This window comes from Gammaproteobacteria bacterium (genome assembly GCA_029880545.1).
Classification (GTDB): domain Bacteria; phylum Pseudomonadota; class Gammaproteobacteria; order Acidiferrobacterales; family SZUA-150; genus JAOUOD01.
On the sequence record JAOUOD010000008.1, the window covers coordinates 1 to 115,343 of the forward strand.

Below are 115,343 nucleotides of genomic sequence, written 5' to 3' on the forward strand. Positions count from 1 at the left end.
TCTATGACAACCAGGTGGTCGATATTGCCGCTTCCATCAAGCCATCGGCGCGCGGCGAGCTGGAAATCACCGATGTAAACCGTATTTACATGGAGCAGGGCCAACTCAGTGTCGAGATCATGGGTCGCGGCATGGCCTGGCTCGATACCGGCACCCATGATTCGTTGCTGGAAGCCTCATCATTTATCCAGACACTGGAAAAGCGCCAGGGCCTGAAAGTAGCCTGCCCGGAAGAAATCGCCTGGCGTCACAACTGGATTGATGACGCGCAGCTCAAGGCATTGGCAGACCCGCTGATCAAGAACGGTTATGGCCAGTACCTGATGAACCTGCTCAAGCGCGATATTCTCTGAGGCGGCCATGAACATCATCGAAACACCGTTACCCGGCGTACTGGTGATTGAGCCAAAAGTCTTTGGTGATACGCGCGGCTTCTTTCTTGAGAGTTACAGCGAGCAGCGTTACCGGGAAGCCGGTATCCGTGCAACCTTTGTCCAGGACAATCATTCGCGTTCGCACAAGGGTGTGTTGCGCGGCCTGCATTACCAGCTGAAACATCCGCAAGGCAAACTGGTGCGGGTAACGGATGGCGAAGTCTTTGATGTGGCCGTGGATATCCGTACCGGTTCACCCACGTTTGGTCAATGGTATGGCGTGCTGCTGTCGGCGGAGAATCATACGCAGTTTTATGTACCGCCCGGTTATGCCCACGGCTTTGTTGTCTTGTCCGAGTCGGCAGACTTTCAGTACAAGTGCACCGATTACTACCATCCCGAGGATGAAGGCATCGTGCTGTGGAATGATCCGGCACTGGCTATCGACTGGCACCTGGCGGCTATTCAGACCGAGGTCCAGTTGTCCGACAAGGACAAGGTGGCACGCATGCTCGCCGATATTCCCGTTGATCAATTGCCTGCCTGGCAACCGTCATCATGAAAATCCTGATAGCCGGCGCCAATGGCCAGGTGGGTCGGGAGTTGTGCCGGCGCAGTGCTGACCAGGGCCATGAATACATTGGCCTGGGCTCAGCCGAACTGGATATCACCAATGCCCAGGCGGTTGACGCCGCAGTGAATGCGTATCAACCGGATGTTGTGATCAATGCCGCCGCCTACACCGCCGTGGACAAGGCCGAGGACGAAGTCGACCGCGCATTTGCCGTAAATCGTGATGGCCCGGCCAACCTGGCGCGCGCCTGTCATGCCGCCGGTATCCCGCTGCTGCATATCTCCACTGATTACGTGTTTGATGGCAGCGCGACCACGCCCTACAAGGAAGAGGATCCGGTCAAGCCGCTGGGTGTTTATGGTCAAAGCAAGCTTGAAGGCGAGCAACAGGTGCAGGTCTTATGTCCGCATTCCGTTATCCTGCGCACCGCCTGGGTGTTTTCCGCCCATGGCAATAACTTTGTCAAAACCATGATCCGGCTGGCCCGCGAACGGGATGAGCTTCGCGTCGTCGCCGACCAGCACGGCTGCCCGACATCGGCAACCGGTATTGCCGACGCCCTGCTTGCCATGGCGCCGCAACTGCAGGCCGATCAAGGCAAGGCAGGCATTTATCATTTCTGCCAGCCCGAACCGACCAGCTGGCACGGTTTTGCCCAGGCCATTATGGATAGCGCCAGGCCCTATGGCGGCATCAAGGTGACTACCGTGCAGGCCATTGCCACCAGCGATTACCCCACGCGTGCAGCCAGGCCGGCCTATTCCGTACTGGATACAAAGAACGTACAAGACACCTTCGGCCTTGAGCTGCGCAACTGGCATGCCTCCCTTGAGCAGGTTATTGACGAGTTGCTTTCCTGAGTTAACCCCGTGCCCGCGTATTGGGCTACAATCGCGCACGACCAGTTATTGACCATTGCTCGCAGTCCGACCCGGGTGCCGCGAATGGTTCATCCATCTTGACCGGGTAATTGAATCGGCTATCCATGACCAGGCCAACATCATCCAACGGCATCAGCCGCTATATCAGGGGATCCAGCCTGTTTCGAACTGCCTTTGGCAGTTTCAGCCTGAAAGTCATCGCCGGTGGCGCGACCTTTGTTTCCGGCATCCTGCTGGCGCGGTTACTGGGGCCCAAGGAGTTTGGCATTTACGCCATTGTTATGGCGGCGGTGACTCTGGCTGGCTCTGTTGCCGCGTTGGGCTTGCCCATGCTGATTACCCGTGAAGTCGCCCGCTACCAGGCCAATGAACAATGGGCCTTGCTCAAAGGCGTTATGCTGACCACGCATCGGTGGACACTCACGGCGGCGGCAATCTTTGTCAGCATCGGGCTGTTGATGGTGATGGCCGACTGGCCCATCGCGGATGTCAGTTGGTCGCTCGCGGCACCGGCCTTGATTATCATCCCGTTGCTGGCGTTAACACTGGTTCGTGCCGCCAGCCTGCGTGGCTTGCACTGGGTGATTCTTGCCGATATCCCGGACTTGATGTTGCGCCCGATCCTGCTGCTGATCATTGCCGGGCTGGTATATATGCTGGTCGGCAGCGCCACGGCCGCCGAAGCCATGCAGTTGCAGGCCGTGTGTTTTGCCGTGGCCTTTGTTATTGGGCTGGTGTTCTTGCTGAAAAAAACACCCGCCGCCGTCAAGAGCGTCGCCGCGGACCATCATCATGCCCACTGGATACGTGAGGCGCAGCCGTTTTTCTGGATCGCGGTGGTATTCCTGGTGGATAGCCAGGTCGGCCTGTACCTGCTGGGCCTGCTGGCCGGGCCGGAGCAGGCGGGTATTATGCAGGTGGCCTTGCAACTGGTGACGCTGGTGGTTATTGGCCTGGCCGCGGTGAATTCGCCGCTGCAACCGCGGCTGTCCGCGGCCTTGGCCCGGCAAAAAACAGACGAGGCGCAAAAACTGCTCACCGAGGCGGCTCGGCTCGGCACCGGTGTTGCCACCGTCGCCGCCCTGGTGCTGATTCCGTTTGCACCGCAAATTGTTGCCCTGTTCGGGCCGGAGTACCAGGAGGCAGCCAATGTGTTGCGCATTGTCGTGCTCGGTCAGTTGATTAACGCCATGGCCGGTTCTTGCGGCATTACACTCAACGCCGGCGGCTACCAGTCTATTACCTTGCTGGGTGTCATTGTTGCCCTGATCGTCAATTCCATCCTGTGCTGGCTGCTCATCCCCCACTGGCAGGCACTGGGTGCTGCCGTCGCTCTCAGTGCCAGCCTGCTGGTATGGAATGTCATGCTGGCGGTGGCGGCCAGGCGCAAACTGGGCCTCTATACACCAATACGTTTCTCCTGATAGGCGCATCAAAACGCACAGGCCACGCACTCAATTCGGCTAATTCCAAATTTATACTGGGCTAATCGACACTTCCTTCGTGGAAAAGAAACCCCGATCGGATATAATCCCCGCCATAATAATCAGCCGAACCATAACTCGGGGCCAAGTACCCCGGCTCGGCATGACGCGGGGATACACCTACACCGAAGTGACTACCAAAATAAGGGGGGGTAGCGCGATGTATCCAGGGGTGACAGCCAACATGTTGCTGGCGCTGGTGATGACCTGCGCCTTTATTCTTGCCTTGCGCCCGGTGGCGCACCGCTTTGGCCTGCTCGATATTCCGCAAGGGCACAAAACCCATAGCCAGCACACGCCGCTGGTCGGCGGCATCGCTATTTACACCAGCCTGGCCATCCTGGTGCTGCTGGCTGAAAGCGGTGTTGCCGCCCTCGAAGGGCTGCGCCCGTTTGCGTGGTTGGTGCTGTTTTCCGGTGCCTTGGTGCTGTCCGGCGCTATTGATGATTACCGCCACTTGTCGGTAGCGGTACGGTTCCCGATCCAGATTGCCGTGGCCACGGGCCTGTGCCTGGCCACCGGCACCCAAATCAATGATCTTGGTTACCTGCTTTATGACGGCGTGTTTGTGCTCGGTATTGCTGCCTTGCCGTTCACGGTATTTGCCATGGTCGGCGCCATCAATGCACTGAACATGACCGATGGTCTCGATGGCCTTGCCGGCAGCCTGGTACTGATAACACTGCTGGCCCTGGCTGCTATCGCTGGCCTGGGTGGTGATACGCAATCGTTGACCTTTCTGCTGACATTGGCCGCCGCCGTAACAGGTTTCCTGTTATTCAATGCCCGCTTACCGGGACGGCATCATGCGCACGTATTCCTGGGCGATGCCGGCAGCATGATGCTGGGCCTGGTGATCTGTTATTTCCTGGTGACATTCTCCCAGGGAGAGAATCGCCTGATGAGCCCGGTGACGGCACTGTGGGTATTTGCCATGCCGTTGCTCGATACCTTCGGCGTCATGATACGTCGCAAGCAGGCCGGCAGGCCGGTATGGGAGCCGGCCCGTGATCATCTGCATCACCGGTTATTGCGTCGCGGCTTTACCATCGGCCAGACCGTTGCCATTATCGCCGCACTGCAATGCTTGCTGAGTGGCATGGGTGTCGTCGGAAACTATTATTCATTGCCGGATTACCTTTTGTTTTACGGTTGGATCACATTATTCGTTATTGCCAATTATGGACCAAGGTATTGGAGGCGGCCCATGAGTAATACCAAGTTTGGACAGACCTTGGATTCATAGGAAGCAACCGGCAAGTGTTTGCAGTCCCCGCATATGCCTGAGCTAACGAACATCCCCATCGACAGAAATTAGGCATCTGCAACCTATATATCTGTTGTTATCGACATGAGGAATAATTTTGAACTGAATGGGTATTATGACGGAAAAAGTACAACCGATTTTCATTATGTCCCTGCCGAGAACTGGGTCCACTCTGTTACAAAGGATTCTGTCTTTGCATCCGAAAATAAGCTCGACATCGGAAGCGTGGATTCTTCTGCCGCTTTTGTATTCTTTTGAATACGATGGGGTAGTCAGTGAGTATTGGCATCGAACCGCTGTAGATGCAATATCAGATTTTGTTGAGAAACTCCCAAACAAAGACGCTGATTTTAAAAGCGCCATAAGGTCTTTTTCGCTAGAGCTCTATGGCGCAGCGTCAGAAAAGGATTCGAGATATTTCATAGACAAGACACCGCGATATCATGTGATGGCGAAACGAATAATGGAGATATTCCCAGATGCGAAGATTATTTTTCTTTGGCGTAATCCACTTGCCGTAGTATCTTCATTGATCAGCACATTTGGACACGGCATATGGAACGTCAATTATTTTAAAATCGATCTTTTTAAAGGCCTGATAGCGCTGATGGATGCATTTAAAGATAATAGTCACCGATCGTTGTCGGTAAATTATGAAAAGTTAATCAGCAACCCAGAAGAGTGTTTATCAAGAATATTTTCATATCTGGACCTGGATGTAGTTGATATAAAATCCATAAATTTGAAAGATGCTGTCTTTCAAGGAAAGATGGGGGATCCTACTGGAACTAAAAATTATGGCGAAATTACATCTTTGCCGCTGAACAAGTGGAAGAGTGTTTTAAGGAGTCCGATAAGAAAGTGGTGGTGTAAGCGCTATATTAAGGAAATTGGAGCAAGTCGATGGGAGTTAATTGGATATCAACAGAAAGATCTTCTTGAAAGTATTGAAGGAATATCTACTTCTTACGGTATACGCGGTATTTGCGAGGACGCTATCAGGCATTTGTATGGAAATATCTTACCGATGATTTCTTCCGTAAACGTTAAAGCAAAATTCAAGAAGAATAAAAAAGTCATCTATCCGTATTATTGATCCACATGGTTATTTAATTGTATGCATAAATATGCAGACCTGTTTCAAACTATATTATTAGTAGCACTATCTGGAAATATGGCGATAGTGGCGTCTGACCGTATTGAATATTCTCTAGTTCTTGGATTTGCGTACTTTCTGTTTCAATTCTTAAAAAGACGGGAGAACCGGATTGAAGTAAGACCAATGATCGTGATCACTTTATTTTCAATACTTCTGATAATTCAATATGTATTAGTTCCAGAAAGTCTTATTTTATCGTCATCAGGGTTTATTCTGAAGTTATGTATCGCTTATCTTGCGATAATTGTTATTAAAGATTTTCCTTTGAAGTATGTTCATGCGATTTTCTTTCTATCCATCATATCGCTCTTTATTTTCACCGTTGACTTAGGATTCCAGAATATTGGAATAGATATTCGCCCATATTTTATTTGGATGAGCGAGATAATTGCTGTAGAAGACTACGGGGTGCAGTCTCGTATAAATATTGGAATACACAATTTTCAGACTGGGGATAATATTGATAGGAACGCCGGATTTTTTTGGGAGCCTGGCGCGTATTCCGGGTACATTATTCTGGCGCTTATTTTTCTATCGGCATGCAGGGATAGAGTCACAGCAAAATCCTTTTGGACAATGTTTCTTATTCTAGTTCTTGCTCTTTTTTCGACGAAATCGACTACAGGTTTAGTCATTTTCCCGCTTGTTGTTGTATTGTTGTTGAATGTCGGGAGTGGCACAAAACGAAATATCTATATAAATGTTTTGGCGATATCTATTTTGATATCGGTTAGTGTTGTAATGTTTGGGGTAATATTTAGCATGGATTTTGTAGGAGACAAGTTGCAAGAGTTGTATGGACGAGCATTTTACCAGGAAGCTGGATGGCATCTTAGTCGATTTGGATCAGTAATGTTCGATTGGGATCATATTCTTGTTCACCCGTTTGTAGGGTGGGGATTTGGAAGTGTCGAGCATTATACGATGTATACCGATCTGACTAGATATGAGGTAGGCAATGGAGCGTCCGGATTTGTTCGGCAAACGGGATTCTTAGGAGCTGCAATATACGTTATTTTCGCATACATCGGCCTCCTTTCAATATTTAGAAAAACATGGAAAGCAATCTACTCAATGTCTTTAGTGATATTGACATTAAACGGTGAATACTTCCTATCGTACCCAATTTTTCTAGCTCTGATGTTCTTGAATAATCAGAAATATTATCCAATCCAGCGCGGGAATTACAGTTCACGATCCAATCTGGTAATGCGTAAAGGCGAGGGTCGATAGTGGCGAAGATATCAATAGTAACTCCTAGTTATAATATGGCGGACTTCATAGAGACAACTCTTCTGTCAGTTATAACTCAAAATAATGTAGATTTGGAATATATAGTTGTAGATGGCATGTCTACCGATAAAACCAGCAAAATCCTGGATCAATATGGGAAATCTATTAGCCATGTAATCTGCGAAGAGGACGAGGGTCAGTATTATGCGATCAAAAATGGTTTTTCCATATCTACCGGAGAAATAATGGGCTGGATAAACGCCGATGATATCTATATGCCTTGGACGCTTTCTGTAGTATCGGAGATATTTGATAGTCACGATGATGTAGATTGGATTATAGGCAATCCTGGGTTTATAAATGAAAGAGGGCAATACATTGCCGTCCACGGAAAGCTCGCGTCGTATCCAAGGCAATATATCCAAAATGGATGGTATAGGCAGCATTTGGCTGGATATCTTCAGCAAGAAAGCATGTTTTGGAGAAGGCGGTTATGGGAGAAGGCAGGTGGTTTGGACCTTTCCCTAAACCTGGCAGCGGACTTCAAACTGTGGGTCAATTTCGCAAAATACGCGGATCTGTTTCCTGTAAATATCCCTCTTGCAGCATTTAGAAAGAGACCAGGACAACAGCGATCGTCGCTTCACAGCAATAAATACAACGAAGAAGTCTTCTCTGTGTGCAAGGATCTACCGCCTCCCCCGTTGTTGTGGAACAAATTGTCATCTCTCGGAAAAGTGCATAGCAGTGTAGCGAGAGCTATAAAATTTCATAAAACAAGAATTTTGTCATATTCAGATATCCGTCAGTCATGGGTTAAAGAGAGTATGCGATTATCGATATCAAGAGTTCATATGACTAATTTGATTTTAGAGTATATGAAACAAAGTTAATTGACGGCAACGACAGGAATTAATTCGTGAATACGATCGAAGAGAAGAAAATCGGATTTGGTGACCTGATAAGAATTAGAAGCCAGGAGGATTTCAGTAATTTTCTTATTGGGCTCGCAGTGGAACAGTATTGCTCTTGGAGAAAAAAAAACAACGAGCCATTGGGCAAGGTTTTAGCCATCTGTGCGACTAATAGGGAGGCTATCATGCTTCCCAAGTTTCCATTTGACAAAATTGTGCTCACAGGAATACATGATCAAACGGAAAATCTTCGCCCATACCTAGATAGAGATCACCGTGTAGAATATAGAGTTGAAAACGCAGAAAAATTATCTTTCGAAAATGCGGAGTATGATCTTGTGTTTTGTAAGTCCGGATTGCATCATCTCGCGCGTCCGGTTCAGGGTTTATACGAGATGCTCCGAGTTTGTAATTCAGCAGCAATATTTATTGAGCCATTTGAAACACCGTTAAGCAACGTTTTGGATAGATTAAATCTTAGATCAAAATATGAGCGACAAGACGATATGAACATTGAGGGACGGGACAACTATGTTTTTCGGTGGCAGAGGCGATTGCTCGAGCAACTCCTAAATAGTTATTATCTTGAGTCAGGTTATAAGTTGGATATTGTACGTGGCTGGATGAGTAGCCGGTACAATGCACACGATAATGGAATAGTTCGTATGGCATCCTCCGTAGCAGGGTTTCTTGCATCGAATTTACCAGGATGTGGTGGGAATCAGATTATTTGCACGATAAATCCTGGTATGAATTTGCCGCCGAACTAACAACAACATAATTTTCGACGCCGGCTACATAAAAGAGGAAATATAGTTTTGGATGCTTCAAGATACTATCGTATAAGAAGAAGAGTAAGAAAAACTGTTCAATATTTCGTTATGAGGAATATTGCCCCGTTAACGCCACATCAATTACGTGCGTATAGGGCGTCTCCAAGGGTGTTCGCCAACAGTATACCTAAGGCGGGTACAAATCTCTTGAGCCGATTGCTTAAAATGATGCCGAATGTTGTTCCAGCATGGACGTATCACATTGACGAGACAATGGATGGGGCGTTTAGACAACTACGTAGCGGTAAGAGAGGGCAGATAATCACGGCTCACATGCCTTGGACTCAGAAGCTGGCAGAAGTCTTGGAGGAGGAGCAATACAAAAAGGTTTTCATAGTGCGTGATATGCGAGATGTGATCGTGTCCGGATTACATTATGTTACAAAGAAGGATAGGTCGCATCCTCTTCATGCTTATATGAAGTCATTGCCAGACGATGATTCGAGATTAACATCGCTGATAAAAGGCGTCGATGCAGCGTACTACCCAAATCAGATAAAACCAGATAGTTGGTATAATGATTCTTATCGGTCCTTTATTCCTTGGATTGATGATTCGGACTGTTGTCTTCTTCGGTTTGAGGATTTAATTGGTGAACAAGGGGGTGGGTCTGGCGGCGTGCAAGCACAACAAATCAGTAAGCTGGCTGCTCATTTAGGTATTGATCTAGATCGTAACGAGGTAACGAAAATCTCCGCCAATTTGTTTTCTAGCTCATCTAGAACGTTTAGAAAAGGCCAGATAGGAGATTGGGTTTATCATTTCAGTGATTTCCATAAAGAGATATTCAAAGAGTATTACGGTGAGCTACTAATAAGGCTCGGATATGAGGAAGATGGGAATTGGTAGATATAGTGAAACACATTTATCGTAGTCAATTTCTGTAGAAATGGTGGTAGTAAGTTATAAAGTTAGTATCACAAAGAGTTCCTACTGGGAATATTAATTGTGTGTTGTTTAGTGAACGCTATATGGCAATAGTATATACGCATGGCAACGTAGATTTGTTATAAGCAAGAATACCGTTAAAAGGTTAGTGTGTGGATATAGTCGAAGTGATGTCTTACAACGTTTTTTGCGGAAAGCTCTCAGACGTTAAATGGGGCACGGTCAAAGTTATCAATACAATAAACGCGCATTCATTCAATATCGCGAGGTGCGATGGTGTATTTCAAGCCGCGTTGCAACAAAGTGATGTCCTGTTGCCAGATGGATCGGGAATAGTGTTGGCAGCATGGCTTTTAAAATCCACGAAAATAAATCGTATTACCGGGATGGATGTATATTTTCATCTTTTGGAGCGTCTAAATAGGACAGGGGGGCGTGTATTTTTTCTTGGGTCCACCGACAATACTTTGCATAGAATATGTGAACGGTTTCAGAAGGATTATAAAAATGTGTCGGTTGGTGTATTTTCTCCGCCCTTTGCTGATAGTTTTAGCGAAAGTCAAAATCACGAAATACTTGAGAAAATAAACATTTTCAAGCCAGATATTTTGTTTGTTGGAATGACTGCGCCCAAACAGGAGAAATGGGTATTTCTTCATCAGCACAGTATTGACGCAAAATTGGTAGTAAGTATTGGGGCGGTATTTGATTTCTATTCTGGTACAGTGAGCAGGGCACCAAAAATTATGGCCAAACTTGGTTTAGAGTGGCTGTTTAGATCCATAAAAGAACCAAGAAGACTTGGGTACCGGAACGCAACCGCTATACCAAAGTTCCTTTTTGCGATTTTGCGACATAAATTATCCGGGAAGCAGTGTTAGCAGGAGAAGGGTGTGAGAATTGTATTTATTACCCAGGAAGAACCGTTTTACTTGGCTGCACAAATCGAATATTTGCTGAGTAACGTAGTGCAGAAGGCTCAAATCGTCGGTTGTGTCCTAACATCAGTCTCACCATTTGGAAAGAATGAAGGATTTATCCTAAAGGTAATTAGAACAATAAAAATATTCGGCCCCAGATTTTTTCTTAGATATGCAATGTTATTCGTGGAAAAACGTTGGAAAAGGGGGGCGAGGGTTAAAGATGTATTTAGTAAATACTGCGTTCCGATAATAGAGCCAGAAGGATCAATCAATGACTCTCGCATACTGAACCATATAGTGCAATTTAAACCGGACCTAATAATATCCATAGCTGGAAATCAAATATTTCGAAAGCCACTATTGGATTTGGCACCAAAAGGTTGCCTCAATTTGCATACGGCGTTGCTGCCAAAATATCGTGGACTTATGCCTTCGTTCTGGGTTCTAAAAAATGACGAGAAAGAAACCGGAGTATCGGTTTTCTTCATGGACGAAGGTATCGATAGCGGTCCTATTGTTGTGCAAAAACGAGTTAATATTGGAAATAGGACTCAGCAAGAATTGATACGGCATACCAAGCGCATAGGAATGGACGCAATACTGGAAGCAATCGACTTAATTGAGCAAGACAAAGTAGTGTTGATGGAGAATCGGGACGAAGATATGAGCTACTACTCATTCCCGACCAGGCAAGACGTCAAGGAGTTCTATGCCAAGGGCAAGCGTTTCTTCTGATGAAAATTCTCACCTTTGATATAGAAGAGTGGTTCCATATTCTGGATAACGTCAGCACCAGGAGCGAAAACGAGTGGCGTAACTACCCGTCGCGTATACATGGCAACATGGATCGTATCCTGAGTCTGCTGGAGAAGAATCAACAACGTGGTACATTTTTTTGTCTTGGCTGGATTGCAGAAAAATATCCAGAAGTGATACGGCAGATTGTCGATGCCGGTCATGATATTGGCTCCCACTCCACCATGCACCAACTCGCCTATGATCAGTCTCGTCAGGAATACAAGAAGGACCTGGAGCGTTCAATCAAAGTGCTGGAGGATATTACCGGCCAGTCAGTACGATACTATCGGGCACCGGGGTTTTCTATCACTACCGAGAACCTTTGGGCATTTGAGGAGCTGGCTTCCCACGGTATTGAGCTGGATTGTTCTGTGTTTCCCGGTAACCATGGGCACGGCGGGATCCCTCGTTACTCGCACGCTCTGCCATCGATCATTGAATATCAAGGCATATCAATGAAGTCGCTGCCGATTAATTCGGTAAAACTGTTTGGCGTAAACATTATATTTTCCGGCGGCGGCTATTTCAGGATTGCGCCATTATGGTTGTTAGATCGATGGTTCCGGCAATCAGGGTACGTCATGACCTATTTCCACCCGCGTGATTTTGATGCCGCTCAACCGGTAGTGCCCGGGCTTTCTATGATGCGAAAGTTCAAGTCCTATGTCGGCCTTGGCGGGTCGTTGCGCAAACTGGAAACATTGTTGACCCGTTTTGATTTTTGCACGGTGTCTGAGGCCGAGGCTCGAACCGATTGGGCGGGGGCGCCGAGAGTCAGGCTTGGATAGCGCTATACACTGTTTTGCAAACCCCCATTCAAGGCGATATAGTCCGGGAATAATCATAAAGCACGAGATTGGCCGCGAGGCCATGCAGGGTGTGCACACATAAGAAGAAGGCAGAAATGCCGCGCGACGCAGGGCTAATAATGACAATTTACCGATCGGGGCCAGTTGATGACATTGCCACTGAAAACACCGGTATGGTCGCGCCTGCTGCAGGAGCAGCGCGCGCTCGCCACTACCCGGATTGCGTCTCTATTCCAGGATGATCCTGATCGTTTTGCGCGGTTTTCGCGTCAGTTAGACGGCTTACTGTTCGATTTTTCCAAGAATCCCATCACCCAGCCTGTTTTTGATGCCTTGATCGAGCTGGCGGAATCCAATGGTTTGCGCGCGGCCCGGGAGTCACTGTTTGGTGGCGGCATCGTGAATCCTTCCGAAAACCGTTCGGCCATGCATGTTGCCTTGCGCGCGCCTATGTCCGGGGATCATGGGCTCGATGCGGTCGCGGTCAACGGCAAGCCGGTGCTGGTCGAGGTAGAGCGAGTTCGTACGCGCATGGCGGAACTGGCCCATGCCGTCCATTCCGGTAGCTGGCTGGGCTATACCGGCAAGCGTATTACCGATGTCGTGAATATCGGCATCGGCGGTTCGGAGCTGGGACCCAAAACCGTGTTGGAAGCACTGGAGCCATTCTGGGTGCCGGGCATTACGCCGCACTTTATTTCCAACCTCGATTGCAGCCAGCTTCATCACGCGCTGGCGGGTCTGAACCCGGAAACCACGTTGTTTATTGTTTCCTCCAAATCCTTTACCACCCAGGAGACCATGTCGAACTGGCGCCTGGCGAGACGATGGTTTGTCGACCAGGCGGGTGAAGCCGCCCTGGTGCATCATGCCCTGGCGGCCACCGCCAATGTTAAGGAGGCCGTGGGTGCCGGCTTTGCGCCGGGCAATATATTTGAATTCTGGGACTGGGTAGGCGGTCGTTATTCGTTGTGGTCATCGGTCGGCCTGATCGTTGCCCTGACCGTTGGCTATGATCATTTCGCCGCCTTGCTGGACGGCGCCCATCGCATGGATCGGCATTTTCTTGAGACGCCGTTTGAAAACAACCTGCCGATCTTGCTGGCCCTGGTAGGCATCTGGAATCGCAATTTCATGCATTACGACTCCAAGGCCATCCTGCCCTATGACTATGCCTTGCGTTCACTGCACGCCCACTTGCAACAGGTCGATATGGAGAGCAATGGCAAAAACGTCGATGTGGAAGGCAACGCCGTGTCCTGCCAGACCGGGCCGATATTGTGGGGTGGTGCCGGTTCCAACGGACAGCACGCGTTTTTCCAGTACCTGCACCAGGGTACATCGACGGTGCCGGTGGATTTTATTTGTGCCATTAATGATACCGGTCATGAATCCGAAACCCGCAAGCACCTGGTTGCCAGCATGATTGCGCAGTCCGAAGCCCTGATGGAAGTGGCTGATGACCCGGGCCTGTTCCGCAAGGGCAAGGAAGCGTTTATGCAGTACAACGGCAATACACCATCCAATGCCATCATGCTGGATGAACTGAGTCCGCGGAACCTGGGCATGTTGTTGGCCATGTATGAACACGCCATTTTTACCCAGGCCGCCATCTGGAATATCAATCCATTCGATCAATGGGGCGTCGATATCGGCAAGAAACTGGCCGGCAAACTCTGGAGCGAGCTGGATGCCGGTGAAATCAGTGGTGAGCATGATTCGTCGACAGTTGGCTTGTCGCAATTTTTCCTGAAGCATTTTCGAAACGGCAACGGCAACTGATCGTGCCGTGTCCGTTGACCGTGGCGCACGTGCTTATCTTGAAAATCAAAAGCGTTGTACTTGATTCATACTTTAGTGGGTGACCAAAACTAATTTTTACTATACTCTCCAGATAAAAATTGTTGATAATAAAAACAATGCAGCAAGGAGAGGAGCATGGCAACAGGGGTGGTCGCCGGAAAGTGCCCGGCTTGTGAGGGTGGTGTGACGGCGCGCAAGCGCCGTGAAGACTGGATGCGCTGGATTCCTGCATCCAGGGTATTTGAGTGTAAAAGCTGTGGCGCAAGGTACCTTATTATATTGAATCTGCTACGTTTTCCGTTATCATAGCCCCACCATAAATAGCCTTATAAAACAGAAATTTAGTGTTTCGTAACATCCTGATTGTATGCGTCGGCAATATCTGTCGCAGTCCCATAGGCGAGTACCTGATGCGCGAGCGTGCGCTGGAGGCCGGTCAGGACGCGGTGCGGGTGTCGTCCGCAGGGCTGGGGGCGCTGGTGGATCATGGCGCGGAGCCCAATGCCGTGCAGGTGGCCGCCGGTCTCGGGCTGGATCTTGGGCCACACAAGGCCCGGCAGCTGGATGATGCCATGCTCCGCGAGAGCGACCTGGTCCTGGTCATGGAGCGCTGGCAGCAGCAGGAAATCGAACGAAAATACCCGTTTGCCCGGGGTCGCGTGCATCTGTTGGGCAAGTGGAATGAGCTGGAAATAGAAGATCCGTATAAAAAGCCGTTGCCGTTTTTTGAAAAAACCTGTGACGACATCGAAGAGTGCATCGGCCTGTGGTGTGAGAAGTTATGGAAAACCGTGTAATAGAATCAAGCCTTGATCCCGGGATGACTGGCATGTCATTGACTGCCGTATCCCGTCGTTTGGCCGTGCTGCTGTCCGTGGCCGTGCTCAGCGGTTGTATGCTGGCCCCCGGCCTGCACCTGTCCAGCACCGATTTCGATGGCGACGCACCGGCCGAGGAAAAGGCCCTGGCGGATCAGTCGCCGGAACTCGAAGTGGCATTGGTGCCAGTGACCCCGGCGCTGGTTCGACGCCAGGCCACCGAGCTGTCACAGCAACCCGGTGTTGCCGTCTCCTTGTCGGACCCGACGCCCCATATTTACCGGGTTGGGCCGCAGGATGTGTTGAGTATCATCGTTTGGGAGCACCCCGAGCTGACCATTCCCGCCGGCGGCGAGCGCCCGGTGGAGAAAGCCGGGCACCAGGTGAATAACGATGGCCAGATTTTTTATCCTTATGTCGGCCTGGTGCATGTTGCCGGCAAGACCACCGATCAAATCCGTACCGAGCTAACCCGGCAACTGTCGCGATTCATCAAGCGCCCGCAGCTCGATGTACGCGTAGTCGCCTTTAACAGCCAGAAGGTCTATGTCAGCGGCCAGGTCAAGCAGCCGGGCAACCTGCCGATCAGCGATGTACCCCTGCACGTGGCCGATGCCGTAAATGCTGCCGGTGGCGCCTTGCCCACGGGCGATGTCTCACGCGTGGTGTTATCCCGCGATGGCAAGAAGCAGTTATTGAACCTGGTCGCGTTGTACAGTTTTGGTGATGTCAGCCAGAACCTGTTGATGCGCAGCGGTGATTTGTTATACGTGCCGGAGAACAATACCAACAAGGTGTATGTCATGGGTGAAGTAAAAAAACCCGCCGCCTTGCCGTTGTTTGATGGCCGCATGACCCTGGCCGAAGCCTTGAGCACCGGTGGTATTGATCAAAATGCCGCTGCCGGGCGCGTGTACATTTTACGTCGTAATGGCGAGGGCGCGTTGGCCTACCATCTTGATGCCAGCGAGCCGGATGCGTTGATATTGGCAACAGCATTTCAGTTGAAGCCGCTGGATGTGGTGTTTGTGTCTACAGCCGGTGTCAGTCGCTGGAACCGCGTGATGTCACAATTATTGCCGACAGCGCAAACCCTGTGGACCCTGGACAGGCTCGATCCAGCGAATACTCAATAGTTTTATGCAAGCTGTTTGGCAGCGCCCGGGGTCAGAAGTAGGCCGGAACTAGAGCGCCCGGGGTCCAAGTAGGGTGGAACTAGAACGCCCGGGGTCAGACCAAGGGAGCTGATGACATCAGCGAGTCTGCTCTGACCCCTGATGAAACGATTTGAAGCGGTGAACAAACAACGCCGTTAGAACGCCCGGGGTCAGACCAAGGGAGCTGATGACATCAGCGAGTCTGCTCTGACCCCTGATGATGCGGAAACAACACCAAAGCGGTAAGGGATACATGAACGACGTACAGCAGACACTGCCCCCAGGTAATCAGCAACCGGACTTCGTTGACGACGATACCATCGATATCAGCGAATACATCGGCATGCTCATTGAAAACCGCGTGCTCATTGGCAGCATCACCGCCGCGTGTTTTTTCCTCGCCACCTTGTATGCATTTGTTGCCACACCGATCTATCGCACCGATGCCCTGTTGCAGGTGGAGCAAGATGCCTCGCCGTTCCAGAAAATGGATGAGCTGGCCAGCATGATGGGCGCTGACGCCACGTCAGCGGTCACCGAAATTGAAATCATCAAGTCACGCAAGGTCATTGGCGGCGTCATCGACAAGCTAAACCTCACCATTGAAATCACGCCCAGGTATTTCCCCTTGTTTGGTGCATCCTCGGCGCGCGCGTTCAAGCCCAAGGTTGATGAACTTGCCGAGCCATGGTTATGGTTCGACAGCTATGCCTGGGGCGGCGAAGTGCTCGACATCGACCGGCTGAGTGTACCGCGCACGCTGGTGGAAGAGGATCTGCAATTTGTCGTCAAGGACGACAAGCACTATGCCCTGTATGCAACCGACGAACTGCTGCTTGAAGGCGAAGTCGGCGTGCCGGCTGAAAACGCCGACACCGGTGTCAGCATGTTTGTCAGCCGCATGCGCGCCCGCGCCGGTATCAGCTTTAAGGTCAGGAAGTATTCACGCACCTTGTTAATTGTCGAATTACAGAAAAAGGTCAACGTTTCGGAGAAAGGCCGCAAGACCGGCATCCTCAGCGTCAGCCTCGAAGGCAAGGATCGTGACCAGATCACCACCGTTGTAGACGAAATCACCAGGAGCTACCTGCGCCAGAATGTTGAGCGTCGTTCCGAGGAATCGGAAAAAATGCTCGAATTCATATCATCACAACTGCCTTCGCTGAAAACTGACCTGGGCGCAGCGGAGCAGGCGCTAAACCGCCATCGTGAAGACAAGGGAACGGTAGACCTGAGCTTTGAAAGCCAGAAGCTCATTGATCGTGTTGCCGATATCGAGTCGGCCATATCCAAGCTCAATATCGAAAAAGCCGAGTTGTCACAAAAACTGACTACCAGTCACCCGGTAATTATTGGCATCAACGAAAAACTGTCCAAGCTTGATGAACAACGTCGCGATATTGAAACGTCGCTGTCCAAGTTGCCGGAAACGGAACTGGAATCGGTCAAGCTCAAGCGCGATGTGACTGTTGCCAACGAGTTGTACATGTTGCTGCTCAACAAGACCCAGGAGTTGCGCGTCGCCAAGGCCGGTACCGTCGGCAGTGTACGCGTTATTGATATCGCCTTGCCGGGTGAAGAACCGGTCAAGCCGAAGAAGTTGTTGATCATGGCGGTCAGCCTGATTCTTGGTTTTATTGCCGGCATTATGGCTGCGGCCTTGCGCAAGGCGCTCAACAAGACCGTGGAAGATCCCAATGCCATTGAAAAGAACCTGGGCTATGCCATTTACGCAGAAATCCCGCAATCGCAATACCAGGAAGTGTCTGACAAGGCGCTGAAGCGCAAGAAGTCGCGTGATCGTGAACTGCTGGCGCACACCAACAAGGAAGACCCGGTAACCGAAAGCCTGCGCAGTTTGCGTACCAGTATCCAGTTTGCCCTGCTTGAAGCCACTAATAACGTGGTACTGATCTCCGGCCCGGCACCGGAAATCGGCAAGTCATTTGTATCGTGCAACTTCTCGTATGTGATGGCCGAAGCGGACAAGAAAATCCTGCTGATTGATGCCGACATGCGCAAGGGCCATTTGCATGAATACTTTGGCCTGGAGCGCAGCCCTGGCCTGTCCGAGCTTGTCAGTGGCGAAGCCAGTCTTGACAAGGTCATCCACAAGGGCGCCTTGCATCCGAACCTGGATGTCATCAGTTCCGGTGTCTATCCGCCCAATCCATCGGAGTTGCTCATGAGTCCGCGGTTTGTGGATTTCCTCGAGAAGGTCAAGCCGAACTATGATCTGATCATTTTTGATACGCCACCGATCCTGGCGGTAACCGATGCGTCTGTGCTGGCGCGCAATGCCGGCACCTGTTTCATGGTGTTGCGTTCCGGACAGCATCACATGCGCGAGATCAGCCTGGCGTTCAAGCGCTTCGAGCAAAACGGTGTGCGCATGCGTGGCGCCATATTCAACGGCGTGGAAATCGCCGCCCGTGGTTATGGCAAGAGCTACGGTTACAAGTACTACAGTTATCAGTACCGCTATAAATAAAGCCGGCACAAGGTAGCGATATAAAGGGAAGAGTTGGTCATGAAGTCATCGAATACGGTGTACCACAACGCCACGGTAACGCGTGAGCGTCGCGAGGGTCTGAACAAACACAAAGGCGCGGTATTGTGGTTCACCGGCCTGTCCGGTGCCGGCAAATCGACGCTGGCACATACAGTCGAGGAACAACTGCACCAGCGTGGTATTCGCACCTACGTGTTTGATGGCGACAATGTTCGTCATGGCCTGTGCGGCGACCTGGGTTTCAGCCTCGACGATCGCAGCGAAAACCTGCGCCGTATCGGCGAGATGACGCGCCTGTTCCTGGATGCCGGCATGGTGTCATTGACCGCGTTTATTTCACCGATGCGCGAGGATCGTGAGCGCATCCGCGGCATCGTTGGTGAGCAGGACTTTATCGAAATTTTTTGCCAGTGCGATATTTCCATTTGCGAGCAGCGTGACGTCAAGGGCCTGTACAAGCGTGCACGCGCGGGTGAAATTGCCGATTTCACCGGAATTTCCTCGCCCTACGAAGCACCGGAAAATCCCCAATTGATCGTCAATACCGGCAGTGACAGCCTCGAAGACTGCGCCGCCCAGGTAATTGGCCTGCTGCAGCAGCGTGGCATCCTGTTGTCCTGATCCGGTCCTCCTGGATTGTCGGAAAAGTGAGTGGTCGCAGACTTTACGGCCGGGACTGGGTCTTACAGGGTTGAGAACGTAGTAAGACAATCGTCTTGGTTTCTCAACAAATTCCCCAAGAATTCGGTTTCAAATTAAGCAATTAACTGTATAATGGATCGCTAATATTGTTTGCCCATCGTAGTGTGACTTGGTGACAAGAAGGGGGAAGCGAGCATGACTATGGCGGTTGACGAAATTGTAGACAGCCTGATTTCCACCGAGGACGATATTTCCAGCGCCGCCCGATCCATGAAGGCCATGGCACACCCTCTGAGGCTGAAAATCCTCTGTATTCTTGGTACCAACCGGGATATTTCGGTGCAAGACCTTGTCGACAAGGTTGGTACGTCGCAAAGCAACATTTCCCAGCATTTGTCCATACTCCGCGAAAAAGGCATTCTCACCACCCGGAAAGATGCCAACAAGGTGTATTACAGCATTGCTGATCCGGCGGTCGTGCGATTGATCGGATCGCTACGCGAAGCGTTTTGCGGTATCGCTGATTAGGCGGCGATCAGGATGGGTTTGGCGCGCCTGCGCTGAACCGGCGGCCGGCGCTTGTTGCCCGGCGTGCAAACCGATAGAGTTAGCCCCCAAAAAGTTATCGATAAACCCCGCCCGGTCGCGGAGATGCCCGGGCTCAAACCATCACAGGTAGACCCATCATGGAATTTGTTGTAGCCAATTGGTACTTGTTTGCCGCGCTGGCGCTGATTTTGTTTATGTTGTTTGGCAGTACGATCACCCTGGCCATGAACGGCATCAAGTCCGTCAATGCGTCCCAGGCGATTCAGCTGGTCAATCATGACAAGGGCGTCATGATCGATGTGTGTGAAACCGTTGAATACCAGCAGGGACATATTCCCGGCGCCGGGAATTATCCGATGAGCACGCTGGGCGCACGCCTGAAGGACCTCGAAAAACACAAGGCCAAGCCGGTCATTGTTGTATGCCGCAGCGGCAACCGTTCTGCCCGCGCCGCGGTGATGCTGAAGAAGCAGGGGTTTGGGCAAGTATATAACCTGAATGGCGGCAACATGGCCTGGCAGCGGGACAGCCTGCCCATGGAAAAGTAATCTGAAGGACAGCTTATGGCCGAAGTGACCATGTATTGTACCCATGCGTGCCCTTACTGCCGCATGGCTATTGCGCTGCTGACAAAGAAAGGCGCCGTGATTAACCGGATACAGGTGGATGAGCAGCCCGAATTGCGGGCCAGGATGACCGAAATTACCGGTCGCACCAGCGTACCGCAGATTTTTATTGGTGATCGCCATGTCGGCGGTTATACCGATATCGTGGAACTGGATATGGAGGACGAACTCGACCCGCTGTTGCAGGCTTGAGTATCAAAGTTGTTGTTTATCCTTGGCCCCGGCCAAGAGAACAGAAAATTACAATATCAGTTAAGGAATTATCATGAGTAATGAAGCCGGAGAAAACCAGGGCGATAACACGCAGGCACCGGAAGGGCCGGTATTGAGTCTTGAGCGTGTATACCTGAAAGACGTATCGTTTGAATCGCCCAACAGTCCTGACGTGTTTGCCATGCAGGGCGGCAACCCGGAAATCAGTATCCAGATCAACATGGGTCATCGGCAACTGGGTAACGAAGGTTTTTATGAAGTTGTGCTGAATATAAACGCCACCGCCAAGCTGGAAGAGAAGACCGTTTTTCTTGCCGAGGTTCAGCAGGCCGGACTGTTCATGATCAAGGGTGTGCCGGAAGAAGAATTGACGAAGGTACTGGAAATCGCCTGCCCGAATATCCTGTTGCCGTTTGTGCGCGAAGCAGTGAACGACTTTGTTACCAAGGGTGGTTTCCCGCAGTTGTTGATCAACCCGGTAAACTTCGAGGCCCTGTACATTCAGAAACAGGCCGCGCAACAGGCTCAAGCCAAGCACTAGGTTTGCTGATTAACCCGGAACCGAATACCGGGATGAAGCTGGTTGCCGCCATCAGTGTTATTGGTTGGTGAAAAGCAGGGAGGAATGCGTGACTGATCAATCACCATCTGTTGCTGTACTGGGTGCCGGTTCCTGGGGAACCGCGCTGGCCATGCTGGTTGCCCGTAACGGCTTTAACGTGACCCTGTGGGGGCACGATGCCGCGCACATGGCCATGTTGGCCCATGAGCGAAAAAACAGCCGTTATCTTCCCGGCATGACTTTTCCGGATAACCTGGAAATCAGCGATAACCTGAACGATACCGCAACGACTCACGAGAACTGGCTGGTGGTGGTTCCCAGTCATGCGTTTCGCGTGACATTGGATGCGCTGGCGCCGTTCGCCTCCGCTGATACAAGGCTGGCGTGGGCGACCAAGGGACTGGAGCCGGAAGCCAGCCGCTTGTTAAGCGATATCGTTACCGAATCCTGTCCGGGCGTGCGTTCTGCCGTGGTATCCGGCCCGACCTTTGCCAAGGAAGTGGCCATGGGTATGCCTACTGCGCTGACCGTCGCTTCAAGCGATACCGAGACCGCCGAGCATGTCGCCAACTGGCTGCGCGGTGACACCGTGCGCGTGTATACCAATTCAGATGTCATCGGCGTGCAGCTGGGTGGCGCTATCAAGAATGTCATGGCCATTGCTGCCGGCATCAGTGATGGCCTGGGATTTGGTGCCAATACCCGCGCCGCCCTGATTACCCGCGGGCTGGCGGAACTGACCCGACTTGGGGTCGCCATGGGTGGCCACGCTGAAACCTTTACTGGTCTCACCGGTGCCGGTGACCTGGTGCTGACTTGCACTGACAACTTGTCCCGCAATCGCCAGGTGGGCCTGGGCCTGGGTGCCGGCAAGTCGCTGGCAACCATTCTGTCCGAACTGGGGCAGGAGGCGGAAGGCGTCAATACCGCACGGGAGCTGCATCGCCTGGCGGCCAGGCTCGGTGTTGATATGCCCATTACCGAACAGGTGTTCCGGGTGTTGTACGAAGGTGTTTCGCCGCGCGATGCGGTGGTCGCCCTGTTGCAGCGCGACCCGAAATCCGAATAGCGTCGATTTCGGGCTGGAGCCGCTTTTCTGCCTGCCAGCAACTCTCGAGATCACCGGCATTTTTGGCCCTCAGCGGCAGCAATTTGACGTGATTTGTCAGTTGCTTGTCTGAATTTGCTTCGCTGAGCCCTGCGTCAAATTTTTGGCATTTTCCATATAAAACAACAGCTTTTGCTGGATTTGCGTAATTCATGTCTGGCAATCACCGGTTCCAGCACATATTTTGACTTTTTCTCTCTAATTATCAGTTGGTTACAAGACATTTTTTAATTGCCTTGTGAGAATCATGTCTTCCTCCGTCAAAAACCTGACTTTAATCACACAATAAAACCCTGAGTATTTCCACTGATTGAACTTTTTCAATTAGTCAAAAATTGCCAAAACTTTGGCACGGTCGTTGCTGAGCAGCCGCGTAAGCAATAAAAAGATGAATAAATCGCATAATTGACATAAACTAGTCTGCATAACCTATTGAATTATAAAGACGTTGATTCATCCTGGTCTGCGGATTTCTAAACCTGGCACAAGTATGTGGAAGAACGGGGCGCGAGGACCGAATGCCTGACGACAAAACCAATCCGGGAACATGGTGCGACACGATGAAAACTTGTTGTCGAGTTTTTGTCATGTCCACGATTATTTTTGTGGCTATGCTCGGCCAATCACCGGTATACGCTACACCCGTCTCACGCACTATCACCATTGACGGCGTAATGACCGATTGGATTGCGCCTTTCGACCTCACAACCAACCCCGGACAATTTTCCACCGATGGTGACGGCTCGGTCTGTCCTTCAACCGACCTGGATACCGGTACACCTTGCGCGGTGCTGACGCCCAGTGGTCGTGACCTGGCACGATTTGCCTACACCTGGGATACGACGAACCTGTACTTCTACGTCGAACGTGTAGCTGGCACCTCCAACTCCACCGACTGGTTCTTTTACATAGACGTGGATAACGACGGCTTGATGGAAGCCGGCGAAAAAGTATTGCGTATTGCATGGAATGGAAATACCCGCGCTACATCCCGGGAGTTGTGGGACTACGTACCGTTGTTGCCGGCTGGTGACAGTATGGCCGGGGACGGCTATACCATGCCCGGCGGGATTTCGAACAAGCAGACAATGGCTGGCGCCAGTGGCGGCGCGACTGACAAGTTGTCCATGGAATCCTGGATCGCGTTTTCCGAAATCGGATTGAGCGGTCCGCAATCGATCCAATTCCATATTGCCGCCGGCAACTCTACAGCGTTGCCGGGCGGAATCATCGATAACATGAATGGCCCGGCAGGCAGTGGTCTGCAATTCTCCGAGCTGGGTGTCAGCAAGATAGCCAGTGTCGCTGATGTCTATGGCACCAGTGCATTTAGCTACACCATTACGATCAGCAATGCCGGTGACGTCGATGCAACCAATGTTTCCGTAACGGATGTATTGCCGGCCGAAGTGAGTTACGTGAGCCATGCAGCCGGACAGGGCAGTTATGATCAGGCCACCGGTGTCTGGACCATAGGCACTATTCCCTTTACCACGCCGAATACCAGCATCAGCCTTGTGATTACCGTGGTCCCGGCGGCGGTGACCGTAGTGACGCCGGTAACCAACAGCACCAGTGCTTTGACGCTTGACCAGAATGATTCCAACAGTGCCAATGATATTGGCAGCGTCACTGTGCAATTGCATCCTGCTCCAAGCCTGGTGGTAATGAAATCAGTTACCACTGTAACGGATCCGGTTAACCTTTCGGTTAATCCGAAATCCATACCGGGCGCAGTAAAGCTTTACCAGGTTGATGTCACCAACACCGGTACCGGCGCATCGGATGCTGACAGCCTGGTTGTTGCCGATGCCATTCCGGTGAATACGGAAATGTATGTTGCCAGCCTGGGCGCAGGTCCGGTTGTGTTTATTGATTCAGGTTCGACGCTCGCTTACACCTACACATCGCTGTCCAGTACGACAGACAGTATCGATTTTTCCAGTAATGGAGGCGCTACCTGGACCTATACACCGGTAGCTGATGCGGATGGCTATGACGCCAATGTTACAAACTTCCGTATCAGGCCGACGGGTTCGTTGCCGGCTGCAGTCGGTAGCACCCCGGCATTCAGTCTCCGGTTCCAGGTAAGGCTGAAATGATGCGCATACTGGTTACCCTATGCATGTTGCTGATACCGGCGGTGACGCTGGCAGCCGGTACGCCCGCAGGAACGACCATCAGCAATACGGTTACCGTGAATTATGTTGCCGCCGGGACACCGGCAACAACCGGGGCCAGTGTCAGTTTTGGTGTCCACGAAATCATCGACGTGATTGCCTCCTGGCAGGATGGTGCCAACGTACCGGTGGCGAGCCCTTCGCTTGCCCGGTTGCTGACCTTTATTGTTGTCAATACAGGCAACGGCAACGAAGCCTTTGCCTTGTCTGTATTCAATGGCGATGCGACTGACCAATTTGACCCGTTGAACCCGAGAATCTTCCTTGATAACGGCAATGGTGTATGGGATGGCGTTGCCGTTGAAACCCTGTATCAGCCCGGTGTGAATGAACCGGTGCTGGATGCCAACGGTGTGGACCGGGTAACTGTTTTTGTCGTGAACGACATACCGGCTGCCCTGGCTGTTGGTGCATTGGGCCATTCACGGCTTGATGCGCAGGCCATGACGCCAGGCGCAGCGGGATCAGCACCTGGTACAACACTTCCCGCTATGGGTGACGCTGGCGTGGACGCGGTTGTTGGTGCTTCCGGCGCCCAGTCACTGGCAGCCGGTACCTATATTGTCAATGTTGGCGCGCCGGTTAGCGTGAACATGACCAAATCATCCCGGGTTATATCCAACCCGGAAGGCTGTGTGACACCGCCGTGTGCGCCGAATCCCGGCGCTGTGATTCGCTACAGCATACAGGTAGAAGTTACCGGCAGCGGTTCTGTTGACAACCTTGTTATTACCGACCCGATACCCGCCAACACCGGCTATGTACCCGGAACTATCACTCTTGACGCAGCAGCAAAGACCGATGCTGTTGACGCAGACGAAGCAGAATTCAGTGCCGGATCAGTGATGCTAAACCTTGCAACTGTCACTGCGCCGGCGACGCGAATCATAACATTTGACGTGACAATAAATTAGACCTGGAGGCGCCCATGAAATACATGAAACACCTGATCGCTATGCTGGCATTGATGTGGTTATCGGTTCCGGCCCTGGCAGCACAGGGATCGATAGAAGTCAGGATTGAAGTAAAAAAAATCGAGGTCACCACGGTATACGGTGAAAAAAAGACAAAGGAAGTGGATGTCAAAACCGTACTGCCCGGTGACGAACTGATCTACACCATCTACTTCAAGAACATTGACCGTGTGCCTGTAGACAACATCGAAATCACTGACCCGATTCCGAAAGGTACTGTTTACAAGCAGGGTTCGGCGTTTGGCGCCGGCACCGAAATTACCTTTTCAGTGGATGGCGGCAAGACCTATGCAGGGCCCGATGACCTAAATGTCACCGGCAAAGATGGCGCGGTGCGCAAGGCCCAGGCCGCTGACTATACCGATATACGCTGGATTTTCACGCCAAAACTGCCACCGGAAAAGACCGGTACGGCACAGTTCAGGGTAATTGTGAAATAGCAGTCGAGCGAACAAATTCAGGAGCAAGAGATTATGAATACCCTGGTTGATATTGCGCGATCCACTTTGATGAGTCTGCGATCACGCGACGGCCCTCCCGGTTCGGTTGATCCGCCTGGCGCTGATCCGCCGAAGGTGGAAGTGGATTTTGGCTCATGTGTTTTGCATGGGCCTGATGTGTTTAGAGATTAACGAAAAAGCTCATAAGAGGATTTGATTATGACTACCATAAAACAAACCATGCTGATAAGGCTGGCCTTGGTGGCAACTCTGTTTGCCACGTCATGGACAGCCCATGCTGCTGGTACGGCGTCGAATACGACCATCAGCAACTCAGCTACGGTGACTTACAGTGTCGGCGGCGTAGCCCAGGCCGGCATTGACAGTTCACCAACCGGAAACTCGATCCCTGGCGCCGGTGTGCCAACCACGTTTGTCGTTGACAACAAGGTTGACCTGACTGTCGCGCGGGTAGGTGTGGCAGCCGTGTCGGTAGTGCCTGGCCAGGCCAGCGTAGCGACCGAGTTCACCGTGACCAATACCGGCAATACCACCCAGGACTTCGGTCTCGCAGGAGCGAATATTGCTTCGGGCCAGGCCTTGTTCGCGGGTACGGATAATGTCGATGTAACCATTGTCGGTGCGTTTGCGGAAAGCGGCGCCACGCCTGGTTACCAGGTCACGGAAGATACTGCAGTGTACGTGGATGAACTGGCAGCCGATACATCGGCCACGGTTTATGTTGTTGCCAGTATTCCCGCCACGTTGGTAAATAATGACTTCGGCATTGTCAGCCTGGTTGCAACAGCGCAGTCGGGCGGCGCGGTCGGCGTGCAGGGTATCAACATGGCCGAAACCGTCGGCGCTGATGATCCGGCTGTTGTGGATGTTGTCTTTGCTGATGGTGCGGGTACAGATGACGCGGCCCGTGATGGCGCGTTCTCCGATCGCCATGCCTACGTGGTAGCGAGTGCCGTGCTGACCGTGACCAAGACTTCGGCGGTCGTCAGTGATCCGTTCAACGGGAATACCAATCCGAAAGCCATACCCGGTGCGGTGGTGCGCTACACCATAATTGTTGCCAATGCCGGACCGGCTGATGCAGCAGGTGTGACCATCGTCGATGCGATTCCGGTAAATACCACGTACGTGCCGGGAAGCATAAACTTTGGTGGAGTGCAAACCGATGCCGGTGGCGATGACGCATCAGATTTCAATGTCACTAACGCCGGCGCGGTAACCGTGGTGGTAGGTGCCCTGGCAGCCGGCAACTCTGCGACCATCACCTTTGATGTGACCATTAACTAGGCGAACGGAAGCGCTGACGTGGTCACGGGGGTGAACAGAATTTTACAGCGTATGCGCTACCAGGCCGCAGCAATGCGGCTCGTGGTTGCGCGTGCCTGTGATTCTGCCCGTGATCGCATTTTCAGTAATAAACTGATTTGTCGTTACTGGCCGGAAGCAACCCGGCCAGTACGTCTTTTTGTGGATTCTGTCGCACGCATGCGCAGAGTCTACAAACAGGCGGTGCTGATTATGTTGTTGTTGCCCGGCGCAGTCGCCCACGCGGTGGCTCCCGGTACGTCCATTAACAATACCGCCAGCGCCTCGTACAGTGTCGGCGGCGTGCCCGGGTTCACCGGCAGCTCCAATACTGACAGCATTACCACCACCATTGCGCTGACGCCGGCGACGATTGAGTTTTATCAATACAATACCGCTGCGCCGACACTGACGACGACGCAGGCCATTACCAGCAGCTATGCAGACGGCTCGGCAGCCGGTGCCATGGTGGTTATGGCAAATCCGGACTATTCCATCCCCGGGGCCGGGCCGACGCCGCTTGACGTTGCCAATCCGGTACCTTTATCGCTGGCGGTTACCTACCACACGGGTGAGCCGGTATTTGTCATGCTGACCGACAGCAACCGCAACATAGACAGAGCGTCGCGGGATATTGTACGGGTAAGCCTGAGTGTCAGCGCTACCGGTGACGCCGAGCTGATTGAGTTCAACGAAACCGGGCTGGATACCGGTGTATTTGTCGGCTACATCCAGTCGACATCCGTAGCCGCTACAGTTTATGACGGCCAGTTAACCGTTGCTGAAAACCAGAACATCGACGCGGCCTATACCGATATATATGATACGACCGACAATGCTGCGGCCCAGGTGCTGGTGGACCCGTTTGGCATTGTGTTTGATTCCACAACCGGTACACCGGTAAATGGCGCGATAGTACGAATTGTCGATGCGGCCACCGGTCTCGATGCCGTTGTTTATGGCGACGACGGTATAAGCATTTATCCGTCAACGGTCACTACCGGCAGTACGGCAGCCGACAGTAGCGGAACCTTGTATACCTTCCCGCCGGGTGGCTACCGGTTCCCGTTGATGGCGCCGGGCACGTATCGTTTTGAAGTAACGCCGCCAACTGGCTATAGCGTTCCGTCCACGGTGCCCGAAGCGGTGTTGCAAGCCTTGCCGGGTGCGCCGTTTGCCATAGATGCCAATGCGTCTTACCTGAACAATTTTGTTTTGAATGCCGGGCCGGCGCTGAACGTGGATATCCCGGCAGACCCGAGCGGGAACGGGTTGTTCCTGACCATGACGGTATCAAAACAAAAGGTCAGTATCGGTGAGTTTGTCCGCTACACGCTGGTATTGACCAATAACAGCACAACAACGGTATCCGCGGCAACGGTCATCGATAACTATCTGCCCAGGGGTTTGCGCTATCACGGTAACTCGGCCCGGCTGAATAATATCGCTGTGCCGGACCCGGTGATTACCGGCGATGGTCGCAACCTGTTATTTACCATCGGCGACATGGCGCCGCTGGAATCCGTGACCCTGAATTTTGTTGCCGCTGTTGACGCTGAGGCTGATGGTAAACGCCTGGACAACTCTGCCCGGGCAAGCAACGTCGCGGCGCAACAGTCCAACCTGGCCAGTGTGCCCGTTACCGTGGTGCAGGAACTGTTGAACACGCGCAGCCATGTTCTGGGTCGTGTCATGAGTGGAAACTGTGCAGCCGAGCCGGTGCGTCATGGCAGCGTGGATATGCGTCTGCAAAGTGAAGTCTATGGCGACGTAATCGACTATGTTGTTACGCTTTCCGGCAATACCGTGCCGATCACAGGTGCAAGCCTCGTGTTGAAGCCGGCACAACCACTGGCCGTGTTGCCAGGCAGTATCAGCATGGAAGGCAGTGATACATTGCAGGTGGAAAACATTGCCGATGGTGTGCGCATCATTCTTGGTGATCCGGGGCAGCAATGGAATCGCGTGGTGCGGCTGCGCGCCCGGCTTGACGATGCCGAACCCGGTACCTACAGCCTGGATGCGAAATTGCAGTTCAATACAGCCGCTGCGCAAAATGTGACCGTGACCGCGGTGAATACCGTGTTGCGGGAAAAATCCACCGGTGAACGCAAGTCACTGGTGACCTTGTCCGAGTACGAAAAGATCCGTATCGAGCCGAGCCTCGCCGGCCAGATTGAGCTCAACACGCTGATCAAGGAGATCAAGGGTCGCACCGTTAAACGGGTGCGGATCATGGGCCATACCGACAATGTTTCGTCGGGTATGGAAGCCGCAACCGGGCTTGATGACAACTACGAGTTATCGCTGGAACGGGCCAAGGCCGCTGCCAGGCATCTTCGCAAGTACCTTGAGTTTGATGTCAGTCGTCTTCAGGTACAGGGTTTTGGTCCGGATATGCCAGTCGCTGATAACGCCACCGCTGCGGGTCGTCGCAGTAATCGCCGTGTCGAAGTGGAAATCATTACCACGCACAACAAAACCGAGTATCAAAATACCGCCCTGCGCGGCGACTCGGGCTTGCGCCGCGCCGCTACCGAAACCCTGCCGCCGGAAAAAACCGATGCCGTGCTGGGTGGTGAACTGAAAGGTGTTGCCGGAGTGCGTATTGTTACCGAGCAGGGCATCTATGCGGTGACCGATCGCGACGGCTTGTACCATATCGAAGGACTGCGCCCGGGCACCCATGTGCTGCAGGTGGATGAAGCCAGCCTGCCCGATGACCTGGAAGTAATGCTGTGCGAGGAAAATACCCGCTTTGCCGGTAGCGGCAATTCCCGTTTTGTTGACCTGCAGGGCGGCAGCCTGTGGCGATCTGACTTTTACCTGAAGAAAAAAGATCCGTTGAAGGCGAAACTTGATGTACAGATGCGCAGCGAACTGGATGATGCGCTTGCGCACTTTACGGTGGATGTCAGCGGCCTGCCATTTGACTATCGCAACGCATCAGTGATGCTGGTGGTGCCGGATGAGCTCAAGTACGTGGACGGTTCATTGTTTGTTGATAACAAGCTCCAGCCGGATCCGAAGATTGAAAATGGTGTATTCAGTGTCTGGCTCGGCAATCATGTCCAGGAGGCCTGGGCGCACCAGGTTCGTTTCAGTACCCGCGCGGCCGGAACCCGCGAGAACTCGGAAATCGTGACGCGTGCCGTTGCCATGTTCCAGGATGCCGGTGGCTCGCGTTTCCGTACACCTTATGCCGAAAACTCGCTGTTGCACACGCCCGGTGAGGCAACCCAGCAGCAATTTATTTTCAGGCCGCGCTTCAGTTCTGCGCGCGCCGAGCTGAAACAAACCGATCGCATCCGCCTCGATCGAATTATCGGCCAGTTCAAGGCGGCAGATGTAGTCCACATTCGTGTTGTTGGTCATGCTGACAATATTCCACTGAAGGGCAAGGCGCTTGATCAATGGGGGGACAACACTGCGTTGTCGCGAGCGCGCGCAGCGGCGGTAGCTGATTACATCAAGCAACAACTGAAACTGGTTGATGGACAGATGAGTGTCGACGCCCTGGGCGACAGCCAGCCTATAGCCGATAACGATACGCAGGAAGGCCGCGCCATTAATCGCCGTGTTGAACTGTTTGTGCGTACGCGCCAGGAAAATGAGGCTGGAATCTGGAAGCAGGTAACCAAGGACAACTGCCCGGTCTATATTACTGCGCAGTATGAACTGGATGAGGACAACCTCGGCAAGGTCGATGATCTGGCAAAGACCATGTCCGGTCAGCGCATTCGCCGCATTCGGGTTGTGGGTCATACGGATACCCGGCAGATGACCAAGGTCGGCCGCCAGGCATTGAAGGATAATTACGAGTTGTCGCGTCTTCGCGCTGAAGGCGTTGCCGTGCGGTTGCGCGATCGCCTGGGGCTTGATCCAAACCAGGTTCTGATTGAAGTGCTGGGCCCGGCGCAACCGCTTGCCGACAACTCCAGCCAGACAGGGCGCGCACAAAACCGGCGCGTAGAAGTGTTTGTCGAGCATGTGGATATGAAAGACATGGCTCAGCAAAAACCGGACTGGAAACTGGTGCGCGCTGACAGTGGTGTGCAGTCGGTCAAGCTTGAGCGCGACGTCAGCGTCAGTGTGACCGGGATTCCGGAAGCGCCAGGGGTTGTGGCCAATGTTTACGGTGATATTGACGAAGCCTGGCTGCAGAAAGCCGTGCCCGGTATCGATTGGCTGGCGCCACAACCGGGATTCATGCCGGCCATCCCTTCCGTGCGCGTTGCCATCAAGCACGCAAACGGACAGGCAGTTGAGCTGAGTCTCAATGGCAAACCGGTATCGGCACTGAATCGTGACACCGGTATCAAGGACGTTAGTCGCGGAATCGAAATCAGCCGTTGGCGGGGCGTGGACTTGCAGCGCGGCGACAACCGTATGACTGCCATAGTCCGTGATGCCGCCGGTAACATTATTTCCACCCTTGAGCGCACGTTGAAATACGTTGATGAAGTGGCGCGCGCAATTTATGTACAGGACTACAGTCGCACAGTTGCAAATGGCCGGGATGACATCATTGTTGCACTGAGGCTTCTGGATCACTCCGGTCAGCCGGTCCGACCGGGCGTTACCGGCCGCTTTACAGTCAGCGAACCGTTTGTTGCCCGGTCCCTGGCCGATGAACTGAAACATAACCCGGTCACACTGACTTCAGATACGGCGCCTGCCTATGTTGTTGCCGGGGACGGTATTGCCATGATTCGAATCAAGCCGACCACGCAGAGCGGCAAGCTCAGCGTCCGCCTGAACCTGGGCAATGACAGGCAGCAGGACGTTGATGTATGGGTGGCGCCGGCGCAACGTGACTGGGTGCTGGTTGGCCTGGCCGAAGGCACGGCAGGCTATCGCACGCTCGAAGGCAATATGACTGCGCTCGAGGAAATACAGGCTGAAGAAGGTTATTACGATGACGGTCGCCTGGCATTTTATGCCAAGGGATCAATCAAGGGAGAATGGCTGTTAACTGCGGCCTATGATTCTGCAAAACAGAAAGATACGCCGGACGCGGTACTGCACGGTCTGGTAGAGCCGGATCAGTATTACACGTTGTATGGTGATGGTGCCGAGCGTCGGCATGATGCCGCCAGTACCAGCAAGCTGTACGTGAAACTTGAGCGTCGACAGTTTTATGCGCTGTTCGGTGATTACACCACCGGCATGACAGTTACCGAACTGTCGCGTTACAGCCGCAGCATGACCGGCCTTAAGTCTGAATATAATGGCGAGAAGTTCAGTTACAATGTGTTTGTCAGCGAAACCGAAACCGGTTTCGTCAAGGATGAAATTCGTGGCGATGGTACCTCCGGGCTGTATCGCCTGTCGCGACAGAACATCGTTGCCAACAGCGACAAGGTCGTAATTGAAACCCGCGATCGTTTTAACAGCCACGTGGTACTGAACCGCCAGAACATGGCGCGTTTCCTTGATTACAATATCGATCCGGTAGCCGGTACCCTGTATTTCAGGCAGCCCGTGTTTACACAGGATTCGGCATTCAACCCGGTCTATATCGTAATTGATTATGAAGTGGAAACCGGTGGGGATTCCTCGGTTGTTGCCGGTGGTCGCGCAGCCGTGAAGATGCTGGAAGGCGGGATTGAGATTGGTGCCAGTGCCGTGCACGAGGGAATCGAAGGCGCCGAGGCCAATCTGTCCGGTATTGATGCAACGATTCAGCTTGGTGAACACAGCCGTCTTCGTGCCGAGGCGGCGACTACCGATCAGCAACAGCCGGCCGGCAAGCGCGAAGGTGATGCCTGGATGGCGGAATATGAATACGCTGATGAGAAGTTGAATGCCCGCCTGTATATGCGTGAACAGGATGAGGGTTTTGGCCTGGGCCAGCAGCCGGGAACCGAGACCGGTACGCGCAAGCTGGGTGCGGCGGGCCGGTATGCGCTGGATGACGCCATCAGCATCCAGGCTGAACTGCGTCATGAAGATGTACTCGGTACTGATGCGCAACGCGACATGGCCCAGGCGAGTATTCATTACAGCCAGGATAGCTACACCGTCAACGGCGGTTTACGCCGGGCAGCGGATGAAGATGGTTCCGGTGTCGAGCGGGAATCAGAACAGCTAACCCTGGGAGGCGCCTACTTTTTCCTGAACAAGCGTGCCAGTGTCCGCGCCAATGCTGAAGTCGGCCTGGGTGATAATGCCGAGGCCAATCCGGATTATCCAAGTCGCTATGTACTGGGTGGTGATTATCGAATTACCCAGGCAACCCGCTTGTTCCTTGAGCAGGAGTGGACACGAGGCTTGCAGCAGGATACCGAGGCCACGCGGGCCGGGTTCGAAACCAGCCCGTGGCAGGGAGCCGCAGTCCGCAGCGATGTTGGCAACCGGTACAGTGAATCGGGTGCACGTACCTACAGCAGCCTTGGTCTGAAGCAGGCGTTCAGGTTAAGCGACCACATCAGTCTCGACCTGGGCTATGACCGGCGCAAGACCTTGCGTGAACCGGGTGATACTCCATTCAATGTTAACGTGCCACCGGCCAATGGTACGCTGGATAACGATTACAGTGCCGTGTCGGCGGGTATGACCTACAAGGCCGAGCTCTGGTCTGCCACCGCGCGTGCCGAGGGTCGTGCATCCGACAAGGAAGACAAGAACACGGTGTTGTTTGGTTTTTACCGGGAGAATCGTCAGGGCGTTGGTTTTGCTGCCCGTTACAACTGGTTTGCCCGCGAAGAAGCCAGTGGCGTTGAGGAATCCCGGATGACAGCCGAGTTGTCGCTGGCCTGGCGCCCCGCGGACAGCTACTGGAACGTACTGGACAAGCTCAAGGCAGTTGATAATGACCGGGTTGATGACGGCGCTGAAACGTTGGGCCGCAAGTATGTGAATAACCTTAACCTCAATTACCTTGTCGGTCGTCGTGGACAGCTTGCGCTGCACTGGGGCTACAAGCAGGTTGTCGATAGTTTTGATAATGATGAATATGAGGGCGTTACCCAGGCGGGTGGTCTTGAGTATCGTCATGACCTGAACAGCTGGTGGGATATTGGTGTCCAGGGTGCGATGACGGAAGTCGCCGCGGCAAACAACCAGCGGTATTCATACGGTATCTCCACCGGCTTCAATGTCATGCGCGGCGTCTGGCTGAGCCTGGGCTACAACAAGGAAGGATTTGAGGATCGCGACTTCAGCACCGCCGGGTATGCGGTTGCCGGTCCCTACCTCAAGTTCCGTATGAGTTTTGATCATTACTCCAGTCGCCGGGTCATGGCCTGGTGGGAGAAAGATGAGCGGGTCCATCCCGGAAACGCGGGGCCGGTGATTCAGCCCTGATCCGAAGGTTCAGTCGTCAGCACACTTGCTGTATGTGCCGTTGTCAAAGCGGCTGCGGAAGCTGCCCCCTGAATGTTGCTTGAACCTCAGGGCGCCATCGTTCAGACCGGCCTTGTACGTCAAATTGTCCAGGTAAATCGTATCGCAATCGTTTTTGCCACGCTCCAGTGTCGCCTGGAGCATGACGTATTCCGCATCGTTACTGTTGCCGGAGAGACTGGTTGAAATGATTGCATGCCCATAGTTGTTGTAGACACTGAACAGCCACAGGTATTGCGCCAGGAACTCGAGCCTGCCAGGCTGTACCGGTAAGGTGCCGAGGTTGCCGGCATCACCGGCGGCAGTGTCAAGCGTAGCGCGATTGACAAAACTGCATTTGAATACCCGGGCATGCTCAATGACATTGCTGTCATTGTCATTGACCCGGATGACTTCGTAATATTCTTCTGTTTCGTTCACGGCCTGGAATGCCCGGTAAACGGCGCGGTACGCTGCTGCTGTTTCGGACCAGCCGGTGACAACATCCGTGCTGTTGCTGCAAAGCTCATAACCCCGGGATGTTGTTCTCAGCGATGGCGCTACAATATCCTGGCTGCTGATGTGATAGATGACATGGTAGTTCTCGTCGTCGAATGATTCCTGGTGAAATCCTTCCGGTGTACGTTGATCAAAATAGACAGCTCTCATAATGGCATCATGGTCAACGCTGTCTTCTGCAACCGGGTTGGTGCTGCCACTGCAGGACATTCCCAGGGTGGCGCAGGCAACGGCAGTCCACAGCAGGCGTCGACCTGCATTCGGGCTTGTGGCGGAAGTTTCAGCTGTCGCTTTCATCGTCAACCATATCGGCTGACGTATCCGGATACTTGAAGCCGGAAAGATGGATCAGGATGTCAAAAATATGACGGTTTAACGTGTGAGAGTGTCAATTGCACCGGCAAATTGTTGTTGTCGCCATGCTTCGTACACCACTACGGCGACGGTGTTTGACAGGTTCAGGCTGCGACTGCCGGGCAGCATGGGCAGCCGTGCCAGTTGTCCAGGTGACAATGTGGCCAGCAGCGTGTCGGGTAGTCCGCGGGTTTCCGGGCCAAACAAAAGGAAATCGTCGGGCAGGTAGGACTTGCTGCTGTAGGCTTCCGTTGCCTTGGTGCTGAAGGCGATCAGTCGTGCTGACGGGTTGTCGGCAAGACACTGATCAACAAAACCTTTGTAGTCAGGATAACGCAGAACATCCGCGTATTCGTGGTAATCCAGCCCCGCCCTTCGCAAGGCTTTTTCTTCCAGGCTGAAACCCAGTGGTTCAACCAGGTGCAGCCGGCATCCGGTATTGGCGCAGAGTCGGATGATGTTCCCGGTATTGGGCGGAATCTCGGGTTCATACAGGACAATGTTAAACATTGATTCTACACACCTTTGCTGGCCTGTTCCTTGCAAATTCAGAACGGTGATGCGTGCAAGACGAATAAAGAAATTACATTGAATCGCCGATATTAATACAGATATCCGCTGGAGATAAAGCAGGGAACAAAATCATGGAATTGGCAGCCGCGCAGCGGCCAAAGAAGATTCGAATTGGTGACATGTTGATATCGGAAGGCGTAATCACTTCCGAGCAGCTCGACATGGCGTTGTCGGATCAGAAGAGGACCGGCAAAAAGCTGGGTGCTGTGCTTGTTGAAAATGGATACGTGGATGAATCGCGCCTGCTTAACCTGTTGGCACAACAGCTAAACATCCCCTTCGTCGACCTGAAGCGGTTTCCCTATAAGCCTGAAACCATAAAGATCCTCCCCGAAACCCATGCTCGCCGGTTCCGTGCTATTGCACTTGAAGACCGGGGCCAGTCATTGTTGATTGGCATGGCTGATCCGACAAACCTGTTCTCCTACGATGAGCTGTCCCGGGTTCTGCGAAAACCGATAGAGCTGGCCGTGGTCCGGGAAGCTGATCTTCTGGACATAATCGATCAGATGTATCGCCGTACAGATGAAATTAGCGGCATTGCGGCTGAAATGGAACAGGCGCTGGCGACAACGGAAGACATTGCGCTCGACCAGCTCGAAACCACAGGAAATGCTGCTGACGCGCCCGTGGTGCGTTTGCTGAAGTCCGTACTGGAAGATGCGGTCCAGGTTAATGCATCGGATATTCATATTGAACCGGGTGAGCGCGATTTGCGAATTCGCTTTCGCCAGGATGGCGTGTTGCGCGTACAAACATCCGCGGATCGCCGCATAGCCAGCGCCCTGGTGTCGCGCGTCAAGCTGATGGCCGGAATGGACATTTCTGAAAAGCGGTTACCGCAGGATGGCCGGTTCCAGATGCGAGTGCGGGAAAAGACCATTGATATACGACTATCAACAGTACCGACGCAGAATGGCGAATCGGTCGTCATGCGGCTGTTGAACCAGTCCAGCGGCATGCTCAGCCTGAGTCACCTGGGTTTGCCGGACGGGTCACTGAAACGATTCAAGCGTTTGATCAGTGCGCCCTACGGTATGGTGTTGGTCACCGGCCCGACCGGTAGTGGCAAGACAACCAGTCTTTACGCGGCTTTGCAGGAACTGAATCGTACCGAGGCAAAGATTATTACCGTTGAGGATCCTGTTGAATACAGGTTACCCGGGATCACCCAGGTCCAGGTTAACAGCAAGATTGATCTTACCTTTACACGGATACTGAGAACCCTGTTGAGACAGGATCCGGACATCGTGCTGATCGGGGAAATGCGTGATGATGAAACCGTGGAAATCGGTTTGCGCGCAGCAATGACCGGCCACCTGGTATTGTCGACACTGCATACCAATGACGCGATATCCACACCGTTGCGACTCGCGGACATGGGCGCGGAACCTTTCCTGATTGCATCCTCGCTGCGCGGTGTCGTCGCGCAACGACTGGTTCGAAAAGTGTGCGGAAGTTGCGCCGTGCCGTTCGAACCAACAGAAGCCGACAGGCAATTAATTGAATCCAGCCTGGGCAAGATGCCCGGGAACGCCAGTTTCGTCCGTGGTCGAGGTTGTACCCATTGCAACAGTACAGGCTATCACGGGCGTACACCTGTATTTGAAATACTGGAAATGAATGATGAGCTTGCCAGGGTTATGCAGAAGGGTGACCCCGTTGCTTTTTCGGAAGCCGCTCATAAGCAGTCCGGTTACCAGAGTCTCAGGGTAGCCGCACTGGAATTGGCTGCGGCCGGGATGACGACACTCGATCAGGTGCGACGAGCCACCTTCGGCGTAGAGGCGGACTAGAATGGCGCAATTTGCCTATACCGGCCGAAATGTTGACGGCCAACCGGTAAGTGGTCAGACCGAAAGCACGTCTGCCTCGATCCTGGCGCGGCAATTGATGAGCCAGGGAATTACGCCGGTAAGGATCAGGGAAGCCGGAATGCACATGGACGTTTCTTCGGAAGCACTGCAAAGGATGTTGCGCCCAAGGGTGCAGATATCCGACCTGATATTCTTTTCGCGCCAGATGTATACCCTGCAAAGATCGGGAGTTCCTATACTCCATGCGTTGGCAGGGCTGCGTGACTCGACCAGGAATGAACGCCTGTCCGAGATTATAGGAAAAATATGCGAGTCGCTGGATTCCGGTATGGAATTGTCTGCCGCTATGCGGCAACACAAGGAAGTATTTTCGCCGCTGTATATCAATCTTATCCAGGTTGGTGAAACCACTGGCAGCCTGGATACTGTATTTCAGCAGCTGGCCCGATACCTTGAAAAGGAAAAGGAAACGCGCCAACGGATAAAATCAGCGATGCGTTACCCGGTTTTTGTAATCGCCACAATCACTGTCGCAATCGCCATTATAAACCTGTTTGTTATCCCGGCATTTGCCAAGGTGTACTCCGGATTCAATGCCGAGTTGCCAATGCCAACCAGGATTATTATTGCCACTTCCAATTTTACCGTGACGTACTGGCCGGTCGTGCTCCTTGTTATCGGCGGACTGGTGACGGCGTGGTTGTGGTTTATCCGCCAGGACTACGGACGTATGTGGTGGGATGAAAGAAAGCTGCACATTCCGGTTACCGGTCTCATATTGTATGGCGCTGCACTGAGCCGATTTGCAACAAGCATGTCGATGATTATGCGGGCCGGGGTGCCTGTCGTACAGGGTATGGCTGTAGTCGCCCAGGCCCTCGGCAACAAGTTTATGGAAAGCAAGGTGACATCGATGCGTGCCGGTCTTGAGCGGGGCGAGTCTATTACCCATACGGCAAAACAGAGCGAAGTCTTTTCGCCTGTTTCCCTGCAAATGTTGCAGGTTGGTGAAGATACCGGGTCGCTGGACGAGCTTATGTCAGATGTTGCCCAGTATTACGATGATGAGGTGGACTACGCGCTCAAGAATCTGAGTACCGCGATTGAGCCAATACTGTTATTTGCGGTTGGCGGCCTGGTACTGATGCTGGCACTGGGCGTGTTCATGCCGATGTGGAATCTGTCCAAGGTAATGGGAGTCGGCTAGTGACCCGGAACCTGTACCAACGAGGATTTTCACTGCTGGAACTGGTCGTGGTGATCACCGTGGTTGCCGTACTCGCAGGAGTTTTCTTGCGCACTGTTCCCGCATGGCAGGCTCGTGCCGAGGAGGCAGCCATGGAAACCGTGCTGGGTAATCTCAGAAGCGCACTGAACATAAATGTCGCCGCCCATATCGCGAAGAACGAGACTGGAAAAATAGCACATTTAATTCGTGTTAATCCCATGACCAATCTTGCCGATAAACCGGAGAACTATGTAGGAATTGTTACAGACAGCAGCAATGTCGATTCCCGGGTCTGGTATTACGACAATCAATCGAAGGAGCTGGTGTATGTAGTAGCCAACCATGAAGGATTTGTCGGCGGTGAAGGAAATCCACCGCGAGTCAAATTTGTTATCAAACCGGTCTACGTGGCCTCTTCCCGAAGAGGTCAACTGGCAGGTTTGAAACTTGTTTCAACCCGGCCATATGGCTGGAATTTTAATTAGCTAAGACAGGAGTAAACACATGAAGGGTACACAACAGGGCTTTACCTTGATTGAGCTGGTAATCGTTATAGTCATACTGGGAATACTGGCAGCGACCGCGGCACCGAGTTTTGTTGATATCGCACCGGAAGCACAACAGGCAGCCACCGATGGTATTGCGGGCGCGCTTAATTCGGCTGCTACTGTAAATTATGGTGTCAGAAAGGCCAATCCTGCCAAGGGCGTCGCTATTGCCAACTGCACTGACGTGGCCAACGCCATCCAGGGCGGCATGCCGGCCGGCTATACGATTACCGCGGCGGCGATTGCGGCAGATGCCTCGGTCGTGTGTACGGTAACCCGTACAGCCACTGGTGAGACCGCAAGCTTTACGGGTCTCGGCGTCAGCTGACAGGTTGACAGTGCAACAGGGATAAGGTTGTGCTCAACTCATGTGACAAAAACATTACTGGATCTCCGGCATGTTATGGCCGGGGATTCAGTATTGTTGAACTGGTACTTGTCATAGTCATTGTCAGCATTCTGGCAGCCGGTGCCGGATTGTTATGGCCTGGTTCAACCATGAACCTCGATGCGCAGGCACGCCAGCTGGTGTCAGATATTCGCTATACGCAACTCCTGGCCATGATGCGTGGCGAGCGTTTTCGGGTCGAGTTTAGCCTGAACAGTTACCGGATTACTGACCGCACAGGCGCGACAGTGGTTGCCAACCCCAAGACCGGTGTTGCGCCGGTACCTTTGCCCCCGGGAATGACGCTGGCCCCTGATAACCCTTTTATAGTTTACGGGGGAAAAGGTGAGCCTTACGTTGACAGCAATGTTCCAGGAACACCGTTGGCAGTTGTATCTGTGCTGACGCTGACCCATGGCAGCGAGAGCAGGCAGGTCGCGATCGCACCGGAAACGGGAAGGGTATGGGTGCAATGATGCCTTCACCAGGATCGCGCGGCCTGCGCCGATGTCCAGGAGTGTCGCTGGTTGAGTTGATCGTATTTATTGTCGTTGTTGCCATTATGGCGACCGCATTGTTTTCCGTATTTGCAGGGGCAGTATCCGGAGTAACCCGGCTGGGAGAAGCAGGGCGTGCAAATTTGATTGCCCAGCAACGTCTTGAGCTCGTCCTGTTACGCAAGCGTCAGTCAGCCAGTTTTGCCGACTTTCTCCTGGCCCCCGATCCATGTTTTGGTGGAACGCCGCCAGCTGTTTGTGCCGTACCACCTGGTTATACAGTTGTTCCTGCCCAGGTACAGGCATCCGCTTTCGGGGCGGACTTCAGGGAAATCATAGTTCAGGTACAGGGAGAATCGGATGCAACCTTGCGTACCGTTGTCGCCTCGTTTTAAAAAAGGGCTGCAGCGACAATTCGGGTTCAGCCTGATGGAGATGGTAATTGTCATTACCATTATGGGCGTTATATCCGCCCTGGTTGGAAGTTTTCTGTCAGCAGGATTCAGTTCATATGTTGCCGGCAGCCGGGCTAATGAACTGGTTGGCAGCACAGCGCCGGTCGTGGAGCGCCTGAAGCGCGAGATGAGGGAAATCAGGTCTTCGTCGGATATTGCTTCGTGGACCGGAACGCAACTGAACTTCATTGATGTCAATGGAAATACGATTAGCTGGCAAATCGCGGGTAACCAGTTGCTCAGAAACACCCAGGTTATGCTGAGTGGGGTCAATGTTGCGGCATTTACCTATCTACAGGCTGACGGCCAGTCGTTGCCGGCAGCAAATACGGATATACGGCTTATATCATTTACGGTAACGGTTTCGTCCGGAGACTATATCCAGAACTCGCAGGCGAGTGTGCGAATAAGGAGCATGCTGTGAACCCCGGCGCCAAAGGACAGGAAGGTTTTCTGGTTATAGCTGCCGCGATACTGATTACGGTACTGGGCTTTATCGCCGTAGCCCTGACTACAATGACAGCCGGGAGTGCACGCGGTGTAACAGAATACGCCAGCGGTACAAAGGCATTTTATATTGCCGAAGCGGGAATTGAGAAAGGCATCTATCAGTGGCTCGCAGACCCGGCTTACGCGGGAGAGGGTCCGGTTTTGTTTGGTGGTGGTGAGTTTGCAATAGTAGTTAACTCGGATGGCAGCAGTTTCGCGTCCCTGGGTTACCCGACACCATTGCCTTCTGGCCAGGCACACCTTATGAGCATTGGTCGTCACGGGAACTCGGTGCGAACTGTTCACGCGATTGTTGAGGGCGGCGGGTCACCGATTGTATTGAATGGTGATTTCAACAGTCCTGGCAGCTGTCCCCCGCTGCCCGATAGCTGGACAAACTTCAAGCAGAGCTGGAGCAAGGGCAACGACTGCGCGGCATTGCCAAACGCGGGGCCTGACGGGTCGACCGCCATTTATGCCAGAAGTGCGAAGAAGGACGAACGTGTTGATATGAAGCAGGATCTCCCGGTTGTCTGCCCGGGACCGGCAACAGTCACGGTAACATTCGCGTACAGACACACCGGCCAACCGGGATCTTCAGGTGAGGTAGAGGTGTTGATGAAAGGAAAAGGTGTGGCCAACATTTACAACTTTTCTTTTTCCAACACCGGTGGATGGCAGACCCATTCCTACCAGTTCAATATTGGTGCGAATAGTAATATTGGCCGCGTAGACAGGTTGCAGGTTACAGCAAAAAAACCATCGAGCGCGGCGACACCAAGTGAAGCCTGGATAGATGACTTCAATGTTGAAATCGATGGATGCGGTGGCGCGGGCCCGACCCGGGTGATTGCGTGGCGAGAACAGGTGAGTTAAATGCAAACGATTGACTTGAACAGGATTTTCGGCAGGAAGAATGACCGGGCGATTACCGGTATTGCGATGATGGATGATTCTATCGGCCTGGTAAAGGCCGAATGGAAAAATGGCACGCGCGTGGTGACCGCTTGTGATGTGATCAGCGTCCATGAGGATGGAGACAGCCTGATCAATATGGTTAATCGATACGGACTCGACAAGTCTCGCGGCAGCCTGCTGTTGTCCGGAAAGGATTACAGTCTGTTCGTAATTGAAGCACCGAATGTGCCCGACTCTGAAATGGTGGACGCCGTTCGTTGGCGAATCCGTGACCTGGTTGATATTCCCGAAGACGATGCTGTGATTGACGTATTTGATATGCCGTACGCCGGTGTTGGCACCCGGTCGATTTATGTCGTGGTGGCACGAAAATCATTGATCCAGGGCAAGATCACCATGCTTGAAGATAACAGGCTCAGCGCGGAAATTGTTGATATACCGGAGCTCGCCATACGAAACCTTGTAGGAGCAATGTCGGATAATCCGGACGCAACGGTCGTGCTGTTTCTTTCGGAAAAAACCGGCCTGCTTTCCATAATAAAAGGAGAGCATGTATATATCAGCCGCACTCTGGATATCGGCTACCGGTCCCTTAGAGGGGATGATAGCGTGCAATTCGGCCTGGACCAGATCGTCCTGGAGATACAGAGATCGATGGATTACTACGAGAGCCATTTCCGCCTGGGGTCGGTGAGGAAGGCGCTTGTATGTGGCATGGAAGATGCGGATGTAACCCTTGTCCCCTATATCCAGTCCAACCTTGGGCTCGATGTTTCGGAAGTTGATGCAAATGAGTTTATAGCCAGTGATGCTGGAGTAGACCTCGCGCTGACTCGCAAACATGCGGTTTGCGCACTGGCCCTTGGCGCCGCGCTGCGAAGAAAGGAGGCAATACCATCATGAAGCTGGACATAAATCTCGCCGTTAAACAGAAAGCGAAGCGTGCTGACCTGTTGGGCGCCAGGTCTATTGCCAGGACCGTGGCAGTTGTCCTGTTCCTGGTTTCGATTACTTACGGTTTCAGTGCATGGAGTGTGCGCAACCTGGAACTGGAAATAGGCAGGCTCGACCGGGAATACGCATCGCTGACTGAAAAATTTGTGAATATAAATGATGTCATCGCGAAGCGGCCTAAAAATACGGATCTGGAACTCCGGGTCCGGCAGGCCGAGCATCTCGTCAAGGCCAGGCATCGAGTCCAGCAACTGATTCAAACCGGCGGTTTTGGAAACTCTGTGGGCTTCTCGGCGTACTTTATCGAGATTGCCAGAAAGATCATTCCTGGCATGTGGATAACAGGAGTGTTTATTGACGCGGCAGGCAACCAGGTAACCATGAATGGCAGCACGATCCATGCAGACCTGGTTCCTCGCTATATTGGAAGCCTCGGTGATTCGGCTGCCCTTACCGGAACGAATTTCAGTCTGCTGAAAATGGCGAGAGCCAGCAGTCAGCCCGGCACCAGGGAAGTGGATTTTTCACTGACTACGGCAGACCCGGATCAGAAAGGAATGGCTACCGCATCTGTTAATTGATGTGACACCAGGGTGAAGAAAGAATGAAACATAAAATCGACCAGTTCCTGAACACAATTGAAGCGTTGTCTGTCAGGGAGCGCAGCTTGCTGCTCGTGGCGCTGACAACGACTATTGTTTTTGTGTTTTCCAATCTTCTTATTGGGCCAACCATGAAACAGGTGCGCAAGCTCAGGGTCGAGGCATCGGGCAAACAGTCGCAGGTAGATTTCTTTTCGGCCGAGGTAAACAGGCTTGTTGTTGCTGCCAGGGGTCATCCTGATGATGAAAACCAGAAACGGCTGCAGGAGCTGGAAAACACCCTGAGAACTGTAGACACAAACCTGGCCCAGTTTACGCACGGCATGGTTTCTCCCCGCGAAATGCCAAAACTGATAGAGGATGTGCTTTCAAGAGATCGCAGGCTGTCCCTGTTAAGAATGGAAAACCTGCCGGTAGAACCGCTCGGTCTTGACAGTAACAGCAAAGATCCGGGCAAGGACGCGGTTCTGTATCGTCACGGATTGCGGGTCATCATGGAGGGTCGGTATACGGATCTGGTGGAATACATGGTTGCGCTGGAATCGCTGCGCTGGAGTGTGTTCTGGGGCAGTGCGAGATTGCAGGTTAATGACAAGTCCATGTCAGAGCTGGAAATCATTCTTTATACGATCAGTATGGACCAGGCATGGGTGGGAGTATGAGAACACTGTTAGTCAAGGCGTTGCTGTCAGGTATCTGCGTATTTGGTTCCTTGCCGGCATTGGCGCTTGATATACCGGATCCAACGGTGCGTACGCTAACCGGGCAGCAGGATTATGAGTCATGGCTGGTCGAGTCCGTGGTTATAAGAAATGACAGTCGTTTTGCCATGATTAATGGCCGCATTGTCAGGGAAGGGGATCGTATAGGGTCAGCCACGGTGGATGAAATTCGGCATGGCTACGTAATCCTGAAAAAAAGTGGTCGCCAGATCAAGGCCGGAATCCGCGATATTAAATCAGGTCAATGAACAGAATAGTGGGTGAATTATGAGCACGAAAGGAATCTGCATTAGGGTACTCAGAATCTGGATCGCATTGCTGTCTGCAGCAATGCTGTCGTCATGCCAGTCTGTACCGGATTACTGGCAGAATGATACCGCCAGAAGAATAGACCGCGAGATGTCCGATCTGGTGGCAAAAGAAGCGCCGGTTATGCCGGAAGATGTTGCCAGCGCACTGATGCCGCCGATGGAGACGACAGAAAAACAAATCCAGGCGGAAGACAGGTTTGATATAGCGTTAAACAATGCCACCGCACGCAAGGCATTTCTCGGGCTCGTGGCCGGTACGCAATACAGCGTTATAGTCCATCCGCGCGTGACCGGGCAGGTTTCTCTGAATCTGACCAGTGTCACTGTTCCCGAGGCCATGGATATCATGCGTGACATGTACGGCTACTTTTACACGCGAACCGGGAACAGGTTCTTCGTACACCCTCAGGGAATCCAGACACGCATATTTGAAGTAAGTTACCTTAATATTGATCGCAAGGGCATTTCCAGTACTCGCGTTGTGTCCGGCGAGCTGACCCGGGGCGGTTCGTCTTCTTCGAAGCAGGCAGCCCAGGGTGAAAGCAGTGGCGCCAACGTACAGATCAGTACAACAACGAATTCAACTTTCTGGAAGCATATTCAGGAGTCGATAAAGGCTATGTTGGGCGACAAGCCCGACCGGGAAGTCGTAGTCAACTCGCAGGCCGGCCTGGTTGTGGTGCGCGCATCAGCGCAGGAGCTTGCCATGGTCGAGCGCTACCTTGGGAAAACGCAAAAAGCCGTAAACCGGCAAATCGTGCTTGAAGCCAGGATCGTGGAAGTGGAGCTGGACAAGGGTTACCAGGCAGGCGTGAACTGGTCCCGCCTGGGGTCATACAAGGGTAACCCGTTGACCATCTCGCAGATCGGTGGCGGCACAGCGCTGGACGGCGGCGTCAGTTCTTCAACGCAAGCGCCGGTTTCCCTGGATCCGGGATCCGGACTGTTTGATCCATCCGGGCTTGCCGCAACCAACGCGTTTGGCGGTGTATTCAGCATGGCGCTCAACGCGGCGACGTTCAACGGCTTTGTCGAGGCCCTTGGTACACAGGGAAAGGTTCACGTGTTGTCGAGCCCCAGGGTATCAACAATCAATAACGAGAAGGCTGTCATCAAGATCGGTGGCGATGAATTCTTTGTAACCGGCGTCACGCAGAATGCCGTCAGCTCCGGCAGTGATACGGTCCTGGTTCCGACAGTGGAGCTTACGCCGTTTTTCTCGGGCATTGCGCTGGATGTGACGCCACAGATTGATGAAAACAACAATGTAACCATGCATATCCATCCGACCATCAGCCAGGTAGCTCAGCGAACAAAGAGCTTTGTTATTGGTGGCGATGACTTCAGCCTGCCCCTGGCCATAAGCAATATCCAGGAGTCAGACAATATTGTCCGTGCAGGCAGTGGCCAGGTGATTGTTATTGGCGGGCTGATGAAAGAGGGTACTACAGATGATAATGCATCGGTTCCCTTGCTGGGAGATATTCCGATACTGGGTAACCTGTTCAAACACAAAAGGGTAAAGAGAATCAAGAAAGAGCTGGTCATACTGGTTCGCGCCACGGTAATTCACGGAGATGGGCAATGGAACAACCAGTTGCTTGGCTATCAGAAACGAATCGGCGAGATGGGGAGGTAGCGAATTATGTATCTGAATTATTTCGGCATGAAGGAGTTACCTTTCTCCATTACTCCCGATACCGGGTATTTCTTTTCCTGCTCTTCGCACCAGGAAGCCCTGAACACGCTGATTGTTGCCATAGAGTCAGGTGAAGGGTTTATCAAGATAACGGGGGAAGTGGGTACCGGGAAAACACTGTTATGCCGGAAATTTATCAAGATACTTGATGAGATCAATGCCACTACTGCTTATATCCCGAATCCTTATGTCGGACCGATGACACTCTTGTTCGGCGTCGCCGATGAACTGGGTATTCAGTACTCGGAAAGAATAAACCAGCACCAGATACTCAAGATGTTGACGGAGTTTCTGCTGGCCAGGGCAGCCGCTGGCGAGCGGGTCGTGCTGTGCCTGGACGAGGCGCAGGCGCTCCCGGTGGAAACCATGGAGGCGTTGAGATTGTTGAGCAATCTCGAGACCGAGCGGCGCAAGCTTCTGCAGGTTGTTCTGTTCGGTCAGCCTGAGCTGAATGATAAGCTGGCCAACCCGGCTATACGACAGCTTCGTCAGCGAATTGCATTCTCCTACAATCTCATGCCGATGACGCGTGAAGATGTCAGTTATTATCTGACGCACAGGCTCATGAAAGCGGGCTACCAGGGCCGACCGCTTTTCAGCCAGGAGGCGTCGGTGTTAATGCACAAGTTGACCGGCGGAATACCAAGGCTGGTAAATATTCTTGCGCACAAGTCACTGCTTGCGGTGCGTGGCGAAGGAATGCAGCTGGTCCAGGCGCGGCATGTTGTATCAGCCTATGATGATACGGATTCGTTCACCATGGGCAAGCCTACCAGGCTGGAATCGTTGTGGGCATCTGCCGGCACATGGTTCCGGAAAGCGATGTTATGAGTCTTATTAACCAGGTTCTCCAGGATATAGACAAGCGTGCGGTCGGGGCTGCCAGCCTGGCTATGGATTCAAGCCTGGCAGGCTATGATTATCTTGTCAGTACATCCCCAAGGAAGCAGGGGCAGACCAGGCGACGTTCGCGCATGCGTCTTTCACCTGGCGGTTTTATAGTGCTGGCCCTGGTTGCGATGGTATCGGCAGCCTGGTTTGCGCGACCAACTACGTCGACCGTTTCTGCTACCGCAACAACCACAGCCGATAACAGTGCCCGGGTTACCGGGATACAGGGTGCGGGCCCGGAAACAACCGTGATCGAGACCGCTAAAATGGAAAACCGGGTTGAAAAACCCGCGATTAATGATGATATCCCGATGGTCAAGGTTGTCGAACCGGATCAGCGCAAACTTGCTGCTGTAGTTGCGAAACCGACCAGGTCACGATCGTCACCTGCCGGTACTGTTGTCCGAAAACGCGTTATCGGCACCGAATCCATGTCGACCGATCAACTGGTTCAGCATCTTGAAAAAAATCGCGGAGATCTTCGTGCGCGCCTGGAACTGGTCAAGCGCTATCGTGCACAAAATCAGGCTGGCCGCGCAGAACAGGTAATGCTCGCCGGTTTGCAGATTGATCCTGGATCGTCATCGCTGCTTTATCAGCTGGGACACCTGTATGTTTCGGCTGAAAAATTTGACAGTGCAATTGTCGTGCTGGAACGTGGAATAAATAGCAGCTGGTCAGATACATCCACTGACGTGGCTTATATGTCACTGTTGGCCCAGGCTTATTTTCAGTCTCGTCGTTATGGATCAGCGTTACCGTTGTTTGAACGTGTTGTCAGCTTGAGCCCGTTATCAGAAAGCGCGTGGATAAGTCTTGGCCTGACATACCAGGCAATCGGGCGGTACCCGCAGGCCAGGAATGCCTACCAGAAAGTTCTTCCCTTGCTGGAGGCGCGGCGCGATGACAAGGCCCGTCGTTTGAAGTCCTTTGTCGAGAAACAGATATCATCACTAGGATTGCCTGGCTAGATTGTCCGGCCGAGCACCTGGATATCTACCCGCCGCGCACCGGCATCCAGCAGGCTGTGTGTTGCCTCACGCAAGGTTGTGCCTGTTGTCATCACATCATCAAGCAGCAGGATATGCTTGCCGGAAACACGCGCCGCGTCACTAAGAAAAGCATTGCGCAGGTTTTGCAGGCGAACACGTCTTGGCAGTTGTGCCTGGCTTGGCGTAAAGCGCACACGCTTCAGGCAGTGATGACATAGCGGTACGGCCAGCGCGCGCGAAACCGGTTTCGCCAGTTCGGCAACCTGGTTGAAGCCGCGTCGCCAACGTCGTCGCCAATGCAGCGGGATCGGCACAACTACATCAGCTTGTGTCAGCCATGGTGATTGGCGCAAATACTCGGCCCATATTCTACCGAGCTCATGACTTAGCTGTAGTCGATGTTGATACTTGATGCTGCTGACCAGGCCGGGGATGGCGCCACGATAGGCGAACATGGCCTGGGCCTCGGTCCAGGGTGGCGGATGTTGCTGGCATCGACCGCAAAAATCCTGGTCATTGGCGTCCAGCGGCAGTGCGCAGCCGCGACAATGACGCCCGATCCAGGGCAGTGCTGCCAGGCAATACGCACACAAGGATGATGCCTGCTTGCCGGCATCGCTGGCCGGGGTTCGGGAAGGATGTTCGTGATGATGGCCAGGCCAATGCCCGGCTTGGCCACACAGCGGGCAGCGTGGCGGAAATAAATGATTAAAAAAAAGGCGAATGTCAACCATAACCGTCCTTGTTAGTTGACTATGATGACCAGATCGCTACACTGCGCCGGATTCCTTTCCCTGGGCGCCTCGGCGCGAATGAGTCCGCAGTATGACCCTTTGGTCCGGCATTGAACAGTTTCTCGAGCAGCGGCGCAAGCAAGGTTTGCAGCGTCGGCGACGAATCGTGGATTCGCCGCAGGCACCGGAAATGCTGGTGGATGGTGAGCGGTTACTGTCTTTTTGCAGCAATGATTACCTGGGGTTGGCAGCGGATTCGCGCCTGGCGGAAGCGGCGACCGCAGCCATTGGCCGTTACGGCTTTGGTGCTGGCGCTTCGCACCTGGTTACCGGTCACATGACTCCGCACCACCAGTTGGAGCAAGCCCTGGCTGAATTTACCGGTAGCGAAGCAACACTATTATTTTCAACGGGGTATATGGCAAACCAGGCGGTTATCACCAGCCTGTTAGGGCGTCACGACCTGTTCGTTGAAGACAAGCTGAACCATGCCTCGCTGATTGATGCGGCACGATTATCCGGTGCCCGGGTGCAGCGTTTTGCCCACGGCGATATGGTCCGGATGCGGCAATTGCTGGCTGCTGACGGATCAAATCAGCAATCATTGGATTCACCCGGTCGCACAAGCATGCTGGCTACCGACGGGGTATTCAGCATGGATGGCGACCTGGCGCAACTGGATCAACTGGTTCCGACGTGCCGGCAGGCGAAGTCCTGGCTGTTGGTCGATGAAGCCCATGCCTTTGGCGTGATCGGCGATGGCGGTCGTGGCAGTTTTGAGGCCTTGGGTCTGAATGCTCGCGACCCCGGCATCATCCGAGTGGGCACCCTGGGCAAGGCATTTGGCAGTTTTGGCGCCTTTGTCGCCGGCAGCCGAGAGTTGATCGAGCTGTTGATCCAGACTGCTCGCACTTATATATATACAACCGCGCTGCCACCGGCGGTGGCGGCAGCGAGCCTGGCGGCACTGGTTATTATCCGCGATGAACCGGAGCGGCGGCGCCATTTGCGTGAGCGGGTGGATCAGTTTCGCCAGGGTGCTGAAAGCCTGGGGCTGAATCTGATGCCGTCGACGACACCGATTCAACCGATCCTGATTGGCGATGCCGACAACGCCGTATCGGCGAGCGAACAGTTGCGCCGACAGGGTATCTGGGTGACGGCAATACGGCCACCAACCGTACCGCAGGGCACGGCGCGTTTACGCGTTACCCTGAGTGCCGGCCATAGTCGCGAGCACGTGGATTGTTTGCTTGATGCCTTGGCGACACTGAATTTGCCCAAGGGAAACCGGCCGTGAACATAGACCTGTTTCATGGCTGGGCCATGCACGGCGGAATCTGGGCGCCATTACAGTCGGCACTGGTTGCCAGCGGCATCCAGTTGCATACTCCGGATTTGCCCGGCCATGGCCATGCCCGTGAATTCCCGGAAGTCTTTACCCTGGACACCTTGGCCGATGAATTGGCCGACAGGTTGAGTGGATCGGGCCTGGTTGGCGGCTGGTCCCTGGGCGGCATGGTGGCCATGAACCTGGCGTTGCGACACCCGGACAAGGCGCGCGGCATTATACTTATTAATACAACGCCGAGTTTCGCCTGTCGTAATGATTGGCGGGCCGGGGTGGCCGTTGATGTATTAAGCGGATTCACCGAGGGTCTTGAGCACGATGCGGCCCGTACCTTGACCCGGTTCCTGTCCCTGCAGCTGGGGAAAAACAGTTCTGCTGATCAGTTGCGCGATTTACGCCAGTTGGTCAATGCCCGCCCGGTTCCGGAAATGGCGGCGCTGCGAGATGGCCTAAGGATTCTTGCCGAAGCCGACATGCGATCGCAACTGGCTGCTATCGATATACCGACGCTGATCATACACGGTGATCGTGATCGGCTAGCCCCTGTTGCGGCGGCGCGTTGGCTGACGGAGCTGTGGCCGCAAGCACATTTGTGTACCATTGCCGGCGCCGGCCATGCGCCGTTTTTATCCCACCCGGAGCAGGTGGCGGATGCCATGGCCGAATTTGTATCGACTCACCAAGAGGATTTTTCATGAGTAGGGAGGCGCTGGATCAGCAAGCCTTGCGCCGCGCTTTTGACCGTGCCGCCAGGACATACGATGAGCACGCGGTATTGCAGCGCGAAGTGGCCGATCGATTGATAGAGCGACTTATCTATATTAAGTGTGACCCGCGTGTCATCCTGGATCTTGGTTCGGGGACAGGTTACTGCAGCCGTGCTCTGGCTGATCGCTACAAAAAAGCCCGGGTGATTGGCCTGGACCTGGCCGAAGGTATGGCCCGGTACGCTACCGGTCGCCGCGGCTGGTTCAGCCGCGAAAACTACGCCGCCGCGGATGCTGAACAATTACCCCTGGCTGACAATAGCGTCGACATGGTGCTGTCCAGCCTGACGTTCCAGTGGTGTGATCTTGGCCGCGTGTTTGCCGAGTGTCGCCGGGTATTGCGACCCGGGGGCTTGTTGATGTTTACCAGTTTCGGGCCGACCACCTTGCAGGAGTTGCGCGCCGCCTGGGCCGCGGTGGACGGATCGGTGCATGTACATGATTTCCAGGACTTGCGCGTCGTCGGCGACGCCCTGGTCGAAGCCCGCCTGGCGCTGCCGGTGATGGATACCGAAACCATTACCCTGACTTACGCAGATGTGCCCGGGGTGCTGCGTGACCTGAAAATGATCGGTGCCACCAATGCGGCGCAGAGTCGGACCCGCGGCCTGCTCGGTCGCCAGCGTTACCGGACATTTCTTGATGCCTACGAGCAATTTCGCCAGGTCGATGGCCGCTACCCGGCCAGCTATGAAATTGTCTACGGTCATGCCTGGTGCCCGGATGGCGAAACGCAGCAGCCATCCGAGCCCGGTGCCGGCTATGCCAGTATCGCGCTGGACCAGATTGGCGGCCGCAAATGACCCGGGCGAGAGGCTACTTTGTTGCGGGAACCGATACCGGTGTTGGCAAAACCCTGGTATCGGCTGCACTGGTTCGGGCATTTGCTGACGGCGGCCGGCGAGTTGTCGGGCTCAAGCCGGTTGCCAGCGGCAGTGACCCGACACCGGCCGGGCTGAGAAATGCTGACGCCTTGGCGTTAATGGCTGAAGCCAGCGTTGAGTTGCCTTACGACGTGGTCAATCCTTATGTATTTGAACCGGCTATTGCACCGCATCTCGCAGCGGCGGAAAAAAACCTGTCGATAGATGCCCAAAACATTACTCGAATTGTTGATAATGTGCGGGAACAGGTCGACATCGTCGTAGTAGAGGGTGTAGGCGGCTGGCATGTGCCGCTGAATCGGCAACAGGACACGGCGGATCTCGCGGTGATGTTGGGCTTGCCCGTGATCCTGGTTGTGGGCATGCGCCTGGGGTGCCTGAACCATGCCGTGTTGACGGCCAATGCTATTGCCGCGGTCGGTCTGCCGTTAGTCGGCTGGATAGCCAATAGCATCGATCCGCAGTTTGAGCGCTTTGCACAAAACCTGGATGAATTGCAGACGCGAATTGCCGCGCCGCTTCTTGGCACCATTCCATTTTCCGATGTGCCTCCGTGTGTGATTCAGGCGACAAATCAATTGAGCCTTGACCCGCTTCAATAATTTTTATTCTTGCATCAGCCCAGGTAATTCATCGCTAATAAAGGTATTCAGTGATGTGACTGAGTATGATTCTCAGTATTGCTTCAACAACAATGTGTGTGATACCGTGCCTGCGGCTGAATGTCGCAGACCGACTTCAAGCCTAAAATAAAATGATAATTATTCTCAATTAAGAAGACTGCTGAAGTAGTGCTTGATTGGGAACGAGGAAGTAGATTGTTTTAAAGCAGTCACCCCTCAAGGAGTAACACTAGGAGCGACCTTTGGGTTTCCTGTAACCAGGATGCGGACCGGCCGGTCAATATTCCGGATGAAGCAGGAAGCGCTTAAAGTCTTCTTTATCGTGACCAAGGGTCATGACAAAGCCGGACTGAAGGTTACAAAATTTACAGACAGCCGAGTTGAGCCTGCTGTATTGGTTATGTGCATGCGCGTGCCGAATTTGTGGTGAGCCCTTGTTAACGGGACGGGATGCAACAATCAGCACGTAAATTGCATGGCCCGGCTGGACGACCGATTGACGTAATTTTAATTAGAACCCTACGGGAGATGTTTATGCTCACTCGTTCAATTCAGAGTCTGAAAGGCGGACTGCATCGCTTGGGTATGGCGGCGGTATTACTCATGCCAGGCGTAGCAGCAGCCGAGTATGGCCTTAACTTCCAGGAGCCGGTCACCCAGACTGCTACCGAACTTCTCGGGCTCCATAACATGATTCTCGGAATCGTAACCGTCATTACGCTGCTGGTGTTCGGTGTGATGTTCTGGAGCGTCATCTTCCATCGCAAGAGCAGTGGCCGTGAACCGGCCACTTTTCATGATAACTCCAAGCTGGAAGTTGTCTGGACCGTGGTCCCGTTCCTGATCCTGATGGTCATGGCGGTTCCCGCTACAAAGGCGTTGTTAAGAATGGACGACACCAGTGGCTCGGATATGACTCTGAAGATCACCGGTTACCAGTGGAAGTGGAAATACGAGTACCCTGACCAGGGCATCAGTTTCTTCTCCAATCTTTCTACTCCGAAAGAACAGATTTACAACAAGGCGGAAAAAGGTGAGCACTACCTGCTTGAGGTGGATAACGAAGTTGTGCTGCCGGTCGGCAAGAAGGTGCGTTTGCTGGTAACTGCCAACGACGTTATTCATGCCTGGGGAGTTCCGCAACTGGGCATCAAGAAAGACGCGATTCCGGGTTACGTAAACGAAATGTGGACCAGGATCGACAAGCCCGGTGTTTACCGCGGCCAGTGTGTTGAACTGTGCGGCAAGGATCATGGCTTTATGCCGATTGTTGTCCGTGCGGTAAGCGACGAAGAATTCAACCAGTGGGCCAGCGTCCAGAAAGACAAGATGGTCGCCGAGGCTGCATCTTCCAAGAAGTCCTGGACCAAGGCTGATCTGATGGAGCAGGGCAAGAAGGTCTACGACGTATCCTGTGCAGCCTGTCATGGTGCTACGGGTGCTGGCGTACCTGGCGTATTCCCGCCAATGGCCAACAGCAAGATTGCCAAGGGTGATGTTGCAGCTCACCTCGACATCGTCATGAATGGCAAGGCTGGTACCGCCATGGCTGCATACAAGGGCCAGATGAGCGACGTCGATCTGGCTGCGGTCATCACCTACGAGCGTAATGCCTTTGGCAACGATACGGGTGATGTTGTGCAACCGGCCGATATCAAGGCCAAGCGCTAAACAGAATTCGACAGGAGGCAAGTCATGTCACATCACGATCATCCGACTGGCATTAAGCGCTGGTTGACAACAACAAACCACAAGGACATTGGTACGCTGTACCTCTGGTTCTCATTCATCATGTTCCTTACCGGTGGAGCAATGGCGTTGATTATTCGCGCCGAATTATTCCAGCCCGGTCTGCAAATTGTGGAACCTCACTTCTTTAACCAGATGACAACAGTTCATGCACTGGTGATGGTATTCGGCGCGGTTATGCCGGCATTCACCGGATTCGCCAACTGGATGCTGCCGATGATGATCGGTGCTCCGGACATGGCGCTGCCACGTATGAATAACTGGAGTTTCTGGATTCTGCCTTTCGCAGCGACCATGTTGATTCTGTCGCTGTTCACTCCGGGTGGTGGCCCAGCTGCAGGCTGGACACTTTATCCGCCTTTGAGTGCCCAGGGCGGAATGGGAATGGATTTCACTATCCTGGCAGTGCATCTGCTGGGTATATCTTCCATCCTCGGCTCAATTAACATCATCGCGACCATTATGAATATGCGTGCCCCGGGCATGACCCTGATGAAAATGCCCATGTTCGTCTGGACCTGGCTGATTACCGCGTTCCTGCTGCTGGCTTCAATCCCGGTTCTTGCGGGTGCCGTAACCATGCTGCTGACCGATCGTCACTTCGGCACCACGTTCTTTGATGCGGCCGGTGGTGGCGATCCTGTACTGTTCCAGCATATTTTCTGGTTCTTCGGTCATCCTGAAGTGTATATCCTGGTGCTGCCTGCATTCGGCGTCTTCTCCCAGATCATCCCGACGTTCGCGCGCAAGCCGTTGTTCGGATACACCTCCATGGTGTTTGCGACTGCAACGATCGCGTTCCTGTCATTTGTTGTCTGGGCGCATCACATGTATACGGTTGGCATGCCGATGTCCGGCGAGCTGTTCTTCATGTACTCAACCATGCTGATTGCAGTACCGACCGGCGTGAAAGTGTTTAACTGGCTGGCGACTTGCTGGCGCGGTGCCCTGACATTTGAAACACCGATGCTGTATGCGCTGGCCGGCGTGTTGTTGTTCACGGTTGGTGGTGTAACCGGTCTGATGATGTCCATCACCCCGGTTGACTTCCAGTACCACGACACCTACTTCATTGTTGCCCACTTCCACTACACCATCTTCTGTGGTTCTGTGCTGGCGCTGATGGGCGCTACCTACTACTGGATTCCGAAGTGGACAGGCTATATGTACAACGAAGGTCTGGGCAAGCTGCATTTCTGGCTGACCGCAATCTTCTTTAACCTGACCTTCTTCCCTCAGCATTTCCTGGGCCTGGCCGGTATGCCGCGTCGTATTCCGGACTACGCTATCCAGTTTGCCGAGTTTAACCAGTGGTCAACAGTTGGTGCTTTCGGCCTTGGTCTGTCACAGTTGTTGTGGCTGTACATCATCATCACCTGCATCAAGGGTGGCGAGAAGGCCAAGGACAAGGTTTGGGAAGCTGCGGAAGGCCTGGAATGGACCGTACCGTCTCCGGCTCCGTACCATACCTTTGAAACACCGCCACAGGTGAAATAATTCCTGGTCAAGCCGGGGCCGGTAACGGTCCCGGCATCAGACAGGACAAGAAAGTATTAGAGAAACGAATAGTGGAAAACACCGTGTCGAAAACGCCTGAACAGAAAAAACGCATCATCATGACAGCCTTGTTGCTGGGCGCGATGGCGCTGCTGTTCTTCGTCTCGGCGTTTTTCAAGAACTGGAACTAGGTTTCTGAGCCATGACTGATCAGTCCAACCAGAACAATGACAGCGTAAGGCAGGCCAACAGCCGGACGGTTAAGCGGCTGTTCGTGGTCGCGGTCATTATGTTCGGTTTTGGTTATGCCCTGGTTCCGTTATATGACCTGATCTGTGATGTCACCGGGCTTAATGGAAAGACCGGGAGAACGACGCTGGAACAAGTAGCTGCCCGGCAACAGGTTGATGCTGCGGCGACTGATACTGCGACTGATTCGCGCGAGGTAGTGGTGGAGTTCATGTCCCACACTTCAACCGGGTTGCCGTGGGAATTCCGGCCAATGAGCAAGAAGATGACCGTCAAGATCGGTCAACCTGCCGTTGCCATGTTCTACGCCCGGAACACTTCCGGCGATACCATTACCGGCCAGGCCATACCCAGTGTTTCGCCAAACAAGGCGGGGCCTCACTTCAAGAAGACCGAATGCTTCTGCTTCAGCCAGCAAACACTCAAGCCGGGTGAAGAGAAGGAAATGCCGGTGCAGTTCGTGATCAACTCGAAGCTTGATCCTGAAGTGAAAGTTGTCACCTTGTCCTATTCGTTCTTCAATGCCGAGAAGGATTCGGCAAAAAAATACGGTGGTGAGCCCGGGGAGGCTCCTGCCAACCATAATTCGCACGAGCATCATGCGCATTCGCAGCAGCAGCATGAAGCCGGGCAAGACCATAAATTGTAAATGCAATAGGGGAAAACCATGTCAGCAAAAGGCGACTACTATTTACCCGAACCAAGTCCATGGCCGGTATTGACCTCCGTTGGTCTGTTTCTGCTTGCCCTGGGATTTGTATTATCCATAAATGATGTCAGTGTCGCCAAGTACGCCATGTACATTGGTGCCGCAATCATTATCTATATGGCGTTTCGCTGGTTCGGACAGGTGATTGGCGAGAGTGAAGCAGGTACCTATAACGACAAGGTGGATACATCCTTCCGCATGGGTATGGGCTGGTTCATTTTCTCTGAAATCATGTTTTTTGCTGCCTTTTTTGGCGCGCTGTTTTACGAGCGTCAGTTGGCAGTTTCATGGCTGTCTTCCGGTGTCACCAATGAATGGCTGTGGCCGGGATTTGAAGGTGGCTGGCCGACAGCAGGTCCTGAAGGTGCCAAGGCCGTAGCTGCAGGCGAGACTCCGGGACCAAACCAGTTCTCGCCCATGGGTGCCTGGGGCATTCCCGCGATAAACACACTGATCCTGTTAACTTCAGGTGTAACCATTACCATCGCTCACTGGGGTCTGCAAAAGGACAACCGTGGTCAGTTGATTGTGTGGCTGTTCCTGACCGTTGCTCTTGGTCTGACCTTCCTTGGATTCCAGGCCTATGAATACGCCCATGCCTACACCGAGCTGGGCCTGACCATGAAGACCGGCGTATACGGTGCCACATTCTACATGTTGACCGGGTTCCACGGCTTGCACGTGACCCTGGGTACCATCATGTTGATCGTGATCTGGTTCCGTACGCTCAAGGGCCACTTTACCCCGAAAAACCATTTTGGTTTCGAGGCGGTGGCCTGGTACTGGCATTTTGTGGATGTAGTCTGGCTGGGCCTGTTTATATTCGTATACTGGCTCTGATCTGCCCGGCAGGTCGTCCAACAGAACAGGCGCTGCGCGAGCGGCGCCTTTTTCTTTTTGATCAGGATATCAAGCCGGCAAAAACGGACTGGAGCAGGTGTTGTATTCGCCGGACTTGCCGTAGAACTACAGGGCGCGAATTCCTTCAGGCGGGATCACACCGGTATAAAACAGAAGCATCAACAGTGCAAACAGCGTAACCGACAACCCGACACGAATGGTCAGCGCCTTGACCATGCGATCATCCACCTGGTCTTTTTTCCGGAACATGTAGAAAAGCCCGGAAAACAGGCTGGCAATTATGGCCATGAGCAGTAATATTACGAGCAGCTTGATCAATTTCCCGACCTCTTTGTCTGGTTTGGATCCAAATTATACGCAGGGTAAATCATCAGTGTCATCCCAACAGTCTCAACCAGGTATTCCGGTCCCTGTAAAAAGGCGCCCAGGCTGGGCGGCCACTCTTGCAGTCATCGCAATGTTACCTTTACTTACCGCCCTTGGTTTCTGGCAATTGCATCGCGCGGAAGAAAAAACCGGAATCCAGGCGGAATATGACCGCAGGGAGAGCGCCGGTGAAATAGCAGTTACCGGAACACTACGGAGTGTTGAAGACCTTCGGTTTTATCGCATTCGTGTTCGTGGTGAATACGAGGTCGATCGGCAAATCTGGCTGGATAACCGGGTGCATAACGGCCAGGTGGGTTACCATGTTCTGACGCCATTACGAATCGAAGGAAGCGATACACGCATTCTCGTTAATCGTGGCTGGATTCATCAAGGCCAGGGCAGAGCCGAGTTGCCGTCGGCGCCGCCACCGGCCGGTATACATACTGTTGTTGGTGTCGCAACAGTGCCATTCAAGGGTGGTTACAGGCTGGGCCCGGCTTTTCAGGCTGACGGAAAATGGCATGCCCGGTGGCAGTTTGTCGAGATGGATCAGTATGCGCAGGCCGTGCCTTACGCTGTGCAGCCGGTCATGATGCTGCTTGACGCAGGCGACCAACCCGGCGGCCTGATCCGCGAATGGAAGCGCCTGGACGCCGGAATCGCTGTGCATCACGGATACGCATTTCAATGGTTTTCGCTCGCTGTTACACTGGCGGGCATCTACCTGTTTTTCCTGTTCCGCAAGCCAGGTCGAGCGGAAGGGACCGATTCGGATATTGAGGCATGACCCAGGACAAGCATACAGTGAACCGAGGCAATCGATTTACAATTATTGCCGTGGCAGTCGTTTTTCTGGCGCCGATAGTCGGTGCCTATATTCTGCATGCAACCGGCTGGCAGCCCGAGAGCACGAAGAACCGGGGCGCTCTGGTACCTGGTCCGGTTGCCATGGCAGAACAGCATTTCAATCTTGCCAATGGCGGCAGTCTTGCACTGAAAGATATTCGTCATAGCTGGGGTGTGCTTTATATTGGTGGCGACAGTTGTGACCCGGACTGCGTTGAGCGCCTGGAGCGATTGCGTCGTGCGCACATATCGCTGGGCAAGAACCAGCCTCGTGTGCACAGGCTTTACCTCGCACGCAGTGCCACCCATGATTACCAGGCGCTTGGTCGGCAGTTCCCGGAGCTGAAAATTCTGGCTGCGCCGGAAGCGGGTATTGTGTCCTGGCGTGCGCAGCTCAAGGATGCGGTTGGAGGTGATCTCGTGCCGGGAATGATGTTTATTATTGATCCGCTCGGTAACGCCATACTCAATTACCGGGCAGATGCGGATCCGGTCGATGTTCGCAAGGATCTTGGCAGGTTGCTGCATGTATCCCGTTTGGGCTGATGAAGCAATCATGGAACCAGACATGACGAGGCAGATTTTATGAGCACAGAAGATACCGCAGCGCCAGAAACCCGGTCGCGTAACCCGCTTCGTATGGCGCGGGAATTTTTTCAGCTGACCAAGCCGGGCGTGGTGGCATTGATTGTATTTACAGCCGTTGTCGGCATGTTCCTGTCTACGCCCGGCGCGGTACCGTTAAGTGTCTTGATTATTGCTTCCCTCGGAATCGGCATGGCTGCCGGTTCAGCAGCAGCCATAAACCATGTTCTGGACCAGAAGGCGGATGCCATTATGGCGCGCACCCGGCATCGGCCGCTACCGCGAGGCGAATTAAGTTCTGCCGAAGCCATTGTATTTGCCATTGTGCTTGGCGCCATTGCCATGACCATCCTGGCTGTATGGATCAACCACCTGACTGCATGGCTGACATTTTTTTCGCTGATCGGTTACTCGGTTATCTATACCGTGTACCTTAAGCGTGAGACGCCGCAGAACATTGTTATCGGTGGAGCTGCCGGTGCGGCGCCGCCGGTATTGGGTTGGGCGTCGGTGACGGGCGAAGTGACCGGCGATGCGTTGCTGCTGTTCCTGATTATCTTTCTTTGGACACCGCCGCATTTCTGGGCGCTTGCGTTGTACCGGGTAAAGGAATACGAGCGCGCCAACATCCCCATGTTGCCGGTTACGCACGGCAGCAAGTTCACACGTTTGCAGATTTTACTGTACACAATTTTGCTTGCGGCAATCACGTTAATGCCGTTTGCGACCGGCATGGCCGGCACGCTGTACCTGGTCGGTGTTACTGTACTAAATGCCATTTTCCTGTATAGCGCCATTGCATTGTACAGGACATACAGTGACGAGCTGGCCAAAAAAACGTTCAAGTATTCAATTCATTACCTCAGCCTGATATTTGCATTGCTCCTGGTCGATCATTATCGCCTGTATATCATTGAGGCATTGCAGTCATTGATGTAGGACCGGAACCATGAAGCTGCTGCTGATCGTTTTTTCCTGCCTGTTACTGGCAGGGTGTCCGGCGCCAAAGCCGACATTTCAAGGCACCGATATGAGCTTTGTTGATTTTGGCAGCTCGCCGGAATTGACCGGGCACGATGGAAACAGGCACAGCGTTTCAGAATACGGGGGTAAGATAGTTGCCGTATTTTTCGGTTACGCAACCTGCCCGCATATTTGTGCACCAGTGCTGTACAAGCTTGCCAAGGTGCGCGCGGCCCTGGGAGAGAAGGCATCAAGCTTCCAGATACTGTTTGTAACAGTGGACCCCGAGGCGGATACACCCGAGGTATTGAAGAAATTTGTTGACGGCTTCGATGCCGATATTATGGGATTGACAGGAACCGTCGCTGAAATAGAGGCAGCCAAACAGCATTACAAGGTAGGTGCGATCGAGCGTATCGATGAAAACAAGAAACGCGTAATTGACCACAGCGGCGCAATTTTTATCTACGATACCAAAGGCAAGCTGAGACTGTTATTCCAGCAGGATGCGGCGGTGGACGCGATTGCGGCTGATATCACCGCGCTGTTGAATATCAGTTAGGTCGTTCTTCCAGTAACTGATCCATGATCAGGCCATAAAAATGCATTCCGGCAGCGTTGTTATATGCCCAGCCCAGGTGGTTGTTGCAGGCTGCGCATAACACCGGAACCCAGTGATAACCCCTGAACCAGCTGTGCGCTGTCGTCCAGTCACCGATTGGAACACATCCGTGAGCCTCGCTGTAACAGCAGATAACAAAATCGACTCCGGCAGGATTTCGAAAACAGTAAACGTGCTGGTTATTGAACTCGATACGGAACCGGGCATGGGTAACAAGGTGTCGGCAGCGTACGCACAGAATGTGGCTATGACTGTCGGGTTTGATCGGCGAATCAACAGCATCATCAGGGAGTTTTTGTGTAGCGCTGTCGGATTCAAGCAATTGGAGGGCGGGCAGCCCGGCAGTAGCACTGAAGCGGTGAAGAGTGCAATGAAAAAGGGCATCATCAGAGAGGCCCTTTTTAATGCCAGGTGAACCGTTCATGATTTCACCGTCACTATACTGGTATCAGGCAAGCATGACCTGTTTCATCTTCGCCATGGCCTTTTTCTCCAGCTGGCGAATGCGTTCAGCCGATACGCCATACTCGTCGGCGAGTTCATGCAGGGTTGCCTTGTCGTCGTTGAGCCAGCGACGGGTGACAATATCGCGGCTGCGATCATCAAGTTCCGCCAGCGCCAGGTGAATCTGTTGCTCCTGGTCTGATTCAGACGACGTCTGGTTTGCCAGGACTTCCGGGTTGTAACGCATGTCCTGCAGGTAACCGGCGGGACTGGCCTGGAAATAATCATCGTCATCGCTGTCATTCATGTCGAAAGCGATGTCCTGGCCGCTCATGCGGGATTCCATTTCGGTGACTGTTTTCTCCGGTACATCCAGGTCGTTGGCCAGCGCCTTGATTTCATCCTGGTTCATCCAGCCCAGGCGGGTGCGCGCCTTGCGCAGGTTGAAAAACAGTTTGCGCTGGGCCTTGGTGGTAGCGACTTTGACAATGCGCCAATTGCGCAGAATGTAATCGTAGATTTCCGCCCGAATCCAGTGCACGGCAAATGACACCAGGCGCACGCCACGTGACGGATCAAAATGTTTTACTGCCTTCATCAGGCCGATATTGCCTTCCTGGATCAGGTCGGCTTGTGGCAGGCCATAGCCGGTAAACTTGCGGGCTATGCGAACCACGGAATGAAGCTGTGACAGGATCAGCTGGCGGACCGCATCCAGGTCACCGTGGCTCTGGTAACGTGTGGCCAGTTCAAATTCTTCCTCGGCTTCCAGTGCCGGTAACTGGTTGACCAGTTGGAAATAGTGGGCCAGACCGTTTTCGGTATTCAGGTTTACTGCTAACGGAAAATTGTTTGCCATCGCTATTGCCTCGTTACTGTCCAATATCAGGAACCGCTAATATTGTGCATTAGTTTAGCACTCTATTTGTGAGAGTGCCAAGTTTCAAGAAAATTCCTGATTTACGTTAAGTCTTTGATTTTTTGTGTTATTGCCGAATAATATGTCAAATTCTGTAAACTGGAACGACAACTTCGGCTAGCGGGGTTCAATTTCAGCTAAATGACGGCTTACGGCAATGCGGGCGCCCAGCCAGCCCATCAAGGCACCGCCTCCAAGCAACACCAGGCTCGCAGGAGCGGACAGGCCGGCCAGGCGGTAATCGCTACCGTACAGGGCTACCAGGTGCTGTATTGGTTCAGCCAGTGCCCACAGGCCGCCTGTGACCAGCAGCCAGGCGACGGTACCGCCAAACAGGCCGTAGAACCACCCGGAATACAGGAACGGCCGACGAATGAAGGCGTTGGTTGCGCCTATGAGTTTCATGATTTCGATTTCCTGGCGCCGATTCAGTATCGCCAATCGAATGGTGTTACTGGTAGTCAGCACGACACCGACGGCAAGCAAGCCACCAAGCAGCAGCACGCTGCGACGGGCAATTTCAAGCAGCGCCTTCAGGCGTTTGACCCATTTCATGTCCAGTTGTGCAAGGTCCACCTGTGGAAGCGTGCCAAGAGTCTCAACAAGCTCGTCCAGTTGCGCGGCTGAGGTGTTTTCAGCCGGTTCGACCAGTAACACACCCGGCAACGGGTTCCTGTCCAGCGCATCCAGGGCGTCACCGAAACCCGAGTGTTGTTTGAATTCCGCCAGCGCCGCGTCCGGATCGATATACTGTACAACCGAAACGTGTTCGTGCTGTTGCAGTTGAGCTGCCAGGGCGCGGGCGTCAGCATCATTTGTACCGTGCTTCAGAAATACGCTGACCTGGGCGTTGCCGCCCCAGCCGGTACTGAGTTGCTGGATGTTTTCCAGTGTGACGTACAAGACGGCCGGCAGCGCGAGACTGATACCAATTACCAGCAAGCTCATCAGCGAGGCAAGCGGTGTTCGCGCCAGCTGGCCAAGGCTGTAAAACAATACCTGCAGATGCCGCATGAAATAATTTTTCATAGCGGTTGCTCGAGACTGTCAAATACCAGTTCACCCTGGTGAAGCTGGAGCACACGTTTTTGCATGCGCTTGAGCTGGCGCAGGTCATGGGTGGCGATAAAAACGGTCACACCATGCTGGTTGAATTCTGCGAACAGGTCCATGATTTCGTCAGAAAGGCGCTCGTCAAGATTGCCTGTGGGTTCATCGGCGAGCAGAATGGCCGGCTTGTTGACCACGGCACGGGCAATGCCCACTCGCTGCTGTTCACCGCCTGAGAGGGTTACCGGCAGCAGTTTGGCCTTGTTCAGCAAGTCGACCTTGTCGAGTGCCGCGTTCACCCGGCGGGAAATTTCGCGGTGGTTGTGGCCAGCCACGACCAGCGGCAGCGAAACGTTGTCAAACACCGTGCGATCCATCAGTAATTTGTGGTCCTGGAAAACAATGCCGATATCGCGACGAAAATAGGGGATGCGCCAGCGTGGAATCTTCATGACATTCTTGTTGTTGATCATGCATTCGCCCCGACTGGGGCGTTCGATCAACGAGATGAGCTTGAGTACCGTGCTTTTTCCGGCACCTGAATGCCCGGCGAGAAATACCATCTCATCATCGTCAATATGAAAGCTGACAGACTTCAGGGCATCATGACCCTGTGGATAGCGCTTGCTGACGTGATGAAAGTGAATCATGGTTTGATGTGTTTTGTCCTTGTCAGCCCCGTTCCTGGTTATCAAAAAGGGCGTGTATGAATTCAGTGGCATCAAATGGACGAAGGTCTTCAGCTGATTCGCCGACACCGATAAAACGAACCGGGATACCAAACCGGCGGGCAATGGCAACAATGATGCCGCCCTTGGCTGTGCCGTCGAGCTTGGTCAGGTTAATGCCGGTTACGCCAACAGCATTGTTAAAGTGCTCAAGTTGCGATAACGCGTTTTGCCCGGTGCCGGCGTCCAGGGTAAGCATGACTTCATGCGGCGCGCTGTTGTCCAGCTTGTTGATAACGCGCTTGATTTTTTGAAGTTCCTGCATCAGGTCGGAGTGCGTATGCTGGCGCCCGGCAGTGTCGATAATCAGCACGTCAGCACGTCGCGCACGCGCTGCTTCAACTGCATCATGAGCCACTGATGCAGCGTCGGCGCCGGTAGGCTGGGCGATGACATCGACATCGTTGCGCTGACCCCATTGCTGTAACTGTTCAACGGCCGCGGCGCGGAAGGTATCGCCGGCAGCGAGCACCACCTTGAATCCCTGCTGTTTGAGACGATGGGTAATTTTGCCGGTAGTAGTGGTTTTGCCAACCCCGTTTACTCCGACCATCATTATAATGTAGGGCCGTGTCTGTTCCGGTATGGTGAGTGCCTGCTGACAGGGTAGCAGCAGTTTTTCCAGTTCGGCCTGGATGGCCCGGTAGACCGCTTCCGGGTCCGATAATTCCTTGCGCGCAATCTTGCCGGTGATGTCGCTGATAATGGCTCCGGTGGCGTCGATACCGATATCCGCGGTAAGCAGAATATCCTCAAGATCATCGATCAACTCCTGGTCCAGTTGCTTCCGTCCGAGCAGCAGGTTCCCCAGGCCGGCGCCAAGCGATTGCCGGGTCGCGCCCAGTTTCTGACCCAGGCGCGACAGCCAGCCGTTTTTCTTCGGGGCATCTGTCCCGGAATGCGTGTCGTCTGTCATAAATTCGGAAAATTCGGGTTGTACAGGCAATTTGTGCCGTGATTTTTTTTCCGGGGTATCCTACCATCGGTCGGCAATCGGAGTAAGACAGGATCATGACAGTAATGGAATTAATCAGACGAGCTGCCTTGTTGGCGCCAATCGTGTTGCTTGGTGCCTGCACCACAACACAAATTCATGAGCGGACCCTGGATAATGGCCTCAAAATCATTGTCCAGGAAAATCACCGGGCACCGGTGGTGGTATCCCAGGTCTGGTACAAGGTTGGTGCCATTGATGAGCCTGAGGGATTGACTGGTATTTCTCATGTACTGGAGCACTTGATGTTCAAGGGTACGAAAACCCTGAAGCCCGGCGAGTTCTCACGTATTATCGCGGCGGAAGGTGGCCGGGAAAACGCTTTTACCGGCAATGATTACACCGCCTACTTCCAGACCCTGGAAAAATCACGCTTGCCAGTGAGTTTCCGCCTGGAAGCGGACCGCATGCAAAACCTGGTTTTCGACGAATCGGAGTTCCAGAAAGAGGCAGCAGTTGTCCGTGAGGAACGTCGCCTGCGTACGGAAGACAATCCCGAGGCGCTGACTTACGAGCAGTTTAATGCCACCGCTTACACCGTGCACCCTTACAGGCATCCCATCGTCGGCTGGATGAAGGACCTGGAGGCGCATACGCTTGATGACATGAAGCAGTGGTACAGCAACTGGTATGCGCCCAATAATGCCACGCTGGTTGTCGCCGGTGATGTGCGGCCTGCCGAGGTGTTCAGTCTTGCAGAACAGTACTTCGGCAAGCTGCCGGTACGAAAGACGGCACGTCGCAACATTCCTGCAGAACCCGCACAAACCAGCGCCAGGCACAGTACTGTCAAGGCGCCGGCAAAAGTACCTTATTACATAACCGGTTATCATGTACCGGTGCTCGGGCACGGCAAGGATGAGGATGTCTACGCGCTCAGTGTGCTGGCAGGCGTACTGGATGGTGGTAACAGCGCGCGCCTGACGCGTGAGCTGGTGCGAGGCAGCCAGGTTGCTGCCTCGGCCGGTGCCGGGTTTAATGGCATGGCGCGCGGCCCGGGCATGTTCATGCTCGATGGCACACCGGCTTCCGGCAAGACCGTGGCCGAACTTGAATCCGCGCTGATGCAACAGGTTGAGCGCCTGAAGCAGGAAATGGTCAGCGAGGATGAGTTAAAGCGTATCAAGGCGCAGGTGCTGGCCAGCGATATATTTGGCCGGGATTCGGTGTTTTACCAGGCTATGCGCATCGGCATGATGGAAACCATTGGCCTTGATTACCGCACCATGGATGATTACCTCGACAATATCAAGAAGGTAACACCTGAAAAGATGCGTGAGGTGGCGCAAAAATACCTGGTTGTCAGCAACCAGACAACAACGGTGCTGGAGCCTCAGCCCATGAACACCAAGTCACGTCGCAAGCCGATGCCGGGAGGTGGTCATGGGCGTCATTAAATCTGTCGTAACATTTGTATTGCTGGGACTGGCTGCCAGTGCGCTGGCCGGGCCTGACATTCAGACCTGGAAACTGGATAACGGCACGAAAGTATTGTTTGTGCCGGCGCGTGATCTGCCCATGGTTCAGCTGAGCCTGGTGTTTGATGCCGGCAGTGCGCGTGACCCGGAACATCGATCCGGCCTGGCCGGATTTGTTGCCGGCATGCTGGAAGAGGGCGCCGCCGGCCTGACGGCCAACCAGGTGGCAGATGGATTTGAATCCCTGGGTGCCGAGTTCAGTGCCGGTGTTGATAACGACATGGCCATGATAAACCTGCGTAGCCTGGCGGACAGCGACTATCTTGATCCGGCCATTGAATTGATGCAGAAACTGGTCACCCGTCCGGATTTTCCTGAAGCCAGCCTCGCTCGTGAGCGCGCGCGTGCCATCGTGGGTTTCGCTCGTGCGCGGCAGCAGCCGGACTATATCGGGAAAATCCGGTTCTTTGATGCCATGTACGGCAAGCATCCCTACGCGCATCAAACTGAAGGCGATGAAGCCAGTGTCAAGACGATAGCTGTTGACGACCTGAAGCAGTTCCACAAGCAGTTTTACGTAGGCAACAACGCCGTGTTGGCCATAGTAGGTGATCTATCAGGCAAGGCTGCAAGGACATTGGCAAACAGGCTTGCCGGCACACTGCCAGCCGGTAACAGCGCCACTGATATTCCGAAAGTGTCGTTACCCGCCGCTTCCTACAAAAAACATATTCCGTTCCAGTCCACGCAGACCCATATCTTTATTGGCCAGCCGGGCATGTCGCGCACGGACCCTGATTACTTCAGTCTTTATGTCGGTAACTATATCCTGGGTGGCGGCGGTTTTGTTTCGCGGCTGATGGACCAGGTGCGTGAAAAGCAGGGACTGGCTTACAGTGTCTACAGTTATTTCTGGCCATTGCGCGAGCCCGGACCTTTCCAGATCGGCATGCAAACCAAGAACAGCGAACGCGACAAGGCACTGGCGTTGCTGGACAGGATACTGCGCGATTTTGTAAAGAACGGTCCAACTGATGCGGAATTGAAGGCTGCCAAGCAAAACCTGACCGGCGGTTTCCCCATGCGTATAGATAGCAACAAGAAAATCAGCGGCTATCTTGCGGTCATCGGGTTCTATGACTTGCCGCTGGATTATATTGACCGGTTCATCGGCAATGTTGAAGCCGTCACCGTTGAAAGCATCCGCGATGCGTTCCGGCGTCGCGTGCACCCTGACAAGATGGTTACCATTACTGTCGGTGGCTAGGGCCGCATTGGCTACGCGAAAACATCATCACTATCCGGGCGTGCTTCGCATTATTGGCGGCCAGTGGCGAGGTCGCAAGTTGCCGGTGCCGGAGAGTGATGGCTTGAGGCCCACGCCCAACCGGGTACGCGAGACCCTGTTTAACTGGCTGCGTCCACACTTGCCCGGTGCCCGGTGCCTGGATGTGACCGCCGGGACCGGGAGCCTTTGTCTCGAGGCCTTGTCGCAAGGCGCTGATAAGGTGGTCATGGTGGAACAGTCGGCTGAGGCCGTGCGTGCGCTGCGCCAGAACCTTGAGTCGCTCGGAGCCGGTGACCGCGCCCAACTGATCCAGGGCGATGGGCTGGCGTTTCTCGATGGCCCGGTTACGCCGGTGGATATTATTTTTCTGGACCCGCCATTTCGCAGTGACCTTGTCGCCCGCTGCTCTCGAAAGATTGCCGAACGTGGCTGGTTGAAATCGGGTGGCCTGGTCTATATTGAAGCCCCGAGGGAAATGAGTCCCTTGCCGATCCCGGACGACTGGTCACTGATTCGCAGCAAAACAGCGGGTAAGGTGGGGTATCATCTGGCCCGATCCGGACATTCTCAGGAGTAACATCGCCATGACGCGCGCCTTGTATCCAGGCACATTCGATCCTATTACCAATGGCCACACAGACCTGGTTCGGCGGGCGGCACGCCTGTTTGATGGTGTGGTCGTGGCGGTGGCGGCCAACCCGGGAAAAACGCCTTTATTTGATCTGGATACGCGCGTTGCCATGGCAACGGACGTGTTGAAAGGAGTCAAGGGGGTCGAGGTGACCGGCTTTGACAACCTGCTGATCAACTGTGTGCGTGAGCATGGAGCCCAGGTGATTCTCCGCGGTCTGCGCGCCGTTTCTGATTTTGAGTATGAATTCCAGATGGCAGGCATGAATCGACGACTCGCCGAAGACGTGGAGACCGTATTCCTGACGCCGTCGGAGGAAGACATGTTTATTTCGGCAACATTGGTCAAGGAAATCGCCGCCTACGGCGGAAACGTGACTGAATTTGTGGACTCCCGTGTGGCGGCTGCGCTGGCTGCCAAGCTGGGAAAATAGGCTATACTGATTGAAATTTGTAGCAGGTGACTTATGGCTTTATTGATTACTGAAGAATGCATTAACTGCGATGTCTGTGAACCCGAGTGCCCCAACGCTGCCATTACCCAGGGTGACGAGATCTACGAGATCAACCCGGACCTGTGTACAGAATGTGTTGGACATTACGAGACGTCACAATGTGTTGAAGTATGTCCGGTAGACTGCATCATCCCGAATCCTGAAAAACAGGAATCGCAGGAAGAGCTGCAATCCAAGTACGAGGCCCTGATGGCCGATGACTGAATCCGGGTTGTATCGGCGTAAAACCCGAATACAGCCAGTCTGCAGGGGTGAGCGAGCAATCTCTCACCCCTTGGTTTTTGGAGAACAGGAATGAACTGCTTGCTCAGGACGACGATTATTGCCGGTTTGACCGGGTTGCTTGCCAGCCATGTTGCCCTGGCTGACCAGAATACGGGCCTGCGGCCCGCCATTGCCTCGGCACATCCGCTGGCCACCCTGGCCGGGATGCGTACCCTGGAGCGGGGCGGTAACGCCTTTGACGCCGCGATAACCGTGAGCGCGGTATTGGCAGTGGTGGAGCCAACCGGATCCGGCATGGGTGGTGGCGGGTTCTGGTTGCTGCACCAGGCGGACAGTGGTCGCCAGGTAATGATTGATGGCAGGGAACGGGCGCCGTTGGCCGCTCACCGCAACATGTACCTTGATTCACAAGGGCAACCGGTACCCGGGTTGTCACTGGATGGGCCACTGGCCGCAGCTATTCCCGGACAGCCGGCAGCGCTGGATTACCTTGCGCGTCACTACGGTCGTCTGCCATTGGTGCAAAGCCTGGCGCCGGCCATTCGTGTTGCGAAGCTTGGCTTTCCTGTGGGCGAGCATTATCGGCAAATGGCCGGGCTCAGGCTTGAAGCACTTCGTGAGCATGGCGCCGGCGCTGTATTTCTTGATAAGGGCCGGCTGCCCGGGCGTGGCTATGTTCTGCGTCAGCCGGATCTTGCCAACATGTTGGAGTTGCTGGCCAAGCACGGGCGCGATGGAATCTACGCGGGCGCCTTCGCCGAGAGGCTGGTAGATGGAGTCCGTGAGGCAGGCGGAATCTGGTCGATGAAGGATCTGGCTGAGTACAACATTGTTGAACGCGAACCAATCAGGTTGAGTTATCGTGGCTATCGGGCAACGTCCGCACCGTTGCCATCATCAGGCGGTATTGTGCTGGCACAAATATTCAACATTCTTGGCGGTTTTGACCTGGCTGCCATCGACCCGGTCAAGCGCAAGCATCTTGTCATCGAAGCCATGCGCCTGGCTTATCGTGATCGTGCCCGTTACCTGGGCGACAGTGACCATGTAAAAGTCAATGTCCAGGAATTGGTTTCAGCCGGCTACACCGATCGCCTGCGCAATGATATTGACCCTGATGCAGCAACACCCAGTACCTTCATGGAGGGTACCGGTGCAACCCGAAACAAGGGCGAAGACACGACACACTTTTCCATTATCGACAAGGATGGTAACCGGGTTGCGGCAACGTTAAGTATCAATTATCCATTTGGTTCGGGTTTCATGGTGCCCGGCACCGGCATGGTGCTGAACAACGAGATGGATGATTTTTCCATCAAGCCCGGAGTGCCGAACGTATACGGGCTGGTAGGCAATGAAGCCAATGCCATCGCCCCGGGCAAGCGGCCGTTATCAAGCATGTCGCCAACATTTATCGAGAATGAAGATAGTGTATTGATAATTGGCACGCCCGGTGGCAGTCGTATTATCAGCATGGTGCTGCTGGCATCACTTGAGATGATGGAAGGGCGCGGCAATGTAAAAGACTGGGTCAGCCTGCCACGTTACCATCACCAGTACCTGCCGGACTCCGTGACTATCGAGCCCGGTGCATTGTCCGTAAAACAACGTTCAGACCTGGAGGCCATGGGCCACAGCATCAACGAGCGTGACGCGAGTTACGGCAACATGCATGCCGTGTACTGGAACAGGAAAGCAGGCAAGCTTGAATCTGCCAGTGATCCGCGTGGAGAAGGAATGGCAAAAACCGGGAACTGATCACTCGCTACAAATTCGTGATGAGCCTGGCCGCCGTCTGAACCGAAAAAACATGATAGTTGCCAATAGCCCTACCTGGCGACCGGGCCCGGAGAGTCGCATGCCCCGGGACGGAAGCTGCGAACTTTGGCATCAGCGCAGGCATGGCAGGCATTGCTGTAGGTCTTCTTTTCCGTTGCCGGGCATGGCGCCTTGATGCACCGTATACCGGTATCGCGGTCAGCACAGACGGGGTTGTAGTCCATGGTGCAAACCTGTGGCCGCGGGTCGGTGCAGGTGCCTGGCTCGGGCAGTGCCTGGGCTGCCAATACATTCTGTGTCGATAATATTAATACGAGCATCAGTATGCTGATGCAGATGAGCAACACAGCTGTAGCCTGTTGCATATGCTGATTGTTCTTTTGGGCAGTCATTTGATACATCCTTCCTGTAACAGAAAACCGTATTGAGCGTTTACACGCCTGGTCGTCGCGTTTGCGCGTGCCGGATCGCATCCATGTTAACACCCGTGTACAACTCGGCTTCATTGTAGTCATATTCGACGCCGGCCCGGCTGATCTGGACAATAACCAGGTTGCGGTCGACATCAGAGCGGTTTTCAGGGCCGCCATGACAAGTGGAAGGATGCAGGGCAATGGCGTCGCCAGGCTCCATAGCCAGTGACACAAGTTCATCGGTCTGACTCATCAATTTGCAATCACCTTCATTATTGCGATGACTGCCGGGAATAACCTGCAAAGCACCATTGGCCGGGGTGACCGGGTCAAGCGCAATCAGGATGCGCAGGAAATCGTCAGCATTTCGCGGGCATATGTACTGGTTGGGATGATCCCGGTGCCAGGCCATGTTGGGACCAATGTGTGCCGGCTTGCGCGTAACATTGGCAAAATTAAATTCAATATTGTTACTGCCCAAAAGTGTTGTTGCGAGTGTTTTCACGGGCTCACCGATAGCGGCGGAAAAGATGCCGGGCAACAGCACAGGCAGGTTGCCGATAATAAATGGCACGGCAGCCAGGGATGCAGCTTCGATACCGGGATTGCGACGGGGGCTTAACACGCTGAGCGGTACAATATCTTTTTGCCAGTATGGGTGAGTCGGAGACAACACCGTCAGCAACTCGTCCAGTTGTTGCCTGAGCCTGCCGGCAGTGACATGGTCGACAAGTCCCCGAACCGGAAGAAAGCCATTGTTGTGGTAGTCTGCGATCATTGGTGTCTCCGGGCGCGGGCAGGTTCATCCATAGACAATGCTGGTCAGCATAACACAAATCAGACTGGCAGAAGCTTTTCCATATACACGCTTAGCGGATCACCGGTGTAGTCGCCGTAAGGCCCTCGGATCGTGTAGCCCAGGGACTTGTACAGGCCAATCGCCTCCGGTTGGTAGATGCCCGTTTCCAGGCGAATGCTGCGAAGTTGTTGCGAGCGAGCCTCTTGTTCGAGAGCCTCCATGATCATTCGACCGCCACCGCGACCGCGATAGGCGTCTATTACAAACAAACGCTTGATTTCTCCGTAGCGTATTTCATCGGACAGGGATTTCAGGGCACCCATGCCGGCAACCGTGCCTTGATCGAACAATCCCACGACCAGAACGTTGCCGCGCGAAAGCGCTTCGATGCCATCAAGGTGACAGCTGTCGGCTGGATAGAGGCTGGTGGTGTAGGTGTCGGACAGGGCAAGCAGCTCCGGAATACCATTGGTTCCGGTTGTCACGGTTTGAACCACGAGGGCTGATGTGGTGTTCTGGTCAGGCACGTTATTGCGACTCCGGGTAACAAAACAGGGCCCGAACATGCGGGCCCTGTGTACTGGCATGTGCTAGTAGTTATCAGGCGCGTCTGGCCTGTGTTTGGCCCCCTTCATCGCGCAGCGCCTGGATAATGGCATCTGCGCGTTTTTCGAAACCGGTTTCCTGGTTGCGGATTCCATCACGGATATGTTCCAGTTCCTTGAGCCGGTCTTCAAGCGTGTCACTGGCCTGGTGGATACGCTTGATGCTTTCAAGGCGACGTCGCAGCTGGATCTGGTGCTCGCGCACCTGCGCTTCCATAGGTGACATGATGGTCTTGAGCCAGGCGTCGGCATCCTTGTTGGCCATCTTGTAGATCATGCGTATCTTGGCCACCGACGAGTCAAAGAACTGGTCGGTAAGGGTCTTTTGTTCTGTGCGCAGGAACGACAGGCTGCGAACAAACTGTTCATGCTTGTCCTGCAGGCGCTTGATCTCGCGCATGTAGCGCATGACAGAGAAATGACCGGGCTTGATGTTGCTGAGACCGTGCTCTTCCTGGAACTTCTTGTAGACGCCTTCCATCAATTCCTTGATTTCCTGGGCCTGCTTTGAAACCTGCTCCATGGTGCCGGTGGTTTCCTTGAAGAAGCTGATCATCAGCGCCTTCAGGCCGCTGGTGGTCAGGCTGATACGCATGTCCTTGCGGGTTTCGGCGATGCGCTTGTCCAGCGCCTTCAGGTTCAGGTGCGTGTACAGCACGTTGGTCTGCTGTGAAAAAATGCTGCGCGTCGCCTGGAAGCGTTGCATGCTCTTTTCAAAAACGGCCTTGTCTTCCTGGACCTTGTTCATCATGTGTTCGATGACATCGATGTTCTTGCCGTTGAGGCTGGACAGTTCATCAATGTGCTCGTACACACCCTTGAGTCGCTGGCCAATCAGGGCGCGTACCGCCTTGATTATGCTTTCAAGATCTTCGGCAACGTTATCGCGAACGATGCCGCGCTTGTCCGGAATCAGTTCACTGCCGAGCGCGTTTTCCAGCCTCAGCAACTGGCTGCGCTCCAGCGTGGCCTGGTCGTTCTTGATTTTGCCGTAAAGACCTTTTTGCGCCGACACCGGGTAGACGTTGTGATCGGACAGCGACAGGATCTTCGCTGTTTCACGAATCTGGCGATCGATTTCGCCGTTTACATCGGCATCAGATTTAAGATCATCCCAGAGGCCGTCAATCTTGTTCAGAACCACCATGCGACCACGCTTGTTGCTGCCCTTGCCCTGGCTGATGTGATCGTGCCAGACATCGATGTCGGACTTGGTAACGCCGGCGTCGGCGGCGAGGATAAACAGTACCGCGTGAGCGCTGGGCAGCATGTTCAGGGTCAGCTCGGGTTCGGCGCCCAGTGCATTCAGGCCCGGGGTATCGAGAATCACCAGGCCTTGTTCCAGCAGCGGATGCGGATAATTGATGATGGCGTGGCGCCACTTGGGTACCTCGACCAGTCCATCGTCGTTGAGCTGGAGACCGATTTCGTTTTCTTCGTGGGCGATGTGGAAGCCCAGTTCCTCGGCTTCGTTGGTGGTGACTTCCTTGATTTCCACTACATGCCGCAGCGCCTTGATCATGCTGTCGGAATTTTTTACGTCCAGCGGTATTTCCTGCCACTCGTCATTGAAGCGGCGGTATTCGCTGATGGTGGTGCCGCCCTTACGTGTTTCTACCGGCAACAGGCGCAGGCAGGGTTTGGTGCCCAGGTCGTACTGCAGCTCGGTGGGACACATGGTGGTGCGCCCGGCCGCCGAGGGCAGAATCCGCTGGCCGAAATTGGCAAAGAAAATGGCGTTAATCAGCTCGGATTTGCCGCGAGAAAATTCGGCGACAAATGCCACGTAAAGTTTGTCGTCGCGCAGGTTGCTCATGACCTGGTCGAGGCGCTGGTCGACGCGGGCGTCACCGAGGTCCTGGTCTTTCAGCCAGGCGCGCAGCTCATCGACGGAATCGAACAGGTTCGTCCGCCAGCCGCTGTACTCCTCTAAATGTTTTTCGATACCCTTGCTACTCATAGGTTTCCCCTTGATGAGTTTATTATTATAGATTCTATTGATAACTTTTCAGCTATCCGACGACCAGCCAGATAGTCGGTTTTTTGATTCGGACAAATGGCCGGGCCTGTATTGACACTGCCTCAAGTTTAGTTGCTTTTACTCGAGTTGAAAACCCAAAATCTACGTAGAATTAGCCAGTTATCGGTTTATTCTAAACGAATTTCTGAGAATTTCACCAAACAGGGCCAGGATTTGGCTCAGTTTTGACAGCGGCGACAATAAAAAAGTGAACGGTTACTGCGCATCAGGCGCTGAATGGCTTGTCCGCAGTTTGGGCAGGCCTGGCCTTCGCGACCATAGACATGCAGGGTTTGCTGGAAATAGCCAGGCTGTCCATCGGCCTGGTGAAAATCGCGCAAGGTGGTGCCGCCTTTCCGAATGGCGGCTTTGAGCACGGATTTGGCTGTAGCGACCAGTTTTTCGGTTTCCGCCCGGGTCAGGCGCCCGGCAGGCCGCGTGGGTCGAATTCCGGCCAGGAACAGCGCCTCGTTAGCGTAGATGTTGCCAATACCGGCGACGATATGGCCGTCCAGCAAAAACTCGCGCAGGGCACGCTTGCGCTTGCGTGACTGCCGGTACAGGTAGTCGGCATTAAAGGCCTCCGACAGCGGTTCCGGGCCGATGTCTTTTAGCAGCGCGTGCTCATCCGGGTGGTGCCCGGCCCAGAGTACCGCGCCAAATCGTCTCGGGTCATGCAGTCGCAACGATTGGCCGTTGGCCAGGTCCAGGGCGACCCGGTCGTGGGGTCGGTAGGGGGTGTCGACAGGTACGACAGCCAGGCTTCCGCTCATGCCGAGATGAACCAGCACCGTCCCCGGAGAGGTATCAATCAGAAGGTACTTGGCGCGTCGGCGTACGCCAACTACTTGTGCGCCCGGTAACTTCGTGCACAGGCTGCGCGGTACCGGCCAGCGTAATTTAGCCTGGCGAATGTGTACTCTATTGATGGTTTGGCCGGCCAGTAGCGGTTCAATACCTCGCCGGGCGGTTTCCACCTCGGGCAGTTCGGGCATTAGTCAGCCTTTTTTGCCGGTGTGCCGGGCTCCGGTTTGGCAGCCGGTTTCAATGTTAACAACCGGTTGCCGATATCGGCGGCAAAACGGTACTCCAGTGCTTCATCCGGGCGATACAGGACAAATTCAGGCTCATAGCCAAGAATGCCGAGCCGAGTCGTGACAGGCTTGGCGTCGCCAGAATCGGTTTTCATGACCGCGTTGATCCAGCGTTGTACCGGTTTATTGCTGTACCGGTCTACTGACAGGGCATGGGCCAGGCGCCATTCGTTGATGAAGCCGTTAATGGTGTCGGCGCTGATATTCTTGTCAGTCGGAGCCAGCTGCCAGCTGCCATTCTGGTACTGGAGTTTCTGTTCACCTAGATCCAGCGCTACCAGCTTGTGGTTTTCTTCCAGCAAGGACGTGCTGAGGAAGTCTGTATACCGGTTTTCAGTCATACGCAAAGAGTTGGACGAAACCAGCAATACCGCGTCGCCGGTCTGAACGTAGCGCTGTTCCTTGAGTGGGTGCTTGTGACCGATAGTGATCTCGGTCCGGTTGAACGTGATCCGCGTAGCGGTACTGCCAAGGCCGTAGCCCGTTGCCGACTTGCCGTCGAGGGCAAGACGCAGACCGGATTTGTCGGCAGCGATTTTGAGCAGGCCGCTGATGTTGAAGCGGTTGGCGCGGGCGTTGACCGGCGCGGTCATGCGCCAATTGCCATCGATTATTTCGAATACCATGGCATCGTTACCTGGTTGCCGTAGTTCGATGCGTTGAATGTCGCCGGGCTTTAATTGACTGACCGGGTATTCCGGTTTTGCTTCCTTGCCGGGTTGCAGTTTGACCAGCAACAACAGTACGGCAATGATGCCAACAAGTGCTAGGTTGATAAGCCAGCGATTTTTCATTGTACTGGTTGCTTCCTCAATACTTGCGACGACGCCACCAGACCAGCACACCGGTGACAATCAGGGCTAGCGGAATAAATACCATGAAGATCAGGGCAATAGTGATTTGCGCAGTGTGTGACAGGTTCAGCCCCTGGTCGCTACCGGCGCGCACCGGAATGGAAACATAAGCGTCGTCCTGGCTCAGCCAGTTGGCCATGCTCAGGCCAAGATCAAGATTGCCAACATTGCCCAGGTAGCTGTTGGACAGAAAATCGCCATCAGCAATCACCAGGATTCGTTGCTCCGCGCCTTTATCCTGCTTGCCGTTGTCGCGACTGAAACTGATGGCAACGGTAACCGGTCCTTGAGTGTCCCGACCCTTGTCGAATTGCACGCCAGCATCAAGGCGACCGGTTTCGACCCAGGTATTTTCTCGTGTATCCAGGACAATAGCGGGTTTCCAGCCGCTATTTTCCGTTTCATCCTGGTGCTGTATGGCGCCGACTGTCGGGAACACGGTCATGGTGCTGAAATTCTTGACGATGGGGTGGCTGTTGTAGCTGGCCATGATTACGTTGGCGGCATTGCCGGCGATGAGCTGGCCTTCAGCATCTATGACCATGCCGCGCATGAACTCGATGCCAAATATCTCGGCAATGGGCCGCAGGCTCGCCGTAGCCTTTTCACTGCCGGCGGGGTCATTTAGCCAAAGGAGATTACCACCTTGTTCGATATAGCGGCGTATGGCTTCCACTTCGCCCTTGAGCAGTGCGGTTTGCGGTGAGGCAATAACCAGGGCCGTGGTATTTTCCGGTATGGCAGTGTTCTCGGCGAGATTCAGTGATCGTGCCTTGAATCCACGTTTTTGCAGCTGGTCAGCCCAAAGCGACAGGTCAAAGTTGCGTTGTTTGTCCGGGCTGCGTTCACCGTGGCCGTCGAGAAAGACCAGCCAACGGTCACCGGCGTGACCGAGCCGGGTCAGCGTGTTGGTCAGGTTTTCTTCATTGAGCTTGGTCAGTGTTTCGCGGCTGTTGTTGTACTCCAGCAGCAGCTCACCGTCATACTGAATATTGGCTTCGCGCACTTTTTCCGGGTTCTCGTCGGGATCGACAAACTCCAGCGTGATATCGTTTTTGTGTTTGCGGTAGCGATCAATCAATGCATTGATGGCCTTGCGTCGGCCTTCACGCTTGCTGGCAAAGGCGGTTATGTGTACTGGCTTGTCCAGGGTGTCCAGGGTCTTGATACTGGCTTCTGACAATGAATGACGGCTGCTCTGGGTCCAGTCAAATTCCAGGTGATAGTCCCGCGACAGCCATTGCAGCAGGCCAATGGCCAGCAGAAACAGCAGGACAAAACTGACATTGGCAAGGCGCAACTGTTTGCGTGATTGGGCGGAGAGCTTCATGTTTAACCTCCCAGGCGGTCGGCATCCAGCCGACGTACGCTCATTACCAGGAACGTGGTAATGAACAGCAACAGGTATATAGCATCGGCGCTGTCAAAGACGCCGCGTAAAAACGGCTCATAGTGATTCAGCAACGACATATAGGCGAGCAGGCTTTCATCGCCGGAACCGGAAAGATCCAGTATCCAGAACAGCAAGGCAACGCCGAAACTGCTGATGGCGGCCACGGTTGGTGTTTGTGTCAGCGTTGACATAAACAGGCCGACGGCGGCGAATGCTGCCAGCATCAGGCCAAGGCCCAGTACACCGGCAGCCAGCAGGCCAAAGTCAATGCTGCCACCGGCGAGCAAAGACAGTGGCATTAACGTGATCATGAACAGTACCAGCATCAGGAAAAAGACGATGCCCAGGTACTTGCCTAATACAATCTCTGTCATGGTAACCGGTGCCGAGAACAGCAGGCTCAGTGTGCGGTTGCGGCGCTCCTCGCTGACAAGGCGCATGGTGATCAGCGGCACTACCAGCAAAAGGATGATGGCGGCGTTGCCAAACAGTGGCGCCACGATAATCTCGGTCAGACCGGGTGCATCGGCCATGCCGAGTAACTGGCTTTGCCACTGGAGATATTGTTCCACATGACCCAGGAACAGGTATGACAGGATCATCTGGACCACGGCCAGGATCACCCAGGCAAGAGGTGACAGGAACAAGGTACGGAACTCACGCCAGGCTATGGTTCTGATCATGCTGCATCCTCCGGATCTGCCTTGTGCGAGTTCTCCGTGGTGGTGAGTTCAACAAAAATATCTTCCAGTGAAATTCGCCCCGGGCGTAATTCCGCGAGGCCCCAGTTGTTTTCCACGGATGTTTTCACCAGTGCGTCGGTCGGGTCGTCGCCGACTTCATGTACCGCACGAATGTAGTCATCTTTTTCCAGGGTTGCCTTGAGGATGCCGGGAATGCTTTCCACCTGGGCCGTGGTTGGTGCCCGCCGAAAGCGCAGTGTCAGTGAATTGCCGGCCAGTTGTTGTTCCAGGCCCTCGATAGTATCAGTCATCACCAGTTCTCCCCTGTTGATGATCTGGACCCGGGAGCAGGTCATCTGGATTTCCGGCAGGATATGGCTGGACAGGATAACGCTGTGATCCTGTCCAAGGCCCAGTATCAGTTCGCGAATCTCGCGAATCTGGATCGGATCAAGACCCACGGTTGGTTCATCAAGAATAACAACCGGCGGCATGTGAATAATGGCCTGGGCAATACCCACGCGTTGCTGGTAGCCCTTGGACAGGTTGCCAATGAGTCGCTTGCTGACGTCGGTGAGACCGCACTTCTCCTTGGCGGCATCGCGCGCCGCCAGGCGTTGGCTCCGTTCGATGCGATTCAGCGCGGCTGCATAATCAAGGTATTCATCAACGGTCAATTCGCGGTAAACCGGCGGCTGTTCGGGCAGGTAACCAATGGCGGCTTTTGCCTCTCGCGGATCCTCCAGCAGGTCGTGGCCGGCGATGCTGATACTGCCAACGGAAGGCGCCAGGTTACCGGTGATGATTTGCATGGTCGTGGTTTTGCCGGCACCGTTGGGCCCAAGAAAACCCAGTACTTCACCCTTGGCAACACTGAAGCTGATGTTCTTCACCGCAGGGATGTTGCCGTAAAACCTGGACAGGTCTTTGACTTCTACCAGTACTTCAGACATGGGACTCCCGATTCCTCGTGACCGTGGGCGCACATTGTAAAAACAGGGCCGGTATTGTCAACGGACGCTACCACCGGCCCGAAAAGCAGTTCTAAATGACTACAGCCAGTTGCTCGTCAGCACACCTATGCCGATGCGTGTATTGACATGGTTGTAATCGACAAGGCTTTCACCATAGCCGTGAAACAGTTGCAGGTACAAGCTGAGTTTGCGGTTCTCGGTAACAGGATAACTGAAATCCAGTTGTCCGGCTCCCTTGTTGTCGCCTTTTGACTTGAGATTGTTGCGAAACATCAGGCCAAGATTCACGACGCCATTGCCATAGGCCAAGGTCAGTTCGCCCCTGCCCATATAGTCGAGAATATCCGGATTATCGTCGTTAGCAAGGCTTTCCGGAAACCGGTACCAGGGCTTGATACTGATGGCGTAATCGTGCCGGGCAAAAACAAAATCCAGGTAGGCGCGGTTCCAGCTGCGTGACAAGTCTCCTGACTGGCCATTGGAGTGATGGTTGATGCCCAGGGTAACAAGTGGCAATGCCCAGTTGCCGATCTTCAGGTCCGGAAAGAAATAACCCAGCAGTTCCGGCTCGTGATTGGTTTCACGAAACGGTCGTGAGACTGGTTCGTTATAGGCCTGCCAGAAGGCTTTCTGGGTGTAGGCTGCAAATACGGCGAACCGGTTCCGGGTCGCTTTTTTCTGGATCCATACCGGGTACTTGAGACTCAGGTGAATAATGAGTTCTTCGTGGCCGGGTGCCTCATCATAATACCAGTTAGCCAGGTTGGGTTCGTCGGCGTAGGAATACAGCAGTACATAATTGGGCCGGTGAGGCAGTAGCGCAAATTCCTTCATGACCAGTTCGCGCTCATGAAGAATGCGATGTTCCAGGCGACTGCGCCGGGCAGATCCCGGTGACTGGTTTTGTTCGCCATCGATACTGGTTGCTGCCCCGGCATCCTGGTCGCTGCTTTCCGGTTGAGCCGTCGCGGGCGTTGCCGTGCCTGCAAGTTCGTGGTCAGGAGCAGGATCGGCCTGGTTGACATCCCGGGCAGGTGCGGCAGGTGCGGTCATCAAGGCCAGAGCGAGCACTACAGCCGGTGCCAGGGTCTTCAGGGGTTCGCGCATGGGCATCCTTCTCCATGAGGTCGGGTAATGGTCGCCTGCAACTATCTGTGGAACACCCGTTATCGTCAAGCACCGGGTTTGTCCGTTTGCCCGGGAGCCGAGACCTGAAAAATGCCGTATATGGCCCGCCCGGGAGCGTGCCGGCCAGGATTTGTCCTGGGCCTCGCCCGTGGCCGTCAAGGCACGATGTCGTGCAATTTTGACGGCGCTTGCGACCCGGGATGGTGCCGGAGGCCGTAACAGGTACCGGTTCTTGGCGAAGTCGGTGGTTTGCGACTATCCTGTGGTCAGTAACCGTACCGCCGCGATTGCCGAAACAGGCCGGTTCCCGACCACCGGCTGGCCGCGCGGAGACATGCTTGTTTTGGTGTTTCATGCTTGTATAGTCCGAATCTCAGAACAGAATTTCCGAAATCCAGTGACCGAGTACACATGACTTTCAAAATCAAAATCAATCCCGGTGGTTATGAAGTGATCGCCGATGAGGGCGAATCCATAATTGACGCGACCCTGCGCCAGGGCCTGTTGCTGCCATTCGGTTGCCGATGCTCCAGTTGTGGCGCTTGTCGCGGCAAGGTGATTTCCGGTGAGTTTCAGCGCAGTGATGGTGACCCGGACTTGCTGACCGCCGAAGAGATGGCGGCGGGCTATACGCTGTTCTGTGAAACCACGCCATTGTCCGATATGGAAATCGAAGCCGAAGAGGTGATTCTTACCGGTGAAGTGGAAGTCAAAATGATGCCAGGACGCGTTGCCGACATGCGCAAGCTGGCTGACGACGTCATGGAGCTCAAAGTCCGGATCCCGGAAAACCAGAAACTGCTGTTTTTTGCCGGTCAGTATATGAATTTCCTGCTTGATGGCGGCAAGCGTCGCAGCTACTCCATTGCCAATGCGCCGCATGACGATGAGTTTCTCCAGTTTCACGTTCGTCTCGTGGAAGGCGGCATGTATTCCGGTCACGTGTTTGAGAAGATGCAGGCGAAGGACCTGGTGCGTCTGAAAGGCCCGATGGGCTCATTCTTTCTTCGCGAAGACTCGGATCGCCCAATCGTATTCATGGCCACGGGCACCGGCTTTGCGCCGATAAAATCCATGGTTGAGCATGCCTGGCGCAAAAATCTCAAGCGACCGATGCACTTGTTCTGGGGCGGTCGTCGGCCTGAAGATTTGTACATGAATGAACTGGCGCAGCAATGGGCCAGTGAGCATGACAACTTCACTTATACGCCAATGTTGTCACGGGCCGATAGTGGCTGGAGCGGTGAAACCGGTTATGTGCAGGATGCCGTTATCAGGACCTACCCGGACCTTGGCGGCCATGATGTATATGTGTGTGGATCACCGGTAATGATTCATGCGGCCAAGCCGGTATTGCTGGCCCACGGTCTGGATGAGCATCGCCTGCATTTCGATTCATTCGAGTTCGCCAACGACCACAACAAGTAACTCATGGCTGTCAGCGTCGGCACAGCTCCAGCGCCTTGCGATAGGCGTCCATGGCCTTGCCCGTATGACCCTGTTTTTCCATGACCGCTGCCAGTGCCGCGTAATTATCGACGCCGGCATTGAGCTTGATGGCCTTCTCCAGGTGTTTCACCGCCGTGTCCAGGTAGCCGCGGGCAACGTTAATCTGGCCCAGACATAACTGCAATGCCGCGCTGGAAGGTTGTTCCTGTTCCCAGTGTTGGCACGTGTTCAACTGTTTTTCAAGATTGCTGGAGCGCACCTGGCTATAGGCTTCCAGCAGGCACTCGGCCCAATCCGATTCGATGGTTTTGCGTAACAGCGATTCGGCGGCATCGTGTTGATTGTTGTTGGCGAGGCCCTTGGTATAGGTGCAAATCAGGCGAACATTCTGTCGCAAGGCTTTGGGTACGGCTTCCCAGGCCTGTTGCAGTACGTGGGCAGAACCGGCCGGAACCGGTAATCGCAATAACTGGTCATGGGCCTCGATTTCCAGCTGCGCCAGCTCCGGTTCCGGCAACGACTTGTGTCGGCGAATTTCGGCCATGATGGCCGCCAGGCTGGCCCAGTCGCGCAGGGCTTTGTAGCAGTGCGCCAGCAGCAAGGTAGCATAAGCCTGATCGGGTGCTGTGTCGCGCAGCTCGGTCAGGGTGGCCAGAGCCTGTTCGTACTGGCCTGACACCAGCTGCAGTCTGGCCTGGACGCAAGCCACCGCAGAGCCGTTTTGTCCGCTGAGTTTCTGGGCTTCGGCCAGGTATTCATCACGTTTTTCGATTTCGCCGCGGTGCTGGGCGGCAACGGCAGCGCCCAGGTAATTTATCACCGGGACGTCACTGAACCGCAGTTGCCCCAGCAGGTGTGATTCGGCCAGCAACCAGTCGCCGGTGGCCAGTTGCAGCAGTCCCTCGTTGAGCGAACGGCGCGCCTTGCGCGCCTTGCGACCCTGGCGCCAGCTGGCGAGTGTTTCGGGAATGGTCCAGGTGCGAATCGCCATCCAGCCGGCGATATAAAACACAATAACCGTCACGACCAGCAACAACAGGAACAAGGTCAATGGCATTTCGATTGACCACGGTGCGCGGGCGATCAGCACATAGCCATTGTCTTCTATCGCCGCCAGGGTGCCGACAACGACAAGGACAAGAGCGACGAGAATGTAGGCGAGCAGTTTCATCGTATTATGTTATTCGGCCACGGGCTCTTTGATGCTGCGCAGGGTTTTCAGTGATCTGCTGATGTCCGGCAGGCTTATAGCGATATCGGTTTTTGCCAGCTTGTCCAGTTCCTCGAGCATGGCGGCTGAAGCCGGCGCCTTGGCATCAAAATAGGTCTTGATCCAGGTGGTGGCCGTGGTCAATGAGTGCTCGAAACTGGCCTTGTCATTGGCCAGCAGTGCGTGGCGGGCACCGGAAATCATCAACTTGAGATTTTCCCGCAGGAACCAGGTTTGCTCCGGTGGCAGCAATGGCAGCTGTTGCTCGACGTTGTCGCGGATACGAATCAGGCTGCGCACGTCGTTCCAGAATTCCTGCAAAAAACCCTGGTCCGCAATTTCAGCGCCAGCCTGCATTTCATTCTTCAGGGATTGCGCCCGAGTGGTCACGCTCAATGGCAGGGTGCCGGTGTTCTGCATCAGCGCTTCAAGCTGTGACACCATGCCGACCCGGTCGACCGGGTTGAGTTCCTTGAGTTGTGCGATTTCCTTGCTGATGGCTTTGCGAACCGACATCAATTGCGGGTCTGCCAGGGAGCGCAGTTGCTGATCCGCAGTCTCCAGCGTGGCGATGGCTGAAGGGATGTCGCGGGCCAGTTGCAGGCGGTGATTGGCAATGATTAGCAATTGCTCGGTTTCTGTCAGCGCCCAGCCGCGGCGATCGCGGCCGAGTTTCGAGAAAGCCTGTTCTATGGCATCGCGGATAACCTGCTGGTTTTCCGCCAGCTCGTTGAGCATCTGCTGGTGATTGCCCAGGGTTTCCTGCTGACCACGGTTATCTTCAATCAATAATTCGGTGGTGGCGCCCAGGCTGCCTTCCAGTAATTCAGGATTCTTGTTAACCAGCAACCATGTCAGGTATCCAGTGCCTGCCAGTGCAGTCAGTGACAACAGCAAGGCGAGACCGCCGGCGACCGAGCTGCTGCCGGATCGCCTTGAAGAAGTTCGGTTGGTGTCGTGCTCAATCGCTGGCTTGCCGGCAGAGGGGTCACCAGGTTTGGACGAATCCGGTTTGTTATCAGTTGTCGTGCTCATTGTTCACCGGCGCATGGGTTGTTGCGGTCATTATAGGGGATTTTGTCGGTCGTGACACAAGCGCCGAATCAGGCCTGGACAGCCTGCTTGCGCCACGTGTTCAATGTCGCCAGGATGGCGTCGTCGGTAGCGCGATCAGCGGTATAAACCTGCCCAAACCCCAGTTCACCTGCCACCTCGGCCATTCGCGGGCTGACGACGATTACCGGCAACTGTTTCAGCTGCGGCAGGTTATGCGTGACTGTCATCGTAACGAGGTTACGCAAGGCGTCCGAGCTGGTTACGACCACTGCATCAAGAGCCTTGTCGGCAATCATCCTGTTGAGTGTTTCGGGATCTTCTTCCGGCAGCATGCGCTGGTAGCATTCGATGTAGTCCACCTGCGCTCCGCGCTGTTCAAGGGTTTCACGTAGCAGTTCGCGTCCGCCATTGCCCCTGAATATGAGCGCCTGTTTGCCATGCATATCGCTAAACTCGGACCGGGATAACAGGCCCTCGCTGGTAAACGTGTTGTCCGGACGAATAACATGCTGGTAGCCCCGGTCCATCAGCGCCTGTTCACTGCCGGCACCAACACAGGCCAGAAGCAGCTGCCCTGGCAGTTGCCCGACCAGTGCCTCGGTGGCGTCAAGGCCGTAATTCACCGCGTTTGGGCTGATAAAAAATGCCACATCCACCTGTGACAATTGCCGGATCAGTTGCTGTTCGCGATCAGAGAGCGGTTTCGCGCCGATTGCCAGCGCCGGAAAAACCGGTGCCAGGCCGCCGGCCTGCTCAATCATGTCTACCAATGGCCCGGCCTGGTGACGTGGTCGAGTGACCAGGATGCGAGCGCCGTCGAGATGGAAGGCCGGGGAGGCGGTCATGGTTACTGTTGTTCGTACACGGCTTTCAGAATGTCGGCCGCGCCCTGGGCCAACAGGTCATCAGCAAGCGCAGTACCGAGCCGTTCCGCCTCATCGGCGCGCCCGCTAATACTGGCGCGAACGGTATGTTTGCCATCGGTGTGCCCTACCAGGCCGCGCATGGACAGGGTATCGCCATTCAGCTCTGCAAAACCGGCAATAGGCACCTGGCAGCCGCCTTCAAGGCGCGTATTCATGGCCCGTTCCGCGCGCACGCAGCGCGCTGTGGGCTCGTGATTGAGCTGCTGAATCAGCGCATTGACCACGTCATCGTTAGTGCGGGTTTCAATGCACACTGCGCCCTGGCCCACTGCCGGAAGTGAGGTGGCGGTATCAATGACATTGCGGATGCGATCAGCAAATCCCAGGCGCTTCAGGCCGGCTGCAGCCAGGATAATGGCGTCATAGTCGCCGGCATCCAGTTTGGCCAGGCGCGTATTGACGTTGCCGCGCAAATCACGAATATCGAGATCAGGCCGTATTGCCCGTAACTGGCACTGGCGTCGCAGGCTGGAGGTACCGACCACAGCGCCCAGCGGCAGATCATCAAGCGCATCATAAGTATTGGAAACAAACGCATCACGCGGGTCTTCGCGTTCGCAGATGGCGGCGATGTGCAGGCCTTCGGGCAGTTCCGCCGGCATGTCCTTGGTGGAATGCACGGCAAGGTCTGCTGAGCCATCCAGCATCCTGGCTTCAAGCTCCTTGATAAACAGGCCCTTACCGCCGATTTTGGCCAGCGGCGTGTCCAGTATCTTGTCGCCCTGGGTGGACATTTTGACAAGCTCAATTGTCAGATTGGGGTTAATGGCGAGCAGCCTATCTCGCACGTATTCGGCCTGCCACAGGGCAAGTTGGCTTTTTCGGGTAGCAATGCGTAGTGTGGTCACGTCTTTTTCTGTTTCTGGTTACGGAAAGATTGGCCAATGGTACGGCTTCAAACCCTCGGGGACAATGAGGCGATTTTTGGTCGTCAATCTGCAGTTTCCGATCAGGTGCGCGAGTTTTTTGAATACTGCGCGAATTAGGGACTAAAATGGGCATGAAACGCGTCCAAGAGCCGTAATGAAGATCAAAATCCCGATAATTATCCTGGTGGCAATGACCGCCTGGGCGACCGTGATACAGGCAGGGGCAGCTTTCAAGGGCTTGCCCAAGGCTACCGATTTGCGCGCTGACAGCCGGTTGGCGCAACGCACACAGCGACCCATTATGGTGTTTTTCGCGTCCGCATATTGTGGCTACTGTGACCTGGTGGCTGAATTGTACCTTCGGCCCATGCTGGAAAGCGGCAGTCACGAGGATCGCATCCTGTTGCGTGTAGTGCAGACCGATGATTCCGCCGGGCGCATGATTGGTTTTGATGGTCGACGCACCTACCACGCCGACTTTGCCAGCCGCCATGCGGCATCACTGACGCCGCTGATCAAGTTTTATGGCCCCGATGGCCGGGAACTGGTGCCGGAAATTTTTGGCTACAACAATCCGGATTACTGGGGTTACTACCTCGAAGAGGCCATCAACCTGGCAGTGAAGAAACTGCGCGCCTCATCCTGAAAATCGATTCGATAATCTGCAAGCCATGCCCGGGACCAGGCGCCCCGGGATCCGCGTAACTCTACAGTTTGTTGCGGGCCCATTTCCTGACCGATGCTGCATGACGTCGACTGACATCCAGCTTGCGGTCCTCGATGCCCTTGATACTGACCTGCCAGGTGCCGGAAGGGCTTTTTTCAATACCCTTGATGAACTCCCGGGCGACCAGGGCGTTGCGGTGAATGCGCAGGAAGCGTTCGCCAAACTCCTTTTCGAGATTCACCAGTGAATCCTCGATCAGGTGTTCCTCTTTTTCCGTGCGCACAACAACGTACTTGCTGTCAGCAAGGAAAAAACAGATATCGGCAATTGGTACAAGGCGGATGTTGCCGCGCATGTGTACGCTGATATGGGTACGGGCGGCCGGTTCCTCGCGCGCGTCGTTGATTTCCTGTATTTGTTTTTGTGTAAGCTTGCGCGCCTTGACCAGTGCATTGGCGAGACGATCCTTGCGAATGGGTTTGAGCAGGTAATCGACCGCGTTCACTTCGAAGGCATCAAGGGCGTGCTGGTCATAAGCGGTGGTAAAAATCACCGATGGCGGGTTTTCCATGCCCATTAAATGCATGGCGGCCTCGAGCCCATCCATACCGGGCATGCGAATATCCATCAGCAAGATATCCGGGTTGAGCTCCGAGGCTTTTTCAACGGCTTCATTGCCATTCGTGCCCTCGCCAATGACTGTGTGGCCGCCAATATCGTTTACCAGTTCTCGCAGACGGTCACGGGCCAGTTTTTCGTCATCAACAATCAGGATTCGCATAGTCCTTCACCTTGGTAGTCCTTATCAATAGGTGTCGCGCACCGGTAATACAACACTAACGATGTAACGGCCTTCACTTTGTTCGGTTTTAAGTCGCGCCTGATCGCCGTAGTGGCTTTCAAAGCGTTGCCGAATATTGTCCAGGGTTTCGTCCATATTGCCATCGGTGGATTTTTTTCGCGCCTTCGGCAGCGGGTTGGCAATCCGTATCCTGATCGTATCATCCTCTTCCCAAAGCGTTACGCTGACAGTGCCACCGCTTGGCAGGCGTTCTATACCATGCGTAATGGCATTTTCCAGTAATGGCTGCAAGGTCAGGATGGGCATAATGGCCTTGCGCGGAAACTTGCCGATGTCCCAGATAACATCAAGACGATTATCGAGCCGCAACTTTTCCAGTGCCAGGTATTTTTCTGCCACCTCGACTTCACGCCGGACCGGCACCATGCTTTCCTCGTTGTTCAGCATCATCCGGAACAATTCCGACATGTCTTCGACTGCATGTTCGGCTTTTTCAGCATCGCTGCGAATCAGGCTGGCAATGATATTCATGGCATTGAACACAAAGTGTGGCCGGATGCGGGATTGCAGCGCCTCAATTCGGGCAGCCGCTTCCGATGCTGTGCGCTTGAGCAGTTCCTGTTTGGTCAGCAAGTATCCCAGCATCAGCAGGTTAATAATGGCGCTGACAGACAGGTTCTGGAAGTGCATATGCGCATACCACTCGGGACGCGGCGTGGAAATCTTTCCGGCACCGTAAAGAATCCATACGGTAAGTTCGTTGACTATGACCGTAATCAGCAGCAACAGCAGGTAGGCGGTCACAAGGGCAAACCGGTCAGGTAGCCGCACCAGGTAGCGCCGCGCCGCGCACAGGCCGCCGGTGCAGGCCAGGGCGATCCACTGGATGAACAGCGAGATTTGCAGCAATGCCTCGAAGTAGTTGTCGAAAAAGATGCTTGGAACCGGCATCACCAGGCTGATAACCAACGCCAGCATTTCGGCGACAACAACAACGTTGATTACCATGCGGCTTTCGCAGAAGTTAGGCAAAAAATGGCTATCACTGTCCAGGAGCTTTTGTGTCCCCATTGGATAGATCAGCTGGTAAAGCCATTCGCGCAGCCGGCTGGCAAACGCCCTGGTTGTGTCTGGATTCATAGTCAGGCGCGAGTTATCGGCATCTTGATTCTGACGTGGTACTGACCACCCTCCTCAAACGACTGCATGCTGGCCGCATTGCCAAACTGGGTTTCCAGTCTTTGACGAATATTGTCCAGGGCAATCTTGTTGCCGGTTGTATGTTTTTTGGCGCTCGACGGGTCCGGCAGGGGATTGCTGATCATGATATTCAGGATCTCGCCCTCGGCCCATAAATCAATTTTGAGCAGCCCCCCACCAAATCGTGTTTCTAACCCGTGATAAATCGCATTTTCCAGCAGTGGTTGCAAGGTCAAAGCCGGTATTTGGGCATTTCGCGGGATATTGCCGACGTTCCACTTGATCTTGAGGCGGTCGCCGAGGCGGATTTTTTCGATTTCGAGGTACTGGCGCGAAATTTCGCGCTCGGCAGAAATGGGCACCAGTTTGCGCGCATCGGCCAGCAACACCCGGAACAGGTCGGCCAGGTCATGCAGGACGGCTTCGGCCTTGTCCGGATCTGTTCGTGTCAGGCTGGCAATGCTGTTCATGCTGTTAAAAAGGAAATGCGGTCGAATTCGAGACTGCAAGGCTTGCATCTGGGCATCTTGCTGGGCTTGCTTGCCGGTCCGGGTACGGTGAACCAGGGCCAGGTAGCGCAGGGCCGGAACACCGATGACGGCCGCGACCAGCAGGCTGCGCAAGATAAACACTTCCCGCCATTCGGGCCAGCGTTCACCGATGAGACCAAAATCATAAAGCAGGAAAATCATCGCTTCAGCGCTTAGAGCCGTAACCAGCAAAAGTACCAGGAAGCTGATGACATTGCCGACTTTGGGGCCGGCACGCTGAATTAAGGGGGAGGTCAGCTTGAGTACGACGACAGTGGAAAACGATACAATCAGGGCGTAGGTAGACAGCAGGTTCAGATCGTACCAGGCCTGTTGGTCAAAGACCGGGTTTCGGCCAATGGTGATGACCAGGGCAACAATTTCCGCCAGCAGGATTAACCGGATGGCGACTCCGAATGAGCCAAAGTCGGGTAAAAAATCTTGGGTTGAATTCCGGGTTTTCACAATACCTGTGCTTTCGTTTGGTTGTCAGGCTGGACGCCAGTGTCTGCCTCTTTTATATAGTGTGCTTGATTCCGGGGGCAAGTCCAGCCTGATGGCCTGTTGTCGGCTCCAGATCAATGAGTCTATCTTCGGTTCAGGTGTTAACCGTTCATATAGACCAAAAAATGCGCCATTTTTCGTGGTTCTGGTGTATTGTCATGACAGATTCCGTGCCCGCGTCCCTGGTATTGGCGCCGGCCTTGCAGCAGGCAAAAAAAACCCCCGGGGCTTAGTCCGGGGGTGGAGATTCTGGTCCGGGATTCTTCGGGGTGGGGGTGCACGAAAGGAGAGACCGAACCAGAAAAGCTTTTCACGCCGCTCGCGTTGTGACTAAAACGATAGTCTCTGGTTGCATTGGTCTCAATGCAATCCCGATAGCCGGTCAGGATGATCGGGACAGGCGGCGCACAGGAATAAGCAAGTTGCTTGATAAGAAATTGGTTCAGCAACCCGAATATTGTAACGACACATGTATAACTGGAATTCAAGATCTGAATGAGTGAAAAGAAATTATGGGGTGGCCGGTTTACTTCGGCGACCAATGAATTTGTTGAAGCGTTTACGGCATCGGTAAACTTTGATCAACGTTTATATCGGCAGGATATCGCCGGCTCGATTGCACACGCCACCATGCTGGCAAAGGTGGGTGTGTTAACCGAAGCAGAATGCAGCCAGATAGTCGACGGTCTTAACCGGGTTCAATCAGAAATTGAAAGCGGAGACTTCAACTGGCAGGTGGGTCGCGAAGATGTGCACATGAATATCGAAGCGCGCCTGACCGAGCTGGTTGGTGATGTCGGTAAAAAATTGCATACCGGTCGTTCGCGTAATGACCAGGTGGCCACGGATATTCGCCTGTTCCTGCGTGATGGTGTGGACGAGGTGGCGGCGGGTATTCGTGCGCTGCAGAAGGTATTGCTGGACGTGGCCGAGCGCGAAGCCGATACCATAATGCCCGGGTTCACGCATTTGCAGGCTGCGCAGCCGGTAACCTTTGGTCATCACATGATGGCCTGGTTCGAAATGCTGGTGCGTGATTTCGAGCGTTTTGCTGATTGCCGCAAGCGTATCAATGTCATGCCTCTTGGTGCTGCAGCACTGGCCGGCACTACTTATCCAATCGACAGAAACATCACTGCCGAGTTGCTTGGTTTTGATCGGCCAGCCAATAATTCCCTGGATGCTGTTTCGGATCGCGACTTCGCCATTGAATTCGTGACGGCAGCGAGTACGTTGATGATGCATTTGTCACGCTTTTCCGAAGAGCTGATTATATGGTCATCGACACAATTTGATTTTGTTGACCTGGGTGATGGCTATTGCACCGGCTCGTCGATCATGCCGCAAAAGAAAAACCCGGACGTGCCGGAACTGGTTCGCGGCAAGACCGGCAGGGTAGTCGGGCACAATGTCGGCCTGCTGATGTTGATGAAATCGCAGCCGCTTGCCTACAACAAGGATAACCAGGAAGACAAGGAACCGGTATTCGATACGCTTGATACCGTCATTGATTGTCTACGCGCCTATTCCGGCATGGTAGCGGGCATGACAATCAAGCGTGACAATATGCGCAAGACCGCCATTGCCGGGTATTCCACGGCGACCGACCTGGCTGATTACCTTGTTCGCAAGGCTGTTCCGTTCCGTGATGCCCATGAAATTGTCGGTTTGCTTGTGCGCAAGGCCATAGACAGGCAATGTGATCTCGCCGAGTTGAGCCTGGAAGAAATGCAGTCGGCCGGCAGTATGATTGAGCAGGATGTGTTTGCGGTATTGACGCTGGAGGGTTCGGTGAACGCGCGCAATCATCTTGGCGGTACTGCGCCTGAACAGGTGCGACTGGCTATACAGCGTGCGCGCAAGGAATTGTCCTGATGGCTGACTCGCTCGAGGATCTCGGCAGCCTGCTCAAGGCTTTCGCGCGGGCGCGTGACTGGGAGCAGTTTCATACACCCAAGAACCTGGCCATGGCCATGGCCGTGGAAGCGGCAGAGATAATGGAGCACTTCCAGTGGAAAACGCCCGAGCAAAGCATGTCTCTGGATGCTAAAGAGCACCGCGAGGTGGCGCTGGAACTGGCCGACGTCTTTATTTATCTTATGCGCCTTGCCCAGGAACTGGATGTCGATCTGGTCGCCGTTGCCAATGAGAAAATGGCGATCAATGAAGAACGGTTTCCAGCCGGAGATTGATTGCGGGACGAGACTTGTTGCTGGCAGATAAAAAGGCGGGCCGAGGCCCGCCTTTTTATTTTGCCGGCTTGCTGTTTATCGATTCCAGGCGCTGAATGAGCAACCATCCGGGAAGCCGTAGGTCCAGTCACAGGCCCAGGTAGCGGCAAAGGTCTTGTCGGCACTCAAAAATGCCTGCAAGTCTCCGGACCCGGAAGTATCAGACCATGTGCCCAGGTACACGCCGTTGGTTGAGTAGAACGAAGCGAAGTTACCGGTAAATGTTCCATTCAGACCGTTGCCGCTAAAACTGAAGTTTGACGCCACGGTACCAGTAGAGTTAAAGACGTTGGTGATGTTAAAAGCGCTATCGATTGTGACACCGTATCCCGACCAGGAGCCAATAATATCGGTATTGACGTAACCGCCGCCTGCTGGACCAGGCGCTCCTTTCTGAACAACGCCAAAGGTAAAGCCATCATCAAGAAAGCCGGCGTGTTGCCCGGAAGAATCCACAATAAAGCCGCCAATGGTTCCGTCGTTGAGTTCGAACCCGTAGATATTATTGCCTTCAGCGGTTACGGACGCGATGGACGACAATCCGGTGTTGGCCCCGTCGACGGTAATGTTGGTAATTTTGCCGCTGTTGTCGATCGTGATCTGCAGTGGCAAAGGCGCGGCGGTAGAGTCCTTGATGGTTCCGCCCCAGGATCCGGCCAGTGTGTGTGGTGTCCCGCCGTCAGAGTCACTGCTACTGTCGGGACATGCGGTGAGGAACAGGGAGAGACACGCTAGCGCCATCCCTTGCCAGAATTTATGACTTTTCATTTCCAATACCCCTTTTCTTGGTTATTTGCCAGGTAGACCAGGAAAGGGCGGTCGCGGACGAGGTTTGAGTTGTGGATGCCTGGTTCACGACAAAACCTAACTGGTCCATAATTTTCCTGTGGAGCCGGGTTGTTCCACAGGGGGAAATCGTGAGCATTTGCCGGTCCGGCTCGCGCTCGAAGTGCGAGTTTGCGCCCAGGCTTGTTATATGTCGCTTGGCTGTATAATGCCTGTATAGTTTGAAATAATATTGGTACGGCCAAGAAATATTAGCACAGGATGCCGCAGAAGATGCTGGTTTCATTCTTCAGTTGATTGAGCTCTGCAGGGTTCAGCCATAGATATATATTTGTAAAAACAATATGTTACAGAAATATGACCGAAAGGTTTTTCATTTTAAGCCATGACCGCATCATCGGATGATCAGAAACGGCCAAATGCTGATACGTTCGAGCGCCGTGCAGGAGGTGATAGGCGCGGTGGACCCGAGCGTCGTGGGCCGACGCGATGGGATCCCAGGAATGCCGAGCGTCGATGTGGCGAGGATCGCCGAAGACCGTCTTACCTGGTCCTGTCTGAAGAGGTAGCCGAAGCGACAGATACCACGAGCTTGAAAACGGAAACAGACCGGGGTTGATGGCGAACTGGATTCCGGCTTTAGAAGCGCGAGGCGGTCACGTACAATCGCGGACGCTTTTTGACGGGATGCGTCACGGTGGCGATAACCGGAATCACGGAGGGCGCGCGCATTGCGACCAGCTTGGCTACACTATCTGTTCCTTGTTCTGCTGCTAGCGTCGATTTTTCCAGGCTGCCGGAAGTCGGGCCAAACTGACAAGGCGCCTGAGCCTGTTCAGCCGCATCAGCAGACAGAGTTACAGGCATCACGGCAACACAACCTGGAGCTAACCGTTGAACGCGACAGCCTGCAACAGTCGCTGGAAACGGTCACCCGTGAGCTGGTGGAAGCCAAGATTGAGCGAGACAAACTTGTCGTGGAGCTGCGTGCCTGCACGCGGCAGAACAGTTACAGCCAGGCACAATAATCGAAAATACGGGTCAAGTTATGGGAAGTTACGTGGAATTCAGATGCGCCAACTGCGGCTACCAGGAAGCGCAGTTACCCGTCGGCACCGGTCGTGATGCTGACAAGGAGCTGAAGTTGTTCGCCTGTAATTGCTGCAAATCAGTTCACAGTACCTGGGTAGTCGGCGAAAATGCACCCAGGTGCAGCCTGTGTTACGACCGGGATATCCGGATTATTGAAGCAGCGCCGCAATCGCTTGATTGTCCGAAATGTGGCAATACGGCAGCATTGGTCAGTGCAGACGGCAGTTGGGACTAGGCGATTGAAAAGAATATGGCGGGTAATGGTGCTGGGCGGTTACGGTCGCTATGGCAGGCATATTGTTGAGCAGCTCGCGCAGACCCCCGGCGTTGAGTGCATCGCAGCGGGCCGCAGGCCGCCGAAGCCGCGGGCGAATACCAGCGCGGCAATCCGGTTCCTGAAAGTTGATGCCAATGATGCCGGCTCGCTGAGTGCCGCACTGCAAGGCATTGATTTCCTGATTAATGCAACCGGACTGTTTTCCTCATCCAGTCAGTATCATGTTGCCAAGGCCTGCGTCGCCGCAGGTGTTCATTATATTGACCTGGCCGACAACCGTGACTATGTACGCGGTTTCACCGAGCTGGACGACCTGGCCCGTCGCAATAATGTGTTGCTGGTAACGGCTGCCGGAGCGTCGCCAGTATTGCCGGTATTGCTGACGGACGTAATCAGGCATGAATTTGATTCCATTTCCGATATTCGGGTGTATCGTTCGGCCGGTAATCGCAACCCCGGCGGTCCAGCCAGCCTGTCAGGGCTGTTGGAGCAGGTTGGTGAACAGTTTGAGGTTCTGCAATCCGGAAAGTGGCGGGTATTGGAAGCCTGGAGTAACCCGCAACGCATAAATTTCCCGAGACCGGTTGGTCGTCGGCGATGCTATTGCATCAATTCTCCGGAGCTTGATGTGCTTGCCAGGCGATACCAGGCTGACAGCGTTGTCTATCGCATGGGATTTGAGCTGGGACTGTTCAACATTGGCCTCAGCCTGTTGGCCCGGGCGCGCAAACATAAAGGCATAACATCACCGCAAAGACTCGCGCGCTGGTTATTGATGCTGTCTCGCATTGTGCGCAACCGGGGCAGTGATAATGATGCTCTTGGCGTTATTGTTCGTGGCGAGAAGTCGGGTAAGCAGATTGAGCATGGCATCTACCTGGTGGCACGGGAAGGCGCGGGTATGAGCATACCCTGTGCGCCGGCAGTGGCGTTGATACAGAAACTTCTTGACTCGGAAGCATCCGGCGAGATCAAGCTGTCCGGCGCCAGCCAGGCGTGTGACCTGATCGGTTTTGAAGAAGTGCGTCGACACCTCAGTACCCATAATGTTGTACTGGTGCGTGCATAACAACTATGGATCTGGCGATGAAAAGAATCCTGCTGGTTGTGATGGTTCTGCTTGTTGGAATGACAGCCTGTGGCCGCAAAGGGCCGCTGTTTCTTCCGCAAGAGCAGCCGGTGAACAAGGCTGGAAAAAAGAGTGAGCCACCGGCGTCAAGCGGGACAGGAGATGTCGCCGGTGACAAGAAAAAACAGCGAGAGAAACAATAATGGATACATTTGCCTACAACAATGACCGGTTGATGGTGGAACAGGTTTCCCTGGACGAAATCGCTGCTGCGGTGGGCACGCCATTTTACGTGTACTCGCGCGCCATGATTGAATACCAGTGGCGCGCCTATGATGATGCGTTCTCGGGACGTGATCACCTTGTCTGTTACGCCGTAAAGGCCAACTCCAACATCGCGTTGTTGCGCATGCTGGCGCAGTTGGGTTCCGGGTTCGACCTGGTGTCCGGTGGCGAGCTGGAGCGAGTAATACGAGCCGGCGGTGATCCGGATAAAATCGTTTTTTCCGGTGTTGGCAAAACCGAGGCCGAGATTCGTCGTGCGCTCGAGCTGGATATTGGATGTTTTAATGTTGAGTCGGCCAGTGAGCTGGTGCGAATCAATGAAATTGCCCGCGACATGAATACGCATGCACGCATTGCATTGCGCGTGAATCCTGATGTTGATCCCAACACGCACCCGTATATTTCCACGGGGCTTCGTGAAAACAAGTTTGGCATTCCCATCGAGGATGCATTCGAACTGTACCAGCGGGCTGCCGAATCAGCCGGTTTGCAGATCAAGGGGATCGCCTGCCACATTGGGTCGCAGCTGACAGATACCGAGCCGTTTATCGAGGCGCTTGAGCGGGTAATGGCCCTGGTAGGCGAGCTTGATGATGCCGGCATTACGCTGGAAACCATTGATCTCGGCGGCGGCCTGGGAATTACCTATTACGATGAGGAGCCGCCTGAACCGGATGATTATATTACCGAGCTGATGGATCACTTTCAGAGCCTTGGTTCGCGCTACCAGAAAATGTGCATCATTATTGAGCCTGGTCGATCCATAGTCGGTAACGCCGGCGCACTGGTTTCTCGAGTAGAGTATCTCAAGCATGGCGAAGAACATAACTTTGCCGTAATTGATGCGGCCATGAACGACCTGATACGACCCACGCTATACAACGCTTGGCAGGAAATCGTTCCGGTAGAGCGCAAACATGATCTGCAGACCGGTGTGTATGACGTGGTTGGACCGATTTGCGAGACGGGGGATTTTCTTGGCAAGGAGCGTGAACTGGCCATTGAGGAAGATGACCTGGTTGCCATTTTGTCAGCCGGTGCCTATGGCTTCAGCATGAGCTCAAACTACAACAGCCGGCCGCGTGTTCCCGAAGTCATGGTTGATGGAGACCGGTTCCATGTTATTCGTCGACGCGAAACACTTGACGAGCTGATTGGCCCGGAAGCATTCATTCCGGAATAGGCTGAATCAAGGCAAGACAATGCAAAACGGGAAGGCCAGCCTTCCCGTTTTGTCTGTACCCTGACTATTTGTTCAGCTCACGCTGCATGCGTTTCCTGCTTTGTTCAAGCCATTCATCTGAACTCAGTGATTTTCGCTGCAGCTGCTCGCGGCGCGCCTGGTCTTTCTTGTCTTGATCGGCTTTTTCCTGGGCGGCTACTTTCTCCGCGTCATAAACAAGCGGTCCGTGGAACAGTTCGTAAACATCCTTGGAGAACTGTTTCTGCAGCGCATCACTGGAGGTGCGTCGCCAGTTGCCCCATTTGCCATTCTTCAATGATCGAAGACTCTCGGTTGCGCTGATGTTCAGAGCAAAAGGCTGCTCGCGACCGGTGATCTGTACGCGGTAAACCAGTTGCTTTTCGGTAGTACCGGCGCGGATTATGGATGGCGCGGATTCCAGCGTCCCGCGATTCTTGTTTGCGTTTACGGACTTGAAGCGGTTAGTCATGAACGCGTCGAGTCGATCCCATAACTCATTCTTCGGCATGTCATAACGGGCATTCTTCAGCGTGTCTCGCTCCCAGTTGCTTTGTTTCATCGCGTCAAGCAGGCCGGCGTGACCCAGTGCAGGGAGCAGCGCAAGTGTCAGGATGACAAGAAGGTTTCTTGAGATTTTCATTGTTACTACCTGGTTGTTGTTGATGTGGAGAAACATCAATCTTAGACAATCAACGGCGTAGCGCAACCAAGACGAATATCAGAAAATGCGAGGTTTCCGGACCAGGTGCTTGTCAGCGGTTTGCTACCGGGTCGGGATGTGTCGCCCCGGCCTGCCATGCTGCTCAGGATGCTATTGGCGAAACCGGGGCGGCGTCTCCTCCCTCCCACTCTCACGACCCTGGGGAGGGATCGTGAGACAATCAGGATTCTTCGTTGGACTTGGCAATCAGGTCCCGAGCAAATGTGTTGACGTACCAGAATACGGCTGCGTAGAGCAGGCCGCCGAAAATCAGCACATTATAAATGGCGTCCCAGTTACGGCGTTCGGTCAGATTGGAGTAGTCCCCGGTTACCATGAGCAGGAAGGCAACCAGCGCGATACCCAATCCGGCAAGGATATTGGCGTTGAACAGTTTACGAAAGCAGCTGTTTTTACACTTGGCAAAGATATTCATTAGTGTCCCCTTATATTAGAGTTTGCTTTTATACAGGAACAAAAAAAGAAATATTTGACGTGGATCAATTATTGAACAATTTTCATTCCCTCGGATATGAGGGGTTTTCGGCGCTTTTGAATCGAGAGACTACAATTAGTTGCACACGGGCAATCGCATTGATTCCGTGTCGAGGATGAGATGTGACAATTCAACTAGGCCTGATCAGCGATGTTCATGCGCTTGCCGCCCCGGTAGAGCAGGCGTTGTCTGAATTCAGTCGGCGTGGCGTTGATCGCGTCATTTGTCTCGGTGATATTGCCGGGTACGGTGAGCAACTGGAGGCCACGGTCGAATTGCTGCAGCAGGCGGGCGCAGAAGGGATTAGGGGAAATCACGAACAATGGTACCTGGATCGATACAAGCCCTGCCGCGGGAAGCTCGGACGCGTGCATGACTGGTTTGCGACACTGCCGCGCACGCGATCAGAAACAATTGCCGGCATCAGCACATTCATGGTACACGCCAGTCCCCCGGATTCTCTTGTTGACGGTATTCGTCTGCTCGATGAGCATGGCCGGCCAATGACAGCCGCGCACGAGTCCTGGGCGGCGAAACTGGCTGAAACTGATTGTGAGCTGTTACTGGTTGGGCATGTACACCAGGCTTATGCACAACGACTGGGTAAAGTGATGGTGGTAAACCCCGGGAGCACCGCTTACAACCACAGTTGTGCCATACTCCGGTTGCCCGAACTTGCCGTTGACTGGATTGCCTTGTCGGGCCGGTCCATCCGGTGGAGCTGGAACTGGGGCATGAACATAAAAACAGATGATTAGAGGTAAATGATACGATGGATGAAAAACAGCGTCGTTATGCAGCCTTGGCGCCGATACTGGCAATTGCCGGTATCTTTATCGACCCGACTGTCAGCGCTGTATTGCCGCTGGTGATATTTTTTGTTCTGCACAGGTTTGGCAAGACTGAGGCCAGCACGGTCGCGATTCGTGCCGCGGACCTGGTGTTTACCGCGGTACTGCTGATTATTCTGATCAGTCTTGTGTTAACTCTTCTGGCCGGCGGGTTTCACCTCTCTGTGAAAACTGTGAGCATAATCTCCTTTTATGCCACTATCCTGATTATGGCTTACCTTGGCATTTCCTTGGTCATCGCCGCGATACAGGCCTCTCGCGGGAAGGTTTACCGGCACATCTTTTCTTTTGGCTTGGCCGAGCGCCTGTTCACGGTGTTCCAGCAACGAAACCGGGCGAAAAATAAAGCTGTTTAACCGGTAATGAAGTGTTTCAGGCGGCAGTTTCCGGAAGGGCACATGTCCGAGTATTGTGCGATAAACAACTCCGCAGTGGCGATGGCGTCACTCAGCGCATTATGTGCCGAGTAATCGGGAAGACCATATTGCTGACGAAGATTAAACAATCGCAGTGATCCGGTTTTGATTGATTGATGCCGTCGTTGCAGCTGTCTCCGCGCCAGGACTTCGGTATCTATTACCGGTATATGCAACTGTTGTCCGTAAAGACTCTGACAAATCTTGTTCAGAAACCCGGTTTCCAGTTTCGCATGATGAGCAACAAGTACACGCCCCTTTAACCGGTCCAGCAGTCTTGGCATCAATTCATCGATAGAGTGCCCGGTCGCGGCAGTATCATCGGTAATCCGGTGTATGACTGCGCTCTGTTCGGGAATGTCGCGAGCGGTGTAGACAAATTCATGCCAGGCGCTGCCCAGCTTGACGCTGAGTCCGTCCAGATCTACCAGCCCAATGCTGAGAATATGGTCGGTGGCCGGGTCAAGCCCGGTTGTTTCAAGATCAAGCGCAACAAAGCGAACCTGCCTGACCGGCAAGTTCGGCAAGGGTAATGCCTCACGATAGAAGCGGTCCATGACACCATCGTGGCGACGATTTGGCGCGTGTCGGTGCTTGTACCAGGGGCTGCCAAACCAGTAAGGCCAGGTAATCATTGCAGGCGCGAACTCTGGTAACGGTTCTCAAGTACGCTTTGCATGTCACTGATCACGGAAAATGCATCCTTGAGGTGGTCACGTTCCAGTCCACTGAGCATGGATGGCGGCAGGTAATTGTCTACAGGTTCACCTTTTCTTATCTGGCCCGCCTGGTTGCGGATGCGCAGGCTGGAAATAAACTCAAACGCATCTATCAGGTTTGCACCCATTTCCCTGCTTAGTGAGCCTTGTGCCATGGCCTGTGCCAGGCGTTCGTTGGTATTGACAGCAGCAATGCCGAGATTGAGCGCATAGATCCTGGCGATATCCACTATCGGTGCAAGCCCGCGATGCTTGATGTCCAGGGTGTTGTCATGCTTGCCATCGTGTACCAGGACAAAGTTGCGAAAGAAACCCAGTGGCGGCTTGTGTGACAGCGCGTTGGCGGCCATGTAGGCGATGAAAATACCGCTGGCCCGGGTTTTCTGCAGGATATGCTGTTGCAGCGCCGTGAACAATTCCTTGTTGCCGAATATGGGGCGCATATCAAAGAAAATGCTCGACAACATCAAGGCCTTTTTTTCAGGCCGTTCGATCCATTTTTCAAATGTCCGTTTCCATTCACCGAGCCGCAGGCGCCATTGCGGATTGGTTGCCATGGCATTGCCGGGGCAGTAAACGTAGCCGCAGGTATTGAGCCCGTCGCTGACAAATCGCGCCAGTTTCTCGAAATAAAGCATATCTTCGTTTGATGCCGAGTCATCAATAATCAGCGCATTGTCCTGGTCAGAGTGAGATGTTTGCTCGTTTCTTGCCTGTGATCCGGCTGACATCCACGCGTAGGATACCGGCGGCGGACCCAGTTCGGCTTCCGCCAGTTTCAGCAGTCGCTGGCACAAGCTGTCGGTAATAGTGGACATGACCTCGCCGAGATGGCTGCCGGTGATATTGGCATTGGTCAATTGCAACTGCAGTTCCGGCATACGCTGCGAGATTTTCTTCAACGCATCAATGGAGTTGGCCTTGTCGATATCGCTGGCAATGAGCGCGGGGTTGGTACTGAGGTGGCGCACAACATCGGATAACGACAGGTTCCCGGTCGGCGTGCCACTGCTCATTATCGGCAGGTGATGTATCTGGTTGCGCGTCATTATCAGCAAGGCATTGGACAGCGGCGTCCAGGATTCGATGGTAATGGGTTTGGCCGTCATGATGTCACTGATTGGACGGGTAGTGTCGATCTCTCCGGCGACGCAGCGAACGCGAATATCCTGATCAGTAACAATGCCGACCAGTGTTTCTCTTTCCATGATCAGGATGGACGATACATTTTCCGATGACATCACGCGTGCAGCCTTCCGGATGGTGGTGTCGGCCTGCACTGTTACCGGGCGTCGAACCGTCAGCTTGTTGACTTCCAGCGTCATCGCGCTGAAAGACTGGATCGGACCCTGTGCCAGTGTTACTGCCTGCTGCAGTCGCTGCTGGATAGTGCTGGAGAAGTAATTGCGAAACTGTTCGGACAGGTTGCACAGCGACTTGATGGTTGTGCAGGGTACGGTGTACAGCAGTGTATCTTCGCTGGCGTGGCCGATAATTTTCCCGGTCTTTTTTTGTCGGCACATTTCGCCGTAGACATTGGTCTCGGCCAGCTTGCCAATCAGGTTGTCTTTTTCATCGCGCAGCTCGATGGCGCCGCTGCGAATAATGAACAGTGTATCGTCTTCGATATCGGCGGGCGGGAACGCACTGCCGCGCCTGAGGTAGCGGGTGGTAACCTGCCTGGGCAATGTATCCAGTACGTCCGCGGCGAGGCTGTTGAAGGGAGCATGGCCGGCAATAAAGTCGCGCACTTCTTTGAGTTCGATTTCCATCGCTTACAACCTGGTTTCGTATATCAACCAGTGTAGTCGATTTTGCCCGGGTGATTAACAAAAAAAGCCCCGCCGAAGCGGGGCTTTGATCTGGATTGACAGCATCCCGTCAATTAATGGGATGAAGCCGTTCCGGCACCCTTGGGAATACGAATGTCTTCCACCAGGTGCTGAATGTGCTCAGGTGGCTCGGCTGTTACCTTGGATACGGCGTATGCAACAGCAAAGTTGATCATCGCACCCACTGCACCGAACGATTCCGGCTGAATACCAAACAGCCAGCTGTCAGCAGTGTTTGGCAGGTTGTTGGTGCCCGGTACGAAGAACCAGCCCTTGTAGACAAAGATGTATACCAGGGTGGACAGCAGGCCGGCGAGCATGCCCGCGACAGCGCCGCTGCGGTTCATCTTCTTGTTGAAGATACCCATCATCAATGCCGGGAAGATGGACGAGGCAGCCAGACCGAAGGCCAGTGCCACCACCTGCGCCGCAAACCCGGGTGGGTTCATACCAAGATAACCGGCAACACCGATAGCACCAGCCATGGCAATACGACCGGCCATCAGCTCGTCTTTTTCGGAAATGTCCGGTTTGAACACGCCCTTCAGCAGATCATGAGAGATCGATGAAGAAATGGCCAGCAACAGACCCGCCGCGGTAGACAGCGCCGCAGCCAGGCCACCGGCAGCAACCAGGGCAATTACCCAGTTTGGCAAGCCGGCAATTTCCGGGTTGGCCAGAACCATGATATCGCGGTCAACCTTGACCATTTCGTTGCCTTTCCAGCCGAAACCTTCGGCCTTGGCAGCAAACTCGGCGTTCTTGTCGTTGTAGTACTGGATCTTGCCGTCACCGTTCTTGTCTTCAAACTTCAGCAGGCCGGTTTTTTCCCAGTTCCTGAACCAGTTTGGACGCTCTTCATAGACCAGGTTGGCAGCAGGATCACCAACAGCGCCTGCCTGAACAGTGTTCATCAGGTTGAGGCGTGCCATGGAGCCAACAGAAGGAGCGGTGGTGTACAGAATGGCAATGAACACCAGGGCCCAGCCGGCCGAGTAACGTGCATCACGCACCTTCGGAACTGTAAAGAAGCGAATGATAACGTGCGGTAAACCGGCAGTACCAATCATCAGCGACAGTGTCAGCAGTGACATGTTCAGGCTGGAGCCCTTCTGCGCCGTGTATTCGGCGAAGCCGAGTTCCACCAGTACCGAGTCCAGCTTGTCGAGCATGTAGCCACTGCCATCGGCCATGGAGCTCATCAGGCCCAGCTGCGGCAGCGGGTTGCCGGTCAGGTTCAGTGAAATGAAGATGGCCGGTACGGTATAGGCAAAAATCAATACCACGTACTGTGCGATCTGGGTGTAGGTAATGCCTTTCATGCCACCTAGTACGGCGTATACAAATACGATTGCCATACCGACAACAACACCGGTGGTGAAGTCAGTCTCGAGGAAGCGACTGAATGCCACGCCAACACCCTTCATTTGGCCGATTACGTAGGTAATGGAGGCCACGATCAGGCAGATTACAGCAACAATGCGCGCTGTCTTGGAGTAGTAGCGGTCACCGATAAACTCGGGAACCGTGTACTTGCCGAACTTGCGCAGGTAAGGAGCGAGTAACATGGCCAGCAGCACGTAGCCACCGGTCCAGCCCATAAGGTATACGGACGCGTCATAGCCATTGAAAGCAATCAATCCGGCCATTGAGATAAATGATGCAGCTGACATCCAGTCCGCAGCTGTGGCCATACCATTGGCAACCGGGTTTACGCCCTTGCCGGCAACATAGAATTCACCGGTCGTGGAAGCGCGCGACCAGATCGCGATGCCAATGTAGAGGGCGAAGGTGGCGCCAACCACCCAGTAGGTTAAGGTTTGTAGATCCATTGTTGCCCCCTAGTCTTCGTGAACGTCGAATTTTTTATCTAGCTCGTTCATCTTCTTTGCGTAGACAAAGATCAATACCAGGAAGGTATAGATGGAGCCTTGTTGGGCAAACCAGAAACCAAGTCCGGTACCGCCGATTCTGATTGCGTTGAGCGGCTCGACAAGAATAATGCCGAACAGATATGAGACAACAAACCAGACGGCTAGCAGTATTGCCACCAGCGTCAGGTTCGCCTTCCAGTAATCACTTGCCTGATTGCTCATGATCTGAAATCTCCTGAGTTGTTAGTTAGTTAGTTAGTTATAGAAATAGCCAAGCTCCATTTTTTTATTACCTGCTGTAACATCCCTCTTGACCTCCACCATCCAACATCTACAACCGTGTTCTGTCCACATTCGAGATAATGCAGAAAAAACCGGCAACTACTGGGATGGATTCAAAGCCAATGCAGCTTGTGGCCTACATAATAGGTCATTGGTTGCAGTTCGTACAGAAGATATCGGGTTTATTATGGTTTTTTCAGGTGCAACAGTATTTCATGATATTTTGATACATCTTTTATATCACGGGTCGCGTTTGCATGACTTACAGTCCGGATACCTGACGTGCCAGCTCCAGGGAAAGGCTGACAACCGGATTCAGTAATTTGCCCAGGATGCCGGTTGCCAGCAGAATGACAAGAATAATGAGCCCGAACGGTTCGATCCTGGCCAGCAACATGGCCGCCGGCCGCGGCAAAATACCTACGGCTATGCGACCACCGTCAGCCGGCGGCAAGGGAATGAGATTGAAAATCATTAGAATTGCGTTAATGATAATTCCGAACAGGGCCATGTAGAACAGGGCCAGGCTCGCGTCCGGCGTGGTGTGCGCCAGCATTGCTGCCAGTTTCAGCACCAGGACCCAGAATCCTGCCATCAGCAGGTTGGCAGCCGGTCCGGCCACCGCGACCAGCACCATATCCCGTCTTGGCTGGTGCAGCCGACCGAAGTTTACCGGTACCGGCTTGGCCCAACCAAAGGCGAAGCCGGCTGTCAGCAACAACACCAGTGGCACAATGATTGTACCTACCAGGTCGATGTGCCGAACCGGGTTGAGTGTGAGCCTGCCTGCGCGCAAAGCCGTGTCATCACCGAGACGATTGGCTACCCAGCCATGGGCAACTTCGTGCAGCACAATGGCGTACACCAGTGGCAGGGCCGACAGGGCTATGGTTTGGAAAGTGCTGAGTTCGTTGCCAATCATGCCGTCAGTATAGCAACGAAGCAGAACAAAAAAGAATGTATCAATTAGTATTGCTGCTGATACCGGCCACAAAAGAAAGGGGAGCTGGCGCCCCCCCCGGTTGCTGCAAATATGAAACCCGTTAATGAATCGGCGCGGACGATTCCAGAATGTTGCTGGCGAGATCATAGGATGTGTGCGCAATGTCATCGACTGACAGGAAACCGGTGACTGAATTGCCGCGCGATGTTACTGCCAGCCGGCGGATATGGTTGCTCATCATCAGGTCTGCCGCTTCGCCTATATCCTGGTCTGCATAGCAGGTAATAACATCCTTGGTCATGATTTCCCTGACCCGGGTCATAACCGCGTCGCGACCCATGGCGGTAACCTTGCAGCAGATATCGCGGTCCGTGAGGATGCCTACCAGTTCGTCACCATCCATGACGGTCAGTGCACCGATATGCAAGTCATGCATTTTGCGGGCAGCCTCCTTGATCGTATCGTTTGGCGCAATGGCTTCCACCTTGTGGTTCATGATTTCTTCGACTTTCATGGTATCTCTCCTTATCTGTTCCGGCACCGGCCCGGCGTTCGCGGACCGCACGCAATGAGATATTAATGAGCTGATCCTGCGGCCTTGAGCACTTCGCCGGCCAGTTCGTGTGAATAGCGCGCAAGATCATCGACAGACAGGAAGCCTGCCATGCTGTTGTCATGTCGCAGTACAGCCAGTCGCCTTACTTTCTGGTCTTCCATCAGCCGGGCAGCTTCACTGATGTCGGCATCGTCAAAACAGGTGGTGACTTCCCTGGTCATGACCTTGCTTACCGGTGTCGAATTGAGATCGTGGCCCATGGCAATGGCAAAGCAGCTGATGTCCCGATCGGTAATAATGCCAAGCAACTGGTCATCTTCGATAATGAGCAGAGAACCGATGTTGAGATCTTTCATTGTCCTGGCGGCTTGTCTGAGCGTGGCGGTGGATTTGATGCTTTCAACCTTGGCGGTCATGATTTCCTGAACCTTCATGGTATCTCTCCTCGTATTTGGACACCGGCCCCATTGCCTGTGCCTGGACGCGAGGTTCACGCCGACCATGAATTGGTTCGTTTCAGTTTTCCCTGTTGACCATGTCCGACGGTGCCCAGGGCCGGCCGTGAAACTCGCAACAATACAAAACCAGAAATTTCCAGGCGCGATGGCCTGTTCAGTACGGCAATCATTATGGAGGCAGGCTAGGATACAAAACCATGACCGGGGTCAAAGTAGCCTGAACATTTTATTCGATTGGTGCGTAGTAATTGTCATTTATACCTGTAAAAGCAGAACTTTTTGGCGCTTTGGCCAGGTGTTGCTGCGACAGGACACTGCCCGCCAGCGAGCCGTTGATTTACGGAAAATCCTGTCAAGTACCCGCTAGCGGGTCATGCGCCTGACAAAAACAACAACGAACAAGGCATTGGTGAATGAACCAATGACAGCTTCAATCGCTGCCACCGGTCGCGCCCAGCCAACGGGTGAAAAGTCTCCGTAACCCAGGGTGGTAAAGGTGACCACGCTGAAGTATAACGAGTTTATAAACAGTTTGACCCTGTCCGGCAGGCCCGTGGTATTGGTCATATTCTGGATGGCGCCATCGTGCTGCAGGCCGATGCCTGAGTACAGCAGGGCAAACACTGTAACCAGGGCAAGACTGGACACAATAATGCGCAAGGGTTTTTCGCCGTAACCGCAGTAGCCATCAACCAGCCACGATACAAATCGCTTCAGCGATGGTTTTGGCAACTGCTTCCGTCTTACAACCAGTTCACGATAAAGAAACCAGCCGATTTTTGACGTGATACCCTGGTTGCGCATGACACGGCCGATAACGCGGTAGATTTCCTCGGCTTCGGAATACAGTTGTTTCTGTTTCTTTGGATCCGGTTCGTTGTCTCCTTGCCATTCCTGTCGCACCATGTCACCCCACTCAACACCTTCGAGTTTCGCATGATCCAGTTTGACGCCAAGCAAGTTGGTGTATTCAAGATTGGCCGAGTGCAGGTTGGCGCCGGTCAGGTCAGCCTTCATCAATGAACTGAATGACAGGTCCAGGGCAAACAGGTGAGCATGCTGCAGGTTGGCGCGGTACAGGTCGGCATGAACCAGTTGATAGCCGCGATGCTGGCCGCGATTAACAAGATCAATGTTTTCCAGGTTGGTATTGCGCAATTTGAAATAGCGCATCGGCCGTCCGGAGCGGGCACGCTCCTCGAGCAGGCTGACAAGGTCCGGTTCAGTCTTGATGTCGTCGTCGCTGTGCCAGTAGCAATAGGGCTTGCCGTCAGTTTCGGCGCCGCAGGTTTTTCCGGAAGAAGATGTAAAGCTGCATTCCATGATGCAGTCCCTGAATACAGATACCTGCGAAGGTTATCGGCCCGGGTCGAAAAACCTGTATTGCCGGCCGACGTGACTATTTCCCGGCCACGTGTTGCAACCGGGCGAGAGTCTGGCGAACGTCCGCGCTATGGGTTTTGGGGCTGACAGTCCTGAAGATGGCGGCGATGTTGCCCTCGGGATCAATGATAAAACTGTGCCGGTTGGCGAATTTTAACGGCCCCATGGAGCGCATGCTGCCGTACTGGCGGGCAACGTCACCGGCAGTGTCGGCCAGCAGCCGAAATGGCAGACTGTACTTTTGGGCAAATTTTTTGTGGCTGGTGCTGTCGTCGGTGCTAATACCGAGGACCACGGCTTTCATCTTGTGGATGAGTTCAATGTCATCGCGAAAATTGCAGGCTTCGGTGGTACAGCCCGGCGTATCGTCCTTGGGGTAAAAGTACAAAATCACCCATTTCCCGCGAAACGTGGCCAGTTCGACGACATTGTTGTCCTGGTCCGGCAGGCTGAATAACGGTGCCTGGTCCCCGGTTTTCAGGGCAGGTTGGGCGCCGGCGCTCAGCGCCGAGAATAATGACAACACAAAGGTGCCTGCAAATCTGAAAATACGTCTCGGGTTCATTGGTATGTGGCTCCATCAGTCGGGTCGGAAGACCCGGTAAATCCGGTGGTCGGAATAATGATTACCATTATATATATGCCCGGGATTAGGCTTCTACCCTGAAGGTGGTCAGGGTATGATTGCGACCTGCAGGTACAGCCCCGAAAACACAATGGAGAATGGAATGCCATCGGCTGAAGAATGGAGCAAGGCACTGGCGCAGCAGATTGTTGCGATTATGAATGAGGCCAAGGCCGCCCAGGCCAAGGCCCAGGCACTGGCCAGCCAGGCGGCGGACGCACAGATGTCCGCCAAGGCCGCCAGGCTCAAGCTGGACGCCTTGAAGGACGAAATGGCCAGGGCCGGTGCCGATGCCGAGCTGGCGGAGGCGCGCGCCGAAGCCTATGCCAAGGAACAACTGCAGGCGGAGGCGGAAGCCAGGGCCGCGGAAGCCAAAGCCATTGCCCTGGGCGAACAGTTGTCACAAGCGCAGGCAGAGGCAGAAGCCGAGGCCATGGCCAAAGCCGAGACTGTGGCCGTGTACCAGCCCGGTCGTTACGAGTGCCGGGGTTGTGGCCAGAACGTGTTGTTTACTGAAGCGACCACGACTTTGCCTGTCTGTGATAATTGCGGCGGCCAGGAATACCGGGGACAGGAGCCGGTAATGACCAAGATCATGCCGACACCTGGCAAACAATATCGCGCCGGTATGTATCACTGCAAAAGTTGCGGCGCCCGGGTCGCGGTACCGGCCGATACAAATTCACTGCCGGCTTGCGAGTTTTGCGGCCAGGCCGGGTTAGCGCCGGTTTCCTGAAATCGGCAGAACCGAATAACGCTGGACAGGGCAGCATTGCTGTCATTGTCCGGATGCTTAACTGGATAATTGAACATGAATCATATGATGGCCGTATTGTTAAACGGCATAGCCCAGCTTGAATACGATCGCTCACGCGAATTGCCTGATCACCAGGGTGCCTACCTGGAAAAGATGGACCGGAAAATGAAACAAGGCATCATGCTGGACGGCGAGCATGTCATCGAGCCCGATCTTGACCAGTGCAGCCGCTTTGTTGCAGCCAACCTTGTCCATGCCATCAAGTCCAATGACGAAGCCAAGGCCGCGGCCATGTGCACCTGGCTTGCCAACCGCTTGCCGGATCTCAAGCAGGTCAAGATAGACGATGCCGATGATGGCATCTCTATTGATTTCGTGTTCGATGAAGAATACAAAAAACAGGCCGTGGTGGATTTTCCCAGGCTGCACTAGTCAGTCTCTTTGCGCCGGTTCCCCGATAAGTTGCTGCGATCCCGTGGCAGGTCTTGCGCCATTTATCCGTTCCAGCCCCCCAAGTATCGGCTAATCAACGTTTTCGGACGCTTGAGCAGATTGTATGCGTAGCGTTTGCTGTTTTCTGGTCTATCTTTAAATCGTGCAGGGGTTAACGGCGCAGGTCTTGCGCCTGATTTGCCCGAAAACAACTAACCGAATGTAAACATAAATAATCACAGACTTGTGAGGATGGGCTATGAGCAGTGGAAACAGGGTCAAGGCAGGCGAGATGGCGCGCAATTTTTCGCTGCCCGATATCAGTGGCGACCCGATTCAATTGAGTGATTATCAGGGCCGGAATGTGTTGCTGTCATTTTTCCGTGATGCCAGTTGCCCGTTCTGTAACCTGCGTCTCTACGAGCTGACCCGCAAGCATGCCGAGTATCGCAGTCATGGCCTGGAGATTATCGCTGTATTCAACTCGTCTGTTGACGTGGTCGAGCGTTACCTGGGCAAGCGTGAACGACCGTTCCCGTTGCTGGCTGACGTGGACCGGGAAATCTTCAGGTTGTACGGCGTGGAATCGTCCTGGGGAATGTTGATGAAGGGCATGTTCAATTTCTCACGCATGTTCTCCGCGTTCTCAAAGGGCTTCATGCCTGCCGCCGGTGCATTCAAGCCGCTGATGCCGGCGGATTTTCTGATCGACGAAACCGGACTGGTTCGCGTGTCCTACTATTCGCGAAATGCCGCCAATCACATCTCGCTGAAAATGGTGGAGAAGTTCATCACCGTGATGAACAGCCGTCACGAAGCGCTTGAAAAGGAGCTGGAGCTTCCGGACATCGAAACTTTGTTGAGCCTTGGCAAGGCCTGATCGGGCTCACCAAAGGGTCAAATCTTGCCATGCAAAAACTGGCCCTATCCGGGGCCATTTGTCCTGCTCAGCTGACCGCCAGTCTGGCGGTCAGCTGAATCCCGCCATTTTTCTTTGGTAAACATGGATTTTCCTGTTTGTGCGACTAGATTTTAAGTAAACAAAAAGCGGAATCATCCGCATTGGCGCCGCCGGACGGGAAGACCACTCCACGAACGTTGCGCCTGCACACTGGTATTCAATAACTACAAGATCGTGGAGATGTACTATGGGAGATCGAGTTCGGCCGGGCGAGACGCTGCGTGACTTTCAATTAAAAGACCTTCATGGTCAATCCGTTCGACTGAGCGATTTCAGGGGCAAGCGTGTGCTGCTGTCCTTTTTTCGTGATGCCGGTTGCCCGTTTTGTAACCTGCGACTGTTTGAGCTGACCAGCCGCTACAACCATTACCAGCAGCAGGGACTGGAAATTGTCACCGTGTTCTATTCCACCCCGCATACCGTCAAACGCTTTCTCGGTAACCGTAATCGCCCGTTTGCGCTGTTGGCAGACCCGGAGAAAGATGTGTTCAGGCTTTACGGTGTGGAGTCCTCCTGGGGCGCCCTGATGAAGGGTATGTTCAACTTCCCGCGTATGATGTCCGCGTTTGCCAAGGGCTTCCTGCCCAGCGCAGGCGCCTTCAAGCCGTTGATGCCGGCCGACTTCCTGATTGATCAGACCGGCAAGGTCAGGGCGACCTACTATTCGCGTGATGCGGCGCGACACATCTCCCTCAAGCTGGTGGACCGGTTTATCGCCGCTACTGAAAAGCTGGATACCCCGGCCCCGGCGGCAGCTCCACGCCCGCAACTCAGGGCTGCAGTGGGCGCCTGATCCAGCCTGTCGGGAAATCGTCTTTCTGCGGCTGTCCCGTTCTGCCACGGCAGGACGGGGTGTCCATTGGGGTCCATTGGGGTCGGACCCGCGCAACTAGCTGTGTCCATTGGGGTCGGACCCGCGCAACTAGCTGAAACAAAAACACATTGACGCTGCAGACCGTGTTAGAACACACTTAGACCGGCCATTTCATGGATGAAATGATTACTTTAAGGAGGAAGTGCCATGCCGCGCGCCAATCGTAATTTTATGCCCGGGTATGTGTTGCACATTACCCATCGCTGCCACAAGAAAGAATTCCTGCTCAAGTTTGTTAGAGATCGGCAGCGCTGGCGCTACTGGTTGTTCGAAGCCAAAAAACGTTATGGTCTTTGCGTTCTGAATTACATCGTTACGTCCAATCATATTCACCTTCTCGTTCAGGATCGTGGTCGGGGCGAGATTGCCAAAAGCATGCAGTTAATCGCCGGGCGCACGGCCCAGGAATATAACCAGCGTAAAAACAGGAAGGGTGCTTTTTGGGAAGACCGCTATCACGCGACGCTGGTGGATACCGATTCGCACCTGGCCCGCTGCATGACATATATTGACTTGAACATGGTTCGTGCCGGCGCGGTCGCACAACCATTGGAATGGGACACTTCCGGTTTTCGCGAGATCCAGGTTCCACCGGATCGTTATCGTGTCATCGATCAGCCGACACTAATGAAGTTGTTCGGCTTTACGACATCGGAGCAACTTCGCGCCGCTTGTCTAAACTGGAGCGAGCAGGCGCTTGCGATGGGTGCGATCCCGTATGATAGTCGCTGGACCGATGCTATCGCCGTAGGGAGTCAGGAATTTCTTGCTGAGGCTAAGGCTGCACTGGGCGTGAAAGCGCTGCATAGATATGTCGAGACTGACGGGGATGTTCAAGTGCTACGAGAATCGGCCCTGCCTTACACGCCTCATTTTGGCCATGAAATGCACGTGTTAAGGGGTAATAACCAGGTTATTTTGGAAAGATAAGTAACAAAGACAGCGGGTTACGCAGGTCCGACCCTAACCCTGTTACTTCACTCCTGATCCGGCTTTAACCGTGCCAAAAATTTTAGCGTAAGGTCGCTCGGGTGTTTTAAGGCGCTGGTCCTGCCAGAATACCAGGTAGCTGTCCCGGGCAGCGTTGTAGGCTACAACAGGAAAGCGGCGCGCACCTTTCATATTTAAATCCGAGATGACAAATTCGTCGCTCATTTTCCCGCTGGCATCAACAAAGCGCCCGTAGATATCGGCATTGCGGGCACCGTGATCACGTCGTAAATCATACCAGACCGCAAGAAAGCGCTTGTTGTGCCTGTCGTATGTAACGGTAGGGAATTCCTGGTAGTCATTGGCGCGGGCAATGGCGAACGGTTTGACCATATGTTCTCCGGTTTCCGCGCTGATGATGGCACCCCAGGAGTCCAGTCCCAGCTTCTGGTAGTCGCGCCCCGTGGTCCAGCTCACCATGAATACGTCGGCATCAGGCGAATAAGCAGCGGCATACAGTGATGTTGGCAGGCAGGCGTCATCTTCGATATCAATCAATTTTCCCGGCGCGGCCTTGTGGGGTTTGTCGGGGTTGATGAACATGGAAAAAATACCCTTGCCCCGAATCGCTGTGGTTTTTTCAAGGTGGCCGTCAACTGTGTCGCGCCAGAGTACCAGGAAGCGTTGGCGTTTCGGGTCAAAATACAAGGATGGTCGATCCTGCTTGCCTTTGCCTTCTGCCACCTGGAACTCATCGCCCTTGGCCCTGCCATCGGCAGTAATATACCGGGCGCGTATCAGTTCCGGTCCTTTGGAGGACCCGTGTTTCCAGGCAACCAGGTACTGCCTGCGAACCGGGTCATAGGAAACCGCCACATCTTTCTGTGATGCAGCACGGTTTTCGCTAATAACAAAGTTCTTTCCCTGCAGGCTGCCGTTGGCATTAACAAACTGGCCGTAAATATCTGATTCAACCGTTGTTGCATTGCGCCAGTCAGACCAGGTGACCAGGTAACGTTTTTTGTGTTGATCATACGCTACGGCAGAAATAGCCTGGCCTTTTGCCCCGGTAGCAATGCCAATATCCTTGCTGACAGGTTTGCCGTTGGCATCGACAAGGCGACCATAAATATTGACATCATTCATGCGATCCCGGGCGAGGTCAGACCAGGTGACCAGGTAGTGGCCATCTTGCTTGTTTGCGCCGAGACTGACACGCGATTGAAACGAGTCACGAGCGGAGATTTCAAAATCCGCTGCTTGCGTCCTGGCGGTCGGTGTCAGCGCGTAGGCGAGCGTCGAGCAGGCGGTGAAAGTCAGGAAAAACAGCGTTTTTCCCTTGGGCAGCATGTTTAATAGCCTCGCCCGCTGTGATCGGAGTTATGACAACTCAACCAGCATTCCCCTGAATTCACGCCCTTATCAATCCATGTCGGGATGGCAAAATTCTTCGGCAGAATCTGAACTACGCGACCGCCAACATTGCTGTAGGTCAGGAAGTTCAACAGTCGCGGGAATACGGTTGAGCCATGCGGATCATGGCAAGTCACGCAGGCATTCTTGCGATCCTCGATGTGCAGCTGGTGACTGAAACCGCTAGGGTTGGTCAGTAACGATGCTTCCGAGTGACACTTCAGGCACAGGGCAGCGTCTGCTGTGCCGGTGGCCAGGGTTGGGTCCATACTGTATTTGTCGGACAATACCATTTCGTGGTTTGAGCCGTGCGGTCCGTTAGGGCCGGTTCCACCGCCGGGCCCTGCTGCTGCATCAGATGTGTCGCTGTTATGGCAATCGGTGCAATAAATCAGGCTGTTAGTATTATCCAGCGGGACAGTCAGTCCCCCTCCGCTCAAGGTTACCACGTCACCATTATTGGCCGGGTTGTTGGCCACCACCGGGTGATACGAAACCAATGCCGGGTTATTCGGATTGAGTTTGTCCCGAATATTATAAATCTGGTCTGCGCGGGTCATCTGGTAGCCCGTCGCTGTACCGCAGCGCTCTGTGGCGATAGGGCTGCCGCAAGCCCCTTTGCCTGGCACGCCGTGGCACTTGAAACACAGTTCATACTGGTTGGTCACGCTGTTGATCACGTTGCCGTTGATATCCAGGCCCTTGACGCCCTGGATGAGCGCATTGGCCAGAGGCGGTGTCGTTGTGACCTGTGCCGGGTTGTTGGGATTGAACGAGATCATCGGCGGTGCGGATGTTACCGTATGCGGATTGTGGCAGTCGGCGCATTCCGCATGCGGACTCATGGTCAACGGATCTTCCACGCTTGCCGCATCATGGTTTGGATTGGGTGTAGTCAATACCGGGTGTGTTGAAAGCTTGGCAAATTCTGCCTGGATATTGGTGGCCGCAGTATTGCCGTTGTGGCAATTAAAGCAAGTCTCTTCTTCTGATGCTGTTTGCAGGCGTACCGGTGTACCGGCGTTATGCGGTGCATGACAATTAAAGCAACTGTTTTCACCGACATTGGCGCCGACCCATTCCGGCCGACGGTTGATCCAGGGGCTGATGCCGGCGCCATTCCAGGTTGCCGTCGAGGTCTGGTGCGCTGAGCCGATCCAGCCGCTATTGTTGTGGCACGTGGTGCATATCTGGCCATTAAGCGAAGTCACGCGCAGGAATGGCTTGATATCCCTTTCGTGCGGGTCGTGGCAGGTTGTACATTGAACTTCCCCGTCCTCCAGTAGTAGCGGCGCGATCAGGCTGGGGTCGTGTAGCTGGCCGTCATTGATGGCGAGCGTACTGTCGTAGGCAAATGAAATCGGGTGGTCATCGCTCAGGTCTGTTCCGATGTGTCCTCGCACTACAGGCGGGACGTGACCCCTTGCTCTCGCCGGCATGGGTCTTGACATAACTGCATCGAGACCTCCTTTTGGCGGGTTGGTCAATGCGCCCATTGCAACAGTGCCGTCATGGCAAGACAGGCACAAAATCGATTTGCCCGTGGGTTGGCCGGGCGCGGCGTCCAGCGTGCTGCTGCCGTAGACCGTGTA

Annotated in this window: 119 protein-coding genes (1 of these 119 running past the window's edge); 79 read left to right on the plus strand and 40 right to left on the minus strand. The window is 53.9% G+C overall.

Annotated elements, in window-relative coordinates:
• From OEZ10_10220 to OEZ10_10360, 29 genes are all read left to right on the plus strand, one after another.
• Positions 1-353: sugar phosphate nucleotidyltransferase (locus OEZ10_10220; GenBank protein ID MDH5633351.1), on the plus strand; the 353-nt coding region annotated here is incomplete at its 5' end.
• Between the two features lie 7 nt (positions 354-360).
• Positions 361-936, plus strand: coding sequence for a dTDP-4-dehydrorhamnose 3,5-epimerase (gene rfbC, locus OEZ10_10225; protein ID MDH5633352.1), 576 nt, complete (start codon positions 361-363; stop codon positions 934-936).
• A complete protein-coding gene (gene rfbD, locus OEZ10_10230; GenBank protein MDH5633353.1) occupies positions 933-1,808 on the plus strand; it encodes a dTDP-4-dehydrorhamnose reductase in 876 nt (291 codons plus the stop codon). The genes rfbC and rfbD overlap by 4 nt, the downstream gene beginning before the upstream one ends.
• A 125-nt stretch (positions 1,809-1,933) precedes the next feature.
• On the plus strand, positions 1,934-3,253 hold the full coding sequence (locus OEZ10_10235) for an oligosaccharide flippase family protein (protein MDH5633354.1): 1,320 nt from the start codon (positions 1,934-1,936) through the stop codon (positions 3,251-3,253).
• A gap of 220 nt (positions 3,254-3,473) precedes the next feature.
• Positions 3,474-4,559, plus strand: a complete 1,086-nt coding sequence (locus OEZ10_10240) for an undecaprenyl/decaprenyl-phosphate alpha-N-acetylglucosaminyl 1-phosphate transferase (GenBank protein ID MDH5633355.1) — start codon at positions 3,474-3,476, stop codon at positions 4,557-4,559.
• A 166-nt stretch (positions 4,560-4,725) separates the two neighbouring features.
• A complete protein-coding gene (locus tag OEZ10_10245) occupies positions 4,726-5,676 on the plus strand; it encodes a sulfotransferase (GenBank protein ID MDH5633356.1) in 951 nt (316 codons plus the stop codon).
• 21 nt (positions 5,677-5,697) lie between these two features.
• Positions 5,698-6,972, plus strand: a complete 1,275-nt coding sequence (locus tag OEZ10_10250; protein ID MDH5633357.1) for a hypothetical protein — start codon at positions 5,698-5,700, stop codon at positions 6,970-6,972.
• The gene (locus OEZ10_10255) at positions 6,972-7,865 is read left to right on the plus strand and encodes a glycosyltransferase (protein ID MDH5633358.1); all 894 of its coding nucleotides are present in this window, start codon (positions 6,972-6,974) and stop codon (positions 7,863-7,865) included. The genes OEZ10_10250 and OEZ10_10255 overlap by 1 nt, the downstream gene beginning before the upstream one ends.
• 26 nt (positions 7,866-7,891) lie before the next feature.
• Complete coding sequence (locus OEZ10_10260; protein MDH5633359.1) at positions 7,892-8,656, plus strand: class I SAM-dependent methyltransferase; 765 nt, start codon at positions 7,892-7,894, stop codon at positions 8,654-8,656.
• Between the two features lie 228 nt (positions 8,657-8,884).
• Positions 8,885-9,568, plus strand: a complete 684-nt coding sequence (locus OEZ10_10265; GenBank protein MDH5633360.1) for a sulfotransferase domain-containing protein — start codon at positions 8,885-8,887, stop codon at positions 9,566-9,568.
• A 191-nt stretch (positions 9,569-9,759) separates the two neighbouring features.
• Positions 9,760-10,488, plus strand: a complete 729-nt coding sequence (locus OEZ10_10270) for a WecB/TagA/CpsF family glycosyltransferase (protein ID MDH5633361.1) — start codon at positions 9,760-9,762, stop codon at positions 10,486-10,488.
• Between the two features lie 12 nt (positions 10,489-10,500).
• A complete protein-coding gene (locus tag OEZ10_10275; protein MDH5633362.1) occupies positions 10,501-11,265 on the plus strand; it encodes a formyltransferase family protein in 765 nt (254 codons plus the stop codon).
• The gene (locus tag OEZ10_10280) at positions 11,265-12,116 is read left to right on the plus strand and encodes a polysaccharide deacetylase family protein (GenBank protein MDH5633363.1); all 852 of its coding nucleotides are present in this window, start codon (positions 11,265-11,267) and stop codon (positions 12,114-12,116) included. Before OEZ10_10275 ends, OEZ10_10280 begins: the two co-directional genes overlap by 1 nt.
• Positions 12,117-12,284: 168 nt before the next feature.
• On the plus strand, positions 12,285-13,919 hold the full coding sequence (gene pgi, locus OEZ10_10285) for a glucose-6-phosphate isomerase (protein MDH5633364.1): 1,635 nt from the start codon (positions 12,285-12,287) through the stop codon (positions 13,917-13,919).
• A gap of 156 nt (positions 13,920-14,075) precedes the next feature.
• On the plus strand, positions 14,076-14,249 hold the full coding sequence (locus OEZ10_10290) for a hypothetical protein (GenBank protein MDH5633365.1): 174 nt from the start codon (positions 14,076-14,078) through the stop codon (positions 14,247-14,249).
• A 35-nt stretch (positions 14,250-14,284) separates the two neighbouring features.
• Complete coding sequence (locus tag OEZ10_10295) at positions 14,285-14,737, plus strand: low molecular weight phosphotyrosine protein phosphatase (GenBank protein ID MDH5633366.1); 453 nt, start codon at positions 14,285-14,287, stop codon at positions 14,735-14,737.
• Positions 14,722-15,894 (plus strand): polysaccharide export protein, encoded by a 1,173-nt coding sequence (locus OEZ10_10300; GenBank protein ID MDH5633367.1) that lies wholly within the window; start codon positions 14,722-14,724, stop codon positions 15,892-15,894. The genes OEZ10_10295 and OEZ10_10300 overlap by 16 nt, the downstream gene beginning before the upstream one ends.
• Before the next feature lie 274 nt (positions 15,895-16,168).
• Positions 16,169-18,406 (plus strand): polysaccharide biosynthesis tyrosine autokinase, encoded by a 2,238-nt coding sequence (locus tag OEZ10_10305; GenBank protein ID MDH5633368.1) that lies wholly within the window; start codon positions 16,169-16,171, stop codon positions 18,404-18,406.
• Between the two features lie 33 nt (positions 18,407-18,439).
• Positions 18,440-19,048 (plus strand): adenylyl-sulfate kinase, encoded by a 609-nt coding sequence (gene cysC, locus OEZ10_10310; protein ID MDH5633369.1) that lies wholly within the window; start codon positions 18,440-18,442, stop codon positions 19,046-19,048.
• Between the two features lie 222 nt (positions 19,049-19,270).
• Complete coding sequence (locus OEZ10_10315; protein MDH5633370.1) at positions 19,271-19,597, plus strand: metalloregulator ArsR/SmtB family transcription factor; 327 nt, start codon at positions 19,271-19,273, stop codon at positions 19,595-19,597.
• 158 nt (positions 19,598-19,755) lie between these two features.
• Positions 19,756-20,166: a rhodanese-like domain-containing protein gene (locus OEZ10_10320; GenBank protein MDH5633371.1), complete on the plus strand. Its 411-nt coding sequence runs from the start codon at positions 19,756-19,758 to the stop codon at positions 20,164-20,166.
• Between the two features lie 15 nt (positions 20,167-20,181).
• Entirely contained in the window at positions 20,182-20,436 is a 255-nt protein-coding gene (grxC, locus tag OEZ10_10325) for a glutaredoxin 3 (GenBank protein ID MDH5633372.1), read from the plus strand.
• Between the two features lie 73 nt (positions 20,437-20,509).
• Positions 20,510-20,998: a protein-export chaperone SecB gene (gene secB / locus OEZ10_10330; protein ID MDH5633373.1), complete on the plus strand. Its 489-nt coding sequence runs from the start codon at positions 20,510-20,512 to the stop codon at positions 20,996-20,998.
• Positions 20,999-21,086: 88 nt separating this feature from the next.
• Complete coding sequence (locus tag OEZ10_10335; protein MDH5633374.1) at positions 21,087-22,088, plus strand: NAD(P)-dependent glycerol-3-phosphate dehydrogenase; 1,002 nt, start codon at positions 21,087-21,089, stop codon at positions 22,086-22,088.
• Between the two features lie 626 nt (positions 22,089-22,714).
• Entirely contained in the window at positions 22,715-24,229 is a 1,515-nt protein-coding gene (locus tag OEZ10_10340; protein ID MDH5633375.1) for a DUF11 domain-containing protein, read from the plus strand.
• A complete protein-coding gene (locus tag OEZ10_10345; protein MDH5633376.1) occupies positions 24,226-25,221 on the plus strand; it encodes a hypothetical protein in 996 nt (331 codons plus the stop codon). Before OEZ10_10340 ends, OEZ10_10345 begins: the two co-directional genes overlap by 4 nt.
• Positions 25,222-25,235: 14 nt before the next feature.
• The gene (locus OEZ10_10350) at positions 25,236-25,721 is read left to right on the plus strand and encodes a hypothetical protein (GenBank protein ID MDH5633377.1); all 486 of its coding nucleotides are present in this window, start codon (positions 25,236-25,238) and stop codon (positions 25,719-25,721) included.
• A gap of 219 nt (positions 25,722-25,940) precedes the next feature.
• Entirely contained in the window at positions 25,941-27,029 is a 1,089-nt protein-coding gene (locus OEZ10_10355; GenBank protein MDH5633378.1) for a DUF11 domain-containing protein, read from the plus strand.
• Positions 27,030-27,059: 30 nt separating this feature from the next.
• Positions 27,060-34,355, plus strand: a complete 7,296-nt coding sequence (locus OEZ10_10360) for an OmpA family protein (protein ID MDH5633379.1) — start codon at positions 27,060-27,062, stop codon at positions 34,353-34,355.
• Positions 34,356-34,364: 9 nt separating this feature from the next.
• Here OEZ10_10360 and OEZ10_10365 read toward each other — a convergent pair whose 3' ends face one another.
• Both OEZ10_10365 and OEZ10_10370 read right to left on the minus strand, forming a co-directional pair.
• Positions 34,365-35,189, minus strand: coding sequence for a hypothetical protein (locus tag OEZ10_10365; GenBank protein ID MDH5633380.1), 825 nt, complete (start codon positions 35,187-35,189; stop codon positions 34,365-34,367).
• Between the two features lie 75 nt (positions 35,190-35,264).
• Positions 35,265-35,756 carry a tRNA (cytidine(34)-2'-O)-methyltransferase gene (locus OEZ10_10370; protein ID MDH5633381.1) on the minus strand — a complete coding sequence of 164 codons (492 nt, stop codon included), beginning with the start codon at positions 35,754-35,756 and terminating at the stop codon, positions 35,265-35,267.
• Between the two features lie 134 nt (positions 35,757-35,890).
• Here OEZ10_10370 and OEZ10_10375 point away from each other — a divergent pair, with 134 nt between their 5' ends.
• The 15 genes from OEZ10_10375 to OEZ10_10445 are packed head-to-tail and all read left to right on the plus strand — an operon-like array spanning position 35,891 to position 48,309.
• Complete coding sequence (locus OEZ10_10375; GenBank protein MDH5633382.1) at positions 35,891-37,615, plus strand: GspE/PulE family protein; 1,725 nt, start codon at positions 35,891-35,893, stop codon at positions 37,613-37,615.
• Between the two features lies 1 nt (position 37,616).
• Positions 37,617-38,843: a type II secretion system F family protein gene (locus tag OEZ10_10380; protein MDH5633383.1), complete on the plus strand. Its 1,227-nt coding sequence runs from the start codon at positions 37,617-37,619 to the stop codon at positions 38,841-38,843.
• On the plus strand, positions 38,843-39,349 hold the full coding sequence (locus OEZ10_10385) for a prepilin-type N-terminal cleavage/methylation domain-containing protein (protein MDH5633384.1): 507 nt from the start codon (positions 38,843-38,845) through the stop codon (positions 39,347-39,349). Before OEZ10_10380 ends, OEZ10_10385 begins: the two co-directional genes overlap by 1 nt.
• Positions 39,350-39,368: 19 nt before the next feature.
• On the plus strand, positions 39,369-39,740 hold the full coding sequence (locus tag OEZ10_10390) for a prepilin-type N-terminal cleavage/methylation domain-containing protein (GenBank protein MDH5633385.1): 372 nt from the start codon (positions 39,369-39,371) through the stop codon (positions 39,738-39,740).
• 29 nt (positions 39,741-39,769) lie between these two features.
• On the plus strand, positions 39,770-40,276 hold the full coding sequence (locus OEZ10_10395; protein ID MDH5633386.1) for a prepilin-type N-terminal cleavage/methylation domain-containing protein: 507 nt from the start codon (positions 39,770-39,772) through the stop codon (positions 40,274-40,276).
• On the plus strand, positions 40,273-40,692 hold the full coding sequence (locus tag OEZ10_10400) for a type II secretion system GspH family protein (protein MDH5633387.1): 420 nt from the start codon (positions 40,273-40,275) through the stop codon (positions 40,690-40,692). Before OEZ10_10395 ends, OEZ10_10400 begins: the two co-directional genes overlap by 4 nt.
• Positions 40,658-41,176 (plus strand): prepilin-type N-terminal cleavage/methylation domain-containing protein, encoded by a 519-nt coding sequence (locus OEZ10_10405; GenBank protein ID MDH5633388.1) that lies wholly within the window; start codon positions 40,658-40,660, stop codon positions 41,174-41,176. The genes OEZ10_10400 and OEZ10_10405 overlap by 35 nt, the downstream gene beginning before the upstream one ends.
• Positions 41,173-42,117, plus strand: coding sequence for a hypothetical protein (locus OEZ10_10410; GenBank protein MDH5633389.1), 945 nt, complete (start codon positions 41,173-41,175; stop codon positions 42,115-42,117). Before OEZ10_10405 ends, OEZ10_10410 begins: the two co-directional genes overlap by 4 nt.
• The gene (locus OEZ10_10415) at positions 42,118-43,062 is read left to right on the plus strand and encodes a hypothetical protein (protein MDH5633390.1); all 945 of its coding nucleotides are present in this window, start codon (positions 42,118-42,120) and stop codon (positions 43,060-43,062) included.
• The gene (locus tag OEZ10_10420; protein MDH5633391.1) at positions 43,059-43,694 is read left to right on the plus strand and encodes a PilN domain-containing protein; all 636 of its coding nucleotides are present in this window, start codon (positions 43,059-43,061) and stop codon (positions 43,692-43,694) included. Before OEZ10_10415 ends, OEZ10_10420 begins: the two co-directional genes overlap by 4 nt.
• A gap of 23 nt (positions 43,695-43,717) precedes the next feature.
• Entirely contained in the window at positions 43,718-44,377 is a 660-nt protein-coding gene (locus OEZ10_10425; protein ID MDH5633392.1) for a hypothetical protein, read from the plus strand.
• Positions 44,374-44,685: a general secretion pathway protein GspB gene (locus OEZ10_10430; protein MDH5633393.1), complete on the plus strand. Its 312-nt coding sequence runs from the start codon at positions 44,374-44,376 to the stop codon at positions 44,683-44,685. Before OEZ10_10425 ends, OEZ10_10430 begins: the two co-directional genes overlap by 4 nt.
• Positions 44,686-44,704: 19 nt before the next feature.
• Positions 44,705-46,387, plus strand: a complete 1,683-nt coding sequence (locus OEZ10_10435) for a secretin N-terminal domain-containing protein (protein MDH5633394.1) — start codon at positions 44,705-44,707, stop codon at positions 46,385-46,387.
• A 6-nt stretch (positions 46,388-46,393) separates the two neighbouring features.
• Positions 46,394-47,278 (plus strand): AAA family ATPase, encoded by an 885-nt coding sequence (locus tag OEZ10_10440; GenBank protein MDH5633395.1) that lies wholly within the window; start codon positions 46,394-46,396, stop codon positions 47,276-47,278.
• Entirely contained in the window at positions 47,275-48,309 is a 1,035-nt protein-coding gene (locus OEZ10_10445; protein MDH5633396.1) for a tetratricopeptide repeat protein, read from the plus strand. Before OEZ10_10440 ends, OEZ10_10445 begins: the two co-directional genes overlap by 4 nt.
• On the opposite strand, the gene OEZ10_10450 is transcribed toward OEZ10_10445, so the two are convergent.
• Positions 48,306-49,064, minus strand: coding sequence for a ComF family protein (locus OEZ10_10450; GenBank protein ID MDH5633397.1), 759 nt, complete (start codon positions 49,062-49,064; stop codon positions 48,306-48,308). The two genes, OEZ10_10445 and OEZ10_10450, sit on opposite strands and share 4 nt — an antisense overlap.
• Positions 49,065-49,155: 91 nt before the next feature.
• Between OEZ10_10450 and bioF the strand changes: the two genes are divergently transcribed.
• From bioF to OEZ10_10490, 8 genes are all read left to right on the plus strand, one after another.
• A complete protein-coding gene (bioF, locus tag OEZ10_10455) occupies positions 49,156-50,364 on the plus strand; it encodes an 8-amino-7-oxononanoate synthase (protein MDH5633398.1) in 1,209 nt (402 codons plus the stop codon).
• Entirely contained in the window at positions 50,361-51,113 is a 753-nt protein-coding gene (gene bioH / locus OEZ10_10460) for a pimeloyl-ACP methyl ester esterase BioH (GenBank protein ID MDH5633399.1), read from the plus strand. Before bioF ends, bioH begins: the two co-directional genes overlap by 4 nt.
• Positions 51,110-51,985, plus strand: a complete 876-nt coding sequence (bioC, locus tag OEZ10_10465; GenBank protein MDH5633400.1) for a malonyl-ACP O-methyltransferase BioC — start codon at positions 51,110-51,112, stop codon at positions 51,983-51,985. The genes bioH and bioC overlap by 4 nt, the downstream gene beginning before the upstream one ends.
• Positions 51,982-52,668 (plus strand): dethiobiotin synthase, encoded by a 687-nt coding sequence (gene bioD / locus OEZ10_10470; protein ID MDH5633401.1) that lies wholly within the window; start codon positions 51,982-51,984, stop codon positions 52,666-52,668. The genes bioC and bioD overlap by 4 nt, the downstream gene beginning before the upstream one ends.
• Positions 52,669-53,223: 555 nt before the next feature.
• Positions 53,224-54,360 carry a cytochrome c oxidase subunit II gene (gene coxB / locus OEZ10_10475; protein ID MDH5633402.1) on the plus strand — a complete coding sequence of 379 codons (1,137 nt, stop codon included), beginning with the start codon at positions 53,224-53,226 and terminating at the stop codon, positions 54,358-54,360.
• Between the two features lie 24 nt (positions 54,361-54,384).
• Positions 54,385-55,935: a cytochrome c oxidase subunit I gene (gene ctaD / locus OEZ10_10480; protein MDH5633403.1), complete on the plus strand. Its 1,551-nt coding sequence runs from the start codon at positions 54,385-54,387 to the stop codon at positions 55,933-55,935.
• Between the two features lie 202 nt (positions 55,936-56,137).
• Positions 56,138-56,833, plus strand: coding sequence for a cytochrome c oxidase assembly protein (locus OEZ10_10485; protein MDH5633404.1), 696 nt, complete (start codon positions 56,138-56,140; stop codon positions 56,831-56,833).
• A gap of 18 nt (positions 56,834-56,851) precedes the next feature.
• Positions 56,852-57,733, plus strand: a complete 882-nt coding sequence (locus OEZ10_10490; GenBank protein MDH5633405.1) for a cytochrome c oxidase subunit 3 — start codon at positions 56,852-56,854, stop codon at positions 57,731-57,733.
• Positions 57,734-57,859: 126 nt separating this feature from the next.
• Here OEZ10_10490 and OEZ10_10495 read toward each other — a convergent pair whose 3' ends face one another.
• Entirely contained in the window at positions 57,860-58,072 is a 213-nt protein-coding gene (locus tag OEZ10_10495; protein ID MDH5633406.1) for a twin transmembrane helix small protein, read from the minus strand.
• 139 nt (positions 58,073-58,211) lie between these two features.
• Here OEZ10_10495 and OEZ10_10500 point away from each other — a divergent pair, with 139 nt between their 5' ends.
• From OEZ10_10500 to OEZ10_10515, 4 genes are read left to right on the plus strand one after another with little or no spacing between them, the layout of a single operon-like run.
• Positions 58,212-58,910, plus strand: a complete 699-nt coding sequence (locus OEZ10_10500) for an SURF1 family protein (protein ID MDH5633407.1) — start codon at positions 58,212-58,214, stop codon at positions 58,908-58,910.
• A complete protein-coding gene (locus OEZ10_10505; GenBank protein ID MDH5633408.1) occupies positions 58,907-59,515 on the plus strand; it encodes a hypothetical protein in 609 nt (202 codons plus the stop codon). The genes OEZ10_10500 and OEZ10_10505 overlap by 4 nt, the downstream gene beginning before the upstream one ends.
• Before the next feature lie 39 nt (positions 59,516-59,554).
• Complete coding sequence (gene cyoE / locus OEZ10_10510) at positions 59,555-60,493, plus strand: heme o synthase (protein MDH5633409.1); 939 nt, start codon at positions 59,555-59,557, stop codon at positions 60,491-60,493.
• A 10-nt stretch (positions 60,494-60,503) separates the two neighbouring features.
• Positions 60,504-61,079 (plus strand): SCO family protein, encoded by a 576-nt coding sequence (locus OEZ10_10515; protein MDH5633410.1) that lies wholly within the window; start codon positions 60,504-60,506, stop codon positions 61,077-61,079.
• On the opposite strand, the gene OEZ10_10520 is transcribed toward OEZ10_10515, so the two are convergent.
• The 5 genes from OEZ10_10520 to ftsY form a co-directional block, all read right to left on the minus strand.
• Positions 61,072-61,563: a cereblon family protein gene (locus tag OEZ10_10520; protein MDH5633411.1), complete on the minus strand. Its 492-nt coding sequence runs from the start codon at positions 61,561-61,563 to the stop codon at positions 61,072-61,074. The genes OEZ10_10515 and OEZ10_10520 overlap by 8 nt on opposite strands.
• Before the next feature lie 24 nt (positions 61,564-61,587).
• The gene (rpoH, locus tag OEZ10_10525; protein MDH5633412.1) at positions 61,588-62,442 is read right to left on the minus strand and encodes an RNA polymerase sigma factor RpoH; all 855 of its coding nucleotides are present in this window, start codon (positions 62,440-62,442) and stop codon (positions 61,588-61,590) included.
• A gap of 177 nt (positions 62,443-62,619) precedes the next feature.
• Positions 62,620-63,531, minus strand: a complete 912-nt coding sequence (gene ftsX, locus OEZ10_10530) for a permease-like cell division protein FtsX (GenBank protein MDH5633413.1) — start codon at positions 63,529-63,531, stop codon at positions 62,620-62,622.
• On the minus strand, positions 63,528-64,202 hold the full coding sequence (gene ftsE / locus OEZ10_10535; protein MDH5633414.1) for a cell division ATP-binding protein FtsE: 675 nt from the start codon (positions 64,200-64,202) through the stop codon (positions 63,528-63,530). The genes ftsX and ftsE overlap by 4 nt, the downstream gene beginning before the upstream one ends.
• 22 nt (positions 64,203-64,224) lie before the next feature.
• The gene (gene ftsY, locus OEZ10_10540; protein ID MDH5633415.1) at positions 64,225-65,196 is read right to left on the minus strand and encodes a signal recognition particle-docking protein FtsY; all 972 of its coding nucleotides are present in this window, start codon (positions 65,194-65,196) and stop codon (positions 64,225-64,227) included.
• A 104-nt stretch (positions 65,197-65,300) separates the two neighbouring features.
• Here ftsY and OEZ10_10545 point away from each other — a divergent pair, with 104 nt between their 5' ends.
• The 6 genes from OEZ10_10545 (at position 65,301) to ggt (ending at position 71,108) form a co-directional block, all read left to right on the plus strand.
• Positions 65,301-66,671 carry an insulinase family protein gene (locus OEZ10_10545; protein MDH5633416.1) on the plus strand — a complete coding sequence of 457 codons (1,371 nt, stop codon included), beginning with the start codon at positions 65,301-65,303 and terminating at the stop codon, positions 66,669-66,671.
• On the plus strand, positions 66,658-67,959 hold the full coding sequence (locus tag OEZ10_10550) for an insulinase family protein (GenBank protein ID MDH5633417.1): 1,302 nt from the start codon (positions 66,658-66,660) through the stop codon (positions 67,957-67,959). The genes OEZ10_10545 and OEZ10_10550 overlap by 14 nt, the downstream gene beginning before the upstream one ends.
• 7 nt (positions 67,960-67,966) lie before the next feature.
• Positions 67,967-68,557: a 16S rRNA (guanine(966)-N(2))-methyltransferase RsmD gene (gene rsmD, locus OEZ10_10555; protein MDH5633418.1), complete on the plus strand. Its 591-nt coding sequence runs from the start codon at positions 67,967-67,969 to the stop codon at positions 68,555-68,557.
• Between the two features lie 7 nt (positions 68,558-68,564).
• The gene (gene coaD, locus OEZ10_10560; GenBank protein MDH5633419.1) at positions 68,565-69,044 is read left to right on the plus strand and encodes a pantetheine-phosphate adenylyltransferase; all 480 of its coding nucleotides are present in this window, start codon (positions 68,565-68,567) and stop codon (positions 69,042-69,044) included.
• A 33-nt stretch (positions 69,045-69,077) separates the two neighbouring features.
• Entirely contained in the window at positions 69,078-69,329 is a 252-nt protein-coding gene (locus OEZ10_10565) for a YfhL family 4Fe-4S dicluster ferredoxin (GenBank protein ID MDH5633420.1), read from the plus strand.
• A gap of 90 nt (positions 69,330-69,419) precedes the next feature.
• The gene (gene ggt / locus OEZ10_10570; GenBank protein ID MDH5633421.1) at positions 69,420-71,108 is read left to right on the plus strand and encodes a gamma-glutamyltransferase; all 1,689 of its coding nucleotides are present in this window, start codon (positions 69,420-69,422) and stop codon (positions 71,106-71,108) included.
• 71 nt (positions 71,109-71,179) lie between these two features.
• Here ggt and OEZ10_10575 read toward each other — a convergent pair whose 3' ends face one another.
• The 10 genes from OEZ10_10575 to OEZ10_10620 form a co-directional block, all read right to left on the minus strand.
• Entirely contained in the window at positions 71,180-71,521 is a 342-nt protein-coding gene (locus OEZ10_10575; GenBank protein MDH5633422.1) for a hypothetical protein, read from the minus strand.
• A 40-nt stretch (positions 71,522-71,561) separates the two neighbouring features.
• Positions 71,562-72,320 (minus strand): phytanoyl-CoA dioxygenase family protein, encoded by a 759-nt coding sequence (locus OEZ10_10580; GenBank protein ID MDH5633423.1) that lies wholly within the window; start codon positions 72,318-72,320, stop codon positions 71,562-71,564.
• Positions 72,321-72,379: 59 nt separating this feature from the next.
• The gene (locus tag OEZ10_10585) at positions 72,380-72,868 is read right to left on the minus strand and encodes a GNAT family N-acetyltransferase (protein MDH5633424.1); all 489 of its coding nucleotides are present in this window, start codon (positions 72,866-72,868) and stop codon (positions 72,380-72,382) included.
• Positions 72,869-72,941: 73 nt separating this feature from the next.
• Positions 72,942-74,906, minus strand: coding sequence for a dynamin family protein (locus OEZ10_10590; GenBank protein ID MDH5633425.1), 1,965 nt, complete (start codon positions 74,904-74,906; stop codon positions 72,942-72,944).
• 239 nt (positions 74,907-75,145) lie between these two features.
• Positions 75,146-75,961: a bifunctional DNA-formamidopyrimidine glycosylase/DNA-(apurinic or apyrimidinic site) lyase gene (gene mutM / locus OEZ10_10595; protein MDH5633426.1), complete on the minus strand. Its 816-nt coding sequence runs from the start codon at positions 75,959-75,961 to the stop codon at positions 75,146-75,148.
• Positions 75,961-76,854 carry a DUF4340 domain-containing protein gene (locus OEZ10_10600; GenBank protein ID MDH5633427.1) on the minus strand — a complete coding sequence of 298 codons (894 nt, stop codon included), beginning with the start codon at positions 76,852-76,854 and terminating at the stop codon, positions 75,961-75,963. The genes mutM and OEZ10_10600 overlap by 1 nt, the downstream gene beginning before the upstream one ends.
• 16 nt (positions 76,855-76,870) lie before the next feature.
• On the minus strand, positions 76,871-78,244 hold the full coding sequence (locus OEZ10_10605; GenBank protein ID MDH5633428.1) for a GldG family protein: 1,374 nt from the start codon (positions 78,242-78,244) through the stop codon (positions 76,871-76,873).
• Positions 78,245-78,246: 2 nt separating this feature from the next.
• The gene (locus tag OEZ10_10610; GenBank protein ID MDH5633429.1) at positions 78,247-78,990 is read right to left on the minus strand and encodes an ABC transporter permease subunit; all 744 of its coding nucleotides are present in this window, start codon (positions 78,988-78,990) and stop codon (positions 78,247-78,249) included.
• Entirely contained in the window at positions 78,987-79,943 is a 957-nt protein-coding gene (locus OEZ10_10615; protein MDH5633430.1) for an ABC transporter ATP-binding protein, read from the minus strand. Before OEZ10_10615 ends, OEZ10_10610 begins: the two co-directional genes overlap by 4 nt.
• Before the next feature lie 99 nt (positions 79,944-80,042).
• Positions 80,043-81,071 (minus strand): phospholipase A, encoded by a 1,029-nt coding sequence (locus tag OEZ10_10620; GenBank protein ID MDH5633431.1) that lies wholly within the window; start codon positions 81,069-81,071, stop codon positions 80,043-80,045.
• Between the two features lie 432 nt (positions 81,072-81,503).
• On the opposite strand from OEZ10_10620, the gene OEZ10_10625 reads away from it, so the two are divergent.
• Positions 81,504-82,520 (plus strand): CDP-6-deoxy-delta-3,4-glucoseen reductase, encoded by a 1,017-nt coding sequence (locus OEZ10_10625; protein MDH5633432.1) that lies wholly within the window; start codon positions 81,504-81,506, stop codon positions 82,518-82,520.
• Between the two features lie 10 nt (positions 82,521-82,530).
• On the opposite strand, the gene OEZ10_10630 is transcribed toward OEZ10_10625, so the two are convergent.
• From OEZ10_10630 to hemC, 4 genes are all read right to left on the minus strand, one after another.
• On the minus strand, positions 82,531-83,712 hold the full coding sequence (locus OEZ10_10630; GenBank protein ID MDH5633433.1) for a hypothetical protein: 1,182 nt from the start codon (positions 83,710-83,712) through the stop codon (positions 82,531-82,533).
• Between the two features lie 9 nt (positions 83,713-83,721).
• A complete protein-coding gene (locus OEZ10_10635) occupies positions 83,722-84,786 on the minus strand; it encodes a uroporphyrinogen-III C-methyltransferase (protein MDH5633434.1) in 1,065 nt (354 codons plus the stop codon).
• Between the two features lie 68 nt (positions 84,787-84,854).
• Positions 84,855-85,652 carry a uroporphyrinogen-III synthase gene (locus OEZ10_10640; protein MDH5633435.1) on the minus strand — a complete coding sequence of 266 codons (798 nt, stop codon included), beginning with the start codon at positions 85,650-85,652 and terminating at the stop codon, positions 84,855-84,857.
• Between the two features lie 2 nt (positions 85,653-85,654).
• Complete coding sequence (gene hemC, locus OEZ10_10645) at positions 85,655-86,581, minus strand: hydroxymethylbilane synthase (protein ID MDH5633436.1); 927 nt, start codon at positions 86,579-86,581, stop codon at positions 85,655-85,657.
• Positions 86,582-86,756: 175 nt separating this feature from the next.
• On the opposite strand from hemC, the gene OEZ10_10650 reads away from it, so the two are divergent.
• Positions 86,757-87,248, plus strand: coding sequence for a thioredoxin family protein (locus OEZ10_10650; protein MDH5633437.1), 492 nt, complete (start codon positions 86,757-86,759; stop codon positions 87,246-87,248).
• A gap of 61 nt (positions 87,249-87,309) precedes the next feature.
• Here the strand turns inward: OEZ10_10650 and OEZ10_10655 are convergent, their stop codons facing one another.
• From OEZ10_10655 to OEZ10_10665, 3 genes are read right to left on the minus strand one after another with little or no spacing between them, the layout of a single operon-like run.
• Entirely contained in the window at positions 87,310-88,050 is a 741-nt protein-coding gene (locus OEZ10_10655; GenBank protein MDH5633438.1) for a LytTR family DNA-binding domain-containing protein, read from the minus strand.
• Positions 88,051-88,074: 24 nt separating this feature from the next.
• Positions 88,075-89,211, minus strand: coding sequence for a histidine kinase (locus tag OEZ10_10660; protein ID MDH5633439.1), 1,137 nt, complete (start codon positions 89,209-89,211; stop codon positions 88,075-88,077).
• 2 nt (positions 89,212-89,213) lie between these two features.
• The gene (locus OEZ10_10665; protein ID MDH5633440.1) at positions 89,214-90,266 is read right to left on the minus strand and encodes a histidine kinase; all 1,053 of its coding nucleotides are present in this window, start codon (positions 90,264-90,266) and stop codon (positions 89,214-89,216) included.
• A 534-nt stretch (positions 90,267-90,800) separates the two neighbouring features.
• Here OEZ10_10665 and argH point away from each other — a divergent pair.
• Both argH and OEZ10_10675 read left to right on the plus strand, forming a co-directional pair.
• On the plus strand, positions 90,801-92,180 hold the full coding sequence (gene argH / locus OEZ10_10670; GenBank protein ID MDH5633441.1) for an argininosuccinate lyase: 1,380 nt from the start codon (positions 90,801-90,803) through the stop codon (positions 92,178-92,180).
• A complete protein-coding gene (locus OEZ10_10675) occupies positions 92,180-92,497 on the plus strand; it encodes a nucleotide pyrophosphohydrolase (protein ID MDH5633442.1) in 318 nt (105 codons plus the stop codon). The genes argH and OEZ10_10675 overlap by 1 nt, the downstream gene beginning before the upstream one ends.
• A gap of 75 nt (positions 92,498-92,572) precedes the next feature.
• Here OEZ10_10675 and OEZ10_10680 read toward each other — a convergent pair whose 3' ends face one another.
• Positions 92,573-93,304 (minus strand): hypothetical protein, encoded by a 732-nt coding sequence (locus OEZ10_10680; protein ID MDH5633443.1) that lies wholly within the window; start codon positions 93,302-93,304, stop codon positions 92,573-92,575.
• A gap of 403 nt (positions 93,305-93,707) precedes the next feature.
• Here OEZ10_10680 and OEZ10_10685 point away from each other — a divergent pair, with 403 nt between their 5' ends.
• From OEZ10_10685 to lysA, 6 genes are all read left to right on the plus strand, one after another.
• Positions 93,708-93,941, plus strand: coding sequence for a hypothetical protein (locus OEZ10_10685; GenBank protein MDH5633444.1), 234 nt, complete (start codon positions 93,708-93,710; stop codon positions 93,939-93,941).
• A gap of 112 nt (positions 93,942-94,053) precedes the next feature.
• Positions 94,054-94,350, plus strand: a complete 297-nt coding sequence (locus OEZ10_10690; protein MDH5633445.1) for a hypothetical protein — start codon at positions 94,054-94,056, stop codon at positions 94,348-94,350.
• Between the two features lie 32 nt (positions 94,351-94,382).
• The gene (locus OEZ10_10695; protein MDH5633446.1) at positions 94,383-94,649 is read left to right on the plus strand and encodes a hypothetical protein; all 267 of its coding nucleotides are present in this window, start codon (positions 94,383-94,385) and stop codon (positions 94,647-94,649) included.
• 4 nt (positions 94,650-94,653) lie between these two features.
• Complete coding sequence (locus OEZ10_10700; GenBank protein MDH5633447.1) at positions 94,654-95,760, plus strand: saccharopine dehydrogenase NADP-binding domain-containing protein; 1,107 nt, start codon at positions 94,654-94,656, stop codon at positions 95,758-95,760.
• Between the two features lie 17 nt (positions 95,761-95,777).
• Positions 95,778-95,963 carry a lipoprotein gene (locus OEZ10_10705; GenBank protein MDH5633448.1) on the plus strand — a complete coding sequence of 62 codons (186 nt, stop codon included), beginning with the start codon at positions 95,778-95,780 and terminating at the stop codon, positions 95,961-95,963.
• Positions 95,963-97,228 carry a diaminopimelate decarboxylase gene (lysA, locus tag OEZ10_10710; GenBank protein MDH5633449.1) on the plus strand — a complete coding sequence of 422 codons (1,266 nt, stop codon included), beginning with the start codon at positions 95,963-95,965 and terminating at the stop codon, positions 97,226-97,228. The genes OEZ10_10705 and lysA overlap by 1 nt, the downstream gene beginning before the upstream one ends.
• A 64-nt stretch (positions 97,229-97,292) precedes the next feature.
• On the opposite strand, the gene OEZ10_10715 is transcribed toward lysA, so the two are convergent.
• Together OEZ10_10715 and OEZ10_10720 are read right to left on the minus strand one after the other, a co-directional pair.
• The gene (locus tag OEZ10_10715; protein ID MDH5633450.1) at positions 97,293-97,889 is read right to left on the minus strand and encodes a hypothetical protein; all 597 of its coding nucleotides are present in this window, start codon (positions 97,887-97,889) and stop codon (positions 97,293-97,295) included.
• A 241-nt stretch (positions 97,890-98,130) separates the two neighbouring features.
• Positions 98,131-98,385 carry a hypothetical protein gene (locus OEZ10_10720; protein MDH5633451.1) on the minus strand — a complete coding sequence of 85 codons (255 nt, stop codon included), beginning with the start codon at positions 98,383-98,385 and terminating at the stop codon, positions 98,131-98,133.
• Positions 98,386-98,567: 182 nt separating this feature from the next.
• Between OEZ10_10720 and OEZ10_10725 the strand changes: the two genes are divergently transcribed.
• Positions 98,568-99,203, plus strand: coding sequence for a metallophosphatase family protein (locus tag OEZ10_10725; GenBank protein ID MDH5633452.1), 636 nt, complete (start codon positions 98,568-98,570; stop codon positions 99,201-99,203).
• A gap of 14 nt (positions 99,204-99,217) precedes the next feature.
• Entirely contained in the window at positions 99,218-99,652 is a 435-nt protein-coding gene (locus OEZ10_10730) for a hypothetical protein (protein ID MDH5633453.1), read from the plus strand.
• Here the strand turns inward: OEZ10_10730 and OEZ10_10735 are convergent.
• The 9 genes from OEZ10_10735 to OEZ10_10775 all read right to left on the minus strand — a co-directional run bounded on the left by OEZ10_10735 (position 99,649) and on the right by OEZ10_10775 (position 108,324).
• The gene (locus tag OEZ10_10735) at positions 99,649-100,347 is read right to left on the minus strand and encodes an exonuclease domain-containing protein (protein ID MDH5633454.1); all 699 of its coding nucleotides are present in this window, start codon (positions 100,345-100,347) and stop codon (positions 99,649-99,651) included. The two genes, OEZ10_10730 and OEZ10_10735, sit on opposite strands and share 4 nt — an antisense overlap.
• Positions 100,344-102,203: a DUF294 nucleotidyltransferase-like domain-containing protein gene (locus OEZ10_10740; protein ID MDH5633455.1), complete on the minus strand. Its 1,860-nt coding sequence runs from the start codon at positions 102,201-102,203 to the stop codon at positions 100,344-100,346. The genes OEZ10_10735 and OEZ10_10740 overlap by 4 nt, the downstream gene beginning before the upstream one ends.
• Before the next feature lie 113 nt (positions 102,204-102,316).
• Positions 102,317-104,095 (minus strand): cation acetate symporter, encoded by a 1,779-nt coding sequence (locus tag OEZ10_10745; protein ID MDH5633456.1) that lies wholly within the window; start codon positions 104,093-104,095, stop codon positions 102,317-102,319.
• A gap of 9 nt (positions 104,096-104,104) precedes the next feature.
• On the minus strand, positions 104,105-104,359 hold the full coding sequence (locus OEZ10_10750; protein MDH5633457.1) for a DUF4212 domain-containing protein: 255 nt from the start codon (positions 104,357-104,359) through the stop codon (positions 104,105-104,107).
• A gap of 322 nt (positions 104,360-104,681) precedes the next feature.
• Positions 104,682-105,341 (minus strand): site-2 protease family protein, encoded by a 660-nt coding sequence (locus OEZ10_10755; GenBank protein MDH5633458.1) that lies wholly within the window; start codon positions 105,339-105,341, stop codon positions 104,682-104,684.
• Positions 105,342-105,462: 121 nt separating this feature from the next.
• Positions 105,463-105,876 carry a CBS domain-containing protein gene (locus tag OEZ10_10760; protein MDH5633459.1) on the minus strand — a complete coding sequence of 138 codons (414 nt, stop codon included), beginning with the start codon at positions 105,874-105,876 and terminating at the stop codon, positions 105,463-105,465.
• 62 nt (positions 105,877-105,938) lie between these two features.
• The gene (locus tag OEZ10_10765; protein MDH5633460.1) at positions 105,939-106,352 is read right to left on the minus strand and encodes a CBS domain-containing protein; all 414 of its coding nucleotides are present in this window, start codon (positions 106,350-106,352) and stop codon (positions 105,939-105,941) included.
• A gap of 387 nt (positions 106,353-106,739) precedes the next feature.
• Positions 106,740-107,699 (minus strand): pentapeptide repeat-containing protein, encoded by a 960-nt coding sequence (locus OEZ10_10770; protein ID MDH5633461.1) that lies wholly within the window; start codon positions 107,697-107,699, stop codon positions 106,740-106,742.
• A gap of 76 nt (positions 107,700-107,775) precedes the next feature.
• The gene (locus OEZ10_10775) at positions 107,776-108,324 is read right to left on the minus strand and encodes a peroxiredoxin (protein MDH5633462.1); all 549 of its coding nucleotides are present in this window, start codon (positions 108,322-108,324) and stop codon (positions 107,776-107,778) included.
• A 163-nt stretch (positions 108,325-108,487) separates the two neighbouring features.
• Between OEZ10_10775 and OEZ10_10780 the strand changes: the two genes are divergently transcribed.
• The 5 genes from OEZ10_10780 to OEZ10_10800 all read left to right on the plus strand — a co-directional run bounded on the left by OEZ10_10780 (position 108,488) and on the right by OEZ10_10800 (position 112,338).
• Entirely contained in the window at positions 108,488-109,120 is a 633-nt protein-coding gene (locus OEZ10_10780; GenBank protein ID MDH5633463.1) for a zinc ribbon-containing protein, read from the plus strand.
• A gap of 75 nt (positions 109,121-109,195) precedes the next feature.
• Entirely contained in the window at positions 109,196-109,573 is a 378-nt protein-coding gene (locus OEZ10_10785) for a hypothetical protein (protein MDH5633464.1), read from the plus strand.
• Positions 109,574-109,832: 259 nt separating this feature from the next.
• Positions 109,833-110,453 (plus strand): peroxiredoxin family protein, encoded by a 621-nt coding sequence (locus tag OEZ10_10790; protein ID MDH5633465.1) that lies wholly within the window; start codon positions 109,833-109,835, stop codon positions 110,451-110,453.
• 268 nt (positions 110,454-110,721) lie between these two features.
• Complete coding sequence (locus OEZ10_10795) at positions 110,722-111,327, plus strand: peroxiredoxin family protein (GenBank protein ID MDH5633466.1); 606 nt, start codon at positions 110,722-110,724, stop codon at positions 111,325-111,327.
• Positions 111,328-111,555: 228 nt separating this feature from the next.
• The gene (locus tag OEZ10_10800; protein ID MDH5633467.1) at positions 111,556-112,338 is read left to right on the plus strand and encodes a transposase; all 783 of its coding nucleotides are present in this window, start codon (positions 111,556-111,558) and stop codon (positions 112,336-112,338) included.
• A gap of 42 nt (positions 112,339-112,380) precedes the next feature.
• On the opposite strand, the gene OEZ10_10805 is transcribed toward OEZ10_10800, so the two are convergent.
• Positions 112,381-113,688, minus strand: a complete 1,308-nt coding sequence (locus OEZ10_10805) for a hypothetical protein (protein MDH5633468.1) — start codon at positions 113,686-113,688, stop codon at positions 112,381-112,383.
• 2 nt (positions 113,689-113,690) lie between these two features.
• A protein-coding gene (locus OEZ10_10810) for a hypothetical protein (GenBank protein ID MDH5633469.1) crosses the window boundary here: on the minus strand, positions 113,691-115,343 show its 3' portion. 252 nt of this gene lie beyond the right edge of the window; the window shows 1,653 of its 1,905 coding nt (coding positions 253-1,905); its start codon lies off the right edge, out of view; the stop codon is at positions 113,691-113,693.

Excerpts from the sequence above, each read along its gene's own strand:
- OEZ10_10400 (MDH5633387.1), top strand. The coding sequence starts at position 40,273 with ATGATGCCTTCACCAGGATCGCGCGGCCTGCGCCGATGTCCAGGAGTG.
- OEZ10_10485 (MDH5633404.1), top strand. The coding sequence starts at position 56,138 with ATGACTGATCAGTCCAACCAGAACAATGACAGCGTAAGGCAGGCCAAC.
- OEZ10_10680 (MDH5633443.1), bottom strand. The coding sequence starts at position 93,304 with ATGAAAAGTCATAAATTCTGGCAAGGGATGGCGCTAGCGTGTCTCTCC.
- OEZ10_10445 (MDH5633396.1), top strand. The coding sequence starts at position 47,275 with ATGAGTCTTATTAACCAGGTTCTCCAGGATATAGACAAGCGTGCGGTC.
- OEZ10_10265 (MDH5633360.1), top strand. The coding sequence starts at position 8,885 with ATGATGCCGAATGTTGTTCCAGCATGGACGTATCACATTGACGAGACA.
- OEZ10_10305 (MDH5633368.1), top strand. The coding sequence starts at position 16,169 with ATGAACGACGTACAGCAGACACTGCCCCCAGGTAATCAGCAACCGGAC.
- OEZ10_10565 (MDH5633420.1), top strand. The coding sequence starts at position 69,078 with ATGGCTTTATTGATTACTGAAGAATGCATTAACTGCGATGTCTGTGAA.
- OEZ10_10655 (MDH5633438.1), bottom strand. The coding sequence starts at position 88,050 with ATGCGAATCCTGATTGTTGATGACGAAAAACTGGCCCGTGACCGTCTG.
- OEZ10_10805 (MDH5633468.1), bottom strand. The coding sequence starts at position 113,688 with ATGCTGCCCAAGGGAAAAACGCTGTTTTTCCTGACTTTCACCGCCTGC.
- OEZ10_10600 (MDH5633427.1), bottom strand. The coding sequence starts at position 76,854 with ATGAAAAATCGCTGGCTTATCAACCTAGCACTTGTTGGCATCATTGCC.
- OEZ10_10750 (MDH5633457.1), bottom strand. The coding sequence starts at position 104,359 with ATGAGCAATCAGGCAAGTGATTACTGGAAGGCGAACCTGACGCTGGTG.
- lysA (MDH5633449.1), top strand. The coding sequence starts at position 95,963 with ATGGATACATTTGCCTACAACAATGACCGGTTGATGGTGGAACAGGTT.
- pgi (MDH5633364.1), top strand. The coding sequence starts at position 12,285 with ATGACATTGCCACTGAAAACACCGGTATGGTCGCGCCTGCTGCAGGAG.
- OEZ10_10795 (MDH5633466.1), top strand. The coding sequence starts at position 110,722 with ATGGGAGATCGAGTTCGGCCGGGCGAGACGCTGCGTGACTTTCAATTA.
- OEZ10_10660 (MDH5633439.1), bottom strand. The coding sequence starts at position 89,211 with ATGAATCCAGACACAACCAGGGCGTTTGCCAGCCGGCTGCGCGAATGG.
- OEZ10_10640 (MDH5633435.1), bottom strand. The coding sequence starts at position 85,652 with ATGACCGCCTCCCCGGCCTTCCATCTCGACGGCGCTCGCATCCTGGTC.
- grxC (MDH5633372.1), top strand. The coding sequence starts at position 20,182 with ATGGCCGAAGTGACCATGTATTGTACCCATGCGTGCCCTTACTGCCGC.
- OEZ10_10245 (MDH5633356.1), top strand. The coding sequence starts at position 4,726 with ATGTCCCTGCCGAGAACTGGGTCCACTCTGTTACAAAGGATTCTGTCT.
- OEZ10_10620 (MDH5633431.1), bottom strand. The coding sequence starts at position 81,071 with ATGCGCGAACCCCTGAAGACCCTGGCACCGGCTGTAGTGCTCGCTCTG.
- ftsY (MDH5633415.1), bottom strand. The coding sequence starts at position 65,196 with ATGACAGACGACACGCATTCCGGGACAGATGCCCCGAAGAAAAACGGC.
- OEZ10_10250 (MDH5633357.1), top strand. The coding sequence starts at position 5,698 with ATGCATAAATATGCAGACCTGTTTCAAACTATATTATTAGTAGCACTA.
- OEZ10_10420 (MDH5633391.1), top strand. The coding sequence starts at position 43,059 with ATGAAGCTGGACATAAATCTCGCCGTTAAACAGAAAGCGAAGCGTGCT.
- OEZ10_10605 (MDH5633428.1), bottom strand. The coding sequence starts at position 78,244 with ATGAAGCTCTCCGCCCAATCACGCAAACAGTTGCGCCTTGCCAATGTC.
- OEZ10_10650 (MDH5633437.1), top strand. The coding sequence starts at position 86,757 with ATGAAGATCAAAATCCCGATAATTATCCTGGTGGCAATGACCGCCTGG.
- ftsX (MDH5633413.1), bottom strand. The coding sequence starts at position 63,531 with ATGAAAAATTATTTCATGCGGCATCTGCAGGTATTGTTTTACAGCCTT.
- OEZ10_10625 (MDH5633432.1), top strand. The coding sequence starts at position 81,504 with ATGACTTTCAAAATCAAAATCAATCCCGGTGGTTATGAAGTGATCGCC.
- OEZ10_10575 (MDH5633422.1), bottom strand. The coding sequence starts at position 71,521 with ATGACTGCCCAAAAGAACAATCAGCATATGCAACAGGCTACAGCTGTG.
- bioD (MDH5633401.1), top strand. The coding sequence starts at position 51,982 with ATGACCCGGGCGAGAGGCTACTTTGTTGCGGGAACCGATACCGGTGTT.
- OEZ10_10675 (MDH5633442.1), top strand. The coding sequence starts at position 92,180 with ATGGCTGACTCGCTCGAGGATCTCGGCAGCCTGCTCAAGGCTTTCGCG.
- OEZ10_10610 (MDH5633429.1), bottom strand. The coding sequence starts at position 78,990 with ATGATCAGAACCATAGCCTGGCGTGAGTTCCGTACCTTGTTCCTGTCA.
- ftsE (MDH5633414.1), bottom strand. The coding sequence starts at position 64,202 with ATGATTCACTTTCATCACGTCAGCAAGCGCTATCCACAGGGTCATGAT.
- secB (MDH5633373.1), top strand. The coding sequence starts at position 20,510 with ATGAGTAATGAAGCCGGAGAAAACCAGGGCGATAACACGCAGGCACCG.
- OEZ10_10550 (MDH5633417.1), top strand. The coding sequence starts at position 66,658 with ATGGGCGTCATTAAATCTGTCGTAACATTTGTATTGCTGGGACTGGCT.
- OEZ10_10705 (MDH5633448.1), top strand. The coding sequence starts at position 95,778 with ATGAAAAGAATCCTGCTGGTTGTGATGGTTCTGCTTGTTGGAATGACA.
- OEZ10_10615 (MDH5633430.1), bottom strand. The coding sequence starts at position 79,943 with ATGTCTGAAGTACTGGTAGAAGTCAAAGACCTGTCCAGGTTTTACGGC.
- OEZ10_10505 (MDH5633408.1), top strand. The coding sequence starts at position 58,907 with ATGACCCAGGACAAGCATACAGTGAACCGAGGCAATCGATTTACAATT.
- OEZ10_10730 (MDH5633453.1), top strand. The coding sequence starts at position 99,218 with ATGGATGAAAAACAGCGTCGTTATGCAGCCTTGGCGCCGATACTGGCA.
- OEZ10_10350 (MDH5633377.1), top strand. The coding sequence starts at position 25,236 with ATGAAATACATGAAACACCTGATCGCTATGCTGGCATTGATGTGGTTA.
- OEZ10_10345 (MDH5633376.1), top strand. The coding sequence starts at position 24,226 with ATGATGCGCATACTGGTTACCCTATGCATGTTGCTGATACCGGCGGTG.
- OEZ10_10630 (MDH5633433.1), bottom strand. The coding sequence starts at position 83,712 with ATGAAACTGCTCGCCTACATTCTCGTCGCTCTTGTCCTTGTCGTTGTC.
- OEZ10_10490 (MDH5633405.1), top strand. The coding sequence starts at position 56,852 with ATGTCAGCAAAAGGCGACTACTATTTACCCGAACCAAGTCCATGGCCG.
- OEZ10_10500 (MDH5633407.1), top strand. The coding sequence starts at position 58,212 with ATGTTACCTTTACTTACCGCCCTTGGTTTCTGGCAATTGCATCGCGCG.
- ggt (MDH5633421.1), top strand. The coding sequence starts at position 69,420 with ATGAACTGCTTGCTCAGGACGACGATTATTGCCGGTTTGACCGGGTTG.
- OEZ10_10425 (MDH5633392.1), top strand. The coding sequence starts at position 43,718 with ATGAAACATAAAATCGACCAGTTCCTGAACACAATTGAAGCGTTGTCT.
- OEZ10_10340 (MDH5633375.1), top strand. The coding sequence starts at position 22,715 with ATGTCCACGATTATTTTTGTGGCTATGCTCGGCCAATCACCGGTATAC.
- OEZ10_10435 (MDH5633394.1), top strand. The coding sequence starts at position 44,705 with ATGAGCACGAAAGGAATCTGCATTAGGGTACTCAGAATCTGGATCGCA.
- rpoH (MDH5633412.1), bottom strand. The coding sequence starts at position 62,442 with ATGGCAAACAATTTTCCGTTAGCAGTAAACCTGAATACCGAAAACGGT.
- bioC (MDH5633400.1), top strand. The coding sequence starts at position 51,110 with ATGAGTAGGGAGGCGCTGGATCAGCAAGCCTTGCGCCGCGCTTTTGAC.
- OEZ10_10365 (MDH5633380.1), bottom strand. The coding sequence starts at position 35,189 with ATGAAAGCGACAGCTGAAACTTCCGCCACAAGCCCGAATGCAGGTCGA.
- OEZ10_10745 (MDH5633456.1), bottom strand. The coding sequence starts at position 104,095 with ATGGATCTACAAACCTTAACCTACTGGGTGGTTGGCGCCACCTTCGCC.
- coxB (MDH5633402.1), top strand. The coding sequence starts at position 53,224 with ATGCTCACTCGTTCAATTCAGAGTCTGAAAGGCGGACTGCATCGCTTG.
- OEZ10_10760 (MDH5633459.1), bottom strand. The coding sequence starts at position 105,876 with ATGAAAGTCGAAGAAATCATGAACCACAAGGTGGAAGCCATTGCGCCA.
- OEZ10_10280 (MDH5633363.1), top strand. The coding sequence starts at position 11,265 with ATGAAAATTCTCACCTTTGATATAGAAGAGTGGTTCCATATTCTGGAT.
- OEZ10_10765 (MDH5633460.1), bottom strand. The coding sequence starts at position 106,352 with ATGAAGGTTCAGGAAATCATGACCGCCAAGGTTGAAAGCATCAAATCC.
- OEZ10_10240 (MDH5633355.1), top strand. The coding sequence starts at position 3,474 with ATGTATCCAGGGGTGACAGCCAACATGTTGCTGGCGCTGGTGATGACC.
- OEZ10_10775 (MDH5633462.1), bottom strand. The coding sequence starts at position 108,324 with ATGAACCCGAGACGTATTTTCAGATTTGCAGGCACCTTTGTGTTGTCA.
- OEZ10_10375 (MDH5633382.1), top strand. The coding sequence starts at position 35,891 with ATGGAATTGGCAGCCGCGCAGCGGCCAAAGAAGATTCGAATTGGTGAC.
- cyoE (MDH5633409.1), top strand. The coding sequence starts at position 59,555 with ATGAGCACAGAAGATACCGCAGCGCCAGAAACCCGGTCGCGTAACCCG.
- OEZ10_10320 (MDH5633371.1), top strand. The coding sequence starts at position 19,756 with ATGGAATTTGTTGTAGCCAATTGGTACTTGTTTGCCGCGCTGGCGCTG.
- OEZ10_10580 (MDH5633423.1), bottom strand. The coding sequence starts at position 72,320 with ATGATCGCAGACTACCACAACAATGGCTTTCTTCCGGTTCGGGGACTT.
- OEZ10_10790 (MDH5633465.1), top strand. The coding sequence starts at position 109,833 with ATGAGCAGTGGAAACAGGGTCAAGGCAGGCGAGATGGCGCGCAATTTT.
- OEZ10_10450 (MDH5633397.1), bottom strand. The coding sequence starts at position 49,064 with ATGGTTGACATTCGCCTTTTTTTTAATCATTTATTTCCGCCACGCTGC.
- OEZ10_10355 (MDH5633378.1), top strand. The coding sequence starts at position 25,941 with ATGACTACCATAAAACAAACCATGCTGATAAGGCTGGCCTTGGTGGCA.
- OEZ10_10380 (MDH5633383.1), top strand. The coding sequence starts at position 37,617 with ATGGCGCAATTTGCCTATACCGGCCGAAATGTTGACGGCCAACCGGTA.
- rfbC (MDH5633352.1), top strand. The coding sequence starts at position 361 with ATGAACATCATCGAAACACCGTTACCCGGCGTACTGGTGATTGAGCCA.
- OEZ10_10405 (MDH5633388.1), top strand. The coding sequence starts at position 40,658 with ATGCAACCTTGCGTACCGTTGTCGCCTCGTTTTAAAAAAGGGCTGCAG.
- OEZ10_10740 (MDH5633455.1), bottom strand. The coding sequence starts at position 102,203 with ATGGAAATCGAACTCAAAGAAGTGCGCGACTTTATTGCCGGCCATGCT.
- OEZ10_10520 (MDH5633411.1), bottom strand. The coding sequence starts at position 61,563 with ATGAACGGTTCACCTGGCATTAAAAAGGGCCTCTCTGATGATGCCCTT.
- coaD (MDH5633419.1), top strand. The coding sequence starts at position 68,565 with ATGACGCGCGCCTTGTATCCAGGCACATTCGATCCTATTACCAATGGC.
- OEZ10_10315 (MDH5633370.1), top strand. The coding sequence starts at position 19,271 with ATGGCGGTTGACGAAATTGTAGACAGCCTGATTTCCACCGAGGACGAT.
- OEZ10_10635 (MDH5633434.1), bottom strand. The coding sequence starts at position 84,786 with ATGAGCACGACAACTGATAACAAACCGGATTCGTCCAAACCTGGTGAC.
- mutM (MDH5633426.1), bottom strand. The coding sequence starts at position 75,961 with ATGCCCGAACTGCCCGAGGTGGAAACCGCCCGGCGAGGTATTGAACCG.
- OEZ10_10515 (MDH5633410.1), top strand. The coding sequence starts at position 60,504 with ATGAAGCTGCTGCTGATCGTTTTTTCCTGCCTGTTACTGGCAGGGTGT.
- OEZ10_10235 (MDH5633354.1), top strand. The coding sequence starts at position 1,934 with ATGACCAGGCCAACATCATCCAACGGCATCAGCCGCTATATCAGGGGA.
- OEZ10_10430 (MDH5633393.1), top strand. The coding sequence starts at position 44,374 with ATGAGAACACTGTTAGTCAAGGCGTTGCTGTCAGGTATCTGCGTATTT.
- OEZ10_10770 (MDH5633461.1), bottom strand. The coding sequence starts at position 107,699 with ATGGAATGCAGCTTTACATCTTCTTCCGGAAAAACCTGCGGCGCCGAA.
- OEZ10_10415 (MDH5633390.1), top strand. The coding sequence starts at position 42,118 with ATGCAAACGATTGACTTGAACAGGATTTTCGGCAGGAAGAATGACCGG.
- OEZ10_10780 (MDH5633463.1), top strand. The coding sequence starts at position 108,488 with ATGCCATCGGCTGAAGAATGGAGCAAGGCACTGGCGCAGCAGATTGTT.
- OEZ10_10735 (MDH5633454.1), bottom strand. The coding sequence starts at position 100,347 with ATGATTACCTGGCCTTACTGGTTTGGCAGCCCCTGGTACAAGCACCGA.
- OEZ10_10715 (MDH5633450.1), bottom strand. The coding sequence starts at position 97,889 with ATGAAAATCTCAAGAAACCTTCTTGTCATCCTGACACTTGCGCTGCTC.
- OEZ10_10370 (MDH5633381.1), bottom strand. The coding sequence starts at position 35,756 with ATGTTTAACATTGTCCTGTATGAACCCGAGATTCCGCCCAATACCGGG.
- OEZ10_10300 (MDH5633367.1), top strand. The coding sequence starts at position 14,722 with ATGGAAAACCGTGTAATAGAATCAAGCCTTGATCCCGGGATGACTGGC.
- OEZ10_10720 (MDH5633451.1), bottom strand. The coding sequence starts at position 98,385 with ATGAATATCTTTGCCAAGTGTAAAAACAGCTGCTTTCGTAAACTGTTC.
- OEZ10_10545 (MDH5633416.1), top strand. The coding sequence starts at position 65,301 with ATGGAATTAATCAGACGAGCTGCCTTGTTGGCGCCAATCGTGTTGCTT.
- OEZ10_10755 (MDH5633458.1), bottom strand. The coding sequence starts at position 105,341 with ATGATTGGCAACGAACTCAGCACTTTCCAAACCATAGCCCTGTCGGCC.
- OEZ10_10390 (MDH5633385.1), top strand. The coding sequence starts at position 39,369 with ATGAAGGGTACACAACAGGGCTTTACCTTGATTGAGCTGGTAATCGTT.
- argH (MDH5633441.1), top strand. The coding sequence starts at position 90,801 with ATGAGTGAAAAGAAATTATGGGGTGGCCGGTTTACTTCGGCGACCAAT.
- OEZ10_10785 (MDH5633464.1), top strand. The coding sequence starts at position 109,196 with ATGAATCATATGATGGCCGTATTGTTAAACGGCATAGCCCAGCTTGAA.
- OEZ10_10440 (MDH5633395.1), top strand. The coding sequence starts at position 46,394 with ATGTATCTGAATTATTTCGGCATGAAGGAGTTACCTTTCTCCATTACT.
- bioF (MDH5633398.1), top strand. The coding sequence starts at position 49,156 with ATGACCCTTTGGTCCGGCATTGAACAGTTTCTCGAGCAGCGGCGCAAG.
- OEZ10_10590 (MDH5633425.1), bottom strand. The coding sequence starts at position 74,906 with ATGAGTAGCAAGGGTATCGAAAAACATTTAGAGGAGTACAGCGGCTGG.
- OEZ10_10290 (MDH5633365.1), top strand. The coding sequence starts at position 14,076 with ATGGCAACAGGGGTGGTCGCCGGAAAGTGCCCGGCTTGTGAGGGTGGT.
- ctaD (MDH5633403.1), top strand. The coding sequence starts at position 54,385 with ATGTCACATCACGATCATCCGACTGGCATTAAGCGCTGGTTGACAACA.
- OEZ10_10800 (MDH5633467.1), top strand. The coding sequence starts at position 111,556 with ATGCCGCGCGCCAATCGTAATTTTATGCCCGGGTATGTGTTGCACATT.
- rfbD (MDH5633353.1), top strand. The coding sequence starts at position 933 with ATGAAAATCCTGATAGCCGGCGCCAATGGCCAGGTGGGTCGGGAGTTG.
- OEZ10_10685 (MDH5633444.1), top strand. The coding sequence starts at position 93,708 with ATGACCGCATCATCGGATGATCAGAAACGGCCAAATGCTGATACGTTC.